Origin of the sequence: Pseudonocardia yuanmonensis (genome assembly GCF_039542425.1) — a bacterium.
GTDB lineage: Bacteria > Actinomycetota > Actinomycetes > Mycobacteriales > Pseudonocardiaceae > Pseudonocardia > Pseudonocardia yuanmonensis.
The window spans coordinates 1-96,517 of the sequence record NZ_BAABIC010000028.1 but is presented as its reverse complement, the minus strand read 5'-3'; the positions used below and the strand labels follow the sequence as shown (position 1 = coordinate 96,517).

The following is a 96,517-nucleotide window of genomic DNA, read 5'->3' as shown; positions in this document are numbered from 1 at the left end:
TCCGCGTACGGGTAGTCCTGCCGCCAGGTCGTGACCTCTCCCCCGTCACGCGCCAGCAGGATCTCCTCGTCGTCGTCGAGCTCGCGGACGGTGTAGCCGTCCAGGTCGTCGAGCAGGTCCGCCGCCTGCAACGCCTCGCGCAGCTGGGTGCGGGTGCGCTCGGAGTGCCCGGCCCCGCGGGGTGAGCTGCGGAAGGACGCGACGACGCGGTCGAGCGAGGAGGTCACGCGGACCTCTCTAGCCGATCCGGCACGCGGGGGAAATCCTGGGCGCGAACGGCTGGCGGACGGGGTGTCGCCGACGGGACCCGCCGGGGAGGCCACCACGATGCGAGCACCCGCAGGACGGTCGGACCGGGGCGGTCATCCGTGGCCGCGGTCGTCCTCCCCAGGGCGTGAGACAGCTCGGCGGCGGCGGGTGCACCGTTCGGACAGCACCGGCGCCACCACCCCGAACACGACGGCGACGGCGACGCCGAGCACGGTCTCGCCGAGGCGTTCCCAGAACCGGCCCGCGGCCGAGGACGGGTCCGAGCCGAGCAGCAGCAGGAAGACCAGGAAGGTGGTGAAGGCGGGCATGACGTACCAGCGGCTGCCCACCGTCGCCGTCGCGGCGACGAGTGCCACGGCCGTCGCGACCGTGAGCAGCCACGGCGGCGCGTGCCCGCTCACCAGCGCGACGGCGGCGAGCGCCCCCACCATCACCGAGACCGGTCGCCCGATCGCCCGCAGCTCCAGTTGCGCCTGTCCGGGCCGCATGACCAGCAGCGCCGCCGCGGTGGGCCAGCCGACGTGGTCCAGGTGCAGGGCGAAGCCGAGGGCTGCACAGACCCCTGCTGCCAGGGCGAGCCACAGCCCGTACGCGAGGTTCGGTGGCGGCGGATCGACCCGCCGCCGTGGCGCCGTCTCGGGCCAGAACAGCGACACCAGCCACCCGTACACCGACCCGGCGACGAAGAGCACAGCGAGCGGCGCGGCCGCCGCCGGGCCCGGATAGCTCAGGCCGACCCCGATCAGCGGTACGGCGAGCAGCAACAGGATCCGCGCCTTCGGTCGCCGGGTGGCGAGGAGGGAGGCGCCGAACGCGCAGGCCGTCAGCGCGGGCACGGCGAGCCACGGCGACACGGCGATCAGCCCGCCGATCAGCACCGAGACACCCATCAACGACCCGATCGCGACGACCAGGAGACGGCCCCGGCGCCGCGGGACGAGGGGAAGCGCCGCGGCGGGGATCACGCCGAGCGCCACCGCCACGCCGGCGTCGGCGTCCTGCGGGAGGACGAGACATGCGGGCAGGGCCAGCAGGGCACCACGCAGCGCGGCCGACCAGTGCCAGACCACCCAGGCCGGAGCTCGGCGATCTGCGGGCAGGCCGGTCACGGGACGACCGCCGCGCCTGCGGGTGTCGTGGGAGCACGGGGCACCGGGGCACGGTCCCAGCCGGCAGGGGCGAGGGGATCACGCGTGGCGAGTGAGTTGTCCGAGGACGTTCACGGCACAACGAAACGACGCAAGTCTCACCCGTTGCGGAGGATGGGGCGGACGTTCGGCTGGTGGCAGCGTGCGTGAGGGTGTCGCTACCGTCGACCGTCCGACGGTGGAGGTTGGGGGGAACCGGGATGACTCGCGCACGGGGCAGGAGGACACGCTCGCGCACCGGGCCGCCCTGATGCGGCCCCTTCCGTCGCGCCCCGGCGCCGATCCCGCCGGGCGGCACCGGCCGGGCGTCCCGGCGCCGCGCTCGTCGCACGACGTCTCACCGCTGTCGTCGGCCTCGGCCGCCCCGGATCCCTGGCCGCTGCGTCACCGGCACCGGGTGCTGCCGTCGAAGACGTCGGTACCGGCCGTGTCGGAACGCTTCGTCCCGCGCCGGCACCTCCACACGCTTCTCGACGTTGCCGCCGATCGCCCGGTCACGCTGCTCAGCGCTCCGGCCGGCTACGGCAAGACCCAGACCGTCGCGGACTGGGTACGCCGCTCGGTCCGCTTCTCCGGCGTCGCGTGGGTGACCGTCGACCGCGACGACGACGCGACGAGCGTCTGGGCGGCCCTGCTCGAGGCCTTCTGCGGGTGCGCCGGCCTCGCCGCGGACGACGAACGACGCGAGCTCGTCGACCACGCATCCGACGAGCAGGCGCTGCTCGCCGAGCTCCTGGACATCCTCGCCGTGCTCGACGGCCCCGTCCTGCTGGTCCTCGACGACCTGCACGAGATCGCCACGTCCCGGTCCCTGCACGTCGTCGAGATGCTGCTGCGCCACCAACCCGAGTTCCTGCACCTCGTCCTGGCCGCACGGCACGACCCTCCGCTCGGACTGGCGAGGATGCGGTTGGACGACCGCCTCGCCGAGATCCGCTCCGGCGACCTCCGCTTCGACGCCGACTCCGCGGCGCTCCTGTTGCGCAGAGCCGGGGTGGACCTGGACCGACACCGCGTCGAGGTGCTCGTCGCGCGCACCGAGGGCTGGGCCGCGGGCCTGCGACTGGCGGCCCTGTCCCTGAACGGCGCCCCCTCGCCCGAGCACTTCTTCGAGCACTTCCTCGGTCAGGACCAGGCGGTCGCCGACTACCTCATCGGCGAGGTCCTCGGCCGGCTGCCGGCCGACCTGCTCGACTTCCTCCGGATCCTCGCCGTGTGCTCGCCGATGCCGACCGAGCTCGCCGCACGACTCTCCGGCCGGAGCGACGCCGCCGCGCTGCTGGAACGCCTCGAACGGGAGACCGCCCTGGTGACCGGGGACGGGCCGGGGAGATGGTCCTACCGCATCCACACCCTGCTGAGGGCCTACCTCGGGGCGGACCTCGACCGGGTCGAGCCCGGCAGGCGGCAGGACCTGCACCGGCTCGCCGCGCGCTGGTTCGAGGGCAACCACGACCTGTCGTCGGCCGTGGAGCACGCGGCCGCGGGCCGTGACACTGCGCAGATCACCGCTCAACTCCACCGGTACGGCGTCGCCCTCCTGCTCGCCGGGCACGCCGACCACCTCGCGACCGCTCTGCGTGCGCTCCCGTCCGACCGGGTCGACCGTGACCCGTGGTTGGCGCTGCTGGCCGCGGTCGTGGCCCTGAACGGCGAGCACCCGGGCACGGCCGAGGTCGAGGTGGAGCACGCCCGCCGTGCGTGGCCGCGGAACCCCACCAACGACCTGGTGGTCCTGCGCGCGCTCGTGGAGGGCGAGGTCGCCGCCGCCCTCCGCCACCCGGTCCAGCCTCCCGCGACCGGTCCGGACACCCACCCGCTGCCCGAGCAACCCGCCCTCGAGGCATGGACGCGCGCCGACCGCGCCCGCGCGCACGTCCTCACCAACGCCCTCGGCGACGCCGATCACGAGTTCGAGCACGCACGAGGCCTCGCCGAGCGCCACGGCCTCGACAGCCTCGAACTACGGGCCATGGTCGGAGAAGCGGTGATCAAGGCACTCCGCGGGGACTACGTGGGCATGGCCGAGCGGGCGACCGAGGCGCTGACCAAGGCCCGGCGGACCGGGCCGGCCGACGGTCCGATGGCCGCCGCCGCGCATCTCATGCAGGCCTCGGCGGACCTCGTGGGCCTCCGACCGAACGACGCCCTCACCCGCCTCGCCTCCGCGCGCTCCGCCATCGGGCCGAGGAACGACCCCTGGCTGTCCGCGACGATCGAGTCCTTCGTCGCGGTCGCCGAGTTCGACCGCGCCCGGAGATCGGCCTCGGACGCCGCGCAGGTCCTCCACCGCACCCGTCTCCTGATCGGCCCCGACCTTCCGTTGGCGGAGTGGACGCTCGGCCTCGCGGTCCTCGAGCACGAGCTGGCGGACGCCGCCCACGACAGGGTCCTCGCCCGGGACGTCGTCGCGTGGTGCCGCGCGCACCTGGAGTGCGACGGAGACGCGGCCGTCCTGCGAGCGCGAAGCCTCCTGCGTCAGGACCGGACCGATCAGGCCCGGGAGTCCGTCCTCCCCGTCCTCGACGGCGAGCTGGTTCCGGTCCTGCCGGCCAGCACGGTCCACGCCTGGCTCGTCCGGGCCGCGGCCGCCCACCACGCCGGCCAGCACTTCCTCGCCCGGGAGGACCTGGCCGAGGCACTCGCGGCGGCCGCGCCACACGGTTTGATCCGGCCCTTCCGCTACGCCGACCCCGCTTTGCTGACCATCCTCATCCGGCAGCGGGGCAGCTTCGGGCCCGCGGAACAGTTCCTCGACGTCGTCCTCGACGGCCTGGGCACCCTCGACACCGCGGCCTACGGCACCCCGGCCGACCTCACCGACCGCGAACGAACCGTCCTGTCGCAGCTGCGCACCCACCGGTCGCTCGACGAGATCGCCGGCGACCTCATGGTCTCGACGAACACGGTGAAGACGCACGTCCGCGCGATCTACCGCAAGCTCGACGTGAACAGCCGCCGCGCCGCGATCATCGCGGCCGAGGAGGCCCGCCTCCTGTGAGGGCTCCTCACGGACCGGTGACCTCCTCGCCGTCGCGCTCGTGCACCTGCTGCATCGACACGACCCGCAGCCCGAGATCCTGCAGGCGCGCCAGCACGCCGTGCACCTGCGCGTCGTCGACGAGCGTGCCGTAGAGGACGGTCTCGGTCGGCACCTCGACGGCGGTCAGCTCCTCGAACGCCTGCTGCGCCCGCTCCGACAGGCGTCCGGCCACCCGGAACTCGTACCTCATCCCCGACACGGCCGACCTCCCACCGCCGTCGCTGCGAACACCGGCGCTTCGACAACACTCCTCCACCCGTCCGGCCCGGGGCGTCACCCACCGCAGATGACGCGACGGCCGGCCTCCGCTCCTCCGCACCGGCGCGGTGTCGACGGGCGCGGGCCGCGACCAGGGCGTGGTGCCCGGCGCAGCGGGACGGCCGTCCGATAGACCCGCACCGTGCACCTGAACGCGCTCGGCCCCTGGCCGACGACGGTGGCGGACGCCGTCGCGATGCAGGACGCGCTGCGCCCGCTCGTCGACACCGAGGGGCCGGGGCCGGGCGCGGTCGCGACGGTCGCGGGACTCGACGTCGCCTACCTGGAGGGCGACGACCGGGTCGCCGCCGCCGTGGTCGTGCTCGACGCGGTGTCGCTGCGGCCGGTCGAGCACGTGGCGGTGCCCGCCCGGGCCGGCTTCGCCTACCGCTCCGGGTTCCTGGCCTTCCGCGAACTGCCGGGGCCACCGGATCGGGCTGGACGCGGCCTGTGGCCACGTCCTCGCCCTGACGCCCCGGTTCCGGCTGCCGGAGACGACCCGGTTCGCCGATCGCCTCGCCCGCGACGCGCTCCTCCGGACCTCGTGAGGACGCCGGACGTCACCCGGAGCCGGTGCTCCTCGGCACGATGCGGACCTCCTCCCGCCCGGCGTGGCGGAGGACGGCCTCGCCCCCCGCAGCGCGGACGTTGCGCACCCGGTTCACGTCCTCCCCCAGCACGGACACGAGATGGCGCTCGCCGTCCACCTCGGCCACGACGAGCGGCACCCCGACGGTGCGACCCGATCTGCGGCCCGGCACCTCCAGGGCGACGAGATGGTCCGGCCCAGCGCCGCGGGCGAAGAGCGCGGCCGTGAGCCGGTCGGCGCCGCGTGCCAGGCGGTTGGCCGTGCGCCCCGGTAGAGCCACTGCCGCACGCTCACCGTTCCGCTCCTTCCGGTGAAGTGGGGGTCAGAACAGCCACGGCAACGCCTCCAGGCTCTTGGCCGCGTACTGCTCCCGACCCGGCTGCAGGCCGTGGGCGAGATCCTCGAGGAGGGTGCACCGGGCGTAGAACAGCGCCCGGGTCCGCAGCGGCTCCCCGTCGCCGGCGCCGCACGCGTCCACCGCCCGGTCGAGGGCGGCCCGCCCGAGGTCGCGCAGGATCCGTCCGAGGTCGACCGCCGGGTCGGCGACGGCGGCGTCGCTCCAGTCGATGATCCCGGTGACCCGGACGTCGTCGACGAGCACGTGCTCGATGCCCAGGTCGTTATGGGTGAGGACCCGCCGCTCGGGGGCCGGCGGCGGTGGCTCGGCGAGGAACCGCTCGACGCCGCCCCGGAGGTCGGCGGGGATCGCACCCTGGACCGCCTCGTAGGTCTCCGTTGCCTCGTCGTGCCAGACATCCGGCTCGACGTCGTCGACCTCCACCACCCCGTTCAGCCGGGCGGGCGGCAGCGCGTGCAGGGCGGCGAGCACTGTCCCCAGCACCGCCCCGACCTCGGGCCCGCACGCGGCACGGTCCGCGGCGGACCGGTCGAGCAGCGGGGCGCCGGGGAGTCTGCCGAGGACCAGGCAGCCCTCCCCCGGCACGACGAGCCGCACCGGGGGCACCGGCACGGGACAGACCGTGGCGAGCAGGCGCAGCAGTTCCGCCTCCCGCACCACGGCCGCCGCGCGGGCCCCGGGATCGGGTTCGCGGCCGAACCGGGCGATCAGGGTTCCGTCGACCTCGTAGGCGTCGTGGTCGAGGCCCGAACCGAGCGGGGTCACCGTGGCGACGGGCAGGTGCCGGGCGAGCCGTGCCGCCACCTCGGCCGCCCCGAGGGAACCCTCGCGCGCGGCGGTCACGGCAGGCTCCCGGTCGACCGCGCCGCGGGCGGCCCGAGCACCGGCTGCACTGCGCGCCACGCCCCCGCGGCCAGCAGGTCGGCGACCGGCGACAACGACGACCGGGGTGAGGCGAGCCAGCCGCGCGCGTACTCGTGGGCCGGGCCGGTCCAGAGCGCGACGACCGCCGCCAGCTCCGGCGTCCCCGGCCAGCCGTGGTCGCGCAACCAGGTGTCGATCTCGGCGGCGAAGCCGCGCTTGGCGTCCAGCGCCGCCTCGTCCAGCATCGACTGCAGCAGCTCGGGCGGTGAGAAGAGGAACAGCCGCGCGAGCTGCGGGTTGTCCTCGATCCACCGCAGGTGCCGCACCACGACCCGGCGGACCGCGTCCTCCGCGGCCTCCGCCGCGTGCAGGGCCTGCAGCAGGACCGCCCGGTGATCGGCGAGCCCGGCCACCACCACCGCCGAGGCCAGATCGGCACGGGTCGGGAAGTGGTGGAACAACGCCCCGTTGCTGACCCCGGCGCGCTCCCGGACCGCCTGCATCGAGGTCGCCTCCCAGCCGCGCTCCTCCACGCTGGCCAGCGCCGCCTCGATGATCACGGCCCTCCCGTCCCGCCTCACGGAGTGGCACTCTAGAGTGACACTCTGTCAAGGGCAAGCCGTCCTCGTGCGGGAGCGGCGGTCAGCCGAGCAGGCCCCGCTGCAGGAGCTCCGTGACCCACGCCCGGAACTGCGCGGGGTCCAGGCGCACTCGGTCGTGAGCAGGTGGTACAGCTCCGGTGACAGCAGCGCGCTGTACCGTCGGGCGGCCTCCTCGACGTCCAGGCCGCCCCGCAGCGCGTCGCCGAGGTACGCGTCGACGGTGCGCCGCTGGATGTCGAGCCGGCGGCGCAGCATCCGGGTGCAGAGGTCGGCGGCGAACGGATGACCGTCGGCAGCGCCCCTGATCACGAGGTGCACCGGACTGGTGCGGGCCAGGGTCTCGCAGCTCAGGGCGATCAGCAGGCGGAGCCGCTCGGCGGGATCCGGTAGCGCGCCGAGCTCCTCGCGCCGGCGCTGCTGGATCGACCTGCAACCGGATCCGGATCCAGGCCGTGGTTCCGGGAGAAGGTCGAGCTGCTCACCGCGATGGTGCCCGGGGCCGAGATGGTCACCGTCCCCGGTCTCGACCACCTGGGGCCGCTGACGCACCCGGACGAGTTCGGCGAGGTGATCGCGCGCTCCGTCCGCAGGCAGGAGAGCCGGGCCGCCGGCGGGTGAGACCTCCACCGCGGCCACCCGGCGCTCTCAGTCGCTCGTGCGCCCCTGCCAGCGGCGACGGGCGCGCAGGTAGCTCGACCAGTCCCGGTACCCCAGGCGCCGGGCGAGCTCGCCCCGCGGGACCGCCGGGGTGCGCAGGAGATCCTCGGCGAGCGTCCACCGCACCTCGTCGAGGATCGCGCGGAAGGTCGTGCCCTCCTGGGCGAGGCGCCGGCGCAGCGTCCGCGGCGGGTAGTGCAGGCTCTCCGCGACCTCCTCCAGGCCGACGTCGAGGGACTCCCGCCCCAGCAGCTGGGCGCGGACCTGGGCGGCGATGCCGGTCCGGTGCAGGCGCTCGGTGCGGACGCGCTCGCACTGCTGGATCATCACCGCCGCGGTGTGCGGGCTGGCCATCGGCAGCGGCTCGTCGAGGAACCCGGGGTCGTACACGAGCTCGGTCCGGGGGTGCCCGCAGCTCACCGGCACCTCGAAGTGCTCCTTGAACACCGGCGGCAGCGGGGCGCGCCCGTGGTCGGGTCCCAGCCGGACCTCGCGCAGCGGCACCCGCCGCGGCCAGGGCAGCAGCTCGCGCTGCAACTGGATCGCCGCCGCGAGGTCCCGCTCCACGACGAAGCGCCGGATGTCGCGGGGCACGTCGTCCGCCACGAGGTCCTGCACCACCGAGGGCACGTCCGTCTCGTAGACGCTCATCGTCGAGAAGGCGAAGGTCAGCGGCGCGTACCGCAACCCGTGCCGGACGGTCTCGCGCACCGACGAGCACGCGGCGAGCAGGAACCCGTAGTAGCCGTAGGCGGTGAGGTGGTAGAGCCTGCCGATCTCCACCCCCAGTCCCGGCCGGTCACCGAAGACGTGCAGCAGGTTGCGGATCACCGCGATCTCCTGCCGGGCCTCGATCAGCTGCTCGGAGTCGGCGAGGAGGGCGGGCGGGATGTGCGAGCCCCGCAGCAGTGCCTCGGCCGGCACGCCGGCGACGGCGGCCCACTCGCAGAGGATCGAGACCCCGACCATGGTCCGCGGGTGGTCCCAGGAGTCCGTCATCGCGGCCACGACACGCGGCGGCGTGCTGTCCGTCCGGCGAGCCGCCGTCATCGATGACCGCCTCCGTTGATGCCGGGCCCCCTCGCCGTGCGCACCCCGAGTCTGGCCACGAGCCCTACCCGCCGTCAAACGACTGCATTACCCCGCGTGGACGAGCGGTGGCCGGAACGGCCGCGATGTGGCCCCGTCTGCGCTGTCGGCGCACCTCGGGCGCACCTACGGTGAGGCACCGAATCCGTGATCGGGAACATAGAGGACCGGATCACGGGACGACGCGTTGTGTCCGAACTCGACGAGGAGAAGGTGCATGCCGCTCGAACCGGCGTCACAGGCGCTGCTGGCCCAACTCGCGGAGGCAGGCGGACCCGCGATCCACGAGTCGACCCCGGCCGTGGCCCGGCTCAACGGCCCGGTGATGGCCGGGCTCAGCGGGCGTGGCCCCGATGTCGCCGCAGTGCGTGACCTGAAGCTCGACGGCGAGGCCGGCCGGTTCCGGGTCCGCGTCCTGACCCCGTTCGGCGAGCCGCAGGGGATCGTCGTCTACTTCCACGGCGGCGGGTGGGTGCTCGGTGACATCGACCTCCAGTACGACCACATCGGACGGCGGCTGGCCGAGCTGACCCGCTCCGTGGTCGTCCTGGTCAACTACCGCAAAGCCCCCGAGCACCCCTTCCCCACCGCGATCGAGGACAGCTGGGCCGGGCTCACCTGGGTCGCGGAGCACGCCGACGAGCTCGCGCGCGCCGGCGTGCCGCTCGTCGTCGCCGGGGACAGCGCGGGCGGGAACATCGCCGCGGTCATGACGCTGCGGGCACGGGAGCGGGGCGGACCCGCGATCGGCTACCAGGCCCTCGTCTACCCGGTGACCGACTGCGACCTCACGACCCCGTCCTACCTCGCGCCGCAGAACCAGCTGCTGCTCAACCGGGACACCATGGCCTGGTTCTGGGACCACTACCTGCCGGACCCGGCCGCGCGGACCCACCCGGACGCCTCGCCGCTGCGCGCCGCGAGCCACGAGGGCCTGCCGCCCGCGCTCGTGGTGGTCGCCGAGTTCGACCCGCTGCACGACGAGGGCGTCGCCTACGCCGAGGCCCTGCGGGCCGCGGGCGTGCCCGTCGTGCTCGAGGAGGCCGAGGGCGAGATGCACGCCTACTTCCAGATGATCAACATCCTGCCGGGCGCCGAGACCGGCCTCAAGCTCGTCGCGAGCCACGTCGCGGCGTTCCTCGAGAACGGCCGGGAGGGCTGAGCGGTGACACACCACGACGTGATCGTGATCGGGGCCGGCTTCTCCGGCATGTACCAGCTGAAGCGGCTGCGCGAGGCGGGTTTCGACACCGTCGTGATCGAGGCGGGCGACGACGTCGGCGGCACCTGGTTCTGGAACCGCTACCCCGGCGCCCGCTGCGACATCGAGTCGGTCGAATACTCCTACTCCTTCGACCCGCAGCTCGAGCAGGAGTGGGACTGGAGCGAGCGCTACGCCGCCCAGCCCGAGATCCTCGACTACGCCCGGCACGTCGCCGACCGCTACGACCTGCGCCGGGACATCGAGTTCAACCGCCGGGTGCGGTCGCTGGACTGGGACGAGGACGCGACCCGCTGGACCGTCACCACGGACGACGGGCGGAGCCGGACCGCCACCTGGGTGATCGCGGCGACGGGCTGCCTGTCGGTGCCGTCGCGGCCGCGCTTCGAGGGACTCGAGGACTTCGCCGGAGAGGTCTACTGGACCTCCAGCTGGCCGCACGAGCCCGTCGACCTGGCGGGGAAGCGGGTCGCCGTGGTCGGCACCGGGTCCTCCGGGCTGCAGACGATCACCGCGATCGCCCCCGAGGTCGGGAGCCTCGTCGTCTTCCAGCGGACCCCGTCGTACGCCGTGCCCGCGCACAACGGGCCGAACGAGCGGCTCGCCGAGGTCCGCCCGATCTATCCCGAGTTCCGCGCGGCCAGCCGGATGGAGCGGATCGGGTTCCAGTGCGACGCCGGCACCGACCTGCTCGGCGAGACCGACCCCGAGGAGGTCGAGCGGCGGCTGGGCCTGCGCTGGGACGTGGGCGGGCTCTGCTTCACCTCGGAGTTCGCGGACGTCCTCGTCGACGCCGAGGCGAACGAGGTCGTGGCCGAGTACGTCCGGCGCCGCATCCGCGAGACGGTGAAGGACCCGGACGTCGCCGAGAAGCTCAGCCCGCGGACCTACCCCATCGCGAGCAAGCGCATGTGCGTCGACACCGGTTACTTCGAGGTCTACAACCGGGACAACGTGTCCCTCGTGGACCTGGGCGAGGAGCCGATCCGCCGCATCACCGCGCGCGGGATCGTGGCGGGCGACACCGAGCACGAGGTCGACGTGATCGTCTTCGCGACCGGCTTCGACGCGATGACCGGCGCGCTCAACGCCATGGAGGTCCGCAACGGGGACCTGACCCTCCGCGAGAAGTGGGCGGACGGCCCCCGCACCTACATGGGCCTGATGTCGGTCGGCTTCCCGAACCTGTTCACGGTCACCGGGCCGCAGAGCCCGTCCGTCCTGTCGAACATGATGACCTCGATCGAGTACCACGTGGACTGGATCACGGCCGCGCTCGAGTACCTGCGCGCGAACGGACGGACCCGGATGGAGGCCGAGCAGGAGGCCGAGGACAACTGGGTGACGGCGACCAACGACATCGCCGACACCACGCTCATGCCGCAGGCGGCGTCCTGGTACATGGGCGCCAACATCCCGGGCAAGCGGCGGATGTTCATGCCGTTCCTCGGCGGGGTCGGCACCTACAAGCAGATCGGCGACGGGGTCGCGGTGGCGCGCTACCACGGCTTCGAGCTGGTGTAGGGCTCCCTTCCGGGAGGCGGGCGCTCACCTGCCGGCGGCGGGCCGGTCCGTCGTCCCGCGGACGACCAGCTGGGGCGGGAGGGCGATCCGCTTCGGCTCCCGCTCCGGCAGGTCGAGCCGCTCCACGACCGCCTTGATCGCGAAGTCGGCATGCCGGGGATGTCCCCGGCGGACCGAGGTGAGGTCGATCCCCGGGAGCTTCGCGAAGCGTGAGTCGTCGTAGCCGACGACGGACAGGTCCTGCGGTACCCGCACGCCGGCGCGGATCATCACGTCGAGCAGCCCCATGGCCGCCTGGTCGTCGGCCGCGATGACGGCGGTCGGCAGCTGCCCTCGAGGAGCCGGCGCGCGGCGGCGGCGCCCTCCTCGTCGGTGTAGCCGCCGGGCACGACCCGGATGCGGTCGGCGAGGCCGTGCCCGGTCATGGCCTGCTCGTAGCCCCGCCGGCGGTCGTCGGCGCCCGGGTTCGGCCCGCCGTCGATGTGCGTGACGGCCCGGTGGCCCAGCTCGACGAGGTGGTCGACGGCCTGAGCGCCGGTCTCAGGCCGGTGGCGCCAGCGCGAAGCGCTTGTCCAGCCACGCCTCGATCTCGGCGGCGGCGAGCTCGTTGCCGGTGGGCTCGCCGGGGGCGAGGGCGGCGCCGAAGTGGAGGCCGCGGACCCGCGCGGTGGTGAGGTCGCCGCCCACGATCGAACCGGCGCCGAGGGCGGCGATCATGCGGGCGGAGTCGGCGGGGAACGCGGCCTGGTCCCCGGTGAGCTCCACGAACAGCGTCGGGACCCGGACGCCCGGGGCGCAGCGCACGAAGTCCGCCTGCGAACTGAGCCCGGACCAGGTGGAGAGCCAGGCCTCGGGGGTGGTGAGCCGCCCGAACCCGACCTGGCCGTAGTCGATCAGATCGGGGCGCCTGCCGAACAGCGAGCCGTAGGGCCGCTCGCTCGGGTCCAGGGAGAGGTCGACGTTCCGCGGGTCGGCGTCCGTGCGGAAGATCGTCATGATCGTCGGCGCCAGCGAACGCCGCCGGTCGGCGGCCGCCCCGGTCTTCTCGAACGCCGCGCGGGCCTCGGCGGTGCGGGCCAGCGCCTCCCGCGCGCGGGCGTCGATCCGGTCGACCCGGTCGTGCTGCGCCGCGCGGTAGCGCTCCAGGAACTCCGGCGTGTACGAGGAGCTCTGCGGCGGCTCGGCGAACCCGTTCGCCGGGTTCCAGGGGTCCAGCTCCGGGATCACGGACAGCGGGTCCGCCTCGTCCGCGACGGACGGGTCGATGCAGGCCAGCAGCAGCTTGCCCTGGCCGGGGTGCGGGGCCAGGAAGACCACGCCGTTCGCCACGGGCATGTCCGCCTCGGCGAGCGCCGTGGGCCGCCCGCCCGGCGTCCGGGCGATCCGGTCCGCGGGCGGGAGGGCGGCCTGCTCGAGGTAGTAGGCGAACAGGGTCCCGCCACCGGAGTGGCCGAGCACGACGACCGACTCGAAGCCCCTGTCCCGCAGGAAGACCTGTCCCGCCGCGACGTCCAGCAGGGCCTGCTCGTGGACCAGGTTCAGGTCGTTGTTCACCGACCGGGTGTGCTGGGTCCACACCGCCGCCCCGGCCTGGAGCAGCAACGGGACCAGCGGATGGTGCGTGACGTCCTGGCGCGGGTGCATCAGGCACACCACCGTCCGCGCGCCGGGCACGGTGGCCAGCACGCCCCGGACCGTCGCGCCGTCCGACGTGGTCAGCTCGTGGACCGAGGTGACCGTCGAGGCGGGCCGCTCCCCCGCCGCCAGGTAGCGGCCCGCTCCCAGCCGTCCCGTCATGCCGGCTCCACGCGCAGGGCGTCCTTGTCGTGCTGGGTGATGTGGTCCCCGCGGGCCACCGCGCCGACGCACGAGTACCAGACCGCGTGCCGGCAGCCCGTCGCGCGGCGGTCGATCACGATCGGCCCGTCCGCGCTGATCACGAAGTACGGCCCGATCTGCCCGACGGTCACCGCCGGGTCCTCGGCCGCCACCTTCGCGACGGCGGTGTTCTCCGGGACGTCGAGGACGTACAGCGTGGTCACCGCCCGACCTCCGACGGCGCGCCCTCCCAGTCCGCGGCCCGCTCCACGATCAGCTCGGCCTTGCGCGCCAGCAGCTTGCCGAAGGTGGGCTCCGGCTGCGCGACGACGTCCAGCAGGGCGTCGATCGTGAGGTTCGCGTCGAGGTCCTCCTGCGGCGTGACCGGCCGCATGGCCCGTGTGATCTCGAAGAAGTAGCCGTTGGGGTCGTGGGTGTAGATCGACTCGATGGTCTCGTGCTGGATCTGCATCTCGACCGGCCAGTCGCTGGCGTCGAGCCGGCGGCGGTACTCCAGCAGGTCCTCCTCGTTCTCGACGTGGATCGCGAGGTGCCGGGACCGGACGAAGTACTCCGGCACCTCCCCGCCGAAGCGGGCGTGGACGTCCCCCTTCGCCCCCTCGTCCCCGCCGAGCGAGGGGTCCGTGCCGAAGTAGTAGAAGAACGCGATCCGGTCGTCGTTGCCGATGTCGAAGAAGAAGTGGATGAAGTCCGGGTGGTCCTCCGGGCCCCAGCCGGCCGCGCAGATCGAGTGCACCACCGGGAAGCCGAGGACGTCCCGGTAGAAGCGCACCGTGGCCGCCGGGTCGAAGGTGGGGAACGCGACGTGGTCCACGCCCCGCACCCGGTGCTCGAGCTCCGTCATGCATGCCTCCTCACGAGTGCTCCACCGAGAACGGTACCCGCCCGTCGACGGCTGAGTCAACAGTTTGACGCTTGTGATGATTCCGTGGACGCACCTCACCCCCGACGGCGGCGGGCGCCGATCAGAGGTCGAGGAGGCGTTCCAGGTGGTCGAGGTCCTGGCGGAGCAGCTTCAGCGCCGCGGCGGGCCCCTCGGCCTCGGGCGCCTGGTGGTCGGGCCGAACCAGGGCGGCGACGGCCATGTCCGCGAGCTGGTCCGTCACCCCCTCGGCGGTGTCCCGGCCGCCGGGGTGGAACCACCAGGCGACCCAGTTGCACATGCCGAGCACGCCCAGCGCCGCCACCCGGGCGTCGACGGGTCGGAACCGACCCGCCCGCACGCCGTCGTCGATCACCCCGGCGATGACCTTGAGCACCGCGCGGCGGCTCTCGTCGTAGGCGGCCGTGAGCTCCGCCGGGAGCTCGGCCTCGGAGCGGATGAGCAGCCGGAACCGCGCGGGCTGGGCGGTCCGCCTGCCCACGATCACCTCGACGATCCCGCGCAGCCGCTGCACGGGGTCGAGGTCGCGGGCGACGAGCTCGGTCAGGTCCGCGAGCGGGCCGTTGGTGACCTCGGTGACGAGCTTGGCCAGCAGCTCGTCCTTGCTCTTGACGTAGTAGTAGAGCGCCGGCCGGGTGATGCCGAGCGCGTCCGCGATGTCCTGCAAGCTCGTGCCGGCGAAGCCGCGCTCGGCGAAGAGTCGGGTGGCGTGCTCGTAGAGCTCGTTCTCGACCAGCTCGCGCCGCGCGGTGGCCTTCCGACCCGCCCCCGGTTCGCTCATGCGCCGATCGTAGGCGGAGCCGCCCGCCCGGCACCGGCCAGCAGCCGGCCGGCCCCCGGGAGCACGGGATCGAGCCCCAGGCCCCGCAGCAGCGCGTGCGCCCCCGCGGTGGCGGCGGACAGCACCGGGAGCCCGAACTCCTCCTCGGCCGGCGCGACCAGGTCCAGGGAGGGCATCTGCACGCAGGCGGAGATCACCAGGGCGTCCGCCGTGGACAGGTCGAGGCCGCGCGCCGCGCCGAGCACCCGGTCACCCGGGATGCAGCCGACCTCGGCGTTGTCCCCCACCTCCAGCGCGGCCCAGTCGACGACCGTGAACCCCTCCGCCTCCAGGTACGCCACGACCTGCTCGGCGAGCGGCCGCAGATAGGGCGTGACGAGCGCGATCCGCCTCGCGCCCAGCGCCTGCAGGCCCTCGACGAGCGCACCGGCGCTGGACAGCACCACCGCGTCGACCTGCTCCCGGACCGCCTTCTCGACGCGCTGGTGCTCTCCCGGCCCCTGCGCCATCAGGGCGACGAGGCACGCGTAGAGCAGGGCGTCGACGCCGGCGTCCGCCAGCTCGTCGACGCACCGCTCGCGCTGCGCGTTCATCGCCCTCAGCTCCTCCGGCGAGACCCGGTGCATCCGCATCCGGCTGGAGTGGAAGGAGAACGCCTCGGGATGCCGGGCGAGGAGCGCGGGGATCTCGGTCTCGACGGTCACGTTGGAGCTGGGCACGACAAGCCCGATCCTCTTCACTCGTCCACTCCCGTATCGATCTTGGAGGCGATGTCGGCCACCAGGGCCTTCTTGTCGGTCTTGCCCACGAGCGTCCGCGGGATCTCGGCGAGGTGCTCGATCCGCTCGGGCCACTTGAAGGTCGCCACCTCCAGGCCCGCGAAGTGCTCCTGCACCTCGGACAGGGTCAGCTCCGGTCCGTCGACCACGACGTACGCGCAGGTCCGCTCGCCGAGCCGCGGGTCCGGCATCGGGACGACGGCGGCGCCGGTGACCCGGGGATGGCGGAGCAGCAGCAGCTCCACCTCCTCCGCGTTGATCTTCTCGCCGCCGCGGTTGACGAGGTCCTTGATGCGGCCCTCGATCGAGACGTACCGCTCCCCCTCGATCTCGACCCAGGCGGCGAGGTCCCCCGTGCGGTAGAAGCCGTCGCTCGTGAACGCGCGGGCGTTGTGCTCGGGGGCGTCGTAGTAGCCGGGCAGGGTGTAGGGGCCGCGGGCGCAGAGCTCCCCGACCTCGCCCGGCGGCACCTCGTCCTCGGTGCCCGGCTCGAGGATCCGCACCTCGTCCAGCGGCGAGAGCGGGGTCCCGACGGTCTCCAGCCGCGCCGCGCGGGGCGTGCCGGGCCGGGTCGTGAGGAACAGCCCCTCCCCCATCCCGAACAGCTGCCCGGACCAGAGCCCGCGGGCCTCCAGGGCGTCGAACAGCGCGGGCGGGACCTTGCTGCCGGACAGGATCACCTGGGTGAGGGCCTTGGCGGCGGCGTCGAACTCCGGGTGGTCGGCGGCGCGGTAGTGCCCGTGCCCGAGCAGGACGTGCGTGGCGCCCTCGCGCGCCAGCAACGGCAGGGACTCGTCGAGGTCCGGCGTGCCGAGGACGAGGCAGGCGCCGACGCTGTGCGGGGCGTGCACGGCGCAGACGACGCCGGCGTTGTGGATGATCGGGATCAGGTGGGCGACCCGGGTCTGCGGGGCCCACCCCCAGGACCGGGCGTACTCGGCGGCGTTGTACCAGTACTCGGCGTGCCGCCGCGGGATCACCTTCGGGACGCCGGTGGTGCCGCCGGAGAGCTGGTACACGGCGACCGCGTGCGGGTCGGCGTCGGGCACGGTCACCGGGTCGCCCTCGGGCAGCTCGCCGAGCACCAGCACGTGGCGCAGGGTGGGATGCCCCGCGGCCTGCTCGCGCGCGAACGCGACGAGATCGAACTTGAGACCCGGCTCGACGAGGTGCGCCACCGCGCCGACCCGCCGGCCGATCTCGCCGATCTCGTGCCCGCGGTGCGCGGCGAGCGTGGCCACGGGGACCAGACCCGCCTTGAGCACGGCGTACCAGGCGACGACCGACTCCAGCCGGTTCGTGACCTGGAACAGCACCGGGTCGCCGGGGCGCAGGCCGAGCCCGACCAGCCCGGCGGCGACCCGGTCGGTCCGCTCGTCGAGCTCGCCGAAGGTCAGCCGCCCGTCCAGCGCGACGACGGCCTCCCGGTCCGCGTGCTCCGCGGCCACCGCACGGAACTCCGCCGGGACGGAGCGCGATCCCCAGACCGCGCGGTAGCGGCGGACGGCGTCGGCGGGGTACGGGACCAGCGGGTCCGCCCCTGTGGTCGCGCTCATCGGATCTCCTCCCCACCGAGCACCACCAGGTCACAGCGGCCGCTGACCAGCCCGGCCGCGAGATCGTCCCGCAGCGGGGCGGGGCCCTCCACCGCCACGAGCGCGCCGGTCTCCCGGCGGACCCGCTCGGCGAGGTCCAGCCGGGTGAGCAGGGCGGCACGATCGGCGGCACCCGTGATCCGGAAGCCACCGGCCCCGGCGGCGCGGGCCTCGGCGACCAGCGCGTCGCCCGCCGCGGACCAGGGGTCGTCGAGCCGCACGGCGAGCGTGGTCAGACCGGCGGGGACCGCCGTGCGCGTCGGCAGGCGCAGGTCCCCGTGAGCGAGCGGCTGGTCGAACACCCAGTCCGTGAGCGGCCCGCCGCCCTCGACCGGCGCCGGGTCCGGCTCCGCGGACCCGGAGTACTGGGCCAGCGCCGCCCCCACCACGTCCGGCGCGGTCGCCGCGAACCGGTCCAGCGGCACGTTCCCCGCCCGGGACATGTACGCCACCATCAGCCGCGCCGCGGGCAGGTCGAGCCTGTCCGGGAACGACTCCCACCACAGCTGGGAGCGCCGGGCCAGCTCCTGCAGGCGTTCGACGGCCGGGCGCCGGACCTCCTCGTACCGGGCGAAGGCGAGCTCCACGGACGACTCCGCCTGCAGCGCCTCCACCAGCCCGATCGCGTCCTCCATCGCCAGCTTGGTCCCGGAGCCGATGGAGAAGTGGGCGGTGTGGGCGGCATCGCCCAGCAGCACCGTGTTCCCCGCGGACCACCGGGCACAGCGGACGGTCCGGAACCGCAGCCAGCGCGTGCGGTTGCCGATCAGCGGCCGGCCCTGCAGCTGCCGGGCGAAGGCCTGCTCGAGGAACCGCAGCGACGTCTCGTCCGACCCCGCCTCGGACACCGCCGTGGTGTCGAACTCCGCGCGCCGCCACGTCTGCTCGTCCGTCTCGATGAGGAAGGTCGAGCGGCCGCCGGAGTACGGGTAGGCGTGCGTGACGAACGTGCCGAACTCGGTCCCGACCGGCGCGAACACGGCGTCCCGCAGGGGGAACTCGGTGCCGCACCACAGGTACAGCCCGCGCCCGACCTCGATCTCCGCCCCGAAGTGGCCCTGTTCCCGGGTCGCGCTCGACACGCCGTCCGCCGCGATGACGACGTCCGCGTCCAGCTCCGCGGCCGCGAGCCGGGAGCCGAACTCGAGCTCCACCCCGGCCTTCTCGGCGTGCCGCTGCAGGATCGCGAGCAGCTCGGTGCGGGCGACGCCGATCAGGCGGTCGTTGCGCACCCGCACGCGGTCGTCGCCTACCTCCAGGGTCATGTCGTGCCGGACACCCGCGGCGACGAGGTCCCGCAGGGTGTCCGGGTCGGCGGCCTCGAGCTTGCGCTGCGTGCCCGCGGCGAGCCCGACGCCGAACCCGAAGGTCGTGTCCGGGTCGCCCTGCTCGTGGACGCGGACCTCGCAGGCGGGGTACGCGAGCTTCAGCAATCGGGCGGCGTAGAGCCCACCCGGTCCCCCGCCCAGCACCGCGACGCGACGTGGCTGCATCTGAACCCTCTCCGTACCAGCGTCTTTGACTAGCTCGTCGAGTATTCGACGCCACGGAAGCGCCGAAAGTCAAGGTTGACTGCCGTCGAACGTGTTGAATAGTCTACGCATCCGTCAGCCACCCCTGCGCGAAGGAGCGCCAGTCATGGCCTTTGTCATCGGCGTGGACGTGGGCGGCACGTTCACCGACGCCGTGCTCGACGACGACGCCGGGACCGTGCTCGCCGCGAAGTCCCCGTCCACCCCGCCGGACTACTCGCGGGGCGTGCTCGACGTCCTGGAGATCCTGGCCGAGCAGCTCGGGACGAGCCTGTCCGAGATGCTGGCGGAGACCCACCACATCGCGCACGGCACCACGTCGTCGTTGAACGCGCTGGTCATGGGCAACGTGCCCCCGGTCGGGTTCCTCACCACGAAGGGGCACCGCGACTCGATCTTCATCATGAACGTGGAGGGCCGCTACCTGGGCCGCTCCCCGCACGAGCTGCAGCACGTGCTCGGGCAGAGCAAGGACCACGCGCTGCTCCCCAAGCGGCACGCCCTCGAGGTCACCGAGCGGATCGACCGGGACGGGACCGTGGTCGTCGGGCTGGACGAGGAGGAGGCCCGCCGCGCGATCCGGGCCCTGCTCGCGGACGGCGTCCGGGCCGTCGCGGTCTCGCTGCTGTGGTCCTTCCGCAACCCGGTCCACGAGCGTCGGCTCCGCGAGCTGGTCGCCGAGGAGGACCCGTCTGTCTTCGTGGCGCTGTCCTCCGGGGTCAGCCCGCGGATCCGTGAGTTCGCGCGCAACGCGACCACGATCATGAGCACGCAGATCGGCCCGGGCCTGCGGGACTACCTGGGCACGCTGGAGTCCTCGCTGCGGGACAACGGCCTACGCGGGCCGCTGCTGGTGATGCAGTCCAACGGCGGCGCGGTCGCGGCGTCGGAGGCCCCGGCCACCGCGATCAGCACGGTGGGCTCGGTGCTCACCGGCGGCGTCGTCGGGTCGGTGGCGCTGGGCCGCCAGCTCGGTCACCGCAACATCATCTCCACGGACGTCGGCGGCACGACGTTCCTCGCCGGCCTGGTCGTCGACGGCGAGCCCGTGCGGGACACCACCACGGTGATCAACCACCACCCGATCAACGTCCCCACCCTGCGGGTGGACGCGATCGGCTCCGGCGGCGGCGCCATCGCCTGGCTCGACGCCGGCGGCAACCTGCGGATCGGCCCGCGCAGCGCCCAGGCCGTGCCCGGCCCCGCCTGCTACGGCAACGGCGGCACCGAGCCCACGAACACGGACGCCAACCTGGTGCTCGGGATCCTGCCCGAGAAGGGCCTGCTCGGCGGGCGCAAGCCGCTGTCGCTGGAGCTGGCGCGCCAGGCCATCGACACCCAGATCGCCAAGCCCCTGGGGCTCTCCGTGGAGGAGGCCGCGGCGGCGATCTACACCGTGCAGAACGCGCAGACCGGCGACCTCCTGCGCAAGACCGTCGTCGAGGCCGGGCACGATCCCCGCAACTTCGTGCTCTACGCCTTCGGCGGGGCGGGCCCGGCGCACTGCGCCGGCTACGCCGCCGAGGTGGGCTGCGACGAGGTCGTGGTCCCGCTCGGCCCGGTGGCCAGCGCGTTCTCCGCGTTCGGACTGGCGTCCTCGGACATCGTGCTGGCCGCGGAGCTGTCCGACCCGACGATCGTGCCCTTCGACCCGGTGCGGGCCGAGCGGAACTTCGCCGAGCTGGAGCAGCAGGTCCGCGCGGGCCTGGAACGGCAGGGCGTGTCCTTCGAGACGATCGAGCTGCACCGCGAGATCGACATGCGGTACACGATGCAGCTCGCCGAGGTCACCGCCCCGGTCGCGGGAGGCCCGCTGGGCATGCCCGAGATCGAGGCCGCCGCGGCCGCGTTCGAGAAGCGCTACGCCGAGCTGTTCGGCAAGGACGCGGGCTTCCGCGAGGCCGGCATCCAGGCGATCACCTTCCGGGTCCGCGGGATCGGCGTGCTGCCGTTCAGCCCCGAGCTGCCCTCCGTCCCGGAGGCCGAGGGCCCCGCCGAACCCATGACCACGCGGCCTGTGCAGCTGGATCCGCGGCTCGGCTACGTCGACACCCCGGTCTACGACTACCGCGAGCTCCGGGCGGGCCACGAGCTCGTGGGCCCGGCGATCGTGGAGGTGCCGACCACCACCGTCGTCGTCCCCGGCGGGACCACCGGCACCGTCGACCACCTGGGCAATCTCACCATCCGAGCCGATTCCACCAGGAGCGCCTGATGACCATGCCGATCCCCGGCTCGGAGGTCTTCTCCAGCCGCCCCGTCGACCCGGACGAGCTCGCCCGCTCCCTGCCGAGCGGTCTGCCGGTCCACACCGTCACCCAGGAGCAGATCGACGCCCTGGACCCGCTCACCTACGAGGTCGTCCGGCACCGGCTCTGGTCGGTGACCGACGAGATGGGCGAGGCGCTCAAGCGCATGTCCGGCTCGCCGATCGTCACGGACGCCAACGACTTCGACTTCGCCATCTCGGACGAGCTGGGCCAGGAGGTGCAGGTCGGGCTCTACAACACGATGCTCGTCGGCGCCGTGGACCTGGCGATCTACTGGACGCTCCGGCACCGGGCGGAGAACCCGGGCATCGAGGCCGGCGACATGTTCCTGTGCAACGACCCGTGGGTCGGCGGCGGGCTGCACCAGAACGACGTGATCGTCTACCAGCCCGTGTTCCACGACGGGAAGCTCTTCGCGTGGACCAGCGCGATCGCGCACCAGCCGGACCTCGGTGGCGTCGGGCTCGGGTCCTTCTCCCCCGCCGCGCAGGACGTCTTCTCCGAGTCGCTGCCCACCCCGCCGATCAAGGTCGTCCGCGGCGGGCAGCTGCAGCGGGACGTCGCGGACGTCTGGGTGCGCCGCTCCCGCGTCCCGATGCTGGTCGGGCTGGACCTGCGCGCCAAGATCGGCGCGAACAACGTCGGCGGCGAGCGGCTGCACGCGCTGATCGACCAGTACGGCGCGGACACGGTCAAGGCCGTGATGAAGCGGATGATGTCCGACGCGGAGTCGCGGCTGCGCAGCAAGCTCACCGCGCTGCCGGACGGCTCGTGGACCGCCACCGGGTACCAGGACCAGTCCCACGAGGGCGACCGGGACCTGCACAAGATCACGGTCACCACCACGAAGACCGGCGACCGGCTGACCTTCGACTTCACCGGCACGGACCCGCAGGCCGGCGTCATCAACTGCACGTACGCGGGCATGCGCGGCGGCGTCATGCTCGCGCTGCTGCCGATCCTGGCCAACGACATCCCGTGGTCCGCGGGCGGGCTGATGCGCTGCTTCGACCTGGTCACCGAGGAGGGCACGCTCAACAACGCGACCTTCCCGGCCGCCGTCGGGCGCGGGCCGATCGGCCCGGCCTGGCTCACCGGCAGCCTCGTCGCCGAGTGCCTGTCGCAGATGCTCGACCGGGACCTGGAGCTGGGCAAGAACGTCCAGGCCACCTGCTGCGGGACCTGGGACACCGCCGTGATCGCCGGGCTGGACGAGCGCGGCGAGCAGCCCGCCCCGTTCCTGTCGATCATGATGGAGCCGATGGCGGGCGGCTACGGCGCCCGTCCGCACGCCGACGGCGTGGACACAGGCGGGCTGTTCTGCATCCCGATGGGCCGGGTGCCGGACGTCGAGATGACCGAGTTCCTCTATCCCGTGCTGACCCTGTGGCGGCGGGAGGAGCCGGACTCGGGAGGACCCGGGCGGCACCGCGGCGGGCTCGGCGCCTCGCTCGCGATCACCCCGCACGGCACCAGCCTGCCGATGGGGCTGGTCCTGGCGTCGGCGGGCAAGGCGGTGGCGCAGAACGCGGGGCTCTCCGGCGGGCACCCCGGCAACAGCGGGCTGGACGTCGTGGCCCGGCAGAGCCGGGTCGCCGAGATCCTCGCGTCCGGGCGGATGCCCTCCTCGCTGGAGGAGATCAGCGAGACCCTCGAACCGGGCCAGAACTACGCGTCGAGCTACCTGGCGCCCGGCGAGGTCTTCTCCATGACCTGGCAGGGCGGCGGGGGCTACGGCGACCCGCTCGCCCGCGATCCGGAGGCTGTGGCCCGGGACCTGCGCGAGGAGAAGATCACGGAGGCGGCCGCCCTGTCGGTGTACGGGGTCGTCGTCCGGGACGGGGCGGTGGACGCCCCCGCGACCGAGGCCGAGCGAGCCCGTCTGCGCGAGGTGCGCCGGGAGCGTTCCCGGGTCACCGGCGAGACCCGCGGCACGGCGGACCTGGCGTCGGTGAAGCGGATCGACGACAACCTGGTCGAGGTGGGGCCGGACGTCGCGTGCGGGCACTGCGGCGAGATCCTCGGCGGTACGGCCGACACCGGGCCGCTCGCTCTCGCGGTCTACGACGGCGCCCCGACCGACGCGGGGCCGCAGATCATCGCGACCGCGGCGGACTACGTCGACACGGCGGTGGTGTTCCGGCAGTACAGCTGCCCATCCTGCTGGACCGCGCTGTCGTCGGCCGTCGTGCCCGCCGACCACCCCGACCACGCGACCACCCTCGGCCGGTTGACCGTCACCACCGGCTGACCCTCGTGAGCGGCGACGATCGCCGTTCACGACGACGCCCGGGTGGGCGAGCGGTGCTCCCTACCGCTCGCTCACCCCGTCGCGGCGTCGGCCGGCCGCGGTCAGCCGAGGCGCTCGTCCCCCTGCTCGGCGCCGGACCGGGCGCTGTACGTCGGTGACCGGCGTGGGGCCTGGCGAGGGGCGCTCTGCAGCAGCGGCATCGTGCGCGGCGGGACCACCACGGACAGCACGACGACGCTGGTCGTCCGGGCGACCGAGGGCGACCGGTTGAGGGCCAGCAGGGCCTGCTGCAGGTCGTCGTGCGAGGAGGCGGCGAGCCGGCACAGCACGTCCGACGAACCGGTGGTGGCGTAGGCCTCGAGCACGGCCGGTTGGGCGGCGAGCTCCGCGCTGACGTCGTCCAGCGCGCCCTGCGCGATCTCCAGCGAGACGAACGCCTGCACCCCCTGCCCGGCGGCGGCGAGGTCGATCCGTGGGCCGTAGCCGGTGATCACGCCCTCGCGCTCGAGCCGGTCGAGACGCGCCTGGACGGTGCCGCGCGCCACCCGCAGCGTGCGCGAGAGCTCGAGGACCCCGACCCGGGTGTGCTCGCGCAGGGCGGCGAGCAGGTCGACGTCCAGTGCGTCCAGTTCGACGGCCATGTGGGCAGACCGTACAGCTACAGCCCCTGATCAGGGCCTCAACTGGACGGCAGCGCCAGCAGGGCTGGGCTCTGTTGCGCTCAGCGTTCCTCTGAGGTGTCCTTCGAGCGCAGGCAGTCCGACCGCCCGCCCGAGGAGGCCGTCGTGAGCATCGACCAGACCCTCACCAGCCAGGAGCGCCTCGCCGACCTGGATCACGATCAGCTGCGTCAGCTGGTCGGCCTCGTCGAGTACGACGCCGAGGGCGACCCCTTCCCGGTGACCGGGTGGGACGCCGTGGTGTGGTCGGTCGGCAACGCGACCCAGACCGCGCTGTTCTACCAGGTCGTCTTCGGGATGGAGCTGATCGCCTACTCCGGCCCGGAGACCGGCAACCGCGACCACCAGGCCTACGTACTGCGCTCCGGCGCCGTCCGGTTCGTCTTCCAGGGCGGCGTCGACCCGACGAGCCCGCTGCTCGACCACCATCGCCGCCACGGCGACGGCATCATCGACATCGCCCTCGAGGTCCCCGACGTCGACCGCTGCATCGCCCACGCCCGCGCCCAGGGCGCCACGATCCTCGAGGAGCCGCACGACGTCGCCGACGAGCACGGCACCGTGCGCACCGCCGCCCTCGCCACCTACGGCGAGACCAGGCACACCCTGGTCGACCGCTCCCGCTACACCGGCCCCTACCTGCCCGGCTACGTCGCCCGCAGCTCCGGCTACGTCAGGCCCGAAGGCGAACACGAGCGGCTGTTCCAGGCCCTCGACCACGTGGTCGGCAACGTCGAGCTCGGCCGCATGGACGACTGGGTCGACTTCTACAACCGGATCATGGGCTTCACCAACATGGCCGAGTTCGTCGGCGAGGACATCGCCACCGAGTACTCCGCGCTGATGAGCAAGGTCGTCGCCTCCGGCAACCACCGGGTCAAGTTCCCGCTCAACGAGCCCGCGGCCGGCAAGAAGCGCTCCCAGATCGACGAGTACCTCGACTTCTACCGAGGCCCCGGCGCCCAGCACCTCGCCCTGGCCACCAACGACATCCTCCGCACGGTCGACGTGCTGCGCGCCAAGGGCATCCAGTTCCTGGACACCCCGGACTCCTACTACTCCGACCCGCAGCTGCGCGCGCGCATCGGCGAGGTCCGGGTGCCGATCGAGGAACTGCAGACCCGCGGCATCCTGGTCGACCGCGACGAGGACGGCTACCTGCTGCAGATCTTCACGACGCCGCTCGGCGACCGCCCGACGGTGTTCTTCGAGTTCATCGAGCGGCACGGCTCGCTGGGCTTCGGCATCGGCAACTTCAAGGCACTCTTCGAGGCCATCGAGCGCGAGCAGGCCAAGCGCGGCAACTTCTGAGTCCCACGCGGCGCGGGCGCGTCGCCGTCGAACGACGGCGGTGCGCCCGCGTCCCTGCGTCCCGGGACCGGCGTCGGGTGCGGGACACTCGTGGGCCGCGACCCGGCCGGTTGGCTGGCGGATCCGCCGCCGCACCCGTCCTGCGCGACCCCTGAACCCCTCCGTCGCCGGGTCCGGCGCTGCGGACCCCGACGCCGACGCGGGCTCAAGTAGTTTCGTTATGTACTTTCTCCGCCGCCCGGGTAGTCTGCGCCCGTGACGGCGCAGAGCAGTCCCGACACGGGGCCGGCGGCGGGAGCGGATCTCGACTTCTGGTCCTTCGTCGCACTGGCCGACCGGCGCCTGGCCGACGAGTACGGCTTCCGGCACCAGCTCGCCACGAGGGTGCTGCTGACCCTCAACCGCGCGTCCGACCTGGTCACTTACGATCTCGAGGCGGCGGTCCACCGCCCCCGCGGACGGTCCTGGTCGGCCTTCCGGCTGCTGTTCGTGGTCTGGCTCGCCGGCCCGCTGGAGCCTTCCGGGACGGCCCGGCTGACCGGCATGAGCCGCGCCGCGGTGTCCAACCTGACCAAGACCCTCGTCGCCGACGGTCTGCTCGACCGCACCCCCGACGAGCGCGACGGACGCTCGGTCCGCCTGTCCCTGACCGCCGCCGGGCACGAGGAGATGGTCTCCGTGTTCCGCGAGCACAACGAACGCGAGCACGGATGGGCGAGCGTGCTCACCGAGGAGGAGCAGCGCATCCTCGTCATGCTGCTCGACAAGCTGATCACCGGGCACAGCGGGCTCGACGTCCGCGGCCGGCGCTGACGGTCGGCACTGACGGTTCGGGGCTTCCCGCAACCCGGACGACGGGCTACTCTGGCCAACCAGATAGTAAAAGCATGAATCATCGGCGCCACCCGGAAGGACCGAGTCATGTCCTACTACCGCAGCGTCGGCCACGTCCCGGCGAAGCGGCACACCCAGCACCGCACCGCCGAGGGCGGGCTGCACTACGAGGAGCTGATGGGCGAGGAGGGGTTCTCCTCGGACTCCTCGCTGCTCTACCACCTGGGGGTGCCCTCGGCGATCGTCGACGCCACCGAGTGGGAGCTGCCCGACCAGACCACGCGGGAGAACCGGCCGTTGCTGCCGCGGCACCTCCAGCTGCACCGGCTGACCAGCACCGACTGGAAGGCCGTGGACGTGGTGACCGGGCGGCGGCTGGTGCTGGGCAACGGCGACGTGCGGATCTCCTACGTCGCCGCCGGCGAGGCCAGCCCGTTGTACCGCAACGCGATCGGCGACGAGTGCGTCTACGTCGAGTCCGGCGCCGCCACCGTCGAGACCGTGTTCGGCGTGCTGCACGCGGTGCAGGGCGACTACGTGCTGATCCCGCGTGCCACCACGCACCGCTGGATCCCCAGCGGGTCCGAGCCGCTGCGCGCGTACGTGATCGAGGCGAACTCGCACATCGCCCCGCCCAAGCGCTACCTGTCCCGGTACGGGCAGCTGCTCGAGCACGCCCCCTACTGCGAGCGGGACCTGCACGGCCCGACCGAGCCGTTCGTGGTGGAGGGCACCGATGTGGAGGTGCTGGTCAAGCACCGCGGCTCGCGCGGCGTGGTCGGCACCCGCTACGTGTACCCGACGCATCCGTTCGACGTGGTCGGCTGGGACGGGTGCCTGTACCCGTACACCTTCAACATCGCCGACTTCGAGCCGATCACCGGGCGGGTGCACCAGCCGCCGCCCGTGCACCAGGTCTTCGAGGCCGACAACTTCGTGATCTGCAACTTCGTGCCGCGCAAGGTCGACTACCACCCGCTGGCGGTGCCGGTGCCCTACTACCACTCCAACGTCGACTCCGACGAGGTCATGTTCTACTGCGGCGGGAACTACGAGGCCCGCAAGGGCTCGGGGATCGCCCAGGGCTCGATCAGCCTGCACCCGGGCGGGCACAGCCACGGCCCGCAGCCCGGCGCCATCGAGCGCTCGCTGGGAATCGACTTCTTCGACGAGCTCGCGGTCATGGTCGACACCTTCCGCCCGCTCGAGCTGGGCGAGGGCGGCATCGCCGCCGAGGACGACGCCTACGCCTGGACCTGGTCCGGCCGCGGACCGGCATCGTGAGCGGGCGCATCCCGGCCGTCGTCGCCGGTCTGTGCGACGACGCCGCCGTCTTCCCACCCGGCCTCGCCCCGCTCCCGGATGCCGTGCGGGCCTACCGGGACCGACAGGACAGCTGGTACGCCGGGCTCGTCGGACCCCTCGTGCTGGCCGCGGCGGCGCTCCCCCGGCTGGGCCCGCTCCTGCCCCCGGACGCGCGGCTGCCCGTGTCCGTGACCCTGCCCGGCGGGCCGGCTGACGTGCCGGCAGTGCTCACCGGCTGCGCGGAGCTGCCCGTCGACCTGCGCTCGGTCGAGGTCGCCGTGCCCGAGGGCATGGCCGCGGGCGAGTTCCTCGACCTCCTCGCCGCAGGCCTCGAGCAGGTCACCGGCCCCGAGCAGATCGCGGACCTCGACGTCTACGTCGAGGTGCCGCGCGACCAGCGCCGCCCCGCGGTACTGGAGGCGCTGTGCTCACCCACCCCGCCGGCTGCGTCGGGTGCCGTCCCCCGATCGGGCCGGTACCGGGCGAAGTTCCGCACCGGCGGGGTCCGCGCCGACCTCTACCCGGACGAGGCCGAGCTCGCGGCGGCGGTCGCCGCCGTCGGCCAGGCGGGGGTGCCGTTCAAGGCCACCGCCGGGCTGCACCACGCGCTGCGCAACACCGACCCCGGGACCGGGTTCGAGCAGCACGGCTTCCTCAACCTCCTGCTCGCCACGGACGCCCTCGCCGCCGGCGGCAGCGAGTCCGACGCCCGCGCGCTCCTTGCCGAACGGGACGGCGACGCGGTCGCCGGCCGCGTCCGCGCGCTCGCGGACGACCGGGTACGCGGGGCACGAGCGGCGTTCACCTCGTTCGGTACCTGCAGCATCACCGACCCGCGCGACGAGCTCGTCGCCCTCGGCGTCCTGACCGCGCCCGTCCCCGAAGGAGCACGTCCGTGAGCGTCATCGAGATCCCCGACGGTTCGCCGTTCGGCGTCGGAAACCTGCCGTACGGGATCTTCTCCGTCGCCGGCGCCCGCCCCCGGGTCGGCACGCGCCTGGGCGACACCGTGATCGACCTGTCCGTGGTCCTCGGCGACACCGGGGAGGACGCGGCCTTCGCGGCGTCCTCGCTCAACGCGTTCATGGCCCAGGGCCCGGCGCGCTGGGCCGAGGTCCGCGAGCAGGTCACGGCACTGGTGGGGGGCGACGTGCCGGCGGACGCCCTGCATCCGGTGCGCGATGTCCAGCTGCACCTGCCGGTCGAGATCGCCGACTACGTGGACTTCTACGCCTCCGAGCACCACGCCTCGAACCTCGGCCGGCTGTTCCGCCCGGACGCGGAGCCGCTGCTGCCCAACTGGAAGCATCTGCCGGTGGCCTACCACGGCCGGGCCGGCACCGTGGTGGTCTCCGGCACCGACGTCGTCCGCCCGTGCGGGCAGCGCAAGGCCCCCGACGAGCAGAGCCCGAGCTACGGGCCGAGCCGCCGGCTGGACATCGAGGCCGAGCTCGGCTTCGTCGTCGGCGTCGGCTCCGCGCTGGGCGACCGGATCGGGGTCGACGAGTTCGCCGAGCACGTCTTCGGCGCGGTGCTGGTCAACGACTGGTCCGCCCGCGACATCCAGGCCTGGGAGTACGTGCCGCTGGGCCCGAACCTGGGCAAGAGCTTCGCCACCTCCATCTCCCCGTGGGTGGTCCCGCTCGCCGCCCTGCAGGCCGCCCGGGTGCCGCTGCCCGGGCAGGACCCGCAGCCCCTGGAGTACCTGCGCGGCCGCCGGGACTGGGGCCTGGACATCGAGTTCGTCGTGGAGTGGAACGGCGAGGAGGTCTCCCGCCCGCCCTACAAGGACATGTACTGGTCGCCGGCGCAGATGCTCGCGCACATGACCGTCAACGGGGCCTCGGCCCGCACCGGGGACCTGTTCGCCTCGGGCACCATCTCGGGCCCCGGGAAGCACCAGCGCGGGGCCTTCATCGAGCTCACCTGGGGCGGCAGGGAGCCGGTCACGGTCAAGGGCGAGGAACGCACCTTCCTGCTCGACGGCGACCGGGTCACCCTCTCCGCCACCGCCCCCGGCCCGGACGGCACCCGGATCGGGTTCGGCGAGGTCACGGGCACGATCCGCCCCGCTCGGTGATCGACGAGGTCACCTGGTGAAGGCGTGCCGGCGACGGTGGCGAGGGCCTCCCACGCCGTCGTCGTCGACGCCGCCACCCGGCTCTGACACCCTCGGACGGACCCGCACAGTCGACCGACGGAGGGGAACGTCGATGACCAGCACCCTGCCTTCCTCATCGGCAGCCGCGCACAGCGCCGAGGCGGTGTTGACCTACTCGTCCGGCTTCGGCAACGAGCACGCCTCCGAGGCCGTGCCCGGGGCGCTCCCGGTCGGGCGCAACTCCCCGCAGCGCGCCCCGCTCGGGCTCTACGCGGAGCAGCACAGCGCGACCGCGTTCACCGAGCCGCGCGCGGTCAACCGGCGCAGCTGGGTGTACCGGATCCGGCCCTCGGCCGCGCACCCGCCGTTCCGCCGCATCGACACCGGCCTGCTGCGCTCCGCCCCGGACACCACCGGGATCACCGACCCCAACCGGCTGCGCTGGGACCCGCTGCCCCTGCCCGCCCAACCCACCGACTTCGTCGACGGGCTCTACACCGTCGGGGTCAACGGCGACGTCCGCCAGCGCGCCGGCATCGGCATCCACCTCTACGCCGCGGACGGGTCCATGACCGACCGCTACTTCGTCGACGCCGACGGCGAACTCCTGATCGTGCCCCAGCAGGGAGCCTTGCTGCTGCACACCGAGTACGGCCGCCTGCACCTCACGCCCGGGGAGATCGCCGTCGTCGGGCGCGGGGTGCGGTTCCGCGTCGAGCTGCCCGACGGCCCCGCCCGCGGCTACGTCTGCGAGAACTACGGCCAGCCCTTCGTGCTGCCCGAGCTCGGCCCGATCGGCGCCAACGGCCTGGCCAACCCGCGGGACTTCCTCTACCCCGTCGCCGCGTACGAGGACCGCGAGGAGACGGTCCAGCTGGTGCAGAAGTACGCCGGCGAGCTGTGGGCCGCCGACTACGACCACTCCCCGCTCGACGTGGTCGCCTGGCACGGCACCCACTCCGCCTACAAGTACGACACCGCCCGGTTCAACGTGCTCGGCACGGTCTCCTACGACCACCCCGACCCGTCGATCTACACCGCGCTGACCTCGCCCACCGACACGCCCGGCCAGGCGAACGCGGACTTCGTCGTGTTCGCCCCGCGGTGGCTCGTCGGCGAGGACACCTTCCGCCCGCCCTGGTACCACCGCAACGTCATGAGCGAGTTCATGGGCCTGGTCCACGGCGTCTACGACGCCAAGGCCGAGGGCTTCCTGCCCGGCGGCGCCAGCCTGCACAACATGTGGAGCGCCCACGGCCCCGACGCCGAGACCTACCGCAAGGCCAGCACCGCCGAACTCGCCCCGCAGAAGATCTCCGACACCCTCGCCTTCATGTTCGAGACCCGCTGGCCCCTCACCGTCCCGGACTTCGCGCACGCCGCCGTCCACCGCCAGGGCGACTACGACGGCGTCTGGACCGGGATCGAACGGGGCTTCCGCCGCTGACGGCGTGCCCGCCGCTCGCCGTTTCCCATTCGTCACCGGACGAGCAGTTGACACCCGTCCGAGTGGTTCGACACCATCCGTGTCCTCCGACACACCCGTGTAGTACGTCGGCCCCCACCACATCGTTCGACGAGGAGCGGTTCGATGGCTGAGTACACCCTGTCCAGACGACGCCTGCTCGGACTCCTCGGAGCGGCCGCGGCCGCCCCCGCGCTCGCGGCCTGCGGCAGCAGCGTGGGCGGGGGCACGTCCGGGGGCGGTGGCGGGCAGGGCGGCCCGGTCAAGGTCGGCCTGGTCGTTCCGCAGTCCGGGGTGTACGCGGCGCTGGGCACGGACATGCAGCGCGGCTGGGAGCTCTGGCTGCGGCAGCACGGCAACCGGATCGGCGGCCGGGAGGTCACGACCGTCGTGGCCGACGAGGGCGAGAACCCGCAGAGCGGGGTGCCGGCCGTGCAGCGGGTCCTGCAGGCGGACCAGGTCGACGTCGTCGTCGGGATCGTGAACTCGGCGACGGCGCTGGGGGCCGCGCCGCTGATGAGCGAGGCCAAGAAGGTCCTCGTCGTGGCCAACGCGGGCGCCGCGGACATCACCGGGAAGTCCCGCACGCCCTACGTCTGGCGGACGTCCTTCCAGAACGCCCAGGTCGCGGCCGCCGCGGGCCCGTACCTCGCGCAGCAGGACATCCCCGGTGGGGTCTTCCTGATCGCGCCGGACTACGCCGCGGGCACCGAGGTCCGTGCCGGCTTCAAGGCCGCCTACGAGGCGGCGGGCGGACGGATCGCCGGGGAGGCGGCCCCGCCCTTCGGGACCACCCAGGACTACCAGCCCTTCCTCTCTCAGATCCGGCAGTCCGGGGCCGGCGCGGTGTTCTGCTTCTTCGCCGGCGCCGAGGCCGTCCGGTTCGTGCAGCAGTACGCGCAGTTCGGGCTCAAGGACTCCGTGCCGCTGTACGGATCGGGCTTCCTCACCGAGGGCGGGGTGCTCAACGCCCAGGCCGAGGCCGCGGTCGGCGTGCGGACCTCGCTGTTCTACTCCGACCGGCTCGACAACCCGGCCAACCGCGCCTTCGTCGACGCCTACCGCGGCGCCTACCAGGCCGTCCCGACCTGCTACTCGGTGTCGACCTGGGACGCCGCCGCCGTGCTGGACCGCGCCCTCGGCTCGGCCACGGCGCTCGACGGGGACAGCGTCAGTGCCGCCCTGGGGCAGGTCGGCGCGATCGACGACAGCCCGCGCGGCTCGTGGACCTTCGACGGGCAGAGCCCGCGCCAGACGATGTACCTGCGCACGGTCGAGGGCACGCCGGGGCAGCTCAGCAACGCGGTGACCGCCGACCTCGGGCAGAAGGCCCAGGTATGACGGGCTGGCTCGCCGCCAACCTGATCAGCGTCCTGAACGGGCTGGCCATCGGCGCCCTGCTGTTCGTCCTCGCCGTCGGGCTCTCGCTCGTCTTCGGCATGATGGACGTACTGAACCTCGCCCACGGCGCGCTGTTCGTGACGGGTGCGTACGTGGCCGCGGCGCTGTCCGCCGGCGGTCCGTCGTGGGGTGCCTACCTCGGCGCGCTCGGGCTCGCCGCGGTGATCGGGTTGCTCGCGGGCGGTGCGCTGTCGGCGATGACCGAGCCGCTGCGCCGCCGCTCGCACCTCGACCAGGCGCTGCTCACGCTCGGCGTGGCGCTGATCGTCGCGGAGGTGCTGCAGATCGTGTTCGGCGACGACCCGCTCGCCGTGCCCGCGCCGCCGGGGCTCGACGGGTCGGTCCCGCTGTTCGGGGCCGCCTACCCGACGTACCGGCTGGTGATCATCGGGATCGGTGCGGCCCTGGCCGTCGCCATCCACGTCCTCGTCGAGCGGACGACGCTCGGGGCCCTGGTCCGCGCCACCGTGGCCGACCGCGACATGGTCGCCGCGATCGGCGTGGACAACCGGCGGGTGAAGGTCGCCGTGTTCGCCCTCGGCTCGTTGCTGGCCACGGTGGCCGGCGTGCTCGGCGGCCCGGTCTACGGCGCGAGCGTGGGACTGGACTCGACCGTGCTCATCCTGGCACTCGTCGTCGTGGTCATCGGCGGCCTGGGCTCCGTGCGCGGCGCACTGGTCGGCGCGCTGCTGATCGGGCAGATCGAGTCGCTGGGCCGGGCACTGCTGCCGGACCTGGCCTCGTTCGTGCTCTTCGGCGCCCTGGCGCTGGTACTGGTGCTGCGCCCGCAGGGGCTCTTCGGGAGCCGGGCGGGGGCGGTGGTGTGACGAAGTTGTCGGCCGGATCGGAGGCACCGGACGTGCCCGAGGTGCCCGGGAACGTCGTCGGCGGGACCGCTGCGCCCCGGCGCCCGGTCCGCCGGCGGTATGCGGCGGTCCCGGCGGTCGTCGTCGTGCTGGTGCTCGCCGCGGCGCCGCTCTTCCTCGCGCCCTTCGCCACCACCACGCTCACCCGGCTGCTGGTGTTCGGCCTGCTCGCGGTGAGCCTCGACCTGCTCGTGGGGGTCACCGGGCTGCCGTCGCTCGGGCACGCGGCCTACTTCGGCGCCGGCGCCTACGCCGCGGGCTGGGTCTCCCTCCACGTCACCCCGGCGATCCCGGTGCCGCTGCTGGTGGGCGCGCTCGTCGGCGGGGTGGCCGCCGCGGCCACCGGCTGGGTCGCGGTCCGTTCCGCCGGGGTGTTCTTCCTGATGCTCACCCTGGCGATCGGTGAGATCCTCGCCCAGGTCGCGCAGAACTGGGACTCGGTGACCGGCGGAGCCAACGGCCTCGCCGGCATCCCGGCCGCACGGCTCGGCGGCGAGCCCCTGCTGAACGCGGGGTTCCTGTACTGGTACGTGCTGGTCGTGGGCCTGTTGCTGTTCGCGGTGGTGTGGGTGCTCGCCCGGTCCCCCTTCGGCGCCGCGCTGCGCGGGATCCGGGACAACGAGCCGCGGATGCGGGCCATCGGCTACCCGACGACGGTCTACAAGTACGCCGCGTTCGTCGCGGCCGGCACCGTCGCCGGCGCCGCCGGATCGCTGCTCGCCGCCCAGCAGCGCCTCGTCACCCCCGCCGACCTGGGGTTCACGACCGCCGCGCTCGCGCTGCTCGCCGTGGTGATCGGCGGCGCGGGCTCGCTGTGGGGACCGGTCATCGGCGCAGCGCTCGTGGTTCTCGTGCGGGACGCCCTGGGTCCGAGCCTCGCGGGGCACGGCGAGCTGCTCCTCGGCGTGGTGTTCGTGCTGGTCGTCTACCTGCTGCCGCGGGGCGCCGCGGGGCTCGCCGGGTTGCGGCCCTTCCGGAGGAGGAACCCGTGAGCGCCCTGACCTGCCGCGGCGTGAGCCGCTCGTTCGGTGCCCTCCGGGCGGTCGACGCGGTCGACCTCACCGTGCAGCCCGGGGCCCGGCACGCCCTGATCGGGCCCAACGGCGCGGGCAAGACCACGTTGTTCCGGGTGCTCACCGGCCGGATGCGGGCCGACGCGGGCACCGTGCACCTCGGCGACCGGGACGTCACCGGGCTCTCCGAGGTGCGCCGCTGCCGGCTCGGGATGAGCCAGACCCTGCAGCACGCGAGCCTGTTCGCCTCGATGACCGCCGCGGAGACCGTCGCGCTCGCGGTGCGCCGGCACGGGCCGGAGGGCGGCGGCGACCGGATCGTCCCGTGGCCGGTCCGCCGGCCGGCCGTCGACGCCCGCACGGACGAGCTGCTCGGCCAGGTCGGGCTCGGTGACCGCGCCGGGTCCTCCGTGCCGTCGCTCTCCCACGGCGAACGCAAGCAGCTGGAGGTGGCGCTGGCGCTGGCCTGTGCCCCGTCCGTGCTGCTGCTGGACGAGCCCGCCGCCGGGATGTCCCCGGCCGAGAGCGCGCGGCTGCTCGCCCTGCTGGCGGGGCTGCCGGGCGAGGTGACCGTGCTGTTCGTCGAGCACGACCTGGACCTCGTCTTCGACCTCGCCGACCACGTCACCGTGCTGCACCTCGGCCGCGTGCTGCTGTCCGGGACACCCGACGAGGTGCGGGCGAGCGACGCCGTCCGGGAGGCCTACCTCGGCACCGCCCGCCGCGAGGAGCTGTTCACCTCATGAGCACCGAGCCCGTGCCGGCCCTCGAGGTCCAGGCCCTCACCGCCGGCTACGACCGCAGCACCGTGCTCGACGGCGTCGACCTGCGCCTCGCGCCCGGCGGCGCGCTCGGACTGCTCGGCCGCAACGGCGTCGGCAAGTCCACCCTGATCATGACCTTGATGGGACTGGTCACGCCCACCTCGGGCCGCGTGCTGCTCGACGGGCGGGACACGACCGGCCGGCGCCCGGACGTGATCGCCCGGGCGGGGGTCGCGCTCGTCCCGCAGGGCCGGCGGATCTGGGCGCCGCTCACCGTGGCCGAGCACCTCGCGCTGGCCGGCCGCGGGCACGGCCGGCGGTGGACGGTCGACTCCGTCCTCGACCTCCTCCCCCGCCTCCGGGAACGCCTCGCCCAGCCCGCCGGCCGGCTCTCCGGCGGCGAGCAGCAGATGCTGGCCGTGGCCCGCGCCCTGCTCACCGATCCCCGCCTGATGCTGCTCGACGAGCCGTCCGACGGCCTCGCCCCGGCGATCGTCGACCAGATCGCCGGGTTGCTGGGCACGCTGCGCCGCGAGGGCGTCGCGATCCTGCTGGTCGAGCAGGACCTGCACCTGGCCTTCACGGTGTGCGACGAGATCGCCGTGATGGAGAAGGGCCGGATCGTGCACCGGGCGACGACCACCCGGTTCCGCGCCGACCGGGCGACCGCCCACCGTCTGCTCGGGGTCGCCTGACCGGACGCCGGGGGTCAGAGCCAGCGCGGCAGCGCGGGCCGGTCGGGCGCGACGACGCGCCCGGTGAGCCACCCGGCGAGATCGGCCGCGGAGGCCCGCACCGTCCCGTGGGGTTCCCGGGTGCCCAGCCGCCAGGTCCGGTCGCGGTCGGTCGGTGCCAGTTCGAGGGAGGGACAGCCCTCCTTGCCCGACAGCGCCGCGCCGACGTCGTCGAGCAGGAGGTCGAGGACTCCCGCGGGCAGGTCGTCCGGGCTTGCGCCGGTACCGAGGTCGACGGCGTGCAGCCAGACCTCGCGGATGCGCATCCAGGGCACGTCGGCCGCGGGGACGGCCCGGCCCAGGGCGCTGCGCACCGGCGCCCGCCACTGCTCCGCGGTGAGCGCGGAGAGGGCCGCGTCCAGCATGTCGGCGGTGCTCGCGACCTCGGCGCGCAGGGTCGACGCCGGGAGGCCGGCGGACCGCTCGATCTCGGCGGCCCGCTGGTCCCGGTCGGCGTACATCGGGGTCTCCTCGCCGGTCCTCGCCCAGGTCGCCAGCCGGCCCAGGGCCTCGGCGTTGCGGGCGACGTGCCCGACGACGTGGGCGCGGGTCCACCCCGGCAGGGTGCTCGAACCGCGGAGGTCGTCGTCGGCGAGCTTCTCGACGACGGCGAGCAGGTGCGCGGTGCCCTCCCGCATCCAGGGCAGGGTCGTGGCGACGTCGTGCCGGTCGCTCATGCCGGGGCCCCGCTCAGGCGTTCGGCGATGTCGGCCCGCAACGCCTTCTTGTCGATCTTCCCCACCTTGGTCGTGGCCAGCTCGTCGACCAGGACGAGGTGCTCGGGCAGCTTGAACCGGGCGACCCCGACGGACTCCATGGCCGCGCGGATCTCCTCCAGGGTCACCGTCGACGCGGTCCGCGGCACCACGTAGAGGCACACCCGCTCCCCCAGCTCCCGATCCGGCATCGCGACCGCGGCGACCTGGGCGACGGCCGGCAGCTGGTAGACGAGGTTCTCGACCTCCTCGGCGGAGATCTTCTCGCCGCCGCGGTTGATCATGTCCTTGTCACGGCCCTCGACGACCAGGTTGCCCTCGGGCGTCCGGCGGCAGATGTCGCCGGAGCGGTACCAGCCGTCCGCGGTGAAGGCGCGGGCGTTCTGCTCGGCCGCCCGGTAGTAGCCGCGGGGGGTGTACGGGCCGCGGGTCAGTAACGAGCCGACCTCGCCCTCGGGGACGTCCCGGCCGAGCTCGTCGACGAGGCGGACCTCGTCGTCGGGGCACATCGGGCGGCCCTGAGTGGTGCAGACGACCTCGTCGGGGTCGTCGAGCCGGGTGAAGTTGAGCAACCCCTCGGCCATGCCGAAGACCTGCTGCAGCGTGCAGCCGAGGACGGGCCGGATCTTCCGGGCCAGCTCGTCGGCGAGCCGCGCACCGCCGACCTGGAGGACGCGCAGCGACGCGAGCTCGTCCGGTCCGTGCTCCGCGGCGTGGTCGAGCCAGCGCCCGGCGACCGCGGGAACGACGGCGGTGTGGGTGACGCCCTCGGCGGCGACGGTGGCGAACGCTCGGGCCGGCTCGGGCGAGGGCAGCAGGACGACACGGCCCCCGGCCAGCAGGGCGCCGAGGATTCCGGGACAGGCGAGCGGGAAGTTGTGCCCGGCCGGCAGGCTCACGAGGTACACCGTGTCCGGGCCGACGCCGGCCATCTGGGCACTGCGCCGGGCGTTGTAGGCGTAGTCGTCGTGGGTGCGGGCGATCAGCTTGGGCAGGCCGGTCGTGCCGCCGGAGAGCAGGAAGAGCGCGACCTCGCGGCTGCCCGGGGCGAGCGCGTCGAGCCGGGCCCGGTCGGCCTCGGGGTCCTCCGCCGGTCCGCAGAGCGCGCGCAGGTCGATGCCGCCCGGGGCGACCCGGTCCCCGCAGACGAGCACGTGCCAGGGCGCGCCGGTCACCGAGCGGACGTCGTCGGCGAGCTCGTGGGCCAGCGCCTGATGGTCGAAGTCGCGCAGCACGTCGGGCACCGCGACGGCGGTGGCCTCGGCGTGCCGGGCCAGGTGGGCGAGCTCGGTGCGACGGTGCGCGGGCAGCGCCATGACCGGCACGATGCCGGCCCGCAGGCACGCCAGGGTGAGCACCACGAACTCCCACCCGTTGCCGAGCTGCACCACGATCCGCTCGCCCGGCTCCATACCGAGGTCCAGCAGCCGGGCCGCGGCGGCGTCGGCCCGCTCGGCCAGCTCCCGGTGGGACAGCCGCAGGCCGACGGCGGCGTCGACCACGGCCGGCGTCTCCGGGTGCCGGTCGGCCACCTCGCGCAGCAGGGTGCCGAGCGGGACGCCGGCCCAGTAGCCCTTGCCGACGTAGTCCTCGGCGACGTCGGCGGGCCAGGGCACGATGTGCTCACTGATCGGGCTGGGCATCACTGGCCTCCGTGGGGACGACGACGGCGTCGAGCGCGACCAGCCCGGTGGCGGTCAGGCGCAGGGGGTTGATCTCCATCTCGGCGAGGCCGGGGTTGGCAACGAGCAGGTCGCCGAGGGCGGAGGCGATGCGGCCGAGCTCGCCGGCGTCGAGAGCCGGGCCGCCGCGCCACCGGTCGAGCAGGGCGCGGCCGGCCAGCTCCCCGGGCATCTCCGCGGCCTCGTCGGCGGCGAGCGGCGCGAGCCGGATCGCGACGTCGGCCAGGGCCTCGGCGGTCGTGCCGCCCAACCCGAGCAGCACGATCGGGCCGAACACCGGGTCACGGCGCGCACCGAGGACGAGATCGACCCCGCTCGGAGCCATGCGCTCGACGAGGTACCGGACCGCCCCGACGGCGTCGAGCCGGTCGAGGGCCTCCTCGAGCGCGACCGCGTCGGCGACACCGAGGTGCACGCCGCCGATCTCGGTCTTGTGCAGGACCGCGGCGTCGAGGATCTTGACCGCGACGGGCCCGCCGAGCCCGGCGAGGGCGGCGCGCGCCTCCGCGCGCGACCCGCACGCGCGGCGCGGTGCCGTGCGGATGCCGAGCCGCTCGAGCAGCCCCTTGGCCAGGTCCTCGTCGTGCGCACCGGTGACCCCGGTCGGGACCTGCCGCGGCACGACCGGTCCGGTCCGCCGGGCCCGGACGCGCGCGTCCGCGAGCAGGGCACCGGTCCCGGCGGCGACACCGCGCGGGTCGGCCGCGACGGCGATCCCCGCGGCGAGCAGGTCGCGGCGCCCCTGCACGGCGTCCGCGCCGGTGCCCCCGAGCCCGAGGACCACCGGCACGCCGTCGACCCGGCCCTCGCGGGCGGCCGCGACGAGGTCGACGGCATCGGGCTCGTGCAGCGCGTACCCGGCGACCACGTCGACCTCCGGGTCGGAGGCGACGGCGTGGAACACGCGGCCGAGCTCGGGGCCGGGACGGCCGGTGTCGACGGGGTTGCGCTGGTAGGTCAGCGGGGGGAGCAGCGTGGCCAGGGTGTGCCGGGTCGCCGGGGTCAGCTCCGGCACCCGGGCGCCCCGGCCACGGAGGTCGTCGAGCAGCAGCAGGCCCGGGCCGGCCTGCGCGGTGACCACGCCGACGCCCGGGTCGCGCGCAGGACGCGCCCGCGTCACCGAGAGCGCGCCGACGGCGTCGACCAGCTCGCGCTCGTCGTCGACCAGGACCGCCCCCGCCTGGGCGAGCGCGGCCCGGGTGGTACGCCAGGAGGTGGCCAGGGCACCCGTGTGCGAGGCGGCGAAGGCCCCGATGTCGTGCCGGCCGACGGCCAGGGCGACGACGGGGCGCCGGGCCGACAGCCGACGCACGGCCGCGACGAGCCGGGGCCCGTCGGCGACGGACTCCACGTGCAGGGCGACCGCACCCGTCTCCGGGTCCGCGGCGAGGTGGTCGAGCACGTCGGGAGCCGAGACGTCCACGGCGTTGCCCAGCCCGACGGCGAGGCTGATGCCGTGCCCGGCCTCGGTGAGCAGGAAGGACAGGGCGTGGTTCACCCCGCCGCTGGCGGCGACGACGGCGACCCGGCCGGGCCGGACCCGGGCTACGCCGGGCACGAAGCTCGCGGTCACGCCGACGTGCGGGGCGAGGAAGCCGCTGGTGTTGGGCCCGAGCAGGCGGATGCCGGTCCCGGCGACGACGGCGGCGAGCTCCTCCTGGTGGCCGGTCCCCGGCCCCCCTGCCTCGGCGAACCCACCGCTGCAGACGACCGCGGCGCGGGCACCGGCCTCGGCGGCCTCGGCCACGACCCCCGCGCACGCGGCGGCCTGGACACAGACCATGGCCAGGTCGACCGGACCGGCCTCCGCCGCGGCGTGCACGGAGGGGAACATGCCGTCGTCCCGGCCGTTGACCAGCGCGAGGTGCCCGCCCCGCTCGGCGAAGCCGCGCAGTGAGCGCGCCAGGGCGGAACCCAGCTTGCCGGCGGTGCGGGAGGCCCCGACGACGGCGATCCCCTTCGGCGCGAACAGCGCGGCGAGGCTGCGGCCGGTCCCGTCCGGCCCGCCGGACCTGCGCTCGGTGCGTGGGGCGGTGCTGGTCATGCGGGAGCTCCCACGAGGTCGGCCCGGCCGGAGAGCACCGTGGTCAGGGCACGGTCGGCGAGATCGGCGGGGTCGCCGGCGTCGACGTGCAGGGCGGGCAGCCGATCGTGCATGCGCGCCTGTTCACACACCAGCGTCCGGGTCAGCGCCGTGCCGTCGTGCACCGCGACCAGCACCGGGGCCCGCTCGCCGAGCCCGGCGAGCTCGGTGAGGCGTGCGAACACCGCGGGCAGACCCTCCTCGTCCGCCGGTGCGGCGACCAGGGCGCCCCACGGCCCGGCCTGCGGCTCCTCGCTGAGCGGGAGCTCGTCGTCCCTCCCCGCGGAGACGGCGGTCGGCACGCCGCCGACGGTCGACAGGCTCACCAGCCGGCCCGGCGCGGACCAGCCGCCGCGCTCGAACTGCGTGTCCAGCGGCTCCGCCCCGTGCGCGGCGACCCAACCTCGGTGGCTCGCGGTCACGAAGCCCGGGTCACGCCGAGCCAGCCGGGAGTCGGTGATCGACCGGGAGAGGAAGTGGTAGGCGAACTGCCAGGGCTCGAACTCGTCGTGGTAGCGCCCGAAGTGCTCCCACCAGGCCAGGCTCGGCCGCGCCGAGTCCTGGATCCTGCGCACCGACGGCTGGGCGGCCTCCTCGTAGGCGGCCAGCGCGGCGCCGAGGTCGTCCGGGGTCGCGGCGACCGCGCGGGCCAGGGCGACGGCGTCCTCCATGGCCATCTTGGTGCCGGACCCGACGGAGAAGTGCGCGGTGTGCACGGCGTCGCCGAGGAACGCGACCGGCCGCGGGGCCAGCGTGTGCCAGCGCCGGGTGCGGCGCGTGCGGAAGTTGCCCCAGCGGGAGTTGTTGACCAGCAACCGCTTCCCGTCGATCTGCTCGCCGAAGAGCTTCTCGAGGTAGTCCTTCGAGATCAGGTCGCTCTCCCCGGGCGGGCGGGTCACGTCGAACTCGTCGAGACCCGCGCGCCGCCACGAGGCCTCGTCGGTCTCCACGATGAACGTCGAGACCTCGTCGGAGATCGGGTAGCCGTGCACGGCGAACACGCCGTCGGGGCTGCGCTCGTGCACGAAGGTCAGGCCGTCGAACAGATAGTCCGTGCCGAACCAGATGAACTTCGCCGTCGCCGTCTCCACCTCGACCCCGAGGTCCGCCTCCAGCTGCTCGCGGATCCTCGAGCCGGTGCCGTCCGCGGCGACCACCAGGTCGTGGCCCGCGAGGTCGTCCAGCGTGACCTCGGTGGAGAACCGCAGCTCGGCGCCGACGTCCCGGGCGCGCGCCTGCATCAGCGCGAGCAGCGTCCGGCGCACCACGGCGGCCATGCCGTTGCCGCCGCAGCGGACCCGCTCCCCCTTGAGCCGGACCTCGATCTCGTCCCAGTGCCGACCGTGCTCGGTCAACGCCCGGCGGAGCACCGGGTCGGCCTCGTGGATCCCGGCCAGCGTGCGGTCGGAGAACACCACCCCGAAGCCGAAGGTGTCGTCGGCCCGGTTCCGCTCGAACACCGTGACCTCGATCGACGGGTCGGCCCGCCGGATGAGTGTGGCGAAGAACAGCCCTCCCGGGCCGCCGCCCGCGACGGCGATCCGCATGCCTCAGTCCCCCTCGACGAGCGTGTTGCGCAGCTCGCCCACGTTCTCGATCCGGGTGACGAGCACCGACCCCTCGGCCAGGTAGCGCGGGGGCTTGCGCGCGTGCCCCACCCCGCCGGGCGTGCCGGTGGCGATGAGGTCGCCGGGCACCAGCGTGATGATCCGCGAGACGTAGGCGACCAGGTCCGCGGGTGAGAAGACCAGGTCCGACGTGTCGGCCTTCTGCACCACGTCGCCGTCGACCTCGCAGGAGATCTCGCCCGGGTCGCCCTCGTCGACGACCAGCCACGGCCCGACCGGGGTGCTGCGCTCGAACGTCTTGCCCTGCAGCCACTCCACCGACCGGTACTGGAAGTCCCGCGCGGTCACGTCGTTGACCACGGTGTAGCCGGCGATCGCCGCGGCGGCCTGCTCCGCGGTGGCGTGCCGGACCTCCGTCCCGATCACGACGCCGAGCTCGGCCTCCCAGTCCACCTGCTCCGATCCCGCCGGCAGCTCCACCGGGTCGTACGCCCCGACGAGCGCGCGGGCGAACTTCGCGAACAGCGCCGGGTACTCCGGCAGCTCGCGACCCATCTCCAGGATGTGCGAGCGGTAGTTCAACCCGACACAGAACACCTTCTCCGGCCGCGGCACCACCGCCGCGTAGTCCAGCCCGGTCAGGTCGTGGCGGGGGCCCTCCGCCGACGCCGCGGCCGCCCGCCAGTCCGGACGGGCGAGGAACTCTCCGAGATCGGCCGCGCCCAGCTCGATCGCCCCGCGGTCGTCACCGTCGTCGTCGATCCGGACGGCGGCGGTGCCGGCGGCGGTGCGGATGGTCGCGAGCTTCACGAATGGTCCTCTCGTGCGGTGCGGGCGAGACCGAGGGCCTCGAGGACGGGGGCGTCGGAGTAGCAGAAGGCGTCGAGCCCGGTGTCGGCGTCGAAGGCCAGGCCGGCCCAGGAGGGGACACAGAACAGGTCACCGCGGCCGACCTCGTAGCGCTCGTCGCCGACGGTCACCACACCGGAGCCCTCGAAGACCTGCCAGACCGAGGACCCCGCGGTCCGGGTCGGCGCGGTGGAGGTGCCGGAGCGCAGCCGGTGCATCTCGCAGCGCATCGTCGACAGGCAGTCCCCCGCGGTGGCCGGGTTGGTGAACCGGACCACGGCGTGCCCGGGCTCGACGACGCCGGGGTGCCCCTCCCGCTCCAGCTCCAGCTGCGCGGTCAGGGCCGCGTCGGTGTGCTCCCAGCGGTACGCCATCAGCGGGGAGGCCTTCGGGGTCGGGGCGCCCACCGGGGTGAGGCCGGGATGGCCCCACAGCCGCTCGTTGCGCGAGGCGGCCGGGGTCTCCTTAGTGGCCAGCACGTCCGGGCCGAACTCGAAGAACCCGGCGTCGATCGTGCGGACCAGCGGGATGTCCAGCCCGTCGATCCAGGCCATCGGGTGGTCGGTGGTGTTGTGGTGCTCGTGGAAGTGCATGCCCGGGGTGAGCAGCAGGTCCCCGCGGCGCATCGCGACCGGGTCGCCCTCGACGTTGGTCCACACCCCCTCGCCCTCGACCACGAACCGGAACGCAGTCTGCGTGTGGCGGTGCGCCGGCGCCTCCTCCCGCGGGCCCAGGTACTGGATCGCCGCCCACAACGTCGGCGTGGCGTACGGGGTGCCCGGCAGGCCGGGGTTGGCGAGCGCGATCGCGCGCCGCTCCCCGCCCCGGCCGACGGGGACCAGCTCGCCCGCCTTCTCGGCCAGCGGCAGCAGGGTGGACCAGCGCCACAGGAACGGCACGGAGTCCGGCCGCGGGCTGGTCGGCATCAGGCCGCCGATCTGCGTCCACAGCGGCATCATGTGCGCGGCGTCGAACGCCGCGTACAGCTCGTCGAGCCGGGCCTGCTCCTGCGGGGTGATCTCCGGTGCGGTGGTCATGCCGTCGTCTCCTCCTTCGTCGTTCCCGCGGTCAGGGCGGACGGGGTCGCGGCCGGGCCGTCGCCCCGCCGCCGCGGGACCAGGGCGATCAGCAGCGCGCCCGCGAGCGCGGGCACCGCGAACCCGTAGAAGTTCCACTCGAACCCGATGCCGGACGCCAGCACCCACCCGCCGAACAGCGGGCCCACGATCGCGCCGGCCCGGCCGACCCCCAGGGCCCAGCCGAGGGCCGTCGCGCGGATCGCCGCCGGGTGGTGCACGGCCACGTACCCGTTGACCAGGATCTGCGTGCCCACGCTGCCCAGGCCGGCGAGCGCGACGGCCACCAGCAGCAGCCCCGTGTCGACGCGCTGGCTCAGCACCAGCAGGCATCCCGTGGCCACCAGGAATGCGGCCACGGTGACCGGCTTCGGGCCGAGGCGGTCCGCCAGCACCGAGGCGGCGACGGCGCCGACGATCGCCCCGAGGTTCAGCACCAGCAGGAAGGTCAGCGCCGATCCGAGCGGGTACCCGGCCTGCCGCATGATCTGCGGCAACCACGTGTTCAGCCCGTAGACCAGCAGCAGGCCGCAGAAGCTGGCCGCGCCGAACAGCAGGGTGGCCGCGAGGGCGCCCCGGCGGAACAGTGCCTTCGGTCCGGCCGTGCCCGCCGCGGACGCCCGCTCCGCGCGCAGGGCGGGCAGGTCGACGCCGTACCGGACGGCGAGGGCCTCCGCCTCCGCGTCCCGGCCCTTGGCCACCAGGTAGCCGACGGACTCGGGCAGGAGGCGCCACGCCAGCGGCAGCACCACCACCAGCGGCGCCGCCCCGATCGCGAGCAGCGGGCGCCAGCCGTGATCGGCCGCCAGCAGCAGTGCGAGGACCGCCGCGAGCACACCCCCGACCGAGTAGCCGGCGAACATCAGGGCGTTGTAGAGCTGCCTCCGCCCGCGCGGCGCGTACTCGACGGTCAGCGCGATCGCCGACGGGATGACCCCGCCGAGCCCGAGCCCGGCCAGGAACCGCAGCAGGCCCAGCACGCCGGGGCTCGGCGCCAGCGAACAGCCGACCATCAACAGCGAGAACCACGTGATCCCGATCAGCATGATCCGGCGGCGGCCGATCGCGTCGGTGATGGCACCGGCCGCCAGGGCGCCGATCAGCATGCCCGCCAACGCGTAGCTGCCGATGGCCCCGGCCTGGGCGGGCCCCATGTCCCACCCCGGCTCCGCCAGCAGGCTCGGCACCGCGGAGCCGTAGACGATCAGGTCGTAGCCGTCGAAGACGATCGTCAGGAAGCACAGGGCGACCACGACGAGTCCGGACCGGGAAGTGGTCGGTCCTGTCGTCCGTGACACGAGCACCACGCTCCTCGTCGGTGTGCGCACACCGCCGCCGTGGCGGGTGCGCAACCCAACTTACAACGCGACGCCGACGACCGTCTAGTTCGTGTAACTGGTTAAGCGGCATGGCGGCGCTAACCCGCCTCCTCCTCCGGCAGGGCGGCCCCCGTAAGCGCGTCGACGCACGCCTCCGCCGGCCCCCGCAGCAGCCCGTGGGCCTCCAGGAACACCTCGTGGGCGAGCCGTCCGCTCCAGCCCTCCGGGAGGAGCTCGGGCGGCAGGTCCGGGTCGCGGAACGGGAAGCGCCGGTAGTCGTGGACCAGGTTCATCCGCTCGACCAGCGCGTCCGCCCCCTGCAGCTCGCCCGCCCGGTAGCCGGCGAGCCGGGGACGATAGGTCTCGAGCAGCTCGGCGTAGGCGCGGTCCAGGCCCGCGAGGTCCCAGGACCGGGCGGCGATGTCGCGGTCCGCCGCGGCTCCCGCCGACCGCGAGCGGAAGACGTCGAGCTGCACGGCGGGCTCGTCGGCGAAGGCCTCGCGCACCAGGCCGGTGCGGTCGTGCGGACTGAGCCACACCGCCGACGACAGGGGACCGAACCCGAACCAGGCGAGCTTCTTGCGCAGCTGCTCGCGCAGGCCCCGCTCGGCCTCGGGCACGGAGTAGATGACCATGTGCCACTGCCCGTCCCATGGACCCTGCGCGCGGTGGAAGATCCGCTCGCGGCCCTCGTCGAGCAACGCCCAGGCGGCGTCGGTGAGGGCGTAGACCGTCTCGCGGCCGTCCCGGCGGCTCGACAGCCAGCCCTCCTTCCGCAGCCGGGTCACCACGACCCGGACGGTCGGCTCGGGGACGTCGAAGCACCCCATCAGCGACACGAGACTGCGCAGCCGGGCCTCGCCGCCCCGGTAGCGCAGGTAGTCGCCGAACAGGTCGAAGACCAGTGACCGCGCCTTCACCAGCACACCTCCCCCTGCGTACGGACGCCGTACGCAGGCCCCAGTGTCCCACCTCCGGTGCCCGCACCGACGCAGCGATCACCAGCCGGGCGCGCCGATTCTCCCGCGACCGGCGGACGATTGACACGCCCGAGGCACGCTCATCAGGATGTGCGCACCCCCTCGACGAGGAGCACCCATGTCCGAGACCTTCGTGCTGATCACCGGCGCCTGGCACGGCGGCTGGGCCTGGCGGCCCGTGGCCGAGCACCTGCGGGCCGCGGGTCACCGCGTGCTGACGCCCACCCTTCCCGGGCTGCACGACGGCGACGACCCGACCCGGTACCACCTGTCCGACGTCGTCGACGCCGTGGTCGACCTCGTGGAGCGGGAGGACCTGCGCGACGTCACGCTCGTCGGGCACAGCTGGGGCGGCTACGTGATCACCGGCGCGGCACCGCGGCTGGCCGGCCGGCTGCGCAAGCTCGTGTACTGGAGCGCCTTCGTGCCCGCGGCCGGCCGCTCGCTCTACGACGAGGTGCCGCCGCAGTACCAGGAGCTGTTCACCCAGCTCGCCCGCGCGTCCGGCACGAACTCGGTGGCGATGCCGTTCGAGGTCTGGCAGGCCGCGTTCATGAACGACGCGCCGGAGGAGGTCCAGCGGGCCGTGCACGCGCTGATGGTGCCGCAACCCTTCCGGTATTTCACCGAGACCGTCGAGCCGCTCGACCCAGCCGCGCTCGGGGTGCCCGTCGCGTACGTGCTGAGCACCGGGGACGTCGCCCTGCCGCCGGGCGAGTACGGCTGGGACCGGTTCGCCGGGCGGCTCGGGGTCACCCCGGTCGCCGCCCCCGGCAGCCACGAGGCCTGCTTCACCGAGCCGGCCGGACTCGCCGAGGCGCTGCTCAAGGCCTGAACACCCCACCGCTGCGACGCCCCGACGGCGGTCGACGCCCGACTGCAGCACACGACGCCCTCGCCCGGGGGAGCGCGGGCGAGGACGTCGTGCGGAGGCGGCCGTCAGGCGGTCACGCTCCGGGCTCCTCGAGAAGGGCCCGTCCGTCACCCGAGCTCGCGGCCCGGCGCGGGTGCGGTCGCGTCGCGCAGCCCCCTGCCCGTGGGACACGACGTCGATCGTGTCGAGCTCCGGCCCACGGGTCTTGATGTCCGAGAGCCAGTAGGCCTCGTCCGACACGAGCCCGGAGGCCGGGTCGTCCATGAGCGGGTTGCGCACGAAGGTCACGTGGTGGGGGTCGACGACGCGCGGCGCGTCGCCCATCCAGTCGGTGGCCTTGTCCCACATGCCGTTCTTGCACATCACCAGGTGCTCGGCGGCGAGCCCGACCCGGCTGTAGAACTCGTAGTCGTAGTCCCCCGCGGCGTAGGCGTCGGCGCGCTCGCGGGTGATGGTGTAGCGGATGAAGTCGTCGTTGACCCCCGCCCACTCCATCACCGGCTGGTTGCGCCGGCTCGGCAGCAGCACGGACAGCTTCGAGCCCGGCCCGTGCACCGTCAGGGTGTCGACGCCGACGAAGTCCCCGACCTGGTCCGCGACGCCGTCGAGCCCCGGGAACGACGGCGCGACGTTCAGCCCGTCGCAGATGAAGGCCCTGCTGAACACGTCCGGGAAGGACAGCGAAAGCTTGTTGGCCATAAAGGCGCCGGAGGAGAAGCCGCCCATCGCGGTGCGGTCCGGGTCGAGGTCGTAGTGCCGGCGGGCGTCGGCGATCGCTTCGAACACCGCGGCGCCGGACTCGCCGTAGCCCCACTCGTCCTGCCCGCGGGCGTCGACGTCGATCACCATCGTCGGGTCGCCCGGCCGCTCGGAGAACCGCGGTACAGGGCCCGGCGTACCGGCGCAACGGTTACGCCCTGCGCCCGGGCGACGACGCCGCCGGCGACCGGGATGCGGGGTTACCTCGCACCTCCACCGACGGCGCGCCGCCCGTGCCTCGATGGGCGGGAGCCTCGGTCGCCGACCGGTATCCCCGCAACGACCCCGAACGGGACTAGTTACGACGCCGCTCCGGACGGCGAGTAAGCGAAACACATGTGAGTGGGCGGTCTAGCCCGTCACGCCACCGGCCGAGCCGCACCCAACGCCGCTGGTCGCCAACAACGACGTCGTCTCGAGCAGTAATTGTGGACAAACCGGAACTCAACCTTGTGTCAAGTTGAGCCCTTCATGATGCTCGTCACAGCGGTCGCCTACGGCGGACCGGATCAACGGCGCACCGATCACGACGGGAGGCAGCCATGGGTGTCACACTCCGCGGCGTCAACCTGGGTTACATGGGTCTGGACAAGTCCCTGCTGGTCAACAAGCCCGAGCATGTCGGGAGCACCTACCAGTGCCCGGCCATCGCCTACATCCTCGAGACCCCACAGGGACGGATCCTCTGGGAGACCGGTCTGTCGGCGCGATGCTCGGACGAGTGGCTCGCCGAGTGGCGGGAGGTGGTCGATCTCGGGGCCGTCACGCCCGAGGCGTGCCTGGAACTGCGGCTGAAGCAGCTCGGCCTGGGGCCGGAGGACTTCCGCTACGTCGTCCAGGGGCACCTGCACACCGATCACGCCGGCGGTCTGCGCCTGTTCGAGGACGCCGGCGCGGAGATCGTGGTGCACGAGGCGGAGTACGCCCACGTCATGAGCCTCGACACGGACAGGGACTTCTTCGCCCGCGTGGACTGGGCCTTTCTCGGCGACAAGAAGCCGACCCTGATCCCGGGAGGCTCGATGGAGATCGCCGACGGCGTGCGTCTGGTGCATCTACCGGGACACACACCGGGACAGATGACCATGCAGGTCGACCTCGCGAGCACCGGCACGGTGCTCCTGACCTCGGACGCCCTCTATCACCACGAGAACTACGTCGAGCCCACCGGCGAACCCCAGATCTACTGGGACATCGAGAAGTGGCGTACCTCCCTCGAATTGCTCGGCCGGCTGGCGCGCGAGAACGACGCCTGGCTGTTCCCCGGCCATGACGAGACCGGAATTCAGCACTTCGACAGCCGCCAGGAACTGAAGGCGATCCGCTTCGACGAGGGCTACACCTACGCGTAGGAACGACTCATCGACAAGGAGAATCCGGTGATCGAGATCGGAGTGTTCCACAACGGGGCATCGGACCTGCCCGCGAAGGAGGTGCCGTGGAACGGATCGGGCGTCGTCGTGAACGACGGCGACCTTCCCACGACACACCAGTCGGCCCAACGCACCATCGTCAACCAGGTGCGACAGGGTGTCCTCGCCGACCACCTGGGTTTCGACTACTGGTTCCAGACCGAGCACCACTTCCAGCCCGAGGGCGCCGAGCTCAGCCCGAACCCGCTGCTCGGGGAAGCCGCGATCGCCGCGCGGACCAAGAGGATCAGGCTGGCACAGGCAGCCAACATCATCACCTGGTGGCACCCGATCCGGATCGCGGAACAAGCCGCGATGCTCGATGTGATCAGCGGTGGACGGCTGGAGTTCGGCATCGGGCGCGGCTATCAGCCGCGGGAGAACGAGACCTTCGGCTGGCCCTACGGCTCCACCATCCAGGACCAGGAACGCAACCGCGCCTATTACGAGGAGGCCTACGAGATCATTCTCAAGGCATGGACGCAGGATTCCTTCTCCCACCACGGCGAGTTCATGTCGCTCCCGCCCTCGTACACGAAGTGGAACCACAAGCAGACCCTCGCCTACTTCAGCCAGAAGGGCGTCGGCCGGGAACTCGACGAGGTGCTCAAGGTGGGCGGGCCGGACATGTACTCCGGCGGCAACCCGGTACAGGCGACCACCACGAAGCTTCTCGAATTCTCCGTCTACCCCCAGCCGCTGCAGAAGCCGTACCCGCAGATGTGGGAGCCGTTGACCAGTCCGCGCTCCGTCAAGTGGGCGGCCGAGCGCGGCATCAACGGCTACTTCATCGTGGAGCCCAACTCACGGCTCCGGAAGAACATCGACCTCTACTTCGAGGCTGCCGAGTCGGCGGGATGGCCCGACCGGCAGGACCGGGGTCAGTTCAAGCGCGGGTGGGACGCGGAGAAGCACCGCGGCGTCGTGACGTGTCGGTACATCCACGTGGTCGAGAAGGGCCTCGGCGACCTGGACCGGGCCGCGCGGGCCATGGAGTTGCAGTGGGACTACTACGGCCCGTTCGGATTCGCCGCCGTGCTGGCCGAGGCCGACGAGCCGTTCTACGACCTCGACATGAAGGTCACCGCCGATCTCCTCCGTGAGAAGAAGGTCGCCATCCACGGGTCGAAGCAGTACGTGATCGACTCGATCTTGGAGATCAAGGAGCAGTGCGGCTACGACGACTTCATGTTCAACGCTTGGTTCGAGCTCGGCGGCTTCCGGGGCGAGGAGGTCGAAGCGCAGATGAGCTACTTCGCCGACGAGATCATGCCGGTGCTCCGTCGGGAGTGCGGCGGCTCTCCGGAGCTACCGACCAGCAGCGTCGACCTCGACGTGGAACGGAGGCCGGTGGCGCAGGCCTGACCGTCGACGACGACGCCGAGGCCGGGCCGGGTTCGTCCGGTCCGTGTTCCGGGCGGGTTCTCCTGCCCGGAACACGGACCGCACGCCCGCCAACCCCGGACGGCCTGCCCCGGTGGCCGAGATCACCTCCGAAGCTGAACTGAACGGGCGTTCAGCACTCCATGATGTCTGCGGAGTCTCGACGGAGAGGACCTGACGATGAGTGCGTTCAGCGACGGCCTCATGGCCGATCGGACGGTGTTCGTGGCGGGTGGCACGAGCGGTATCAACCTCGGCATCGCCCGCAGGTTCGCTCAGCTCGGGGCGCGGGTGGCGGTGGTCGGCCGCAACCCGGAGAAGGCGAAGGCGGCTGCGGACTCCATCGGTGCCGGCGCGCTCGGCCTCTCCGCGGACGTCCGCGACTACGAGGCCATCCGGGGTGCACTGGAGCAGGTCGCGAGCGAGCTCGGCCCGCTCGACGTCGTCGTGTCCGGCGCCGCGGGCAACTTCCTGGCCCCCGCGGCACAGATGTCCGCCAACGCCTTCCGCACGGTGGTCGACATCGACCTCAACGGCACGTTCAACGTCTTCCGCGGCTGCTACGCCCTCCTCCGGACCCCGGGCGCCTCGCTGATCGCGATCACCGCGGGCCAGGCGGTCAACGCCATGCCGATGCAGGCCCACGCCTGCGCGGCCAAGGCCGGCATCAACCAGCTCGTCCGGGTGCTCGCCATGGAGTGGGGCCCCGACGTGCGGGTCAACGGCATCTCCCCCGGCCCGATCTCGGGCACCGAGGGCATGGCCCGGCTCGCGCCGGACGAGAGCACCCGCGAGGCCCACTTCGCCCGGATCCCGTTGAAGCGCTGGGGCGAGATCGAGGAGGTCGCCGAGGCCGCGGTGTTCCTCTCCAGCCCGTCCGCCACCTACGTCAGCGGCACGATCCTCGACGTCGACGGCGGCTCCCAGCTCGGCGACGCCAGCCGGACCAGTACCGCGAAGGGCCTGGCCTGAGGCCGACGCCCGGACGCCGGGCGCCGGCCGTGATCAGCCGGCGGCCCGGTAGCGACCGGGCTCGACCTCCGCGACGAGGCCGGCGCGGACGAGCCGGTCGAGGTGCTGCTCGGCGGTGCGGGCCTCCACGGTGTCCACGTGCGGGGCGTCCACGTGCGGTCGGTAGACGAACCGGTGGTCGACGACGTCCGCGAGGGTCCGCGGCTCCGCGAGGAACTCCCGCAGGGCCGCGTCCCGACGCTCGACGACCTCCCGGTAGGCGCGGAGCCGGCCGCGGAACTCCTCGGCGCCCTCGATCACGCCCTTCTGGTGGAAGGTGCCGAACCACCGGGCGTCGACCTCGGCACACGTCTCGATCGACCGCTCGAAGCCCTCGAGGCTGCTCCCCCGGTCGCCGTAGTACGGGCCGAACGAGGTCAGGTCGATGTCGGCGATGTAGAGGAAGCCGTCCGGCTCGACCAGCAGGCCGCAGTGCCCGGCGGTGTGCCCGGGCAGGTGCACGACGGTCGCCGTGCGGTCACCGAGGTCGAACCGGTGGCCGTCCGGCACGCCCAGGGCGTCGGGACGGCTGCGGACCCGGAAGTCGGTGGTCAGCGACTCCGCGAACTCCGCGGTCGCCTCCGCCGGCAGGCCGTAGCCGGCGAGCAGCACCTGTGTGTCCCGGACCGCGGCGAGATCGGCGGAGTGCACGTGGACCGGGGCGGGGAACGCGTCGATCGCCACGACGTGGTCCTCGTGCGCATGGCTGACGAACACGGCGTCGGCGGCAGGCAGGTCGTCCTCCTCGACCAACGCCAGGGAGGGGTCCACGAGGAGCGTGCCCGCGCTGCCGCGGACCAGCAGCGAGTTCCCGTACGGGTAGCCGCCGCCGTTCGCCGCCCGCAGCAGCGTGACCTGCCCGTACTCCTCGGGTGTCCACCCTGTCGTCCCCATCGACGCCTCCCTCGCGGCCCGTCCCCGGACCCCGGCGGTCCGCGGGCTGCACGCCGCTACCGACAGTTCTTCCTCGCGGTCGGCCCCGCGTCAAGATCGAGCACGGGAAGCTCGTCGCTCACGGCTCAGGGGGGACACCTCGCCGGAGGCGCCGGGCGTCCTCGACGCGGATCGCCGTCCGCCTCGGGAGCCCGTCAGGCCGGGCCGGGACCGGTCCGGTCGACCACCAGCTCCTCGACCGCCCGCTCGAGGAGGACGTCTCCGACGACGACCTCCTCCAACGGCAGGCCGAGGACGCCGGCGGCCCGCTCCGCCGCCGCGCGGAGGCCGGCGGTCGGGTGCTGGGCGAGCCAGACCACGCGCCGGTAGTGGCCGAAGTAGTCGTCGCGCAGCTCGGGGTACCGGTCCAGGCCGAGCTCGACGACGACCGAGCGGGCGAACGACGCGACGAGGTAGTCGGTCAGCACGTAGGTGCCGGGTTCTGCCTCCAGCAACGCGCGCATCCGGGCGGCGCCTGCGAAGACCGAGTAGCAGTCGGTACCGGTCAGCCGCCGCACGCCCCACCGGGCGCACACCGCGTCGAGGGCGCCGTAGGTTCCGCAGTCCGCGTAGCCGACGGCGACCCGCGCATACCGCGGCCGCAGGCGCGACACCTCGCGCTCGACGGCGGCGGCGATCCGCTCGGGCCGGTTGTGCAGCAGCGGAGGCAGGGGGACGACGTCGACGGGCCAGCCGCGACGGGCGACGACGTCCGCGACGGGGCGGGCGATCGCCCCGCACGCGACCACCGCCACCCTGTCCGGGCGAGCTCCCCGTCCACGCCGTCCGACCTGGTCAGACCGGGAAGGCGAGGCGCTCGACGAACCGGTCGTTGAAGTCCGCGCGGTCGGAGAGCTCGACGTAGTGCACCTCCTCCAGCAGGGCCTGGGCCGCCGCCCGCTCGCGCATCGACAGCAGGGCCATCTTGGCGCCCTCCCCCGCCACGTTGCCCGCGCTCACGATGCGCAGCAGCGCGACGTCGGGCACCAGCCCGATCCGCACCGCGGCGGCGGGGCCGAGATAGCTGCCGAAGGACCCGGCCAGCAGCACCTGGGCGACGTCGGCGGCGGTCAGCCCCTGCTCCTCCAGCAGCAGCTGCCAGCCCGTGGAGATCGCCGCCTTGGCGAACTGCAGCTCGCGGATGTCGCGTTGGGACAGGTAGAGCGCCTCGGCAGGGTCACCGGCCGGGTCGTCACCGCGGAAGTGCAGGACGAAGACCCGCTCCTGGCCGACCTGGCGCAGCCGCGCGGCCAACCCGGGCGGCACGCCCGGCGCGTCCGCCGCGATCAGCCGCCCCGACGCGTCGACGAGGCCGGCCGCCACCATCGCCGCCACGGCGTCGACGAGGCCGGAGCCGGCCAGCCCGACCGGCTCGACGTCCCCGATGACCTGCAGCACGACGTCGTCGTCGCTGATCTTCACGCCCTCGACCGCGCCGGGCGCGGCCCGCATCCCGCAGCGGATGGCCGCGCCCTCGAAGGCCGGCCCGGCGGGGGCGGCGGTGGCGAGCAGCCGGTCGCCCGCCGCGAGGATGATCTCGCAGTTCGTGCCGATGTCGATGAAGAGCCGGACGCGGCGGTCACGGTCCATCCCGGAGGCCAGCGCGCCCGCGACGATGTCGCCGCCGACGTAGGCGCCGAGCGCGGGGAACACGTACGCCCTGGCGCGCGGGTGCACCCGCACCCCGAGGTCGGCGGCCGCGAGGTCGTCGAACGAGCGGGAGGCCATGACGAACGGCGCGACCCCCAGCGGCTCGGGGTCCACCCCCAGCGCGAGGTGGGTCATCGTGGCGTTGCCCGCCAGCGCGATCTCGTAGACCTCGCCGCGGTCGACGCCGCCGTCGGCGCAGACCTCGCCCGCGAGCTGGTCGAGGCCCTCGTGGGCGAGCGCGGTGAGCCGGTCCAGGGCCGCGGGGTCGGTCATCGTCGCGCTGATCCGGGTGATCACGTCGGCGCCGTGGGACTGCTGGGGGTTGAGCCGGGACGCGACGGCCACCGGGGTGCCGGTGGCGAGATCGAGCAGCGTCGCGACGACGGTCGTCGTGCCGAGGTCGAAGGCGATGCCGAAGAGCCGCCCGCTCGTGTCCCCCGGCTCCACGTCGACCAGCACGTCGTCCACGACGACCGCGGTGACCGTGTGGTCCGGGGTGTGGTCCGGCGTGTGGTCGGCGGAGCGCAGCGCCCGGGACAGGCTCCGGATCGCCGGCAGGTCCACCCGGAGCTCGAGGTCGGGCAGCGCGTCGCGCAGGCGCTCGAGGTCCGTGCGCTGGTCGGCGAGGGTCGGCTCGGGCAGCGTCAGGCAGCGCTTCTGCAGCGCGGGGCGCAGGATCACCTGCCGCCCGACGCCGACCGTGGCCGCCTTCGGCCGGGTGACGAGCGCGGGCACCTCCACCCGCAGGTCCTGCTCGGCCCGGGCGCGGCACGCCAGGCGCCAGCCCGCGCGCAGCTCCTCGGGGCCGAAGGCGCGCGGGTCCAGCCGGGACACCGGCACGTCGCCCTCGACGACCCGCATCCGGCACTTGCGGCACGTGCCGTGGCCCCCGCAGGTGGAGTCGACGGCGATGCCGTTCCAGCTCGCCGCGTCGAACAGCGTCGCCCCGGCGGGGGCCCGCACCTCGCGGGGGCGGGCCCCGTCGGGGTCGAACCGGATGCGGACCCGCTCCGGCGTCGGCGGCTCGGGGAGTGCGGTCACGGTCAGGCCGTCTTCTCCGCGGCGGCCGCCGCCCGGGCGCGCGCGATCCAGGCCGCGCCCCAGTCGTCGTTGCCGAGCAGCAGGTCCGCGGCCTTGACCGCCTCGACGATCTGCGGCGACCGCACGTCCATGATCGCGCTGGTCAGCCCGCAGGACATGGCCATGGGCAGGAACGTCGCGCCGAGCGCCGGGCGCCCGGGCATGCCGAAGGAGACGTTGGAGGCGCCGAGGGTCGTGTTCAGGCCGAGCTCGTCCGAGATCAGCTCGATCGTCCGCAGCGTCGTGCGGACGAGCGTCGTGTCCGCCCCCACCGGCATGGCCAACGGGTCGATCACGATGTCCTCGACCGGGATGCCGTACTCGCCGACGGCGACGTCGAGGATCTTGCGGGTGATCTCCAGCCGGCGCTCCGGCTCGTCCGGGATCTCGTCCTCCTCGTTGGGCAGTGCGATCACCGCCGCCCCGTGCCGGGCCACGATCGGCAGGATCGCGTCCAGCCGCTCCCGCTCGCCGGTCACCGAGTTCACCAGCGCCTTGCCCTGGTACGCGGCGAGCCCGGCCTCCAGCGCCTCGACCACCGACGAGTCGATCACCAGCGGCAGGTCGGTGCGCTCCTGCACCATCGTGACGGCCTTGGCGAGCAGCTCGGCCTCGTCGGCGAGCGGGACGCCCATGTTGACGTCGAGCATCGTCGCCCCGCCGGCGACCTGCTGCTCGACGTCGACCTCGATGCGCGAGAGGTCGCCCCGGCGCAGCTGCTCGGCGAAGATCTTCCGGCCGGTCGGGTTGATCCGTTCACCGATCAGGCAGAACGGTCGATCCGGACCGATGACGACCTCGCGGGTCGCCGAGCGCAGGACGGTGTGCATCAGACCCCCACGGCGGCGCGACGGGCGGCGAGCAGTTCCTTGGCCTTGCGGACGGCGGTGGCGGCGTCGGCGGCGTAGCCGTCGGCCCCCACGGCGTCCGCGTACTCCTGGGTGACCGGGGCGCCCCCGACCATCACGATCACCTGGTCGCGCAGCCCCGCCTTCTGCAACGCGTTGATGTTCGCCTTGAACATCGGCATGGTCGTGGTGAGGAACGCGGAGAAGCCGACGATGTCCGGATTGTGCTCGTGGATCCCGGCGATCACCTTCTCCGGCGACACCTGCACGCCGAGGTCGATCACGTGGAAACCGGCACCCTCCAGCATGATGTTGACGAGGTTCTTGCCGATGTCGTGGACGTCGCCCTTCACGGTGCTCATCAGGAACGTCCCGACGGTCTGCGCACCGGTCTCGGCGAGCAGCGGGCGCAGGACGTCCAGCGCCCCGCTCATCGCCTTGCCCGCCACGAGCATCTCGGGCACGAAGAAGTCCCCGCGCTCGAACCGGGCGCCGACCTCCTCGAGCGCGGGGATCAGCGCGTCGAACAGCATCGACTCGGGGGTGAGGTCCGCGTCGAGACCCTCGTGCGTCAGCTCGAGCACGCGCGGCTTGTTCCCGACGAGCGTCTCGTCGTAGAGCCCGCGCAGGATCGCCTCGTGATCCATCAGGCCGAGCCTCCCTTTCGTCCGGGTTGGTGCCCCAGCAGCGCGGACAGCCCGCGCAGCTCGGCGACGAGCAGGTCCCCGAGCGTGGTGATGCCGAAGTCGTTGATGCGGTTGGTGGGTCCGGAGACCGAGACGGCGGCGACGACGGTGCCGTCGACGGCCCGCACGGGAGCGCCGACGGCGGCGAGCCCGAGCTCCAGCTCGTCCAGCGAGGCGGCCCAGCCTCGTCGGCGGACCTCGACGAGGGCGTGCTCGAACTGGGCGCGGTCGACCGGCGAATGCGCGGTGCGGCGCTCCAGCTGGCCGGGCGGCAGCGGGAGCGCGCCGAAGGCGTAGAGCACCTTGCCCAGCGCCGTGCAGTGCGCGGGCACGTCGACGCCGACCCAGTTCGCGGCCCCGACCAGGTACCGGCTGTCGACCTGGTCGATCTCGACGAGCTGGCCGCCGCGCGCCACGGCGAGGTTCACCGTCTCCCGGCAGAGCGCCGACAGGTGCTCCATCGTGGGGCGGGCGAGCTCGGCGAGGTCGTGCAGCGCGCTGGGCCGGGCGGCGTGCAGCGAGAACAGCGCACCCGGGCGGAAGGCGCCGGCCCGGTCGCGGTACACCAGCCGGCTGCGCTCCAGGGCCTGCAGGAGCCGTGAGGTGGTGGACTTCGCCAGGCCGAGCTCGTCCACCAGCGAACTGAAGGTGCGCGGCGCGCCGGACTCGACGATGAGGCCGAGCAGGGCACTCGCTCGTTCGACCGACTGACTGCCCGTCTGCGCCGTCATGAGAGCCGTCCAAAGTTTCACATTATGGAACCCGAGTTCTGAGGATGGCGGCTACTGTGACGCGGGTCTCCCAGCCCGTCAAGAGCGGAGAAGCACATGTTCCGCAACGCGATGCCCCGGTACGAGATCCTCTCCGAGGACGCGATGAGCACCCTCGACGCGGGCTGGCGCCGGCTGGTGTCGGAGATCGGCGTGGAGTTCGGGTCGGCCCGGGCGTTGGAGCTGTTCCGTCAGGCCGGCCAGAAGGTCGAGGACTCCGACGGTCAGGGGGTCGTCCGGTTCGATCCGGACTTCGTGCTCGAACAGGTCGCCAAGGCGCCGCGGTCGTTCGACGTGCAGGCCCGCAATCCGGCGAACACCGTCCACATCGGCGACGACGCGATGGCGTTCGGCGCCGTCTACGGCCCGCCGTTCGTGCGGGAGGGCGACGTGCGGCGGGACGCGACGATGGACGACTTCCGCAACTTCACCCGGCTGGCCCAGGGCTTCGCCGTCCTCGACTCGGCGGGCGGGGTCGTCTGCGAGCCGGAGGACACGCCGCTGGACTCGCGGCACCTGGACATGACCTACGCCCTGCAGACGCTCACCGACAAGATCTACATGGGCAACGTGGTGTCCGGGGCCAACGCCGCCGACACGATCGCCATGACCGAGATCCTCTTCGGCGGCCGGCCGGCGATCGAGGCCACCCCGGCCACGATCTCGCTGATCAACTGCAACTCGCCGCTGCGCTGGGACGAGCGCATGCTGGAGGCGCAGCTCGCGTACAGCGAGGCCAACCAGGCCGTCGTCATCACCCCGTTCCTGCTGATGGGCGCGATGTCGCCGGTCTCGATCCCGGCGGCGCTGACCCAGCAGATCGCCGAGGCCCTCACCGGCATCGCGCTCTCCCAGCTCGTCCGGCCGGGCTGCCCGGTGATCTTCGGATCGTTCCTCTCCAACATCGACATGCAGTCCGGCTCGCCCTGCTTCGGCACCCCGGAGTCAGCGGTCGGGCTGCTCTGCACCGGACAGATTGCCCGCCGGTTCGGGCTCCCGGTCCGCTCCGGCGGTGGCCTCACCTCGAGCCAGACCGCGGACGCCCAGGCGGGCTACGAGTCGTTGATGACCATGCTCCCGACCTTCCTCGCGGGCATCAACTGGGTGATGCACTCGGCGGGGTGGCTGGAGGCCGGGCTGGTCGCGAGCTACGAGAAGTTCGTCCTCGACGTGCAACTGCTCGAGATGCTCCAGCACGAGTTCCGGCCGCTGGAGATCGACGAGGCGTCGCTCGCGTTCGACGCCCACGACGAGGTCCGGCACGGCGGCCACTTCCTCGGCGCCGCCCACACCATGGAACGGTTCCGCACCTGCTTCTACCGCCCGTTCGTCAACAGTTCGGAGAACTACGAGCGGTGGGTGCGCAACGGGGCCAAGGACGCCGCCGCCCGCGCCCGCGACGTCGCGCGGAAGCGACTCGACGAGTACGAACCTCCGCCGCTGGACGACGCGGTGCGCGAGGAGCTGACGGAGTACGTGACCCGGCGCCGCCGCGAGCTGGGCGACTAGGAGGACCATCCGATGCCGAATCTCCCCGCCACCGCCCGCGTCGTCGTGATCGGCGCCGGCATCGTCGGCAACTGCCTCGTGCACCACCTCGCCCGCCTCGGCTGGCGGGACATCGTGCAGATCGACAAGGGCCCGCTGCCCAACCCGGGCGGCTCCACCGGGCACGCCTCGAACTTCATCTTCCCGGTCGACCACTCGCGCGAGATCGCCGACCTGACGCTCGACTCGATGCGCCAGTACAAGGAGCTGGGCGTGTTCACCGAGTCGGGCGGGTACGAGGTCGCCCGCACCGAGGAGCGGATGGAGGAGCTGCGCAGGCGAATGTCGTCGGCGCGGGCGTGGGGCGTCCCGGCCGAGCTGGTGACCCCGGACCACGTCGTCGAACGCGTCCCGTACCTGGACAAGGACGAGATCCTCGGGGCGTTCTGGACGCCGTCCGTGGGCGTGGTCGACTCGCTCCGCGCGGGGACCCTGATGCGGGAGTCGGCGCTCGCCCGCGGTGCGCTCACCGTCGTGTCGACCGTCGAGGTGATCGGCATGGACGTCGAGCACGGGCGGATCCGGCGCGTGCGCACCACCGGCGGCGACATCGAGGCCGAGACCGTCGTGATCGCCTGTGGGGTGTGGAGCCCGAAGCTGGCCGCGATGGCCGGCGCGGCGATCCCGCTCACCCCGGCCGTCCACCAGATGATCTCGGTGGGGCCGATCCCGCAGCTGGCCGAGCGGCCCGGCGAGATCTCCTTCCCGATCATCCGGGACATGGACACGTTCTGCTACGAGCGCCAGCACGGCGCCGACATGGAGGTGGGCTCCTACGCCCACCGGCCCATCCTGTGGGACCCGGAGGACATCCCGTCGATCGACCAGGCGCGGCTCTCCCCCACCGAGACGCCGTTCACCGCCGACGACTTCGACCCGCAGCTGGAGCAGGCGCTCGCGCTCATGCCGGACGCGCTCGGCGCCGACGGGGCCGAGATCCGCTACGCCATCAACGGCCTGCTCTCGCTCACCCCCGACGGCGCCCCGATCCTCGGCGAGACGCCCGAGGTGAAGGGCCTCTGGTCGGCGGCCGCGGTGTGGATCAAGGAGGGTCCCGGTGTCGGCCGCGCGGTCGCGGAGTGGATGTCCCACGGGTACTCCGAGATCGACCTCCACCACTCCGACATCGCGCGGTTCTACCCCCACCAGCGCACCCGCGCCCACGTGCGCTCGCGCACCTCGGAGGCGTTCAACAAGACCTACGGCATCGTGCACCCCGGCGAGCAGTGGGCGGGCGAGCGCGGCAAGCGGCTCGCACCGATGCACGCCGCGGAGCACGCCGCCGGGGCGGTGTTCTTCGAGACCGTCGGGTGGGAACGGCCGATGTGGTACGCCTCGAACGAGGCCCTGCTCGGCGACTACGGCGACAGGGTCATGCCGCGCGAGCACGAGTGGGACTCCCGCTGGTGGTCGCCGATCATCAACGCCGAGCACCTCGCGATGCGGGACCGCGCCGGCATCGTGGACCTGTCCGCCTTCGCGATCTTCGACGTCGTCGGGCCGGCCGCGGAGGAGGCGATCCAGGGCATCGTCGTCGCGCAGGCCGCCGTGGCCGAGGGCCGGGTGATCTACACGCCGGTGCTCGACGCCCGGGGCGGCTTCCGGTCCGACCTCACGGTGATGCGGCTGGCCCACGACCGCTACCGGGTGGTCACCGGCGGCCTGCACGGGATGGCCGACCTGAAGTGGTTCGCCGACCACCTGCCCGCCGGCGCGGCGATCGTCGACCAGACCTCGGCGTTCACCACCATCGGGCTGTGGGGTCCGCGGGCCCGTGACATCCTCGGCCGCCTGAGCGACGCGGACATCTCCCACGCCGGTTTCCCGTTCCTCACCTGCCGCGGCATCGCGGTCGGCAGCATCGGCGTGCTCGCGTCCCGGATCTCCTACGTCGGCGAGCTGGGCTGGGAGCTCTACGTCCCGATGGAGCAGGGCGCCCGGGTGTGGGAGCTGCTGCACGAGGCCGGGCGGCCGGACGGGGCCGTCCCGGTGGGGATCGGCGTCTACGGCACGACCGGCCGGCTGGAGAAGGGCTACCGGGCGTTCGGGTTCGAGCTCGACGGCGAGCGCACGATCGTCGAGGCGGGGATGGCGCGGCCGAAGGTGAAGGACGCCGACTTCGTCGGCCGCGAGGCCTACCTCGCCCAACGGGCCGCCGAACCCCGGGCGGTGCTGTGCACCCTCACCGTCGACGACCACAGATCGGCGAGCGGCCGCAACCGCTACATGCTCGGCGGCGAGCCGATCCTCACCCGCGACGGCGGGGTGCTGACGGACGGCCACGGTCACCACCCGTACGTCACCTCGGCGGGATCGGCGCCGTCCCTCGGCACGCACCTCCTGATGGCCTACCTGCCGCCGGACCAGGCGGTGGTCGGCAATCGGCTCGCCGTGTCCTACATGGAGGAGCTCTACCCGGTGACCGTCGGCTCGACCGACGCCACCCCGCTGTTCGACCCGGCCAACGAGCGGATCAAGGGCTGAGCCATGGCGGACGTGCTGGTCTGCATCAAGCGGGTGCCCGACGTCGGGGGCGAGGTGCTGCTGACCCCCGACGCGCAGACGGTCGACGCCCGCTTCGTCGGGTTCACCGTGAGCGCGCACGAGAACTGCGCCGTCGAGCTGGCCGTGCGCATCGCCACGGCCACCGGCGGCACCGCGACCGTGCTCACCCTGGGGCCCGAGGCGGCGGTCGAGCAGCTCCGCGCCGCGCTGGCCGTCGGGTGCTCCGCGGCCGTGCGCATCGACGCCGACCCTGTCGAGTACGGGCCGGCGGACGTGGTCCGGGAGATCGCCGCCGTCGTGGCCGCCCACGCCGCCGAGGGCCGCACCCACGACCTGGTCCTGCTCGGCAACGACGCCGCCGACACCGGTGACTTCCAGGTCGGCGTCCGGCTCGCCTACGCCCTGGGTCGACCGGTGGTCAACGGGGTGCGCACGGTCGAGGTCGCCGACGGGGTGGCGACGGCGCGCGGCGACGGGCCGGACGGCGTCGAGACCTTCGCGGTGCCGCTGCCCGCCGTCGTCACCGTGCTCGAGGGCGGTGTCGAGCCGCGCTACCCGTCCGTCGTCGGCCGGATGAAGGCGAAGAAGATCCCGGTCGAGACCGTGGCGCCGCGGCACGAGCCGCACGGCCCGGGTCGCGTGCGGCTCCTGCTGCCGCCCGCCCAGCCGAGCACCGTCGAGGTGCTCGGCGCCGGACCGGACGCCGCGCCGGCCGTCGTCGACCTGCTGCAGCGCCTGGGGGTGGCCCGATGATCCTGACGGTCGTCGAGACCGACGCGGCCGGCGCGACCGAGGTGTCGCTGGAGGCCGTCACGTTCGCGCGCGCCCTGGCCAGGCGGGCGGGCGGTCCGGTGCACGCCGTCGTGGTCGGCCCGCGGCCCGACGGGCTGGTCGACCAGCTCGCCGGCCACGGTGTCGGCGAGGTGCACCACGCCACGGGCGACGCCTTCTCGGCCTACGGCGGGGCCCTCTGGGCGGCCGCCGTGCAGGCCGCGGTCGCCGCCGCCGACGCCGATGCCGTCGTCGCCCCGGGGTCCCCGCGCGGCCTGGAGGTCATGGCGCATCTGGCCGCGCGCCTGGACGTGCCGATGGCGGCCAACGTCGTCGGGCTGGGCACGGAGGACGGCACGGCGGACGGCACCGACGACGGCACCGACGACGGCGGGGCGCTGCGGGTCGTCCGCCAGGTGCTGGGCGGGGCGGTCCTCGAGGAGATGCTGCTCCCCCGGCGCCCCGCGGTGCTCACGGTCGCCGGCCACGCCGTCCAGGCCGAGCAGGTCCCGCCCGTGCCCGTGACACTGCGGGACTACACGCCGGAGGTCGCGGAGGCGGACCTGGTGACGCGCGTCGTGTCGACCGAGCCCGCCGCGCCGGACCTGTCGGGCGCGCTCACGTCGGCGAAGGTCGTGGTGGGCGCCGGGCGCGGGGCCGGCGGCGCGGAGGGCTTCACGGCTGTCGCCGAGCTGGCGGAGCTGCTCGGCGGGGCGCTCGGCGTCTCCCGCGTCGTGACCAGCATGGGCTGGCGGCCGCACCACGAGCAGATCGGCCAGACCGGGAGCCGGATCTCCCCCGACCTCTACATCGCCTGCGGCATCAGCGGGGCGATCCAGCACTGGGCCGGCTGCGCGAGCTCCAAGACCATCCTGGCCGTCAACACGGACGAGAACGCGCCCATGGTCACCAAGGCGACCTACGCGGTGATCGGGGACATGCACGAGGTCGTGCCCGCCGTCAACGCCGAGATCCGGCGCCGCCGGGGCTGAGGGGACCACGCGATGACGACACCCACGTACGCCGAGCTGAGCACCGCCGTGCGCAGGTTGATGTCCCCGTTCAGCGTGGAGATCACCCCCCGCGAGGCGGCGACGCTCCCGCCGCTGCCCGATCACCTGGCGGCCGGGACGGCCGTCTACCTCACATTCCTGCCGCATCAGCCGTGGACGGAGACGGTGGCGGTCGCCCGCGCCGTCCGGGAGGCCGGGATGCGGCCGGTGCCGCACCTGGCCGCCCGCGCGGTGCCCGACCGCCGTTCCCTGCAGCGCATGCTGACCGACCTCACCGCGGTGGGGGTCGAGGACGTCCTGCTCCTCGCCGGGTCCCTGACGACCCCGGTCGGGGAGTTCTCCGAGTCGGCGCAGATCCTCGACACGGGACTCCTCGAGGAGGCGGGCATCCGCCGCGTCGGCATCGTGGGCCATCCGGAGGGGCATCCCGACGTCGACGACGACGAGCTGTTCCGGGCCCTCGCCGCGAAGTGCGGCATCGCCCGGGCGCGCGGGTTCGACCTGCACCTCGTCACCCAGTTCTGCTTCGACCCCGGGCCGATCGTCGCGTGGGAGCGGCGGATCCGCGCCGCGGGCGTCGACGTGCCCGTCCACGTCGGCCTGCCCGGCCTCACCTCCCCCGCCCGCCTGCTCCGGTTCGGCCTGAGCTGCGGGGTGGGCCCGTCGCTCAAGGTGCTCCGGCAGCAGGCCGGGGGCGTGCTCAAGCTGGCGACCTCGCCGGTCCACCATCCCGACGCGACCCTCCTCGGCCTGGCGGCCGCGGTGGCCGCCGATCCCCGCAGCCTGCTGCGGGCGGTGCACTTCTTCCCGTTCGGCGCGCTCGTCCCCACCGCCTCCTGGGCCGCGGACCTCCGCGAGGGCCGGTTCGAGGTGGACGACCGCGACTCCCTGCGGGTGACCGCCTGACACCCCGTCACGACCGAGAGGACCGTCGATGATCCCGAGAGACCTGCACATCGCGCAGGCCGCGTCCCTGAAGCCGCTCGACGACGTGGCCGCCGCCATGGGGATCGGGTCGCACCTGCTCGAGGCGTACGGCGAGAACGTCGCCAAGATCAAGCTCGCGGCGATCGACGAGCTCGCGGACCGCCCCCGGGCGAAGTACGTGGTGGTCTCCGCCGTGACGCCGACCCCGCTGGGCGAGGGCAAGACCACCACCACCGTCGGCCTCGGGCAGGCCCTGTGCCGGATCGGGCGGCAGGCCACGGTGGCGATCCGGCAGCCGTCGATGGGCCCGACGTTCGGGATCAAGGGCGGGGCGGCCGGTGGTGGCTACAGCCAGGTGGTCCCGATGGACGTGCTCAACCTCCACCTGACCGGGGACTTCCACGCCGTCACGGCGGCGCACAACCTGCTCTCGGCCGTCCTGGACAACCACCTCTTCCAGGGCAACGCCACCGGCCTCGACCCGCACGCCGTCACCTGGCGCCGGGTGCTCGACGTCAACGACCGCGCGCTGCGCAACATCGTCGTCGGCCTGGGCAGCAGGACGGACGGGATCCCGCGCCAGACCGGGTTCGACATCACCGCGGCCAGCGAGGTCATGGCGATCTTCGCGCTCGCCCGGTCGCTGCACGAGATGCGCGAGCGGTTCGGTCGCATCGTCGTCGGCTACACCCCGCAGGGCACGCCGGTGACCGCGGAGGACATCGGCGGCGCCGGCGCGATGACCGTCATCATGCGGGACGCGCTGAAGCCCAACCTCATGCAGACGCTGGAGAACACGCCGGTGCTCGTGCACGCCGGCCCGTTCGGCAACATCGCCCACGGCAACTCGTCGGTGGTGGCCGATCTCATCGGCATCCACGGCGGGGACTTCCTCGTCACCGAGGCCGGGTTCGGCGCGGACATGGGCGCGGAGCGGTTCTTCAACATCAAGTGCCGCGCCTCGGGCCTCACCCCGGACGCCGCGGTGGTCGTGGCGACCGTGCGGGCGCTCAAGGCGCACTCGGGGCGGCACCGGATCGTGGCCGGCCGGCCGCTGCCGGAGGCGCTGCTCGCCGAGAACCCCGACGAGGTCCACATCGGCGGTGCCAACCTGCGCAAGCAGATCGAGAACATCCGGCTGCACGGCGTGTCCCCGGTCGTCGCGATCAACGCCTTCCCCGGCGACCACCCCTCGGAGCACGCGGCGATCGCCGAGATCGCGCAGGAGATGGGCGCGCGCGTCGCCGTCTGCACGCACTTCACCGACGGTGGGCGCGGGGCCGGCGAGCTGGCCGAGGCGGTCGCCGAGGCCGCCGACGAGCCGTCCGACTTCCGGTTCCTCTACCCGGACTCGGCGAGCCTCGAGGAGAAGATCGAGACGATCGCGACGAAGGTCTACGGCGCGGCCGGGGTGGACTACGACCGCACCGCGGCGCGCCAGCTCGCGACCTACGAGGCGAACGGCTACGGCCGGCTCCCGGTCTGCATCGCCAAGACCCACCTGTCGCTGTCGTCCGACCCGTCGCTCACGGGGGCGCCGACGGGCTGGCGCCTGCCCGTCCGGGAGGTGCGGGCCTCGGTCGGGGCCGGGTTCATCTACCCGATCTGCGGCGACATGCGCACCATGCCCGGCCTCGGCGCCACGCCGGCCGCCCACCTGGTGGACATCGACCGGGACGGCAACATCGTCAACCTCTCCTGAGCGTCATGCGAGCGCACGGCGGATGTCGTCGCGGACCCGGGCGGCCCGGTGCAGGAGGTCGTCGACGGGTCCGACGGCGGCGGCGAGGCGCTCGGCCTCCTCGGTCCCGCGGCGTGGCGCGATGTCGGCCTCCACGTTCGTGCGGCTGATGCTCAACGCCGCGGCCGTGGCGTCGGCGGCCGCCGCCACGTCCGCGAGGAGGGCCCCGGTCCCGACCTCGGCCATCCGCTCGCACTCCCCCACGAGCTCCGCGCCGACCCGGACGAGCTCGGCCGGCGGACCCGCGGCGGCGAGGAGGCCGTCGGCGATCGCCGCGGCCCGCCGCGTCCGCTCCGTTTCGGTGGATCGGGGAAGCGCGTAGGCCGCGGCGACCTCGGCGACGGCCTCGATGTCGGCCTCGGCGAGGCGCAGCGCCGTCTCGTGCAGCTCCTCCGCCCGCGCGAGCACGCTCTGCGCGACCCCGTGGTCCCGGTCGACGCGGAACCGGGCCACCATGACCAGCAGGGCGGCGGCCTGCGCCAGGGTGAGTGCGGCGACCGCGGAGCCCGCGGGTGTCGGGTCCCGGGCCGCCAGGCGTGCGAGGTACGCGTCGATGCTCCAGCTCCGCACCCCGCCACGCTAGCGGTGCGAGCGCGCCTCCTCGCGTCGCAGCGCACACGCCACGACCCTCGGTCCCTGGGAGTGATTCCGCCCGGACGGCGGTGTCGCCGGCCCGTATTGCGATGGTCGGCGGTCCCTCTCGACCTCCGACAGCGGGAGCCTGTGAGCGGCATCACAACCGCGACCGTCCGGAGGGAGTGCCAGAGCGATGGGCAACTACTACTCGGAGGAGAACCACGGTCCGCACGAGTACCTCGACCTCGGCGACTTCGAGCTGACCGGCGGGATCACGCTGCCGAACGCGAAGCTCGCCTACAAGACCCGAGGGACCCTGAACGAGGCCAAGGACAACGCCGTCCTCTTCCCGCACATGTGGTCCGGGACCTCGGCGTCGATGGAGATCTTCGTCGGGGAGGGGCGCCCGCTCGACCCGTCGCGATACTTCGTCATCTTCCCGGGCCAGTTCGCGAACGGGTTCTCGTCGTCGCCGAGCAACACGCCGCCCCCGTTCAACGGCGGCGCCTTCCCGCACGTCACGATCGCCGACGACGTGCGGGCACAGCACCGGCTCGTGACCGAGGTCTTCGGGATCCAGCGCCTCGAGCTCGTGCTGGGCTGGTCGATGGGTGCCGAGCAGACCTACGAGTGGGCCGTCCGGTACCCCGACATGGTCAAGCGGGCGCTCCCCTTCGCCGGCACGGCCAGGACGACCGCGCACGACTACCTCTTCGTGCGCTCGCACGAGGACGCGCTGAAGTCCGACCCGGCGTGGAACGGCGGGTTCTACAAGGACCAGAGCGACGTCCATGTGGGGCTGCGCCGCCATGCCCAGATCTGGTCGGTGATGGGGCTGTGCCCGGAGTTCTACAACTCCGAGGCCTACCGGGCCTACGGCTTCAGCTCGCTCGAGGACTTCCTGCACCGGTTCTGGGAGAACTACTTCGCGCCGATGGACCCGAACAACCTGATCTGGATGGGGTGGAAGTGGCGCCACGGCGACGTCAGCCTGCACACGGGCGGGGACCTGGCCGACGCACTGGGCCGGATCACGGCGAAGACGTACGTCGTGCCGTTCTCCCGGGACATGTTCTTCCCGCCGGACGACTGCGAGGCCGAGCAGCGGCTGATCCCGAACAGCGAGTTCCGGGTCGTGGACTCGCTGTGGGCGCACTTCGCGATGTTCTGCCTCGCCGACCGTGACCGGGAGCAGATCGACCGCTGCATCGACGACCTGCTGAAGGAGCACGTCGACTGACTGAGGACGCGTGTAAGCGGCGGTGAGGAGGGCGCGATCGGGCCGGTGGGGGCCGGGGGCGCTATCCGGCGGTGGCACACCGGGATGCGTCGGCGACCGCCGCCGTCTCGGGGGGCGGGATGCTCCGTGCGCGCGGTGCCCGACCGGCCTCCCACGACGGCGCGCCCCTACCTCTGCCCGGGTCCTCCTTCGCCGCCGCGGTGGTCGCGCCGCAGAAGGGGGCAGGGCACCCTCGGGCAGGTCGCCGTCCGGGAGAGCGGCCTGCGACGAAGGAGGCCACGTCACCTGGGTCGCCTTCCCGGTCGACGCGGGCTACGCCGTCGAGTGTTCCTCACGCCGCTCGCGAAGAGCGAGTGTCGGACCGGACACGAGGGCCTCGACCGTGAACCGCACGCCCCGGCCCTCCTCCGCCCAGTCGATCTCCGCCTGGCCGGACAGGTGCACGGTTCCGCCGGTGGCGAAGTCGACGAACACCAGCGCTGCCGCCGGATCGGCCGCGATGTTGCCCAGGCTGTTGAACATGTTGTTGCCCGGCAGGTCCGGCCAGTACAGGGTCCGCGCGTCCTCGACGACGACGCGCCCGCCACGGTGGGAGGCATCGGCACCGCGGGTGGGATGGCTGGTGCCGAGCAGGAAGGTGTCGGCCCGGCGGACCAGGTCGACGTCGGCCGGAGCGAGTGCCTGCCCACGGCGGACCGTCGGCGGACCGAGGACGGGTGCGGGCTCCAGGTCCCGTGGGTGGATGAACCGGGGGCAGTTCCCGTAGGCCTGATCCACATGAACGGCCAGTTCGCGCTCGTCCGCGCCGCTCAGCGTCCCGTTGACCCGGACCCGCCGACGACGGGCGGGATCGAGGGCGAGGATCCCGACCTGCTGCCCGGCGCCGAGACCCTCGAGCGGATCACCCGGCGGGGGCACGGCGTGGACGAGCAGGTCGGCAGGCCCACGAACCTCGACGAACCCGGGCGACCCGACCAACGGGGTGATCCACAACCGTCCGGTCCGGTCGTGCGCGGTGATGGCGAGGAACGTGCGCTCGGCGAGGGACCGGGCCAGGCCCCCACGGAGATCGGGCGCGTCCAGCATCCCGATCAGCCGCGCCGCGTCCCGGTCGACGCCCGCGCGGCGCTGCACGGCGAGCTCGCCCGAGTGGAACCCGGTCCGACGGTCCATGACTTCCCCTAACGGATGTAGCGGTATCTGCCGTTAGGACACAGCGTCTCACGTGCTACTTCACATGGCAAGACAGGACTCCATCCGTTAGGTATGGTCGGGCCATGGACATCGCCGAGCGCGGTGAGCCGCTGCCCGTCGAGCTGATGAACACCATCCGGGCCGACCGGACCGGCCTCCACGACAGCCTCGCCACGCAGGAGGAGGCGCTCGGCTGGCTGTCCGCGGCCCTTCCGCCGGCACCGGACCGGGTCGACCTGGACCGCCTCCGGCTCCTCCGGGACGCGCTGCGCCGGCTCGCCGCCGAACGGACCGGTGATCCTCGAGAGGCCGCGGAATCCGCCGTCCCCACCCGGGGCGCCGCCCTCCGTGTGCTGAACGAGGCGTGCGCCGACGCCCCGACCTGGTCGTCACTGCGCTGGGCGCCCGGCGAGGCACCGGTCCGCGAGATCCGCAGCGACGCGCCCCCCGACCGGGTGCTGCTTGCCACGCTGGCCGAACAGGCCGTTCGGTTCCTCACGGGCCCGGAGGCAGCGCAGTTGCGCGCCTGCCTCGCCCCCGGCTGCGTCCTCTACTTCGTCCGCCACCATCCGCGCCGGGAATGGTGCTCCGCGAGCTGCGGCAACCGCGCCCGCGTCGCGCGGCATTACCGACGGAACCGGGGGACGGGCCGCCTACTCGGGACGTGAGCGGTCGACGTCGCGGCCGGCAGGACCCCCGCCACCTCACCCGCCGGCACGGCGACCGAGCCGCTCGATCCCGGCGCTCGCGAGCACCGCGGTGCGGAAGGCCGCGACGGCGTCGCGGTGGTCCCCCACCCGCGAGGCGATCGCCACGACCGCCCCGGGCCCGTCCAGTGGCAGGTACCGGACCTCGGGGTGCGGGTAGAACCGCATCGCCGGCTCGGCGTGCAGCCCGATCCTGGCGGTGGCGGCCACCGCGGTGGCGACCGCCGCGGGCGAGCGCACCTCGACTCCACCTCGTGAAGACCCGCCGCCCCAGTCGGCCAGTCCGGGCTGGCCGACCGGCGCGACCCGAGGCCGGTCGACGATGTCGGGCTCCGTGAGGTGCTCGGCGGCGGCGAGTTCCGACTCGACGGGCACCACGGCGTACCGCTCCGCGTCCATGACCCGCTCGACGAGGAGGTCGTCCGCACCACCGACGTCGTGCACGACGGCGACGTCGACCTCGCCGGTCCGCACCGCGTCGTACTGCGTCGCCCAGTCCAGCTCCACGTAGGACAGGGAGAGGTCGGCGCGGTGCCGGGCCAGCAGTGCGCGCGTGGCGGACCAGCGGTCGGCCAGCCCGAAGCCGAGGACGCCGATCCGCAGGACCGGCTCGGAGCGGTCCCCTTCCGCCGCGAGCACGAGCTCGTCCATCCCGGCCAGCACCCGACGCGCACGCGGCAGGAACCGTTCCCCGGCGGAGGTGAGGGCGACGCGGCGACTCGTCCGCTCGAACAGCGGAGCTCCGAGCTCGTGCTCGAGCGCCCTGATCCGGCGGCCGAAGGCCTGGGCGGCGATGTAGTGGACCCGGGCGGCGCGCCCGAAGTGCAGCTCCTCCGCCAGGGTGAGGGCGTAGCGCAGTGCCTGGACGTCCACGTCCCACCATCCTCCTCGGCGGCGCATGGTAGCCCGGCGGCCCGGGCCGATCGCAACCGTTTCGGCACATGATCCGGCTCCTGCGGCCGGGCAGGCTCCTCGCAGGCGACGACGCTTCGGAGGAACCGTGAGCACACACCGCACCGTGGTCCGCAACGGCCACGTCCTGACGATGGACCCCGCTCTCGGGGACCTGCCGGTCGGGGACGTGCTGATCGAGGACGGGGTGATCACCGCGGTTGCCCCCTCCCTCGAGGTCACCGACGCCGAGGTCGTGGACGCGAGCGGGCACCTCGTGCTGCCGGGGCTGATCGACACCCACCGGCACACCTGGCAGTCGCTGGTCCGCGGCGTCTGCGGCGACTGGACGCTCGGCGACTACTACTTCGGTATCCGCCTCGGCGTCTCCCCCGCGTACACACCCGACGACGTCCGCCTCGGCAACCGCTACGGCGCCGTCGACGCGCTGAACGCCGGCGTGACCACCCTGCTCGACTTCTCGCACTGCAACAACACCCCCGACCACGCGGACGGCGCGGTGCGGGGGCTGCAGGAGGCAGGGATCCGGGCAGCGTTCTGCTACGGCTTCTTCGAGAGCTCGCCCGAGGCGACCCGCTTCGGCGGCCACGCGGCCCGCGTGGCCGACTTCCACCGCATTGCGGACACCTACTTCGCGTCGGACGGCCTGCTCACCCTCGGGGTCTCGCTGTCGGAGATCTTCGGCCTCCCCTGGGACGACACGGTCGCGGAGCTGACCGCCGCGCGGGAGCGGAGAGCTCTGCTGGTCAACCACGCCGGGTGCGTCTTCGGCAGCGTCCTCGCCACCGGGATCACCGAGATGGAGGCCCTCGGCCTGCTCGGACCGGACATGGTCCACGTGCACTGCTGCAGCTTCGGCGACGCCGAGTGGGAGGCGATCGCCCGCAGCGGCGGGAAGGTGTCCATCTCGGTGGAGACCGAGATGAACATGGGGTTCGGGCGCCCGGTCTTCTCCCGGTGCCGCGAGCACGGGGTGCGGCCGACGCTGTCCGCCGACGTCGTCTCGCTGAACAGCGGCGACCTCTGGCACGAGCTGCGGTTCGGCCTCGGCTACGCCCGCGCGGACGCCGACCTCCCGATCAACACCGCGGGGGCGATGCCGGACGCGGTGTCGGTCACCGCGCGGGAGGCGCTGGACTGGAGCACCGTGAACGCTGCCGACGCCCTCGGCCTCGGAGACCGCATCGGCTCGCTGACCCCCGGCAAGCGCGCCGACCTGATCCTCGTCGGCGGTCCGGCGCTCGAGCAGCACCCCCGCGTCGACCCGTACGCGACCCTCGTCTTCCAGACCACGGCCGCCGACGTCCGGACCGTGCTCGTCGACGGCATGATCGTCAAACGCGACGGCGTCCTGACCGGGACCGACCTGGCCGCACTCACCGCAGAGGCCGACTCGGCCGCCGAGCGGATCCTCGGCCGGCTCCGCGACGCCGGACGCGAGCTCCCCGGCACCCCGCCGGGTGCCTGGGCGGCGATCGAACCGGTCGCCCGCGAGTACCACGAACAGGCCGTCCGCGCGGCGAAGGACCGGGGAGGTCTGTCGTCGTGAGATGGGTGACCTACGACGGAGGCGCCGGTCTCCGGACCGGTGTCCTCGACGGCGAGACCGTGCGCGGGCTCCGTGCCGGCGTGAGTCTGCTGTCCCTCGTCGAGGCCGGTGGGGAGGCGCTGGCCGAGGCGAGCGGCACCGCCCGCCGGGCGCCGGACGAGGTCCGCCCCCTGGCCGACGTCCGACTGTGTGCGCCGCTCCCCCGCCCGCCGTCGCTGCGGGACGGGCTCTGTTTCCTCGACCACCTGCGTGGCTGCTACCGCGCCCTCGGGCGCAGCGAGGAGCTGCACCCCGCCTGGTCCCGCGGTCCGGCGTTCTACTTCTCCAACCCCTCGGCCGTCGTCGGCCCGTACGACGACGTCCCGGTCGCGCCGGGATCCCGCATGTTCGACCTGGAGCTGGAGCTCGGTGCGGTGATCGGGCGCGCCGGCCGGGACCTCGACCCGGTCACGGCCGAGAGCCACATCGTCGGCTACACGCTCCTCAACGACTGGACCGCGCGCGACCACCAGGTCCGCGACCTCGCCCTCGGCATCGGCATGGGCAAGAGCAAGGACAGCGCGGTCACCCTCGGGCCCGCCCTCGTGACCGTGGACGAGCTGGAGGAGTACCGGCACGACGGCAGGCTCGCCCTCGAGCTCCGGGCGACGGTCAACGGCGAGGAGCTCACCCGGGGCTCGCCCGCCGACATGGACTGGACGTTCGGTGAGCTCCTCGCCTACGTCTCGCGCGGCGTCGACCTGACTCCCGGAGAGGTGATCGGGTCGGGAACCGTCCCCGGCGGCTGTCTGCTCGAGCACGTCGACACCCCCGACATGGCGGCATTCCGGCGATGGCTCCGCCCGGGGGACATCGTCGCCCTGCACGGCCAGGGGCTCGGGCAGACCCGGCAGACCGTCGTCGCCGGGACCGACGTCATCCCCCTGCGGCCCGGCCTCTGAACGACATCCGACGGAGCGAGGACCCCATGCGCAGACTCGTCGACCTCTCCGTGCCACTGGAGAACGGGATCGCCTCCGACCCCCCGGGGCTCACCCCCGAGATCGAGTACCGGACGCACGCGCAGACGGCCGCCGACCTGCTCGCCTTCTTCCCCGGCGCCACCGTCGACGACCTGCCGGACCGGGAGGGCTGGGCCGCCGAGTGGGTGCGGCTCACCACCCACAACGGCACCCACCTCGACGCGCCCTACCACTACTCCGCCACCATGGACGGCGGGGCGCGGGCGATCACGATCGACGAGGTCCCGCTGGACTGGTGCCTGCAACCGGCGGTCAAGCTCGACTTCCGGCACCTCCCGGACGGCTACGTGGTGACCGCGGCCGACGTCGAGGCCGAGCTCGACCGCATCGGGCACCGGCTCTCACCGCTGGAGATCGTCGTGGTCAACACCGCCGCCGGCGCCCGCTACGGGCACGACGACTACGTCTCCTCCGGATGCGGCATGGGTCGCGAGGCGACCCTCTACCTGCTCGAGCGCGGAATCCGCCTCACCGGAACGGACGCCTGGAGTTGGGACGCCCCCTTCGTGCACACCGCCGCCCGCTACGCCGTCGACCACGACCCGTCCGTCATCTGGGAGGGGCACCGGGTCGGCCGGGAGATCGGCTACTGCCACCTCGAGAAGCTGCACGGGCTGGAGAACCTCCCCGCCACCGGCTTCGAGATCTCGTGCTTCCCGGTCAAGGTCCACGCCGCCTCGGCCGGCTGGACCCGCGCGGTCGCGATCATCGACGCCTGAGACTCCTGGGACACGCGGCGACGTGCCGGGGACAGCCCCCCGCTTCCGGAGCTTCGTCATCGCCGAGGCGTGGACGGCCCTGTGAGGTGGGCCCGCCGCGGCGTCTTCCTCAGGTCCGTTTCTGGTTCACCGGCGTCGCGGCGTCGGCGATGAGGTTCCAGAAGGCCTGCCCGGCCTCGGTCGCCACCCCGGCCGGCCGGGTGGCGGCCGCGACCGTCCAGACCAGCGAGGCGTTCGCGAGCGGCACCATCGCCACCGGCACGCGGGTGGCGATCGCCAGCGGGCGCGGCACGATCGCGATCCCGAGACCGTGCGCGACGAGTTCGAGCAGGGAACCGATCTCGTTGCACGTCACCCGCACGGTGCGGGTGATGTCCGCGGCCGCGAACGCCTGGTCGGTGAGCTGGCGCGCCGCCAGGTCCACGTCGAAGTCGACGAACGCCTCGTCGGCGAGATCGGCCAGTTCGACGGAGGCCTGTTTGCCGAGCCGGTGACCCGCCGGACAGGCGAGCACCATGGGGTAGGTGGCCAGCGGGGTCAGGCGGATGCCCTCCGGGGGCTCCAGCGGCATCGTCACGAAGGCCAGCTCGATGACCTCGTTCGCGAGATCGGCGAAGTGCCTCAGCGGCATGCCGACGACCACGTCGACGTCGACGTCCGGGTTGCGCGCGATGAAGCGGCTGATCAGGGCCGCGAGGTCCAGCCCGGCGAACGACGGGATGCACCCGACCCGCAGCGTGCTCTTCGTGACCCCCGGTCCGCGGCGGACCTGGCTCTCGAGCGCATCGAGCGTGGCCAGGGCGCGCCGGGCGCCCGAGTAGAGCTCCCGACCGGCCTCGGTGAGCTCCGCCCGTTTGCGGGTACGCACGAACAGGCGGGTGCCGAGCGAGCGCTCGAGGGCGCGGATCGACGAGGACAGGCCGGGCTGGGAGATGTGCAACTGCTCGGCCGCGGCGGTGAACGTGCCGGCGTCGGCGATCGCCAGGAAGTGCTGCAGCTGGCGGGTCTCCACGCATCACTCCGAGTTATGGACACGACAGAATTCCTCTATTGGACACGCTGCATCTATGTGACGCAACCTTTCGCGGAACTCAGTGACGAGGAGACCCCATGGCGATCAGCCACGACGACCTGCTCAGCCTCGACCTCGGCACCCTGCTCGCGGGCCTGCCGCCGACCGGCGCCTGGCGCGGGCTGTTCGAGCTGCCGGACCTGTCGTTCGGACTGCGGTCCACGGGCTCGGCGGTCGAGGTCGTTCCCGCCACCGGCATCAACGACGCCTGGGACTTCGAGTTCCTGGTGGGCGAGTCCGAGTGGACGGCCTTCTGCAGCACCCCGTGCCCGCGTGGCTTCACCACCGCACAGGCGCTCGTGGCGACCTCCGGTGGTGCGCCGGTGCGGGGGGACCGGGCGGTGTGGGCACGGGCCGCCCTCGTCGTCGACCGCGTCCTGGCGGCCCTGCGCGACACGGTGACCACCGCCCCGCAGCGGCGCCCGGATCCCGCGGCACCCGCTCCCGGGCTGAGCCCCGTCGTCGGGCGCTACCTCACGGTCGAGGTCGAGGGCCGGTCCCAGCGCCTGTACTTCGAGTCGGCCGGCACCGGGCCCCCGCTGGTGTGCCTGCACACCGCGGGCGCGGACTCCCGGCAGTTCCGGTACCTGCTGGAGGACCCGGAGCTCACCGCGCAGTGGACCGTCTACGCGTTCGACATGCCCTGGCACGGCCGGTCCGAGCCGCCCGCCGACTGGCAGCGGCAGACCTACCGGCTCACGACCGCCACCTACGCCGCGACGGTGCTGGCGTTCATGGACGGCCTCGGGCTGGAGCGGCCGGTGCTGGCCGGGTGCTCGATGGGCGGGGCCATCGCCCTGTACCTGGCCGCCGAGCACGGCGAGCGGTTCACCGGCGTGTGTGCCCTGGAGGGTGGGCTCGGCAACCCCTCACGGTTCGTCGACTGGACCAACCGCGCGGACGTCGACCACTCCCTGTTCCTGACCAGCTGGGTCGGCGGACTGATCGCACCGACCAGCCCCGCGGGTCCCGCGGCGCAGACGCTCTGGGGCTACGCGCAGTCCGGCCCCGGCATCTACCAGGGCGACACCTACTTCTACTCACAGGACCTGCCCCGGGTGGCCGACTCCCTCGGCGCCGCCCGCTGCCCGCTCTACGTGTTCAGCGGCGAGTACGACTACTCGGCCACCACCGAGATGAGCCGCGCGGCGGCCGAGCGACTCGGCGGGCAGCTCGTCGAGATGGCCGGCAAGGGGCACTTCCCGATGTCCGAGGACCCGGCCAGCTTCGCCGAGTACTTCCTCCCCGTCCTCGCGCTGCTGCACGACAAGTACGAGCGCTGATCGACCGGGCGGCGGAGCCGCCGCCCGCTGCCGTCAAGGCCATCCCAGAGAAGTGGTGAGTCTCTTGTCAGCATCCGTCAGCCGGCCCGGCACCACCGGTCCGGACCGCCGTCGGCGCCTCGTCGCCGCCGGCGTCGGCAACTTCATGGAGTGGTTCGACTTCGCCATCTACGGCTTCTTCGCCACGGCGATCGGTGCGAACTTCTTCCCCAGCTCCAGCCCCACGGCGTCGCTGCTGTCCGCCCTGGCGGTGTACGGCGTCGCGTTCCTGATGCGGCCCGTGGGCGGGTTCGTCATCGGTGCCATCGGCGACCGGCGCGGCCGCCGTTTCGCGCTGATGCTCTCCGTGGTCCTCATGGGCGTCGCGACCGCCCTCATCGCGCTGCTCCCGCCGTTCGCCGCGATCGGCGTCGCCGCGCCGGTCCTGCTGGTGCTGCTCCGCTGCGTCCAGGGCTTCAGCGCGGGTGGTGAGTGGACCGGCTCGGCCGCGTTCCTGGTGGAGAGCGCGCCGTCGAACCGGCGGGGCGTCACCGCCAGCGTCATCCCGATGACCGCTGCCCTCGCCGTCGCGGTGGGCGCCGGCTCCGCGCTGCTCATCCAGTCCACGGTCGCGCCGGAGGACATCGTCGGCTGGGGCTGGCGCATCCCGTTCCTCGCCGCGTTCCCGCTCACCCTCGTGGGCCTCTACCTCCGGATGAAGCTGGAGGACACCGAGGTCTTCCAGGAGCTGAAGGCCCGCGGTGACATCGCCGCCGCGCCGATCCGCGCGGTCGGGCGCAGCGGGGGCCGCAACGTCGCGATCTCCTTCGCCCTCTCGGCCATCACCGTGCTCGGCTTCTACTACATCGCGACGTACGTGACGACCTTCCTGACGGTCACGGTCAAGATGGACCGCTTCGAGGCGCTGCTCGTCGTCGCCGTCGGCGCGCTGCTGTACGCGGCGCTGTGCCCCGTCATGGGTGCGCTGTCCGACCGTGTCGGCCGGCGGCCGGTGTCCCTCATCGGCGGGGCCGGGCTGGCCGTGTCCGCCGTGCCCGCGTTCCTGCTCATGGCGACCGGCAACCCGGTCGTCGCGGTGCTCGGCCTGGTGCTGTTCGGGATCTTCGAGGCCATGCACAACAGCACCACGACCGTGATGCTGATCGAGCTGTTCCCCGCCCACATGCGCTCCACGGGCAGCGCGATCGGCTACAACCTGGGTGCGGCCCTCATCGCCGGACCCGGGCCGTTGATCGCCGCGGCGCTCGCCGCCACCGGTGTCGGGGTGGGGCTGCCGGCCGTCTACATGGCGGGCGTCGCCCTCGTCTGCACCATCGTCCTGTGGCGGGTGCTGCCGGAGACCCGTCGGCGGGACCTGGGCCCCGGCGCGCAGCGCGGGCCGGTCGGCGCGCCCACACCGGGCAACGCGACGACGCGGTCCTGATCCCCGACCGCCGAACAGGAGCACGCACGCATGCATCTGATCCCGGGACGCTCGGGGAAGCCCAGCGTCCGCCGCACCGAGACCTTCACCGGCGACGTCTGGGCCGATCCGATCTCCGGTGACGACCCCGTCGTCAACCTGGTGGCCTTCGCCCCGCGGGCCCGGACCTACTGGCACCGGCACGAGGGCGGCCAGCTCATCGTGGCCACGCACGGCAGCGGTTTCGTCGTCCGGGAGGACGGGCTCGGCGGGCCGGTCCTGGCCGGGCAGAGCGTGTGGACGCCGGCCGGCGAGGTGCACTGGCACGGGGCCGGCCCGGACAGCCTGCTGACCCAGACCGCGTACTCCTTCGGCCCCACCGAGTGGCTGCACGAGGTGTCCGACGAGGAGTACGAGCGCGCGGTCGGGGAGGCCTCGTGGTGAGTCGTCCCCGCACGCTCGACCTGCCCCTTCGGCCACGAGGAGGACGTTCGTGAACGACAGCACCTACGAGCAGGGCATGGAGATCCGCCGCGCCGTCGTCGGCGACGAGTACGTCGACGGCGCGCTCGCGGCGGCCGGCGAGCTCGGGGCACCGCTGCAGGACCTCGTCACCGAGTACTGCTGGGGTGCCGTGTGGGGCCGGCCCGGCCTCGAACGCAAGACCCGCAGCCTGATCAACATCGCGATGATCAGCGCGCTCAACCGGCCCAACGAACTCCGCGCCCACCTGCGCGGCGCGCTGCGGAACGGCGTGACCCCGGAGGAGATCCGCGAGGTGTTCCTGCAGGTGGCGGCCTACTGCGGGTTCCCGGCGGCGCTGGACGGCTTCAAGACCGCCCAGGCGGTCCTCGAGGCCGAGACCGGGCCCGCGGCCTGATCGCCCCGCATCCCTGACGGAGGACAGCGAGATGGAACTGGGATTCGTCGGCCTCGGCCGGATGGGGTCGCGCATGGCGGCCCGGCTCGTCGGCGCCGGGCACGACCTCGTCGTGTACGACGTCGATGCCGAGGCGGTCAAGGCCCTCGTCGACCTCGGGGCGACGGCGGCGGGATCGGCCAGCGAGGTCGCGAACCGCGCCGCGGTCGTGCTCACCAGCCTGCCGACGCCCGCGATCGTGCTCGACGTCGTGCTCGGGCCGGACGGCATCGCGCAGGGTGGCGCGGTCCGCCGGGTGGTGGAGCTCTCCACCACCGGCACCCGCACCGCCTGCCGGCTGGCCGACGAGCTCGGGCCCCGCGGCGTGACCTCGATCGACGCCCCGGTGAGCGGGGGCACGAGCGGTGCGGAGAAGGGCACGCTCGCCGTGATGGTGTCCGCGCCGCCCGCGGACTTCGCGGCGCTGCAGCCGGTGCTCTCCGTCCTCGGGAAGGTCTTCCACGTGGGCACGGAGCCGGGCCTCGGGCAGGCGATGAAGCTGGTGAACAACTACCTGTCCGCGGCGGCACTGGCGACCACCTCGGAGGCGATGGCGGTGGGGGCCAAGGCCGGTCTGGACCCGCGGATGATGCTCGACGTCCTCAACGCCGGCTCGGGCCGCAACAGCGCGACCCAGGACAAGTTCCCGCGCTCGGTCCTGCCCGGGACCTTCGACTTCGGCTTCGCCACCGGGCTGATGGAGAAGGACCTGGGGCTGTTCGCCGAGGAGGCCGCGAGCCTCCAGGTGCCCCTGTGGGTCGGATCGGTGGTGCACCAGATGTGGCGGCAGACCCGTGACCAGCTCGGGGCGGACTCCGACTTCACCAGCATCGCCCGGCTCGTCGAGGGGTGGGCGGGGGTCGAGGTGCGCGCGGACGGCCCGGACGCGCCGTGAACGGCGCGACCTACGAGGTCTTCGCGGTCCGGTACGGCCACATGGACCGCCGCGCGTCGGAGAACTTCCTCGGCGGGTGCGCCTGCGACGGCCCGATGCCGATCGACTACTACGTCTGGGTCGTGCGGTCGGCCGACCGCACCGTCGTCGTCGACACCGGGTTCGGCCCGGCGGAGGGTGTCCGCCGCGGCCGGAGCGTCCTGAACTCGGTCGGCACCGGCCTGGCCGCGCTCGGCGTCGAACCCGCGCACGTCGACGACGTCGTCCTCACCCACCTGCACTACGACCACGCCGGCAACCTCGGCCTCTTCCCGAGGGCCCGCTTCCACGTGCAGGAGCGCGAGCTGCAGTTCGTCGTCGGGCGGCACATGGCCGACCCGACGACGGCCAGCGCCTACTGCGTCGAGGAGATCGTGGACGCGGTACACCTGGTGCACGCCGGCCGGGTGCGGTTCTCGGCCGAGGACGAGGAGCTCTTCCCGGGCCTGAGCGTGCACCTCGTCGGCGGCCACACCGGCGGCACCCAGGTGGTCCGGGTGCGCACGGCCCGCGGTCCGCTCCTGCTGGCCTCCGACGCCCTGCACTTCTATGCCAACCACGAGAAACGGCACGTCTTCGCCGTCACCCACGACCCCGACGGCCTCCTCGAGGTGTACGACCGGCGGTTCCCCGAGCTCGTCGACGATCCCGACGACGTCGTCCCGGGACACGACCCGCTCGTCCTGACCCGCTATCCGGCGGCGCGGACGGGCCTGGAGGGATACGTCGCGCTGCTGAGCGACGGCCGGACGACCACCCCGTGATCCGCGACGGGACCGGCGGTCAGGACCGCTTCCTGAGCTCCCGCCGCAGGACCTTCCCGCTGACGGTCTTCGGGATCTCGTCGAGGACCTCCACCTGCCGCGGGTACTTGTAGGCCGTCATGCGCTCCTTCGTGAAGGCGGCGATCTCCTCCGGCGTCGCGCTCGCGCCGGCCCCGAGCGAGACGAAGGCCTTGACCGAGCTGGCGGCGATACCCACCGGGGCGCCGTCCCGCAGCGCGCAGACCGTGGTCACCCCGCCGGGGAAGGTGCCGTAGGCCCGCCGCCACGCGCTCGTCTCGGTCGGATCGGGGACGATCATCAAAGCCCTCCTGTCACCGTGCGGTGAGGTCTACCGAACCCGCCGGGTGTTGCCCGCGCGTTACGGGTGACGATCGGCGGATTGCGCTGCCGGGCACCCTGCGCACAGAGCGCTGACCAGCGGCGACCTTGTGGGACGGGGGCAACACGCCACGGGCTCCGGCGTCGTCCGCGCCGCCGACGGCGGGAGGACGTGTGCGCCGGTTCGTCCGCCGCTCGGTCAGCACACGTAGCTGCCGGACTGGGCGCGGGTCCGGATCGCCCCCGAGTCCGCCAGCTCGCGCAGGGCGCGGCGGAGGACCGCCCGCCCGACCCCGAGCCGGACGGCCAGGTCACGTTCCGCCGGCAGCCGCGACCCGACGGGACGGGCTGCCGCGAGCCGGCGCAGCTCGCCGAGCAGCTCCGCCAGGTCGGCCGACGATGCTCCCCTCATGCTGCTCCCGCATGCAGGGACAGGCCGCGGGTGCGGCGGGGCAGCTCGACGAGCACGACCCGGCCGCCCTTGGCGCCGGTGACGACGAGGGCGTCGAGCCCGGGGCCGGCGAAGCACAGGTTGGTCGGAAAGGTCGGCTCCGGGAAGCGGATGTCCCCCGCGGGCCGGCCGTCGGGCTCGAAGACGAAGACCGCGTCGGCGTCCGGGGCGGCGGCGTAGAGGCGCCCGTCGGCGTCGAGAGCGAGCCCGTCCGGGCCACCCGCCGGGAGCACGGCGGGGGTCCCCGCGGGCACGAGTCGCTCGCCGGTCCACCGCTGGCGGGTGACGACGCCGTCGTCCGTGTGCGCGAGGTGCAGGACATCCCCCTCCGGTCCGAGAGCCAGCCCGTTGGGGAAGGCGAGGCCGTCGAGGAGTACCGAGGTCGTCCCGGTGACGGGGTCGTGGGCGCAGAGCCGACCATGGCCGGTACTGCCGGGCAGGCCGGGGTCGGTGAACCAGATGCGCCCGTCCGGCCCGGTGGCGAGGTCGTTCGGCGCCAGCGCCCCCGGCACGGGGACGTCGACGACCCGGCCGGCGTCGAGGCGTTGCAGTCCGGCCGGAGCGGGGCGGGTGGACCGGCTGGGACGCAGCGCGGCGCCGTTCTGGGCGACCCAGATCGCGCCGTCCGGGCCTTCGGCCAGGCCGTTGGGTCCGCCGCCGACCTCGACCGTGCCGAGGACGCCGCCGTCGAGGTCGATCTCGACGACGAGGCCGCGGGACATGGCGACCACGAGCAGCCGGTGGTCGGCGGTCCACACCGGCCCTTCGGTGAAGCCGATGCCGGCGGCGAGGGTGCGCATGCTCATGCCGCACCCCCGGCGAGGACGTCGCGCAGCGCCCGTTTGCTGACCTTGCCGGTGTCGGTGAGGGGCAGCTGGTCCTGGGTGAGGACCTCGATCCGGCTCGGGACCTTGTAGCCGGCCGCCCGCGCCTTGACGTGGGCGGTGAGTGCGGCGGGAAGATCCGGTCCGGAACCGTGTCCGAGGCGGGCGACGACGGCGGCGACCATGGTCTCGTCGCCGTCGGCCGAGGGCAGGCCGACCGCGTACGCCTGGTCCACGTCGGGGTGGCTGCAGAGGAGTTCCTCGACCTCGAGCGGGGCGATGTTGATGCCCTTGACCTTGAGCATCTCCTTGCTGCGACCGACGACGTGCAGCCGCTGGGCGTCGTCGAGGAAGCCGAGGTCGCCGGTACGGAACCAGCCGCCGGGCCGGAACACGCCCTCGTTGAGCTCGGCCCCGCCGAGGTAGGCGTCGATCACGCAGCCGCGCAGCTCGATCTCGCCGGTCTGTCCGGTGCCGAGGGGGCTGCCGTCGGGGTCGGCAATACGGATCTCCTGGGTGGGCACGACGGTGCCGGAGGTGTGCAGGCGCACCTCGAGGGGGTCGTGGGCGTCCGAGACGGTGGAGTGGCCGTAGCCCTCGGTGAGCCCGTACATGCTGCAGATCCCGCCGACCCCGAGCTCCTCGGCGACCAGGCGCTTGTCCTCGACGGTGAAGCCGGTGGTGCCGGTGCGCAGCGAGGAGATGTCGTGGCGGCCGAACGAGGGGGCCGCGAGGAGGTTGCGGGTGGTGGGGGCGAGTCCGTAGTAGACGGTGCAGCGCTCGCGGGCGATGAACTCCAGCGAGCGGTCGCCGTCGACGCGCTCCTCCAGGCACAGCGTGGCGCCGTGGGTGAGCGCGACGGGCAGGGCGTTGGAGCAGCCGTAGCCGAAGAAGAACGGGGCCGCGATCCAGAGCCGGTCGCCGGGGACGAGGTGCTGGCGGCGGCCGATCTCGTAGCCGTTGCGCAGGAGCTTGCCGTGCTCGAGCGGCACGGGCTTCGGTCGGGCGGTGCTGCCGCTGGTGAACAGCAGCAGGGCGAGGTCGGAGGGGGCGGGCGGGTCGAGCGGCCGAGGCTCCGCCCGGCCGGGCAGCTCGACGTCGGCCGGCCACACCACCGAGCCGAGGTAGCCGTCGGACGGCGAGGGCTGCTCGGCGTCGAAGGACCGCCCGAACCCGGCTGCGGCGAGCTCGGCGAGGGTGTCCCGGCCGAAGATCGCGGCGTCCGTGACCACCAGGCGGACCCCCGAGCTGCGCAGGACGTGGTCCAGCTCGGGAGCGCGGTACCAGGTGTTGACCGGCACGACGGTGAGCCCGGCGCGGTGCGCGGCGAGCGCGGCGGTGATCCAGCGGACGCCGTTGGGCAGCAGCACCCCGATCCGGTCGCCACGGCGCAGGCCGGCGTCGGCGAGGAACGCGGCGAGGCGGCGGGTGCGGTCGGCGAGCTCGGCGTAGGTGACCCGCCCCTCGGGTCCGACGACTGCTTCCGCCCCGGGGCGACGGGCGGCGAGATCGTCGAGGACCGCGGGGACGGTGAGGGCCGCCGGCCCGGGGTCGGACGCGTCGTGAGGTGGGGTGCCGGTCGGGGCGCTCATCGCGCTGCTCCTTCGGGGTCGGGACGGAACACCACGCGCGGCGGTTCGTGGTGCGCGTCGATCTCCGCGGTCACAGCCTGCCCGATCGGGACGTCCGCGAGATCGGCCGTGGGCAGGCCGGTGAGGGTGGTGACGAGTCGGGGTCCTTCGGCGAGCTCGACCACGGCGACCGGGTAGGGCGCCGGGTGCTCGGGCAGGTAGTTCCGGTGGAACACCGCGGCGCTCCAGACGGTGCCGCGGCCGGAGGCGGTGAACCATTCGGCGGCGTCGCGCCGCCCGCAGCGCGGGCAGACCCGCGGGGGTGGGAAGGCCGGGAGGCCGCAGGCCCCGCAGCGGGACACGCGTAGCTCGCCCGCGCGCAGGCCGTCGACGTGAGGGCGGACGTCCATCAGGCCTCCGTCCCGAACAGCACCGAGGACACGATCGGGGCGGCGCAGGCGTACTGGACGGTGCGGGCTCCGGGGACCTGGCGCGGCCCGCACTCGCCGCGGAGCTGGCGCACGGCCTCCACGATCAGGCCCCAGCCCTGCAGGTAGCCCTCGGACAGCTGGCCACCGGAGGTGTTGCAGGGCAGGTCGCCGCCCAGGGCGATCCGTCCGTCGGCGATCCACTCCCCCGACTCGCCGGGCCTGCACCAGCCGAGGCCTTCCAGGGTGAACAGCACGTTCGGGCTGAAGTTGTCGTAGGCCATGAGCGAGTCGACGTCGTCGAGGCTGCGCCCACCGGACCGCAGCACCGCCTCGCCGACCTCGGCCAGGGCGTCGGCCCAGAAGTCCTCGGGTGGGAGGTCGGACCCGGTCAGCCGGGCGCGTTGGGCGGCGCCGAGGACGTGCACCGGCGTCCGGGGCAGGTCCCGGGCCCGGTCCAGGGTGGTGAGCACGAGGGCCACGCCGCCGTCGTTGATCTGGCAGTAGTCGAACAGGTGGAGGGGGGCGACGACGTAGCGGGAGGCCACGTAGTCGTCGAGCGTCAGCGGGTCGCGGCGCAGGGCCTGCGGGTTGAGCGCGGCGTGCGCGCGGAACGTGGTGGCGACCGTGCCGAGCTGCTCCTCGGTGGTGCCGTAGAGGTGGCGGTGGCGCTGCAGCATCAGCGCCGAGTACGCGCCCGGCGAGGTCATCCCGTAGGGCGCGGTCAGCGCCGGGGTGGTGCCGTAGCCTTCGCCGGCCGCGGTGGAGCCGGAGTTGCCGGCACCGTAGGTGGCACCGCGGGTGCGGCCGTCGTTGCCGTAGACCAGCGCGACCGTGTGGCACAGGCCCTCGCGCAGCGCAGCCGCGGCCGTCTGGATCGCCGGACCGGTCATGCGGCCCTCCGGGGGCAGCGCGACGGTCCAGCGCGGGTCGAGGCCGTGCTCGGCGGCGAGGCCTTCGTAGCTGTCGACCCGGTGGGTCAGCAGCCCGTCGACGTCGGCGACGGCCAGGCCGGCGTCGTCCGCCGCCCTGCGCAGGGCCTCGCCGGCCAGGTCGTCGGCCGTCCGTCCGAGGGCACCGAAGTCGGTGGTACCGACGCCGACCACCGCGACGGGAATGCTCATGTCCCGAACCTCCGTTGATTCGGATCTTTGATACAAGCTACGCCGGAGCGACGGCGACACCGAGAAGGTGACCTCAGTCGGTCAGGATGCCGTCGCGCTTGAGCGCGGCGACGACCTGGTCGCCCTCCTGCTGGACGTGCTCGCGGTTGGCCAGATCGGCCTCGGCCTCGTTTCCGGCACGCAGCGCGGCGATGATGCGGGCGTGCCCGCGGTTGGCCTGCGGGCTCGCGGCGGCCGGCAGGCTGTAGACCTCGCGCGGCAGGTTGTGCGACAGGTGCCGCAGCACCGACAGGGTCCGGCGGCTCGCCCCGGTCTTGTTGATCAGGGAGTGGAACTCCCAGTTCAGGTCGTGCAGCAGGTCCGGGTCGTCGCTGGCGCACATCTGCGCGTGCAGCTCCTCGAGCCTGGCCAGCACGGGTTCGGTGATCCGCCGGACCGCGCCCGCGGCGGCGAGTCCCTGGGCCATGCCGTAGAGGCGGTAGTGGTCGGTGATGTCCTCGGCGCGGATCGGGACGACGAAGGTGCCGCGGTGCGGCTCGGAGGCGACCAGACCGTCCGCCTCGAGGGTGATCAGCGCCTCGCGCACCGGCAACCGGCTCACGCCGAGCTCCTCGGCGATGGCGTCCTGCGGGACGCGCTGCTCGGCCTTCAGCCGCCCGTCGAAGATCATGGAGCGGATGTGCTCGGCCACCTCGACGCTCATCGCGCGGCGCTGCACGCGGGGACGCGCGGCAGCGCGTGTACGGCCGGCCACGCCCGCTCCCCCCGATCGCCCGTTCAGTCCTGGATAAACTATCACCCCGTGGAGCGGGCCGGCCTCCGCCGCGGTCATCGCGCACCCGCCGTGACCGGCACACCCCAGCGCTGCAGGGCCTCGTCCACCGTCCCGGCCTCCCTGGCCTGCAGCGGAGTGCGGTCGAGCCGGGGCGCCGCGGCAGGCTGCGGTCCGTCCGGCCGCTGCTCCAGGGTCCGACGGCTGCGGAGATGGGCGTCGGCGGGGGCCTCGGCCAGGGACAGCACGGGGGTCACGCACGCGTCGAGGTCGGCGAAGACCGCGGTCCACTCCGCACGGGTACGGGTGGCGAACGCGGCGGCGAGGGCCTGCTTCGTCTCCGGCCACCGGTCGCGGTCCCACTGGCCGGGCAGGGTGGTCGGGTCGAGGTCGAGGCCGCCCAGCAGCCGTGCCCAGAACTGCGGCTCGATGCTGCCGACCGCCATGTACCCGCCGTCGGCGGTGGCGTAGACGTCGTAGAACGGGGCGCCGGTGTCGATGTCGTTGGTGCCCGGCTCGCCCGACCAGCGGCCCTGCGCGGCGCGGCTCCAGATGCCGGTCATGAGCAGGCTGACCCCGTCGACCATGGCCGCGTCGACGGCCTGCCCGCGGCCGCTGCGATGCCGTTCGAGCAGGGCGGTGACGATGCCGAAGGCGAGCATCATCCCGCCGCCGCCGTAGTCGCCGACCAGGTTCAGCGGCGGGACCGGGGCCTGCCCGCGGCGGGCGATCGAGCGCAGCGCCCCGGTCAGCGCCAGGTAGTTGATGTCGTGACCGGCTTCGCGGGCGCGCGGCCCGTCCTGCCCCCAGCCGGTCATGCGGCCGTAGACCAGCCCGGGGTTGTCCGCCCGGCAGTCGTCGGGGCCGAGCCCGAGGCGTTCCATGACCCCCGGCCGGAAGCCCTCGATCAGCACGTCGGCGCGGCGGACCAGCTCGCGGGCGGCGTCCAGACCCTCCGGGGTCTTGAGGTCGAGTCCGATCCAGGGGCGGCCGCGGGTGAGCGCCCCGCCGTCGACCGGCCCGGCGGGCCGGTCGACGCGGATGACGTCGGCGCCGGCGTCGGCGAGCAGCATCGCCGCGAACGGTCCGGGGCCGAGCCCGGCGAACTCGACGACCTTGATCCCGGCCAGGGGCCCGTCGGTCGACCGGTGCGCTGAGTGGTGCATGGTCGGTCTCCTCATGCGGCGTAGGGGTCGCCGATGCTGCGTCCGCCGCACACGACGAGGACCTGTCCGGTGACGTACGGGGCCTCGGCGAGGTAGGCGACGGCGCCGGCGACGTCGTCGGGACGGCCGCCACGACCGACGGGAATGGCGTCGAGGGTGCGGCGACGGACGTCCGGGGGGAGCCCGTCGGTCATCGGGGTCTCGACGAACCCGGGGGCGACGGCGTTGACGGTGATCCCGGAAGGGCCGAGCTCGAGGGCCAACGACCGGGTCGAGCCGACCAGCCCGCCCTTGGCCGTGGAGTAGGCCGTGGACCCGAACGTCCCGAGCCAGGCGCGGGAGGCGAGGTTCACGACCGCTCCGCCGCCCCGCGCGGCCATGGCGGGCGCGGCGAGGCGGGTCAGGGCCAGCGGACCGAGCAGGTTGATCTCCAGCAGGCGCCGGAACAGGGCGGCGTCGAGCCTGCCGACGCGCGCGTCGCGCAGCACACCGGCGCAGTTGACGAGCACGTCCACCCCGCCGAGACCGGTACAGAAGTCGATCGCCGCACTGCGGGAACCGGGGTCGGTGACGTCGAGGACCAGCGGGTGCACCTCGCTCGCCTGCTCGGCGGTGAGCGTGGCGGCGGTCGTGGCCGTCGCGGCCGGGTCGAGGTCCGCGATCACCACGGTGGCGCCGCGGGCCGCGAGCGCGCTGCAGATGCCGCGGCCGATGCCGCCGGCACCCCCGGTGACCAGGGCGATCCTGCCGGTCGAGGTCGTGGCGGTCATGGGCGCAGCCTCCCGAGGTCCGATCCCCCGGTCAGGTAGATCTCCTGCCCGGTGATCCGCTCGCCGCCCGGGCCGAGCAGGGCCGCCAGCTGCGCGGCCAGCGGCCCAGCGGGGTCGATGGCGTTCGCGTCCTCGGCCGCGACGGCCAGGACGTTGACGGCGACCGCGTCGCGGGCGAGCTCGATGGACAGCGTGCGGGCCATGGACAGCACACCGTTGGTCACCGCGGAGGCCGCGGCGCCGCCGGGGACCGCCATCAGGGGCTCGGCCGGGAGCACGAACACCAGGCGGCCACCCGGTCGGAGGTGGGCGAGCTCGCCCTGGACCGAGGCCAGCACCGCCTCGAGCGCGCCCCCGACCTCCTCGGCGAGCCGGGCGTCGGTCAGCTCGGTCAGCGGGGTGCGACCGGGCACCCGCGCGACGACGCAGGCCGACGAAGCCGACGCCGCGACCGTCGTGAGAGCCCGGTCGACCGTCGGGCTGAGCTCGCCGCCGCCCACGACGTGCACCGCACGGGTCGGAGTCGAGGCCGTCATCGCGTCATCACCACGGTGGTGACCGACCCGCCGTCCGTGCCGTTGACCGTGCCGCCCTTGCAGTAGGCGAGGGCTGTGTGGGCGCCGTCGACCTGCCGCCCGCCGGCGGTGCCCCGCAGCTGCCAGGTCAGCTCGCACACCTGCGCGGCTCCGGTGGCGCCGACCGGGTGGCCGCGCGAGAGCAGGCCTCCGGAGGGGTTGACCGGCAGCCGCCCGCCGAGCGCGGTGTGCCCGTCGGCTGCCCACGCCGCGCCCTGGCCGTGCGGGACCAGGCCGAGACCCTCCATCCGCACGATCTCGGCGATGGTGAAGCAGTCGTGCATCTCGACCAGGTCGATCTCGTCGGGGCCGACCCCGGACAGCTTCCAGGCCTCCTCGCCGGCGCGGCGCGAGACGTCCTCGGCGTTGAGATCACCGAGCCCGGTCTGCACGGCCCCGCTGACCAGGCCCACGCCCAGCACGCGCGGAACCGGGCCGGAGAGCCCCAGCCGGCGCAGCCCCGCGGGGCTGCACAGCAGCACCGCCGCGGCGCCGTCGGAGATCGGGCTGCAGTCCAGCAGCCCGAGCGGCTCGGCGATCTGCCGGGCCCCGAGGACCTGCTCCAGGGAGATCGGCGTCCGGTACTGCGCGAACGGGTTGTGCACCGAGTGGGCGTGGTTCTTCACCGCCACCGCGGCGATCTGCTCCCGTGTGGCGCCGTGGTCGGCCATGTAGCGGCGGGCGCTCATCGCGTGACCCGCGGCCATGACGTAGCCGACCGCGGCGTCGAGATCACCCGGGTCGGGGCGGACGCCGCCGGAGATCCGGTCGGTCATCTTCTCCACCCCGATCACCAGCACGACGTCGTGCAGCCCCGCGGCCAGGGCGACCCAGGCCTCCCGGACCGCGGTGGCGCCGCTGGCGCAGTAGTTCTCGTGGTTGGACACGGGCTTCCCGTCCAGCCCGAGCCGGGCGGCGATCCGTTGGCCCGCGACCGGGCCGCCGAACACGTGCCCGACGTAGAGGCCGTCCACCTGGGCGAGGTCGGCACCCGCGTCGGCCAGGGCGGCGCGCGCCGCCCCGACCGCCATCCGCTCAAGGGTGACGTCGACCGGGTACTTGCCGAAGCGGACCATCCCGGCCCCCGCGACATGGGCGGGTGCGGGACTCACGCGGCCACCCCCCGCTCGGTGGCGCGGAACCGGAAGCCCAGCAGCTCGGCGCCGTCCTCGGCGGTGGCGAACGGGGTGAGCTCCAGCTCCACGGGCTGGTCGAGTGCGACGGCCTCGGGCTCGACACCCACCACGGTGGCCATCACCCTCACCTGGTCGGCCGGCAGATCCACCCAGGCCAGGACGTAGGGCACCGCCACCCCGGGCGGGGCCTGACGGACGACGGTGAACGAGTGGACCCGCCCGCGGGTGTCGAGCTCGGTCTGCTCGAGGCCCTCGACCGCGCGGCAGGCCGGGCAGAACGCGCGCGGCGGGAACGTCGTCGTGGCACACGCACCACAACGGGACCCGAGCAGGCGCGGCGGCTCCAGCGACACCAGACCCTCCCGGAAGGGACGGGTCTGCGTCGGAGCCGGAGCGCCCGGGGTGTTCGTCAGGGGCATCGACGCCTCCATGCTCGATCGGCGGGTTCCGGGTGAACTCCCGCTTCCGATTCCTCACGGTAGATACTTGATACAATCGCCGCAAGGTGCGATGGTGTCTCGCGTCGCCGACGAGCCGGGGTCGAGGATCGGAACCCGGATTGATTCCGCAGCTCATCGCACACTTCCGATCGCGCGGTTGTGCCGGCCGCCACAGCGTGTCAATGTATCAAGTATCGAGAAGGAGTCACCGATGACCCTGAGCGTCGAGACGCACGCCGTCTCCCCCTCGGTCGCCGCGCGGCTGGACCTGCCGCCCCACGTGTTCGTCGACGGGCAGGCCCTGCCCGCGCTGAGCGGCCGGACCATTCCCGTGCTCGACCCGGCCAGCGGACGCCGGATCGGTACCGCCGCCTGCGGTGATCCCGCCGACGTCGACCGCGCCGTGCAGGCCGCGACGCGGGCGTTCGACCCGGCGTCCCCGTGGCGCGCCATGACGCCGCTCGAGCGCGGCAAGGTCCTGCACCGCATCGGCGACGCCGTCCTCGAGCGCGCCGACGAGTTCGCCGAGCTCGAGGTCCTCGACGCCGGCAAGGTCCGCGGCGCCGCCCGCGGCATCGACGTCGACTTCGCCGCCCGGTGCTTCCACTACTTCGCCGGCTGGCCCACGAAGATCGTCGGTTCCACGGTGCCGACCTCGCACCCGGGCGTCCACATCGCCACCGAGAAGGACCCCGTCGGCGTGGTCGGCGCCATCACCGCCTGGAACTTCCCGCTGCTGCTGTGCGGCTGGAAGATCGCCCCGGCGCTGGCCGCGGGCTGCACCGTCGTGCTGAAGCCCTCGGAGGAGACCCCGCACTCCGCGCTCTGGCTGGCCGAACTGGCCGTCGAGGCCGGCCTGCCCGCCGGCGTGCTCAACGTCGTGCCGGGCCGCGGGCAGGAGGCCGGACAGGCCCTGGTCGACCACGCGGACGTCGACAAGATCACCTTCACCGGCTCGACCGCGGTGGGCAAGGAGATCGCCCGCCGCGCGGCGGACCAGGTCAAGCGGGTGACGCTGGAGCTCGGCGGGAAGAGCGCGAACATCATCTTCGCCGACGCCGACCTCGACGCGGCCGTCGAGGGCTCGGCCGGCGGCATCTTCTGGCACTCCGGCCAGACCTGCAGCGCCCCGTCGCGACTGTTCGTCCACCGCTCGGTGCACGACCGGGTCGTGGAGAAGCTGCGGGCGATCGCCGACGACCTGCGCCCCGGCCACGGCCTGGACGAGACCACCGAGCTGGGTCCGCTGGTCAACGAGTCACAGCAGCGCAAGGTCGCGGGCCACGTCCGGCTGGCACGCGAGCAGGGCGCCAGCGTGCACGTGGGCCCGGCGGTGCCCGGGGAGGGGTTCTTCCACCCGGCCACGGTCATCTCCGACGCCCGCGACGACATGGCCTGCGCCACCGAGGAGATCTTCGGCCCGGTCCTGACCGTGCTGCCCTTCGACGACGTCGACGAGGTGCTGCGCCGCGCCGACGCCAGCGAGTACGGCCTCGCCGCGGGCATCTGGACGCGGGACGTGAGCATCGCGCACCGCGCCACCAGGGCCCTGCGGGCCGGGACGGTCTACGTCAACGGCTGGGGCCTGACCGATCCGGCGGCCCCGTTCGGCGGCTACCGGCAGTCCGGCTACGGCCGCGACCTCGGACCCGACGCCCTCGAGGGCTACCTCGAGACCAAGTCCGTCTGGACCTTCCACGGCTGATCGAAGTCGATCCCCCCTTCACGAGGAGACACCCATGAAGACGCGTGCCGCTGTGCTCACCGGCTACCACACCCCCTTCGACGTCCGCGAGATCGAGCTCGACGAGCCGCAGGCCGGCGAGGTCCTGCTCAGGATGTCCGCGGCCGGGCTGTGCCACTCCGACCTGCACATGGTCGACGGCGACAACGTCGTCCGCTTCCCGATCGTCGGCGGCCACGAGGCCGCGGGCGTCGTCGAGCAGGTCGGCCCCGGCGTGACCAAGGTGAAGCCGGGCGACCACGTCGTCTGCAGCTTCATCCCCTCCTGCGGGATCTGCCGCTACTGCTCCACCGGCCGGCAGAACCTGTGCAACCAGGGCGCCACCATCCTCGAGGGCTCCATGCCCGACGGCACCTTCCGCATGCACGACCCGGAGCTCGGCGACATCGGCGCGTTCTGCATGCTCGGCGCCTTCTCCGAGTACGCCACCGTCTCCGAGCTGTCCTGCGTCAAGGTCGACGACTGGCTCCCGCTGGACAAGGCCGTCCTCGTCGGCTGCGGAGTGCCGACCGGGTGGGGCAGCGCGGTCAACGCCGGCGGGGTCGGGCCCGGCGACACGGTGGTGATCTACGGCCTCGGCGGGGTCGGCATGAACGCCGTGCAGGGCGCCGCGCACGCCGGCGCCAAGTACGTGATCTGCGTCGACCCCGTCTCCTTCAAGCGCGAGGCGGCCCAGGAGTTCGGCGCCACCCACGTCTTCGCCACCGCCGGGGAGGCCGCCGAGGCGGTCACGGAGCTCACCTGGGGCGAGGGTGCCGACCAGGCCATCTGCGTCGTGGGCGTGATGACCGAGCAGGTCGTCACGGACGCCTTCAACGTGATCGGCAAGGGCAGCACCGTCGTCGTCACCGGGGTGGCCAACCCCGCCAACCTCACCGTGCACGTCTCCGGTTCGGACATGGTCTTCAACCAGAAGACCATCAAGGGCACGCTGTTCGGCTCGTCGAACCCGCAGTACGACATCGTCCGCATGCTGCGCCTCTACGACGCCGGGCAGCTCAAGCTCGACGAGCTGATCACCCGCCGCTACACCCTCGACGAGATCAACGACGGCTACCAGGACCTGCGTGACGGCACGATCATCCGCGGGATCATCGACTACTCCAAGTGAACCTCTCACCGGGCTGTGCCCACCACACCTTCGGAGTTTCGCCATGAGTTCCGCCATGCCTCGCAGGGTCGTGACCGCGACGCTGATCGGGAACTTCACCGAATGGTTCGACTTCGCCGTCTACGGCGCGGTCGCGGTCACCCTCGGCCGGGTCTTCTTCCCCGCCACCGACTCCGTCGTCTCACTGCTCGCGTCACTGGCGGTGTTCGGCGTCGCATACGTGTTCCGCCCGCTCGGCGGCGCGCTGCTCGGATCGGTCGGCGACCGGTACGGCCGCCGGGTCGCCCTGTCCGCCGCCGTCCTCGGCATCAGCGTGGCCACGACCCTGATCGCCGTGCTCCCGTCGTACGCCGCCATCGGGTTCTGGGCCCCGGTGCTCCTCGTACTGCTCCGCTGTGTGCAGGGCCTGTCCGCGGGCGGCGAGTGGACCGGCGCCTCGGCCTTCCTCGCCGAGTACGCCCCACCCGACCGGCGCGGCGCACGGGCCGCGTTGATCTCCGCCTCCGGCGGGCTGGCGATCGTGGCCGGCACCGTGTTCGTGCTGCTCCTGGAGTCGGTGCTGAACCCGGCGCAGATGCAGTCCTGGGGCTGGCGCCTGCCCTTCCTGCTGGCCGCCCCGCTCGGGCTCGCCGGGCTCTACCTGCGGCTACGGCTCGAGGAGACCCCGGTCTACCAGCAGCTGCAGGCGCAGGACGCCGTGGCCACCAGCCCGCTGCGCGAGGCGCTGCGCAGCGGCAGGCGAACCCTGCTCATCGCCTTCGCCTGCGCGTCCGTCACCGGCGTCGGCTTCTACTACCTCGCGACCTACTTCGCCAACGCGATGTCGGTCGACGGGTCCCGCCGGACCGCGCTGCTCGTCAGCTCGGCCGCACTGCTGGTGTACGTCGTGCTGTGCCCGCTCGCCGGCCGGCTCTCGGACCGGGTCGGCCGCCGGCCGGTCTACGTGGGCGGGGCGATCGCGCACGCCGTGCTCGCCGTGCCGGTGCTGCTGCTCGTCGGCTCGGGTTCGCCCTGGGCGGCGTTCGCCGGCATGTGCCTGTTCGCCGTCCCGCAGGCCGGGCTGAACGTCATGTCGTCGATCGTGCTGGTCGAGCTCTTCCCGGCCCGCACCCGCTCGAGCGGCGCCGCGCTGGCCTTCAGCCTCGGCGCGGGCCCGATCGCCGGCACCGCCCCGCTGGTCGCCGCGGCGCTGGCGGCGGGCACCGGCAGCACGCTCGCCCCGGCGCTCTACCTGGCGGCGATCGCCCTCGGCATCGGGCTCGTCCTGGCGAAGGTGCTGCCGGAGACCGCGGGCCGATCCCTCACCGACGACACCCACCCGGCCCGCGCATCCGGCGAGCATGCCGCGCAGCACGGCGACCAGGCGCGGACCCGCCCCGTCGCCGGCACCACCTGAGACGACCGAACCCCGCAGTACGCACGTCCGTCCCGCACGTCCACCCTCGACCAACGGAGGTCGACATGGCCGACGCCACTCCCCCGCCCGCCACGCGGCCCGATCCGCAGATCCTCGCCCGGCTCGAACGCCTCCCGATGGCCCGACCGCAGTACGGCATCCTGCTCGCCGGCGGGCTCGGGCACCTGTTCCAGGCGCTCGACATCGTGATCATCGGGTTCATGCTCCCCTACCTCAAGGCGGAGTTCGCCCTGTCCAACGGCGAGATCGGCCTGATCGGCGGCGCCGCCCCGATCGGCATGATCGTCGGCGCCGTCCTCGCGGGACTGTTCGGCGACCGCTTCGGGCGCAAGAGCGTGATGCTCTACGCCCTGCTGCTGTTCTGCGCCGCGTCCGTCTCGATCGCCTTCGCCGACGGGCTGAGCTTCGTCATCGTCGCCCGCATCGTCGCCGGGCTCGGCGCCGGCGCGGAGGCGGCCATCGTCTCGCCCTACATCTCCGAGTTCGCCACCGGACGCAACCGCGGCCGCCTCGTCAGCGGCGTCACCTTCTTCTTCTCCCTGGGCAACGTCGTCGCCGCCCTGCTCGGCTCGTTCGTGGTGCCGCTGGACAACGGCTGGCGCATCACCTCGATCCTCTGCGGCCTGCCGGTGCTGGTGCTGCTGTGGTGGCGGCGCTCGCTGCCGGAGTCGCCGCGCTGGCTGCTCAGCCGGGGCCGGGTCACCGAGGCCGACGCCGTCGTCACGCGGCTGGAGGAGCGGGTCGTCGCCGCGACCGGCCGGCCGCTCCCGGCGGTGCCCGTCGCCGCGGTCGTCCCACCGACCCCGCAGGTGTCCACCTCGCCGCTGGAGGTGTGGCGCAACGGTCTGGCCCGGGTCACCACCGCCACCTGGATCTCCTCGTTCGTGTTCCTGTTCGCCTTCTTCGGCTTCTTCACCTGGATGCCGTCGCTGTTCCTGGAGATCGGCGTCGCCCCCGGGCTCGCCTCGCTCTACAGCTTCCTGCTGTTCGTCGCCCAGCCGATCGGCTACCTGGCCGCCCTCGCGGTCAGCGACCGCTTCGAGCGGCGCACCCTGCTGGTGACGTTCTTCTCCGTCGCCACCGTCGCCTCGGTCGCGCTCGCCCTGATCCCCCGCGACAGCGTGGCGCTGCTGTTCATCGGGATGGCCCTGTCGATCTGCATCACCTGCATCTCGGGGATCTTCTTCCCCTACTCCTCCGAGGTGTACCCGACGGCGGTGCGCGCCACCGGGGCCGGACTCGTCTCCACCGCGGGCAACGTCGGCGCGCTGGCCGCACCCGTCGCGATCGGCTTCGCGTTCGGCACCGTCGGCTTCGGCGGGGTGTTCGTCGCCATGGCGGTCCTGCTCGCCGTCGGCGCCCTGGTGATCCGGACCCTCGGCCCGCGTGTCACCGGCAAGACGCTGGAGCAGGTGTTCGCCGACGAGGCCAAGGAGGCCAAGGCGGACCCGGCCGACACGGCCGTCCCGGCCCTTCCCGACGCCGTGGACCCGGTGCCCGCCCCCGTGACCGAGAAGGGGACGGCCTGACCACGCCGGATCCGTCACCGACTCCGTCGCGGGGGAGCGGCGGGCGCCGCCGCCGGTAGCGCCCGCCTCGGCGCGGCCACCCGTCGGCCGCCGGGCTCCCCGCGTTCCACTGAGCGGGTCACTCCCTGCCCGCACGACGCCGGGGATGTGACAGTCCCGCTATGCAGCAGCAGAAGATCCCGGGCTCATGCACGAGGCCCGCGCCCGGTTCGAGGCCCTGGTCGCCGAGGTCGGCTCAGGGAACACCGCCCAGGCGTGGGTCTGCTACCACGGCCATCAGAACCTGTCCTTCGGCGTGGCCAACTCGGTGATCGCCGAGGAGGTCGCCCGCCCCTACCTGGCGCGGTGGCCGAAGATGGACCGAAATGCCGTCGTGCAGGGCTGGGCCGGGGTGTACTCCTCGTTCCTGCTGTCGCACTGGCCCAGGAGCTGACCGCATGACCGACCGCACGATCGACGCCGTAGCCAAGGCCCGCGCGCTCTACGAAGCCCGACGCACCCGCACCCCGATCCCCCCGTTCACCGACACCGAGCCCGACCTCGGCATGGCCGACGGCTACGCCATCCAGCAGGAACTGGTCGCGCTGCTGCTCGCCGACGGCGACCGGATCGTCG

General features: G+C 73.4%; 89 protein-coding genes and 4 pseudogenes. 45 read left to right on the top strand and 48 right to left on the bottom strand.

What is annotated here, in order from left to right:
- Positions 1 to 227, bottom strand: a pseudogene (locus ABD990_RS29870) (hypothetical protein); the annotation flags it as partial.
- Between the two features lie 135 nt (positions 228 to 362).
- Complete coding sequence (locus tag ABD990_RS29865) at positions 363 to 1,379, bottom strand: FUSC family protein (RefSeq protein ID WP_345384119.1); 1,017 nt, start codon at positions 1,377 to 1,379, stop codon at positions 363 to 365.
- Between the two features lie 217 nt (positions 1,380 to 1,596).
- On the opposite strand from ABD990_RS29865, the gene ABD990_RS29860 reads away from it, so the two are divergent.
- Positions 1,597 to 4,419 (top strand): winged helix-turn-helix domain-containing protein, encoded by a 2,823-nt coding sequence (locus tag ABD990_RS29860; RefSeq protein ID WP_345384118.1) that lies wholly within the window; start codon positions 1,597 to 1,599, stop codon positions 4,417 to 4,419.
- Positions 4,420 to 4,426: 7 nt separating this feature from the next.
- Here the strand turns inward: ABD990_RS29860 and ABD990_RS29855 are convergent, their stop codons facing one another.
- Positions 4,427 to 4,660, bottom strand: a complete 234-nt coding sequence (locus tag ABD990_RS29855; RefSeq protein ID WP_425569688.1) for a hypothetical protein — start codon at positions 4,658 to 4,660, stop codon at positions 4,427 to 4,429.
- Positions 4,661 to 4,915: 255 nt separating this feature from the next.
- Here ABD990_RS29855 and ABD990_RS29850 point away from each other — a divergent pair.
- Positions 4,916 to 5,080, top strand: a pseudogene (locus tag ABD990_RS29850) (endonuclease V); the annotation flags it as partial.
- A gap of 199 nt (positions 5,081 to 5,279) precedes the next feature.
- On the opposite strand, the gene ABD990_RS29845 reads toward ABD990_RS29850, so the two are convergent.
- From ABD990_RS29845 to ABD990_RS29830, 4 genes are read right to left on the bottom strand one after another with little or no spacing between them, the layout of a single operon-like run.
- Positions 5,280 to 5,588, bottom strand: coding sequence for a hypothetical protein (locus ABD990_RS29845; protein WP_345384124.1), 309 nt, complete (start codon positions 5,586 to 5,588; stop codon positions 5,280 to 5,282).
- A 42-nt stretch (positions 5,589 to 5,630) separates the two neighbouring features.
- A complete protein-coding gene (locus tag ABD990_RS29840; RefSeq protein WP_345384117.1) occupies positions 5,631 to 6,509 on the bottom strand; it encodes a phosphotransferase family protein in 879 nt (292 codons plus the stop codon).
- Positions 6,506 to 7,111 carry a TetR/AcrR family transcriptional regulator gene (locus tag ABD990_RS29835; RefSeq protein WP_345384116.1) on the bottom strand — a complete coding sequence of 202 codons (606 nt, stop codon included), beginning with the start codon at positions 7,109 to 7,111 and terminating at the stop codon, positions 6,506 to 6,508. The genes ABD990_RS29840 and ABD990_RS29835 overlap by 4 nt, the downstream gene beginning before the upstream one ends.
- Before the next feature lie 27 nt (positions 7,112 to 7,138).
- Positions 7,139 to 7,441: a hypothetical protein gene (locus ABD990_RS29830; RefSeq protein ID WP_345384115.1), complete on the bottom strand. Its 303-nt coding sequence runs from the start codon at positions 7,439 to 7,441 to the stop codon at positions 7,139 to 7,141.
- A 177-nt stretch (positions 7,442 to 7,618) separates the two neighbouring features.
- Between ABD990_RS29830 and ABD990_RS29825 the strand changes: the two genes are divergently transcribed.
- On the top strand, positions 7,619 to 7,750 hold the full coding sequence (locus ABD990_RS29825) for a hypothetical protein (protein ID WP_345384114.1): 132 nt from the start codon (positions 7,619 to 7,621) through the stop codon (positions 7,748 to 7,750).
- 27 nt (positions 7,751 to 7,777) lie between these two features.
- On the opposite strand, the gene ABD990_RS29820 is transcribed toward ABD990_RS29825, so the two are convergent.
- Positions 7,778 to 8,788 carry an AraC family transcriptional regulator gene (locus tag ABD990_RS29820; RefSeq protein ID WP_345384113.1) on the bottom strand — a complete coding sequence of 337 codons (1,011 nt, stop codon included), beginning with the start codon at positions 8,786 to 8,788 and terminating at the stop codon, positions 7,778 to 7,780.
- A gap of 307 nt (positions 8,789 to 9,095) precedes the next feature.
- Here ABD990_RS29820 and ABD990_RS29815 point away from each other — a divergent pair, with 307 nt between their 5' ends.
- Together ABD990_RS29815 and ABD990_RS29810 are read left to right on the top strand one after the other, a co-directional pair.
- Complete coding sequence (locus ABD990_RS29815; protein ID WP_345384112.1) at positions 9,096 to 10,040, top strand: alpha/beta hydrolase; 945 nt, start codon at positions 9,096 to 9,098, stop codon at positions 10,038 to 10,040.
- Between the two features lie 3 nt (positions 10,041 to 10,043).
- On the top strand, positions 10,044 to 11,624 hold the full coding sequence (locus ABD990_RS29810; protein ID WP_345384111.1) for a flavin-containing monooxygenase: 1,581 nt from the start codon (positions 10,044 to 10,046) through the stop codon (positions 11,622 to 11,624).
- A 24-nt stretch (positions 11,625 to 11,648) separates the two neighbouring features.
- On the opposite strand, the gene ABD990_RS29805 is transcribed toward ABD990_RS29810, so the two are convergent.
- The 9 genes and pseudogenes from ABD990_RS29805 to ABD990_RS29765 form a co-directional block, all read right to left on the bottom strand.
- Positions 11,649 to 11,912 (bottom strand): substrate-binding domain-containing protein, encoded by a 264-nt coding sequence (locus tag ABD990_RS29805; RefSeq protein WP_345384110.1) that lies wholly within the window; start codon positions 11,910 to 11,912, stop codon positions 11,649 to 11,651.
- Positions 11,894 to 12,154: pseudogene (locus ABD990_RS29800) on the bottom strand (substrate-binding domain-containing protein); the annotation flags it as partial. The gene ABD990_RS29805 and the pseudogene ABD990_RS29800, both read right to left, overlap by 19 nt.
- A gap of 10 nt (positions 12,155 to 12,164) precedes the next feature.
- Positions 12,165 to 13,421, bottom strand: coding sequence for an alpha/beta fold hydrolase (locus ABD990_RS29795; protein ID WP_345384109.1), 1,257 nt, complete (start codon positions 13,419 to 13,421; stop codon positions 12,165 to 12,167).
- The gene (locus ABD990_RS29790; protein ID WP_345384108.1) at positions 13,418 to 13,666 is read right to left on the bottom strand and encodes a hypothetical protein; all 249 of its coding nucleotides are present in this window, start codon (positions 13,664 to 13,666) and stop codon (positions 13,418 to 13,420) included. Before ABD990_RS29790 ends, ABD990_RS29795 begins: the two co-directional genes overlap by 4 nt.
- Complete coding sequence (locus tag ABD990_RS29785; protein WP_345384107.1) at positions 13,663 to 14,307, bottom strand: VOC family protein; 645 nt, start codon at positions 14,305 to 14,307, stop codon at positions 13,663 to 13,665. Before ABD990_RS29785 ends, ABD990_RS29790 begins: the two co-directional genes overlap by 4 nt.
- 121 nt (positions 14,308 to 14,428) lie before the next feature.
- A complete protein-coding gene (locus ABD990_RS29780) occupies positions 14,429 to 15,127 on the bottom strand; it encodes a TetR/AcrR family transcriptional regulator (protein ID WP_345384106.1) in 699 nt (232 codons plus the stop codon).
- Complete coding sequence (locus ABD990_RS29775; protein WP_486362911.1) at positions 15,124 to 15,867, bottom strand: maleate cis-trans isomerase family protein; 744 nt, start codon at positions 15,865 to 15,867, stop codon at positions 15,124 to 15,126. The genes ABD990_RS29780 and ABD990_RS29775 overlap by 4 nt, the downstream gene beginning before the upstream one ends.
- Positions 15,864 to 17,462: a (2,3-dihydroxybenzoyl)adenylate synthase gene (locus ABD990_RS29770; protein ID WP_345384104.1), complete on the bottom strand. Its 1,599-nt coding sequence runs from the start codon at positions 17,460 to 17,462 to the stop codon at positions 15,864 to 15,866. Before ABD990_RS29770 ends, ABD990_RS29775 begins: the two co-directional genes overlap by 4 nt.
- Positions 17,459 to 18,994, bottom strand: coding sequence for an FAD-dependent monooxygenase (locus ABD990_RS29765; RefSeq protein ID WP_345384103.1), 1,536 nt, complete (start codon positions 18,992 to 18,994; stop codon positions 17,459 to 17,461). The genes ABD990_RS29770 and ABD990_RS29765 overlap by 4 nt, the downstream gene beginning before the upstream one ends.
- A gap of 145 nt (positions 18,995 to 19,139) precedes the next feature.
- Here ABD990_RS29765 and ABD990_RS29760 point away from each other — a divergent pair, with 145 nt between their 5' ends.
- The gene (locus ABD990_RS29760) at positions 19,140 to 21,248 is read left to right on the top strand and encodes a hydantoinase/oxoprolinase family protein (protein ID WP_345384102.1); all 2,109 of its coding nucleotides are present in this window, start codon (positions 19,140 to 19,142) and stop codon (positions 21,246 to 21,248) included.
- On the top strand, positions 21,248 to 23,554 hold the full coding sequence (locus tag ABD990_RS29755; RefSeq protein ID WP_345384101.1) for a hydantoinase B/oxoprolinase family protein: 2,307 nt from the start codon (positions 21,248 to 21,250) through the stop codon (positions 23,552 to 23,554). The genes ABD990_RS29760 and ABD990_RS29755 overlap by 1 nt, the downstream gene beginning before the upstream one ends.
- Positions 23,555 to 23,655: 101 nt before the next feature.
- Here ABD990_RS29755 and ABD990_RS29750 read toward each other — a convergent pair whose 3' ends face one another.
- Complete coding sequence (locus tag ABD990_RS29750; protein ID WP_345384100.1) at positions 23,656 to 24,195, bottom strand: Lrp/AsnC family transcriptional regulator; 540 nt, start codon at positions 24,193 to 24,195, stop codon at positions 23,656 to 23,658.
- A 189-nt stretch (positions 24,196 to 24,384) separates the two neighbouring features.
- Here ABD990_RS29750 and hppD point away from each other — a divergent pair, with 189 nt between their 5' ends.
- The 11 genes from hppD (at position 24,385) to ABD990_RS29695 (ending at position 35,989) form a co-directional block, all read left to right on the top strand.
- Positions 24,385 to 25,545, top strand: a complete 1,161-nt coding sequence (gene hppD, locus ABD990_RS29745) for a 4-hydroxyphenylpyruvate dioxygenase (RefSeq protein ID WP_345384122.1) — start codon at positions 24,385 to 24,387, stop codon at positions 25,543 to 25,545.
- A gap of 255 nt (positions 25,546 to 25,800) precedes the next feature.
- Positions 25,801 to 26,358 (top strand): MarR family winged helix-turn-helix transcriptional regulator, encoded by a 558-nt coding sequence (locus ABD990_RS29740; RefSeq protein ID WP_345384099.1) that lies wholly within the window; start codon positions 25,801 to 25,803, stop codon positions 26,356 to 26,358.
- Positions 26,359 to 26,466: 108 nt separating this feature from the next.
- A complete protein-coding gene (locus ABD990_RS29735) occupies positions 26,467 to 27,663 on the top strand; it encodes a homogentisate 1,2-dioxygenase (RefSeq protein ID WP_345384098.1) in 1,197 nt (398 codons plus the stop codon).
- Entirely contained in the window at positions 27,657 to 28,583 is a 927-nt protein-coding gene (locus ABD990_RS29730) for a hypothetical protein (protein ID WP_345384121.1), read from the top strand. The genes ABD990_RS29735 and ABD990_RS29730 overlap by 7 nt, the downstream gene beginning before the upstream one ends.
- Positions 28,580 to 29,764 (top strand): fumarylacetoacetase, encoded by a 1,185-nt coding sequence (fahA, locus tag ABD990_RS29725; protein ID WP_345384097.1) that lies wholly within the window; start codon positions 28,580 to 28,582, stop codon positions 29,762 to 29,764. The genes ABD990_RS29730 and fahA overlap by 4 nt, the downstream gene beginning before the upstream one ends.
- Before the next feature lie 133 nt (positions 29,765 to 29,897).
- Positions 29,898 to 31,232: a homogentisate 1,2-dioxygenase gene (gene hmgA / locus ABD990_RS29720; RefSeq protein WP_345384096.1), complete on the top strand. Its 1,335-nt coding sequence runs from the start codon at positions 29,898 to 29,900 to the stop codon at positions 31,230 to 31,232.
- Positions 31,233 to 31,376: 144 nt separating this feature from the next.
- The gene (locus tag ABD990_RS29715; RefSeq protein ID WP_345384095.1) at positions 31,377 to 32,591 is read left to right on the top strand and encodes an ABC transporter substrate-binding protein; all 1,215 of its coding nucleotides are present in this window, start codon (positions 31,377 to 31,379) and stop codon (positions 32,589 to 32,591) included.
- Positions 32,588 to 33,478 (top strand): branched-chain amino acid ABC transporter permease, encoded by an 891-nt coding sequence (locus tag ABD990_RS29710; RefSeq protein ID WP_345384094.1) that lies wholly within the window; start codon positions 32,588 to 32,590, stop codon positions 33,476 to 33,478. The genes ABD990_RS29715 and ABD990_RS29710 overlap by 4 nt, the downstream gene beginning before the upstream one ends.
- A complete protein-coding gene (locus ABD990_RS29705; RefSeq protein ID WP_345384093.1) occupies positions 33,475 to 34,509 on the top strand; it encodes a branched-chain amino acid ABC transporter permease in 1,035 nt (344 codons plus the stop codon). Before ABD990_RS29710 ends, ABD990_RS29705 begins: the two co-directional genes overlap by 4 nt.
- Positions 34,506 to 35,276, top strand: coding sequence for an ABC transporter ATP-binding protein (locus ABD990_RS29700; RefSeq protein WP_345384092.1), 771 nt, complete (start codon positions 34,506 to 34,508; stop codon positions 35,274 to 35,276). The genes ABD990_RS29705 and ABD990_RS29700 overlap by 4 nt, the downstream gene beginning before the upstream one ends.
- The gene (locus ABD990_RS29695) at positions 35,273 to 35,989 is read left to right on the top strand and encodes an ABC transporter ATP-binding protein (protein WP_345384091.1); all 717 of its coding nucleotides are present in this window, start codon (positions 35,273 to 35,275) and stop codon (positions 35,987 to 35,989) included. The genes ABD990_RS29700 and ABD990_RS29695 overlap by 4 nt, the downstream gene beginning before the upstream one ends.
- Positions 35,990 to 36,003: 14 nt before the next feature.
- On the opposite strand, the gene ABD990_RS29690 is transcribed toward ABD990_RS29695, so the two are convergent.
- From ABD990_RS29690 to ABD990_RS29655, 8 genes are all read right to left on the bottom strand, one after another.
- Positions 36,004 to 36,705 (bottom strand): maleylpyruvate isomerase family mycothiol-dependent enzyme, encoded by a 702-nt coding sequence (locus ABD990_RS29690; RefSeq protein WP_345384090.1) that lies wholly within the window; start codon positions 36,703 to 36,705, stop codon positions 36,004 to 36,006.
- Positions 36,702 to 38,387, bottom strand: a complete 1,686-nt coding sequence (locus ABD990_RS29685; protein ID WP_345384089.1) for a (2,3-dihydroxybenzoyl)adenylate synthase — start codon at positions 38,385 to 38,387, stop codon at positions 36,702 to 36,704. Before ABD990_RS29685 ends, ABD990_RS29690 begins: the two co-directional genes overlap by 4 nt.
- Positions 38,368 to 40,470, bottom strand: coding sequence for an acetate--CoA ligase family protein (locus ABD990_RS29680; RefSeq protein ID WP_345384088.1), 2,103 nt, complete (start codon positions 40,468 to 40,470; stop codon positions 38,368 to 38,370). Before ABD990_RS29680 ends, ABD990_RS29685 begins: the two co-directional genes overlap by 20 nt.
- Positions 40,467 to 42,056, bottom strand: coding sequence for an FAD-dependent monooxygenase (locus ABD990_RS29675; protein ID WP_345384087.1), 1,590 nt, complete (start codon positions 42,054 to 42,056; stop codon positions 40,467 to 40,469). Before ABD990_RS29675 ends, ABD990_RS29680 begins: the two co-directional genes overlap by 4 nt.
- A 3-nt stretch (positions 42,057 to 42,059) precedes the next feature.
- Positions 42,060 to 42,887 carry a fumarylacetoacetate hydrolase family protein gene (locus ABD990_RS29670; protein WP_345384086.1) on the bottom strand — a complete coding sequence of 276 codons (828 nt, stop codon included), beginning with the start codon at positions 42,885 to 42,887 and terminating at the stop codon, positions 42,060 to 42,062.
- Positions 42,884 to 43,963: a cupin domain-containing protein gene (locus ABD990_RS29665; protein ID WP_345384085.1), complete on the bottom strand. Its 1,080-nt coding sequence runs from the start codon at positions 43,961 to 43,963 to the stop codon at positions 42,884 to 42,886. The genes ABD990_RS29670 and ABD990_RS29665 overlap by 4 nt, the downstream gene beginning before the upstream one ends.
- Positions 43,960 to 45,300, bottom strand: a complete 1,341-nt coding sequence (locus tag ABD990_RS29660; protein ID WP_345384084.1) for an MFS transporter — start codon at positions 45,298 to 45,300, stop codon at positions 43,960 to 43,962. The genes ABD990_RS29665 and ABD990_RS29660 overlap by 4 nt, the downstream gene beginning before the upstream one ends.
- A 119-nt stretch (positions 45,301 to 45,419) precedes the next feature.
- Positions 45,420 to 46,241: a PaaX family transcriptional regulator gene (locus ABD990_RS29655; RefSeq protein WP_345384083.1), complete on the bottom strand. Its 822-nt coding sequence runs from the start codon at positions 46,239 to 46,241 to the stop codon at positions 45,420 to 45,422.
- A 178-nt stretch (positions 46,242 to 46,419) separates the two neighbouring features.
- Between ABD990_RS29655 and ABD990_RS29650 the strand changes: the two genes are divergently transcribed.
- The 5 genes from ABD990_RS29650 (at position 46,420) to ABD990_RS29630 (ending at position 51,701) form a co-directional block, all read left to right on the top strand.
- Positions 46,420 to 47,136, top strand: coding sequence for an alpha/beta fold hydrolase (locus ABD990_RS29650; protein ID WP_345384082.1), 717 nt, complete (start codon positions 46,420 to 46,422; stop codon positions 47,134 to 47,136).
- A gap of 502 nt (positions 47,137 to 47,638) precedes the next feature.
- On the top strand, positions 47,639 to 47,929 hold the full coding sequence (locus tag ABD990_RS29645; protein WP_345384081.1) for a hypothetical protein: 291 nt from the start codon (positions 47,639 to 47,641) through the stop codon (positions 47,927 to 47,929).
- Positions 47,930 to 48,476: 547 nt separating this feature from the next.
- On the top strand, positions 48,477 to 49,286 hold the full coding sequence (locus ABD990_RS29640; RefSeq protein WP_345384080.1) for an N-acyl homoserine lactonase family protein: 810 nt from the start codon (positions 48,477 to 48,479) through the stop codon (positions 49,284 to 49,286).
- A 27-nt stretch (positions 49,287 to 49,313) separates the two neighbouring features.
- Complete coding sequence (locus ABD990_RS29635) at positions 49,314 to 50,711, top strand: LLM class flavin-dependent oxidoreductase (protein ID WP_345384079.1); 1,398 nt, start codon at positions 49,314 to 49,316, stop codon at positions 50,709 to 50,711.
- Positions 50,712 to 50,909: 198 nt separating this feature from the next.
- Entirely contained in the window at positions 50,910 to 51,701 is a 792-nt protein-coding gene (locus ABD990_RS29630) for an SDR family oxidoreductase (RefSeq protein WP_345384078.1), read from the top strand.
- 33 nt (positions 51,702 to 51,734) lie between these two features.
- On the opposite strand, the gene ABD990_RS29625 is transcribed toward ABD990_RS29630, so the two are convergent.
- From ABD990_RS29625 to ABD990_RS29600, 6 genes are all read right to left on the bottom strand, one after another.
- Positions 51,735 to 52,634, bottom strand: a complete 900-nt coding sequence (locus ABD990_RS29625; protein ID WP_345384077.1) for an MBL fold metallo-hydrolase — start codon at positions 52,632 to 52,634, stop codon at positions 51,735 to 51,737.
- Between the two features lie 194 nt (positions 52,635 to 52,828).
- A complete protein-coding gene (locus tag ABD990_RS29620; RefSeq protein WP_345384076.1) occupies positions 52,829 to 53,428 on the bottom strand; it encodes a DUF1638 domain-containing protein in 600 nt (199 codons plus the stop codon).
- A gap of 40 nt (positions 53,429 to 53,468) precedes the next feature.
- A complete protein-coding gene (locus ABD990_RS29615; protein ID WP_345384075.1) occupies positions 53,469 to 55,364 on the bottom strand; it encodes an ASKHA domain-containing protein in 1,896 nt (631 codons plus the stop codon).
- Between the two features lie 2 nt (positions 55,365 to 55,366).
- Complete coding sequence (locus ABD990_RS29610; protein ID WP_345384074.1) at positions 55,367 to 56,233, bottom strand: dihydropteroate synthase; 867 nt, start codon at positions 56,231 to 56,233, stop codon at positions 55,367 to 55,369.
- On the bottom strand, positions 56,233 to 56,898 hold the full coding sequence (locus tag ABD990_RS29605; protein ID WP_345384073.1) for a corrinoid protein: 666 nt from the start codon (positions 56,896 to 56,898) through the stop codon (positions 56,233 to 56,235). Before ABD990_RS29605 ends, ABD990_RS29610 begins: the two co-directional genes overlap by 1 nt.
- Positions 56,898 to 57,668, bottom strand: a complete 771-nt coding sequence (locus ABD990_RS29600; protein ID WP_345384072.1) for an IclR family transcriptional regulator — start codon at positions 57,666 to 57,668, stop codon at positions 56,898 to 56,900. The genes ABD990_RS29605 and ABD990_RS29600 overlap by 1 nt, the downstream gene beginning before the upstream one ends.
- Positions 57,669 to 57,764: 96 nt before the next feature.
- Between ABD990_RS29600 and ABD990_RS29595 the strand changes: the two genes are divergently transcribed.
- The 6 genes from ABD990_RS29595 to ABD990_RS29570 are packed head-to-tail and all read left to right on the top strand — an operon-like array spanning position 57,765 to position 66,173.
- On the top strand, positions 57,765 to 59,216 hold the full coding sequence (locus tag ABD990_RS29595; RefSeq protein ID WP_345384071.1) for a trimethylamine methyltransferase family protein: 1,452 nt from the start codon (positions 57,765 to 57,767) through the stop codon (positions 59,214 to 59,216).
- Between the two features lie 12 nt (positions 59,217 to 59,228).
- Positions 59,229 to 61,739 carry a GcvT family protein gene (locus ABD990_RS29590; RefSeq protein WP_345384070.1) on the top strand — a complete coding sequence of 837 codons (2,511 nt, stop codon included), beginning with the start codon at positions 59,229 to 59,231 and terminating at the stop codon, positions 61,737 to 61,739.
- Between the two features lie 3 nt (positions 61,740 to 61,742).
- Positions 61,743 to 62,513 carry an electron transfer flavoprotein subunit beta/FixA family protein gene (locus ABD990_RS29585; RefSeq protein ID WP_345384069.1) on the top strand — a complete coding sequence of 257 codons (771 nt, stop codon included), beginning with the start codon at positions 61,743 to 61,745 and terminating at the stop codon, positions 62,511 to 62,513.
- Positions 62,510 to 63,523 carry an electron transfer flavoprotein subunit alpha/FixB family protein gene (locus ABD990_RS29580; RefSeq protein WP_345384068.1) on the top strand — a complete coding sequence of 338 codons (1,014 nt, stop codon included), beginning with the start codon at positions 62,510 to 62,512 and terminating at the stop codon, positions 63,521 to 63,523. Before ABD990_RS29585 ends, ABD990_RS29580 begins: the two co-directional genes overlap by 4 nt.
- A gap of 12 nt (positions 63,524 to 63,535) precedes the next feature.
- Positions 63,536 to 64,450, top strand: coding sequence for a methylenetetrahydrofolate reductase (locus ABD990_RS29575; protein WP_345384067.1), 915 nt, complete (start codon positions 63,536 to 63,538; stop codon positions 64,448 to 64,450).
- A 28-nt stretch (positions 64,451 to 64,478) separates the two neighbouring features.
- Positions 64,479 to 66,173, top strand: coding sequence for a formate--tetrahydrofolate ligase (locus ABD990_RS29570; protein WP_345384066.1), 1,695 nt, complete (start codon positions 64,479 to 64,481; stop codon positions 66,171 to 66,173).
- Positions 66,174 to 66,176: 3 nt separating this feature from the next.
- Here the strand turns inward: ABD990_RS29570 and ABD990_RS29565 are convergent, their stop codons facing one another.
- A complete protein-coding gene (locus ABD990_RS29565) occupies positions 66,177 to 66,782 on the bottom strand; it encodes a cyclodeaminase/cyclohydrolase family protein (protein ID WP_345384065.1) in 606 nt (201 codons plus the stop codon).
- Between the two features lie 199 nt (positions 66,783 to 66,981).
- Here ABD990_RS29565 and ABD990_RS29560 point away from each other — a divergent pair, with 199 nt between their 5' ends.
- Complete coding sequence (locus ABD990_RS29560; protein ID WP_345384064.1) at positions 66,982 to 68,028, top strand: alpha/beta fold hydrolase; 1,047 nt, start codon at positions 66,982 to 66,984, stop codon at positions 68,026 to 68,028.
- A gap of 312 nt (positions 68,029 to 68,340) precedes the next feature.
- On the opposite strand, the gene ABD990_RS29555 is transcribed toward ABD990_RS29560, so the two are convergent.
- A complete protein-coding gene (locus ABD990_RS29555; RefSeq protein ID WP_345384063.1) occupies positions 68,341 to 69,201 on the bottom strand; it encodes a pyridoxamine 5'-phosphate oxidase family protein in 861 nt (286 codons plus the stop codon).
- Between the two features lie 104 nt (positions 69,202 to 69,305).
- On the opposite strand from ABD990_RS29555, the gene ABD990_RS29550 reads away from it, so the two are divergent.
- Complete coding sequence (locus ABD990_RS29550) at positions 69,306 to 69,890, top strand: CGNR zinc finger domain-containing protein (RefSeq protein WP_345384062.1); 585 nt, start codon at positions 69,306 to 69,308, stop codon at positions 69,888 to 69,890.
- Between the two features lie 36 nt (positions 69,891 to 69,926).
- Here the strand turns inward: ABD990_RS29550 and ABD990_RS29545 are convergent, their stop codons facing one another.
- Positions 69,927 to 70,802, bottom strand: coding sequence for a LysR family transcriptional regulator (locus ABD990_RS29545; RefSeq protein ID WP_345384061.1), 876 nt, complete (start codon positions 70,800 to 70,802; stop codon positions 69,927 to 69,929).
- A gap of 127 nt (positions 70,803 to 70,929) precedes the next feature.
- Here ABD990_RS29545 and ABD990_RS29540 point away from each other — a divergent pair, with 127 nt between their 5' ends.
- The 3 genes from ABD990_RS29540 to ABD990_RS29530 all read left to right on the top strand — a co-directional run bounded on the left by ABD990_RS29540 (position 70,930) and on the right by ABD990_RS29530 (position 74,131).
- Positions 70,930 to 72,390 carry an amidohydrolase family protein gene (locus ABD990_RS29540; protein WP_345384060.1) on the top strand — a complete coding sequence of 487 codons (1,461 nt, stop codon included), beginning with the start codon at positions 70,930 to 70,932 and terminating at the stop codon, positions 72,388 to 72,390.
- 80 nt (positions 72,391 to 72,470) lie between these two features.
- Positions 72,471 to 73,331, top strand: coding sequence for a fumarylacetoacetate hydrolase family protein (locus ABD990_RS29535; protein WP_345384059.1), 861 nt, complete (start codon positions 72,471 to 72,473; stop codon positions 73,329 to 73,331).
- A 26-nt stretch (positions 73,332 to 73,357) separates the two neighbouring features.
- Complete coding sequence (locus ABD990_RS29530) at positions 73,358 to 74,131, top strand: cyclase family protein (protein ID WP_345384058.1); 774 nt, start codon at positions 73,358 to 73,360, stop codon at positions 74,129 to 74,131.
- A 109-nt stretch (positions 74,132 to 74,240) separates the two neighbouring features.
- Here the strand turns inward: ABD990_RS29530 and ABD990_RS29525 are convergent, their stop codons facing one another.
- On the bottom strand, positions 74,241 to 75,143 hold the full coding sequence (locus ABD990_RS29525; protein WP_345384057.1) for a LysR family transcriptional regulator: 903 nt from the start codon (positions 75,141 to 75,143) through the stop codon (positions 74,241 to 74,243).
- 98 nt (positions 75,144 to 75,241) lie between these two features.
- Here ABD990_RS29525 and ABD990_RS29520 point away from each other — a divergent pair, with 98 nt between their 5' ends.
- From ABD990_RS29520 to ABD990_RS29495, 6 genes are all read left to right on the top strand, one after another.
- Positions 75,242 to 76,486: an alpha/beta fold hydrolase gene (locus ABD990_RS29520; RefSeq protein ID WP_345384056.1), complete on the top strand. Its 1,245-nt coding sequence runs from the start codon at positions 75,242 to 75,244 to the stop codon at positions 76,484 to 76,486.
- A gap of 64 nt (positions 76,487 to 76,550) precedes the next feature.
- Entirely contained in the window at positions 76,551 to 77,909 is a 1,359-nt protein-coding gene (locus ABD990_RS29515; protein WP_345384055.1) for an MFS transporter, read from the top strand.
- 30 nt (positions 77,910 to 77,939) lie between these two features.
- Positions 77,940 to 78,332: a cupin domain-containing protein gene (locus ABD990_RS29510; protein WP_345384054.1), complete on the top strand. Its 393-nt coding sequence runs from the start codon at positions 77,940 to 77,942 to the stop codon at positions 78,330 to 78,332.
- 49 nt (positions 78,333 to 78,381) lie between these two features.
- The gene (locus tag ABD990_RS29505; protein ID WP_345384053.1) at positions 78,382 to 78,768 is read left to right on the top strand and encodes a carboxymuconolactone decarboxylase family protein; all 387 of its coding nucleotides are present in this window, start codon (positions 78,382 to 78,384) and stop codon (positions 78,766 to 78,768) included.
- 13 nt (positions 78,769 to 78,781) lie between these two features.
- Positions 78,782 to 79,702, top strand: coding sequence for an NAD(P)-dependent oxidoreductase (locus tag ABD990_RS29500; protein ID WP_345384120.1), 921 nt, complete (start codon positions 78,782 to 78,784; stop codon positions 79,700 to 79,702).
- Positions 79,699 to 80,505 (top strand): N-acyl homoserine lactonase family protein, encoded by an 807-nt coding sequence (locus tag ABD990_RS29495; protein WP_345384052.1) that lies wholly within the window; start codon positions 79,699 to 79,701, stop codon positions 80,503 to 80,505. Before ABD990_RS29500 ends, ABD990_RS29495 begins: the two co-directional genes overlap by 4 nt.
- 19 nt (positions 80,506 to 80,524) lie before the next feature.
- Here the strand turns inward: ABD990_RS29495 and ABD990_RS29490 are convergent, their stop codons facing one another.
- From ABD990_RS29490 to ABD990_RS29435, 12 genes are all read right to left on the bottom strand, one after another.
- Positions 80,525 to 80,824, bottom strand: a complete 300-nt coding sequence (locus tag ABD990_RS29490; RefSeq protein WP_425569687.1) for an AMP-binding enzyme — start codon at positions 80,822 to 80,824, stop codon at positions 80,525 to 80,527.
- Positions 80,825 to 81,043: 219 nt separating this feature from the next.
- Complete coding sequence (locus ABD990_RS29485) at positions 81,044 to 81,256, bottom strand: GntR family transcriptional regulator (RefSeq protein WP_345384051.1); 213 nt, start codon at positions 81,254 to 81,256, stop codon at positions 81,044 to 81,046.
- The gene (locus tag ABD990_RS29480) at positions 81,253 to 82,101 is read right to left on the bottom strand and encodes an SMP-30/gluconolactonase/LRE family protein (RefSeq protein WP_345384050.1); all 849 of its coding nucleotides are present in this window, start codon (positions 82,099 to 82,101) and stop codon (positions 81,253 to 81,255) included. Before ABD990_RS29480 ends, ABD990_RS29485 begins: the two co-directional genes overlap by 4 nt.
- Positions 82,098 to 83,711 carry an AMP-binding protein gene (locus tag ABD990_RS29475; RefSeq protein WP_345384049.1) on the bottom strand — a complete coding sequence of 538 codons (1,614 nt, stop codon included), beginning with the start codon at positions 83,709 to 83,711 and terminating at the stop codon, positions 82,098 to 82,100. The genes ABD990_RS29480 and ABD990_RS29475 overlap by 4 nt, the downstream gene beginning before the upstream one ends.
- Positions 83,708 to 84,100, bottom strand: coding sequence for a Zn-ribbon domain-containing OB-fold protein (locus ABD990_RS29470; protein ID WP_345384048.1), 393 nt, complete (start codon positions 84,098 to 84,100; stop codon positions 83,708 to 83,710). The genes ABD990_RS29475 and ABD990_RS29470 overlap by 4 nt, the downstream gene beginning before the upstream one ends.
- The gene (locus ABD990_RS29465) at positions 84,100 to 85,242 is read right to left on the bottom strand and encodes a thiolase family protein (RefSeq protein WP_345384047.1); all 1,143 of its coding nucleotides are present in this window, start codon (positions 85,240 to 85,242) and stop codon (positions 84,100 to 84,102) included. The genes ABD990_RS29470 and ABD990_RS29465 overlap by 1 nt, the downstream gene beginning before the upstream one ends.
- 73 nt (positions 85,243 to 85,315) lie before the next feature.
- On the bottom strand, positions 85,316 to 85,945 hold the full coding sequence (locus ABD990_RS29460; protein ID WP_345384046.1) for a GntR family transcriptional regulator: 630 nt from the start codon (positions 85,943 to 85,945) through the stop codon (positions 85,316 to 85,318).
- Positions 85,946 to 86,070: 125 nt separating this feature from the next.
- Complete coding sequence (locus tag ABD990_RS29455; RefSeq protein WP_345384045.1) at positions 86,071 to 87,180, bottom strand: CaiB/BaiF CoA transferase family protein; 1,110 nt, start codon at positions 87,178 to 87,180, stop codon at positions 86,071 to 86,073.
- A gap of 11 nt (positions 87,181 to 87,191) precedes the next feature.
- A complete protein-coding gene (locus ABD990_RS29450; RefSeq protein ID WP_345384044.1) occupies positions 87,192 to 87,950 on the bottom strand; it encodes an SDR family NAD(P)-dependent oxidoreductase in 759 nt (252 codons plus the stop codon).
- Positions 87,947 to 88,486, bottom strand: coding sequence for a hypothetical protein (locus ABD990_RS29445; RefSeq protein ID WP_345384043.1), 540 nt, complete (start codon positions 88,484 to 88,486; stop codon positions 87,947 to 87,949). Before ABD990_RS29445 ends, ABD990_RS29450 begins: the two co-directional genes overlap by 4 nt.
- Entirely contained in the window at positions 88,483 to 89,637 is a 1,155-nt protein-coding gene (locus tag ABD990_RS29440) for a thiolase family protein (RefSeq protein ID WP_345384042.1), read from the bottom strand. Before ABD990_RS29440 ends, ABD990_RS29445 begins: the two co-directional genes overlap by 4 nt.
- The gene (locus ABD990_RS29435; RefSeq protein WP_345384041.1) at positions 89,634 to 90,080 is read right to left on the bottom strand and encodes a Zn-ribbon domain-containing OB-fold protein; all 447 of its coding nucleotides are present in this window, start codon (positions 90,078 to 90,080) and stop codon (positions 89,634 to 89,636) included. Before ABD990_RS29435 ends, ABD990_RS29440 begins: the two co-directional genes overlap by 4 nt.
- Positions 90,081 to 90,312: 232 nt before the next feature.
- Here ABD990_RS29435 and ABD990_RS29430 point away from each other — a divergent pair, with 232 nt between their 5' ends.
- The 5 genes and pseudogenes from ABD990_RS29430 to ABD990_RS29410 all read left to right on the top strand — a co-directional run.
- Positions 90,313 to 91,806 (top strand): aldehyde dehydrogenase family protein, encoded by a 1,494-nt coding sequence (locus tag ABD990_RS29430; RefSeq protein WP_345384040.1) that lies wholly within the window; start codon positions 90,313 to 90,315, stop codon positions 91,804 to 91,806.
- A 34-nt stretch (positions 91,807 to 91,840) separates the two neighbouring features.
- Positions 91,841 to 92,956 (top strand): NDMA-dependent alcohol dehydrogenase, encoded by a 1,116-nt coding sequence (locus ABD990_RS29425; RefSeq protein WP_345384039.1) that lies wholly within the window; start codon positions 91,841 to 91,843, stop codon positions 92,954 to 92,956.
- Positions 92,957 to 93,011: 55 nt separating this feature from the next.
- Positions 93,012 to 94,352 (top strand): MFS transporter, encoded by a 1,341-nt coding sequence (locus ABD990_RS29420; RefSeq protein ID WP_345384038.1) that lies wholly within the window; start codon positions 93,012 to 93,014, stop codon positions 94,350 to 94,352.
- 65 nt (positions 94,353 to 94,417) lie between these two features.
- Positions 94,418 to 95,902 carry an MFS transporter gene (locus ABD990_RS29415; RefSeq protein ID WP_345384037.1) on the top strand — a complete coding sequence of 495 codons (1,485 nt, stop codon included), beginning with the start codon at positions 94,418 to 94,420 and terminating at the stop codon, positions 95,900 to 95,902.
- Between the two features lie 184 nt (positions 95,903 to 96,086).
- A pseudogene (locus ABD990_RS29410) lies at positions 96,087 to 96,314 on the top strand (4-hydroxy-2-oxovalerate aldolase); the annotation flags it as partial.
- Positions 96,315 to 96,517 lie beyond the last annotated feature (203 nt).

Coding starts and splice junctions, on each gene's coding strand:
- ABD990_RS29560 (WP_345384064.1), top strand. CDS start 66,982: ATGGGCAACTACTACTCGGAGGAGAACCACGGTCCGCACGAGTACCTC.
- ABD990_RS29520 (WP_345384056.1), top strand. CDS start 75,242: ATGGCGATCAGCCACGACGACCTGCTCAGCCTCGACCTCGGCACCCTG.
- ABD990_RS29455 (WP_345384045.1), bottom strand. CDS start 87,180: ATGCACCACTCAGCGCACCGGTCGACCGACGGGCCCCTGGCCGGGATC.
- ABD990_RS29795 (WP_345384109.1), bottom strand. CDS start 13,421: ATGACGGGACGGCTGGGAGCGGGCCGCTACCTGGCGGCGGGGGAGCGG.
- ABD990_RS29450 (WP_345384044.1), bottom strand. CDS start 87,950: ATGACCGCCACGACCTCGACCGGCAGGATCGCCCTGGTCACCGGGGGT.
- ABD990_RS29625 (WP_345384077.1), bottom strand. CDS start 52,634: ATGGGGACGACAGGGTGGACACCCGAGGAGTACGGGCAGGTCACGCTG.
- ABD990_RS29685 (WP_345384089.1), bottom strand. CDS start 38,387: ATGCCCAGCCCGATCAGTGAGCACATCGTGCCCTGGCCCGCCGACGTC.
- ABD990_RS29430 (WP_345384040.1), top strand. CDS start 90,313: ATGACCCTGAGCGTCGAGACGCACGCCGTCTCCCCCTCGGTCGCCGCG.
- hmgA (WP_345384096.1), top strand. CDS start 29,898: ATGACCAGCACCCTGCCTTCCTCATCGGCAGCCGCGCACAGCGCCGAG.
- ABD990_RS29735 (WP_345384098.1), top strand. CDS start 26,467: ATGTCCTACTACCGCAGCGTCGGCCACGTCCCGGCGAAGCGGCACACC.
- ABD990_RS29755 (WP_345384101.1), top strand. CDS start 21,248: ATGACCATGCCGATCCCCGGCTCGGAGGTCTTCTCCAGCCGCCCCGTC.
- ABD990_RS29675 (WP_345384087.1), bottom strand. CDS start 42,056: ATGCGGATCGCCGTCGCGGGCGGCGGCCCGGGAGGGCTGTTCTTCGCC.
- ABD990_RS29640 (WP_345384080.1), top strand. CDS start 48,477: ATGGGTGTCACACTCCGCGGCGTCAACCTGGGTTACATGGGTCTGGAC.
- ABD990_RS29630 (WP_345384078.1), top strand. CDS start 50,910: ATGAGTGCGTTCAGCGACGGCCTCATGGCCGATCGGACGGTGTTCGTG.
- ABD990_RS29785 (WP_345384107.1), bottom strand. CDS start 14,307: ATGACGGAGCTCGAGCACCGGGTGCGGGGCGTGGACCACGTCGCGTTC.
- ABD990_RS29765 (WP_345384103.1), bottom strand. CDS start 18,994: ATGCAGCCACGTCGCGTCGCGGTGCTGGGCGGGGGACCGGGTGGGCTC.
- ABD990_RS29480 (WP_345384050.1), bottom strand. CDS start 82,101: ATGAGCATGCGCACCCTCGCCGCCGGCATCGGCTTCACCGAAGGGCCG.
- ABD990_RS29510 (WP_345384054.1), top strand. CDS start 77,940: ATGCATCTGATCCCGGGACGCTCGGGGAAGCCCAGCGTCCGCCGCACC.
- ABD990_RS29555 (WP_345384063.1), bottom strand. CDS start 69,201: ATGGACCGTCGGACCGGGTTCCACTCGGGCGAGCTCGCCGTGCAGCGC.
- ABD990_RS29550 (WP_345384062.1), top strand. CDS start 69,306: ATGGACATCGCCGAGCGCGGTGAGCCGCTGCCCGTCGAGCTGATGAAC.
- ABD990_RS29805 (WP_345384110.1), bottom strand. CDS start 11,912: ATGGGGCTGCTCGACGTGATGATCCGCGCCGGCGTGCGGGTACCGCAG.
- ABD990_RS29690 (WP_345384090.1), bottom strand. CDS start 36,705: ATGAGCGACCGGCACGACGTCGCCACGACCCTGCCCTGGATGCGGGAG.
- ABD990_RS29605 (WP_345384073.1), bottom strand. CDS start 56,898: ATGGATCACGAGGCGATCCTGCGCGGGCTCTACGACGAGACGCTCGTC.
- ABD990_RS29600 (WP_345384072.1), bottom strand. CDS start 57,668: ATGACGGCGCAGACGGGCAGTCAGTCGGTCGAACGAGCGAGTGCCCTG.
- ABD990_RS29650 (WP_345384082.1), top strand. CDS start 46,420: ATGTCCGAGACCTTCGTGCTGATCACCGGCGCCTGGCACGGCGGCTGG.
- ABD990_RS29435 (WP_345384041.1), bottom strand. CDS start 90,080: ATGCCCCTGACGAACACCCCGGGCGCTCCGGCTCCGACGCAGACCCGT.
- ABD990_RS29415 (WP_345384037.1), top strand. CDS start 94,418: ATGGCCGACGCCACTCCCCCGCCCGCCACGCGGCCCGATCCGCAGATC.
- ABD990_RS29580 (WP_345384068.1), top strand. CDS start 62,510: ATGATCCTGACGGTCGTCGAGACCGACGCGGCCGGCGCGACCGAGGTG.
- ABD990_RS29760 (WP_345384102.1), top strand. CDS start 19,140: ATGGCCTTTGTCATCGGCGTGGACGTGGGCGGCACGTTCACCGACGCC.
- ABD990_RS29680 (WP_345384088.1), bottom strand. CDS start 40,470: ATGACCAGCACCGCCCCACGCACCGAGCGCAGGTCCGGCGGGCCGGAC.
- ABD990_RS29490 (WP_425569687.1), bottom strand. CDS start 80,824: ATGATCGTCCCCGATCCGACCGAGACGAGCGCGTGGCGGCGGGCCTAC.
- ABD990_RS29420 (WP_345384038.1), top strand. CDS start 93,012: ATGCCTCGCAGGGTCGTGACCGCGACGCTGATCGGGAACTTCACCGAA.
- ABD990_RS29825 (WP_345384114.1), top strand. CDS start 7,619: ATGGTGCCCGGGGCCGAGATGGTCACCGTCCCCGGTCTCGACCACCTG.
- ABD990_RS29425 (WP_345384039.1), top strand. CDS start 91,841: ATGAAGACGCGTGCCGCTGTGCTCACCGGCTACCACACCCCCTTCGAC.
- ABD990_RS29575 (WP_345384067.1), top strand. CDS start 63,536: ATGACGACACCCACGTACGCCGAGCTGAGCACCGCCGTGCGCAGGTTG.
- ABD990_RS29585 (WP_345384069.1), top strand. CDS start 61,743: ATGGCGGACGTGCTGGTCTGCATCAAGCGGGTGCCCGACGTCGGGGGC.
- ABD990_RS29780 (WP_345384106.1), bottom strand. CDS start 15,127: ATGAGCGAACCGGGGGCGGGTCGGAAGGCCACCGCGCGGCGCGAGCTG.
- ABD990_RS29445 (WP_345384043.1), bottom strand. CDS start 88,486: ATGACGGCCTCGACTCCGACCCGTGCGGTGCACGTCGTGGGCGGCGGC.
- ABD990_RS29460 (WP_345384046.1), bottom strand. CDS start 85,945: ATGAGCGTCGAGGTGGCCGAGCACATCCGCTCCATGATCTTCGACGGG.
- ABD990_RS29595 (WP_345384071.1), top strand. CDS start 57,765: ATGTTCCGCAACGCGATGCCCCGGTACGAGATCCTCTCCGAGGACGCG.
- ABD990_RS29475 (WP_345384049.1), bottom strand. CDS start 83,711: ATGAGCGCCCCGACCGGCACCCCACCTCACGACGCGTCCGACCCCGGG.
- ABD990_RS29750 (WP_345384100.1), bottom strand. CDS start 24,195: ATGGCCGTCGAACTGGACGCACTGGACGTCGACCTGCTCGCCGCCCTG.
- ABD990_RS29645 (WP_345384081.1), top strand. CDS start 47,639: ATGAAGTCGTCGTTGACCCCCGCCCACTCCATCACCGGCTGGTTGCGC.
- ABD990_RS29530 (WP_345384058.1), top strand. CDS start 73,358: ATGCGCAGACTCGTCGACCTCTCCGTGCCACTGGAGAACGGGATCGCC.
- ABD990_RS29665 (WP_345384085.1), bottom strand. CDS start 43,963: ATGACCACCGCACCGGAGATCACCCCGCAGGAGCAGGCCCGGCTCGAC.
- ABD990_RS29470 (WP_345384048.1), bottom strand. CDS start 84,100: ATGGACGTCCGCCCTCACGTCGACGGCCTGCGCGCGGGCGAGCTACGC.
- ABD990_RS29820 (WP_345384113.1), bottom strand. CDS start 8,788: ATGACGGACTCCTGGGACCACCCGCGGACCATGGTCGGGGTCTCGATC.
- ABD990_RS29570 (WP_345384066.1), top strand. CDS start 64,479: ATGATCCCGAGAGACCTGCACATCGCGCAGGCCGCGTCCCTGAAGCCG.
- ABD990_RS29770 (WP_345384104.1), bottom strand. CDS start 17,462: ATGAGCGCGACCACAGGGGCGGACCCGCTGGTCCCGTACCCCGCCGAC.
- ABD990_RS29485 (WP_345384051.1), bottom strand. CDS start 81,256: ATGAGGGGAGCATCGTCGGCCGACCTGGCGGAGCTGCTCGGCGAGCTG.
- ABD990_RS29715 (WP_345384095.1), top strand. CDS start 31,377: ATGGCTGAGTACACCCTGTCCAGACGACGCCTGCTCGGACTCCTCGGA.
- ABD990_RS29815 (WP_345384112.1), top strand. CDS start 9,096: ATGCCGCTCGAACCGGCGTCACAGGCGCTGCTGGCCCAACTCGCGGAG.
- ABD990_RS29610 (WP_345384074.1), bottom strand. CDS start 56,233: ATGCACACCGTCCTGCGCTCGGCGACCCGCGAGGTCGTCATCGGTCCG.
- ABD990_RS29465 (WP_345384047.1), bottom strand. CDS start 85,242: ATGAGCATTCCCGTCGCGGTGGTCGGCGTCGGTACCACCGACTTCGGT.
- ABD990_RS29590 (WP_345384070.1), top strand. CDS start 59,229: ATGCCGAATCTCCCCGCCACCGCCCGCGTCGTCGTGATCGGCGCCGGC.
- ABD990_RS29695 (WP_345384091.1), top strand. CDS start 35,273: ATGAGCACCGAGCCCGTGCCGGCCCTCGAGGTCCAGGCCCTCACCGCC.
- ABD990_RS29710 (WP_345384094.1), top strand. CDS start 32,588: ATGACGGGCTGGCTCGCCGCCAACCTGATCAGCGTCCTGAACGGGCTG.